General features: G+C 67.9%; 105 protein-coding genes and 15 pseudogenes (1 of these 120 only partly in view). 69 read left to right on the top strand and 51 right to left on the bottom strand.

Annotation, left to right across the window (positions count from 1 at the left end; translation table 11 throughout):
* Window positions 1–179: 179 nt before the first annotated feature.
* A pseudogene (locus OG456_RS40195) lies at window positions 180–917 on the top strand (RNA-guided endonuclease InsQ/TnpB family protein); the annotation flags it as partial.
* Between the two features lie 15 nt (window positions 918–932).
* Here the strand turns inward: OG456_RS40195 and OG456_RS40190 are convergent.
* Entirely contained in the window at window positions 933–1,058 is a 126-nt protein-coding gene (locus OG456_RS40190; RefSeq protein ID WP_266570020.1) for a hypothetical protein, read from the bottom strand.
* Between the two features lie 320 nt (window positions 1,059–1,378).
* Here OG456_RS40190 and OG456_RS40185 point away from each other — a divergent pair, with 320 nt between their 5' ends.
* Complete coding sequence (locus OG456_RS40185) at window positions 1,379–2,083, top strand: hypothetical protein (RefSeq protein WP_266570745.1); 705 nt, start codon at window positions 1,379–1,381, stop codon at window positions 2,081–2,083.
* Window positions 2,084–2,169: 86 nt separating this feature from the next.
* Here OG456_RS40185 and tnpA (OG456_RS40180) read toward each other — a convergent pair whose 3' ends face one another.
* Window positions 2,170–2,499, bottom strand: a complete 330-nt coding sequence (gene tnpA / locus OG456_RS40180) for an IS200/IS605 family transposase (RefSeq protein ID WP_266570018.1) — start codon at window positions 2,497–2,499, stop codon at window positions 2,170–2,172.
* 95 nt (window positions 2,500–2,594) lie between these two features.
* Here tnpA (OG456_RS40180) and OG456_RS40175 point away from each other — a divergent pair, with 95 nt between their 5' ends.
* Window positions 2,595–3,914, top strand: a complete 1,320-nt coding sequence (locus OG456_RS40175) for a transposase (protein WP_266570017.1) — start codon at window positions 2,595–2,597, stop codon at window positions 3,912–3,914.
* Between the two features lie 322 nt (window positions 3,915–4,236).
* On the opposite strand, the gene OG456_RS40170 is transcribed toward OG456_RS40175, so the two are convergent.
* Entirely contained in the window at window positions 4,237–4,500 is a 264-nt protein-coding gene (locus tag OG456_RS40170) for a transposase family protein (RefSeq protein WP_323136441.1), read from the bottom strand.
* 417 nt (window positions 4,501–4,917) lie between these two features.
* The gene (locus OG456_RS40165) at window positions 4,918–5,421 is read right to left on the bottom strand and encodes a GNAT family N-acetyltransferase (protein ID WP_266570015.1); all 504 of its coding nucleotides are present in this window, start codon (window positions 5,419–5,421) and stop codon (window positions 4,918–4,920) included.
* 157 nt (window positions 5,422–5,578) lie between these two features.
* On the opposite strand from OG456_RS40165, the gene OG456_RS40160 reads away from it, so the two are divergent.
* Window positions 5,579–6,136 carry an N-acetyltransferase gene (locus OG456_RS40160; RefSeq protein ID WP_266570014.1) on the top strand — a complete coding sequence of 186 codons (558 nt, stop codon included), beginning with the start codon at window positions 5,579–5,581 and terminating at the stop codon, window positions 6,134–6,136.
* A 325-nt stretch (window positions 6,137–6,461) separates the two neighbouring features.
* Here the strand turns inward: OG456_RS40160 and OG456_RS40155 are convergent.
* Window positions 6,462–6,509, bottom strand: a pseudogene (locus OG456_RS40155) (hypothetical protein); the annotation flags it as partial.
* A 301-nt stretch (window positions 6,510–6,810) separates the two neighbouring features.
* Between OG456_RS40155 and OG456_RS40150 the strand changes: the two are divergent.
* The gene (locus OG456_RS40150; RefSeq protein WP_266570013.1) at window positions 6,811–7,587 is read left to right on the top strand and encodes a class I SAM-dependent methyltransferase; all 777 of its coding nucleotides are present in this window, start codon (window positions 6,811–6,813) and stop codon (window positions 7,585–7,587) included.
* A gap of 33 nt (window positions 7,588–7,620) precedes the next feature.
* Here the strand turns inward: OG456_RS40150 and OG456_RS40145 are convergent, their stop codons facing one another.
* On the bottom strand, window positions 7,621–7,767 hold the full coding sequence (locus OG456_RS40145) for a hypothetical protein (protein WP_266570012.1): 147 nt from the start codon (window positions 7,765–7,767) through the stop codon (window positions 7,621–7,623).
* A gap of 173 nt (window positions 7,768–7,940) precedes the next feature.
* Here OG456_RS40145 and OG456_RS40140 point away from each other — a divergent pair, with 173 nt between their 5' ends.
* A complete protein-coding gene (locus OG456_RS40140; protein ID WP_266570011.1) occupies window positions 7,941–8,642 on the top strand; it encodes a 2-phosphosulfolactate phosphatase in 702 nt (233 codons plus the stop codon).
* 640 nt (window positions 8,643–9,282) lie between these two features.
* A complete protein-coding gene (locus OG456_RS40135; protein ID WP_266570010.1) occupies window positions 9,283–11,517 on the top strand; it encodes a penicillin acylase family protein in 2,235 nt (744 codons plus the stop codon).
* A gap of 503 nt (window positions 11,518–12,020) precedes the next feature.
* On the opposite strand, the pseudogene OG456_RS50925 reads toward OG456_RS40135, so the two are convergent.
* Window positions 12,021–12,146 (bottom strand): annotated as a pseudogene (locus OG456_RS50925) (XRE family transcriptional regulator); the annotation flags it as partial.
* A 478-nt stretch (window positions 12,147–12,624) separates the two neighbouring features.
* Here OG456_RS50925 and OG456_RS40130 point away from each other — a divergent pair.
* Together OG456_RS40130 and OG456_RS40125 are read left to right on the top strand one after the other, a co-directional pair.
* Complete coding sequence (locus OG456_RS40130; RefSeq protein WP_266570744.1) at window positions 12,625–13,830, top strand: cytochrome P450; 1,206 nt, start codon at window positions 12,625–12,627, stop codon at window positions 13,828–13,830.
* Window positions 13,831–14,265: 435 nt separating this feature from the next.
* Window positions 14,266–15,333, top strand: a complete 1,068-nt coding sequence (locus tag OG456_RS40125) for a type III polyketide synthase (protein WP_266570009.1) — start codon at window positions 14,266–14,268, stop codon at window positions 15,331–15,333.
* Window positions 15,334–15,572: 239 nt separating this feature from the next.
* Here OG456_RS40125 and OG456_RS40120 read toward each other — a convergent pair.
* A pseudogene (locus tag OG456_RS40120) lies at window positions 15,573–15,692 on the bottom strand (IS5/IS1182 family transposase); the annotation flags it as partial.
* Window positions 15,693–16,345: 653 nt separating this feature from the next.
* On the opposite strand from OG456_RS40120, the gene OG456_RS40115 reads away from it, so the two are divergent.
* From OG456_RS40115 to OG456_RS40105, 3 genes are read left to right on the top strand one after another with little or no spacing between them, the layout of a single operon-like run.
* Complete coding sequence (locus tag OG456_RS40115; protein ID WP_266570008.1) at window positions 16,346–17,674, top strand: uracil-xanthine permease family protein; 1,329 nt, start codon at window positions 16,346–16,348, stop codon at window positions 17,672–17,674.
* Window positions 17,671–19,089: an amidohydrolase family protein gene (locus tag OG456_RS40110; protein ID WP_266570007.1), complete on the top strand. Its 1,419-nt coding sequence runs from the start codon at window positions 17,671–17,673 to the stop codon at window positions 19,087–19,089. The genes OG456_RS40115 and OG456_RS40110 overlap by 4 nt, the downstream gene beginning before the upstream one ends.
* On the top strand, window positions 19,086–19,796 hold the full coding sequence (locus tag OG456_RS40105; RefSeq protein ID WP_266570006.1) for a sulfite exporter TauE/SafE family protein: 711 nt from the start codon (window positions 19,086–19,088) through the stop codon (window positions 19,794–19,796). Before OG456_RS40110 ends, OG456_RS40105 begins: the two co-directional genes overlap by 4 nt.
* A 30-nt stretch (window positions 19,797–19,826) precedes the next feature.
* Here the strand turns inward: OG456_RS40105 and OG456_RS40100 are convergent, their stop codons facing one another.
* Window positions 19,827–20,867, bottom strand: a complete 1,041-nt coding sequence (locus OG456_RS40100) for a substrate-binding domain-containing protein (RefSeq protein WP_266570005.1) — start codon at window positions 20,865–20,867, stop codon at window positions 19,827–19,829.
* Between the two features lie 492 nt (window positions 20,868–21,359).
* On the opposite strand from OG456_RS40100, the gene OG456_RS40095 reads away from it, so the two are divergent.
* A complete protein-coding gene (locus tag OG456_RS40095) occupies window positions 21,360–21,644 on the top strand; it encodes a hypothetical protein (RefSeq protein WP_266570004.1) in 285 nt (94 codons plus the stop codon).
* A gap of 290 nt (window positions 21,645–21,934) precedes the next feature.
* On the opposite strand, the gene OG456_RS40090 is transcribed toward OG456_RS40095, so the two are convergent.
* Window positions 21,935–22,408, bottom strand: a complete 474-nt coding sequence (locus OG456_RS40090; protein ID WP_266570003.1) for an ArsI/CadI family heavy metal resistance metalloenzyme — start codon at window positions 22,406–22,408, stop codon at window positions 21,935–21,937.
* A gap of 79 nt (window positions 22,409–22,487) precedes the next feature.
* On the opposite strand from OG456_RS40090, the gene OG456_RS40085 reads away from it, so the two are divergent.
* From OG456_RS40085 to OG456_RS40060, 6 genes and pseudogenes are all read left to right on the top strand, one after another.
* A complete protein-coding gene (locus OG456_RS40085) occupies window positions 22,488–22,895 on the top strand; it encodes a helix-turn-helix transcriptional regulator (protein WP_266570002.1) in 408 nt (135 codons plus the stop codon).
* A complete protein-coding gene (gene arsB, locus OG456_RS40080; protein ID WP_266570001.1) occupies window positions 22,892–23,989 on the top strand; it encodes an ACR3 family arsenite efflux transporter in 1,098 nt (365 codons plus the stop codon). Before OG456_RS40085 ends, arsB begins: the two co-directional genes overlap by 4 nt.
* A complete protein-coding gene (locus OG456_RS40075; protein WP_266570000.1) occupies window positions 23,982–24,401 on the top strand; it encodes an arsenate reductase ArsC in 420 nt (139 codons plus the stop codon). The genes arsB and OG456_RS40075 overlap by 8 nt, the downstream gene beginning before the upstream one ends.
* A 197-nt stretch (window positions 24,402–24,598) precedes the next feature.
* Window positions 24,599–25,826, top strand: a pseudogene (locus tag OG456_RS40070) (RNA-guided endonuclease InsQ/TnpB family protein).
* Window positions 25,827–25,846: 20 nt separating this feature from the next.
* The gene (locus OG456_RS40065; protein ID WP_266569999.1) at window positions 25,847–26,323 is read left to right on the top strand and encodes a GNAT family N-acetyltransferase; all 477 of its coding nucleotides are present in this window, start codon (window positions 25,847–25,849) and stop codon (window positions 26,321–26,323) included.
* A gap of 241 nt (window positions 26,324–26,564) precedes the next feature.
* Window positions 26,565–28,226: an alpha/beta hydrolase gene (locus OG456_RS40060; RefSeq protein WP_266569998.1), complete on the top strand. Its 1,662-nt coding sequence runs from the start codon at window positions 26,565–26,567 to the stop codon at window positions 28,224–28,226.
* Between the two features lie 62 nt (window positions 28,227–28,288).
* Here the strand turns inward: OG456_RS40060 and OG456_RS40055 are convergent, their stop codons facing one another.
* Window positions 28,289–28,438 (bottom strand): hypothetical protein, encoded by a 150-nt coding sequence (locus OG456_RS40055; protein ID WP_266569997.1) that lies wholly within the window; start codon window positions 28,436–28,438, stop codon window positions 28,289–28,291.
* A gap of 113 nt (window positions 28,439–28,551) precedes the next feature.
* Between OG456_RS40055 and OG456_RS40050 the strand changes: the two genes are divergently transcribed.
* The 3 genes and pseudogenes from OG456_RS40050 to OG456_RS40040 all read left to right on the top strand — a co-directional run.
* The gene (locus tag OG456_RS40050) at window positions 28,552–30,126 is read left to right on the top strand and encodes an SDR family oxidoreductase (protein WP_266569996.1); all 1,575 of its coding nucleotides are present in this window, start codon (window positions 28,552–28,554) and stop codon (window positions 30,124–30,126) included.
* A 49-nt stretch (window positions 30,127–30,175) separates the two neighbouring features.
* Entirely contained in the window at window positions 30,176–31,549 is a 1,374-nt protein-coding gene (locus OG456_RS40045; RefSeq protein ID WP_266569995.1) for a deoxyribodipyrimidine photo-lyase, read from the top strand.
* 9 nt (window positions 31,550–31,558) lie between these two features.
* Window positions 31,559–31,732: pseudogene (locus OG456_RS40040) on the top strand (cryptochrome/photolyase family protein); the annotation flags it as partial.
* 140 nt (window positions 31,733–31,872) lie between these two features.
* Here the strand turns inward: OG456_RS40040 and OG456_RS40035 are convergent.
* A pseudogene (locus OG456_RS40035) lies at window positions 31,873–32,078 on the bottom strand (cryptochrome/photolyase family protein); the annotation flags it as partial.
* Here OG456_RS40035 and OG456_RS40030 point away from each other — a divergent pair.
* The 3 genes and pseudogenes from OG456_RS40030 to OG456_RS40020 all read left to right on the top strand — a co-directional run.
* Window positions 32,078–32,830, top strand: a pseudogene (locus OG456_RS40030) (MMPL family transporter); the annotation flags it as partial. The pseudogenes OG456_RS40035 and OG456_RS40030 sit on opposite strands and share 1 nt — an antisense overlap.
* Before the next feature lie 309 nt (window positions 32,831–33,139).
* Window positions 33,140–33,703 (top strand): DUF4383 domain-containing protein, encoded by a 564-nt coding sequence (locus tag OG456_RS40025; RefSeq protein WP_266569994.1) that lies wholly within the window; start codon window positions 33,140–33,142, stop codon window positions 33,701–33,703.
* Window positions 33,704–33,900: 197 nt separating this feature from the next.
* Window positions 33,901–35,139, top strand: coding sequence for an NAD(P)/FAD-dependent oxidoreductase (locus OG456_RS40020; protein ID WP_266569993.1), 1,239 nt, complete (start codon window positions 33,901–33,903; stop codon window positions 35,137–35,139).
* A gap of 629 nt (window positions 35,140–35,768) precedes the next feature.
* Here OG456_RS40020 and OG456_RS40015 read toward each other — a convergent pair.
* Window positions 35,769–36,398: a sigma-70 family RNA polymerase sigma factor gene (locus OG456_RS40015; RefSeq protein ID WP_266569992.1), complete on the bottom strand. Its 630-nt coding sequence runs from the start codon at window positions 36,396–36,398 to the stop codon at window positions 35,769–35,771.
* A 507-nt stretch (window positions 36,399–36,905) separates the two neighbouring features.
* Here OG456_RS40015 and OG456_RS40010 point away from each other — a divergent pair.
* Window positions 36,906–37,946: a MerR family transcriptional regulator gene (locus OG456_RS40010; protein ID WP_266569991.1), complete on the top strand. Its 1,041-nt coding sequence runs from the start codon at window positions 36,906–36,908 to the stop codon at window positions 37,944–37,946.
* Between the two features lie 199 nt (window positions 37,947–38,145).
* Here the strand turns inward: OG456_RS40010 and OG456_RS40005 are convergent, their stop codons facing one another.
* The 3 genes from OG456_RS40005 to OG456_RS39995 all read right to left on the bottom strand — a co-directional run bounded on the left by OG456_RS40005 (window position 38,146) and on the right by OG456_RS39995 (window position 39,980).
* Window positions 38,146–38,325, bottom strand: coding sequence for a DUF6480 family protein (locus OG456_RS40005; protein ID WP_266569990.1), 180 nt, complete (start codon window positions 38,323–38,325; stop codon window positions 38,146–38,148).
* Between the two features lie 610 nt (window positions 38,326–38,935).
* Window positions 38,936–39,340 (bottom strand): DUF6303 family protein, encoded by a 405-nt coding sequence (locus OG456_RS40000; protein WP_266569989.1) that lies wholly within the window; start codon window positions 39,338–39,340, stop codon window positions 38,936–38,938.
* 229 nt (window positions 39,341–39,569) lie between these two features.
* Window positions 39,570–39,980, bottom strand: a complete 411-nt coding sequence (locus OG456_RS39995) for an ATP-binding protein (protein WP_266569988.1) — start codon at window positions 39,978–39,980, stop codon at window positions 39,570–39,572.
* 358 nt (window positions 39,981–40,338) lie between these two features.
* Here OG456_RS39995 and OG456_RS39990 point away from each other — a divergent pair, with 358 nt between their 5' ends.
* From OG456_RS39990 to OG456_RS39975, 4 genes are all read left to right on the top strand, one after another.
* Window positions 40,339–40,704 (top strand): PRC-barrel domain containing protein, encoded by a 366-nt coding sequence (locus OG456_RS39990; RefSeq protein WP_266569987.1) that lies wholly within the window; start codon window positions 40,339–40,341, stop codon window positions 40,702–40,704.
* A 273-nt stretch (window positions 40,705–40,977) separates the two neighbouring features.
* Window positions 40,978–41,394, top strand: coding sequence for an ATP-binding protein (locus OG456_RS39985; protein WP_266569986.1), 417 nt, complete (start codon window positions 40,978–40,980; stop codon window positions 41,392–41,394).
* A 115-nt stretch (window positions 41,395–41,509) separates the two neighbouring features.
* Window positions 41,510–41,887: a DUF3662 domain-containing protein gene (locus OG456_RS39980; protein ID WP_266569985.1), complete on the top strand. Its 378-nt coding sequence runs from the start codon at window positions 41,510–41,512 to the stop codon at window positions 41,885–41,887.
* A 113-nt stretch (window positions 41,888–42,000) separates the two neighbouring features.
* On the top strand, window positions 42,001–42,906 hold the full coding sequence (locus OG456_RS39975) for an RNA polymerase sigma factor SigF (RefSeq protein ID WP_266569984.1): 906 nt from the start codon (window positions 42,001–42,003) through the stop codon (window positions 42,904–42,906).
* Between the two features lie 101 nt (window positions 42,907–43,007).
* Here the strand turns inward: OG456_RS39975 and OG456_RS39970 are convergent, their stop codons facing one another.
* Both OG456_RS39970 and OG456_RS39965 read right to left on the bottom strand, forming a co-directional pair.
* On the bottom strand, window positions 43,008–43,214 hold the full coding sequence (locus OG456_RS39970) for a hypothetical protein (RefSeq protein ID WP_266569983.1): 207 nt from the start codon (window positions 43,212–43,214) through the stop codon (window positions 43,008–43,010).
* 171 nt (window positions 43,215–43,385) lie between these two features.
* The gene (locus OG456_RS39965) at window positions 43,386–45,479 is read right to left on the bottom strand and encodes a SpoIIE family protein phosphatase (RefSeq protein WP_266569982.1); all 2,094 of its coding nucleotides are present in this window, start codon (window positions 45,477–45,479) and stop codon (window positions 43,386–43,388) included.
* A 915-nt stretch (window positions 45,480–46,394) separates the two neighbouring features.
* Here OG456_RS39965 and OG456_RS39960 point away from each other — a divergent pair.
* Window positions 46,395–46,688 (top strand): hypothetical protein, encoded by a 294-nt coding sequence (locus OG456_RS39960; protein WP_266569981.1) that lies wholly within the window; start codon window positions 46,395–46,397, stop codon window positions 46,686–46,688.
* Between the two features lie 720 nt (window positions 46,689–47,408).
* On the top strand, window positions 47,409–50,189 hold the full coding sequence (locus tag OG456_RS39955) for a SpoIIE family protein phosphatase (protein WP_266569980.1): 2,781 nt from the start codon (window positions 47,409–47,411) through the stop codon (window positions 50,187–50,189).
* Between the two features lie 121 nt (window positions 50,190–50,310).
* Here OG456_RS39955 and OG456_RS39950 read toward each other — a convergent pair.
* A pseudogene (locus tag OG456_RS39950) lies at window positions 50,311–50,598 on the bottom strand (helix-turn-helix domain-containing protein); the annotation flags it as partial.
* 98 nt (window positions 50,599–50,696) lie between these two features.
* Here OG456_RS39950 and OG456_RS39945 point away from each other — a divergent pair.
* From OG456_RS39945 to OG456_RS39935, 3 genes are all read left to right on the top strand, one after another.
* Complete coding sequence (locus tag OG456_RS39945) at window positions 50,697–51,332, top strand: MFS transporter (protein WP_323136440.1); 636 nt, start codon at window positions 50,697–50,699, stop codon at window positions 51,330–51,332.
* Entirely contained in the window at window positions 51,329–52,012 is a 684-nt protein-coding gene (locus OG456_RS39940) for an MFS transporter (RefSeq protein WP_266569977.1), read from the top strand. Before OG456_RS39945 ends, OG456_RS39940 begins: the two co-directional genes overlap by 4 nt.
* Before the next feature lie 190 nt (window positions 52,013–52,202).
* Window positions 52,203–52,865: a response regulator transcription factor gene (locus tag OG456_RS39935; RefSeq protein WP_266569976.1), complete on the top strand. Its 663-nt coding sequence runs from the start codon at window positions 52,203–52,205 to the stop codon at window positions 52,863–52,865.
* 84 nt (window positions 52,866–52,949) lie between these two features.
* Here the strand turns inward: OG456_RS39935 and OG456_RS39930 are convergent, their stop codons facing one another.
* Entirely contained in the window at window positions 52,950–54,131 is a 1,182-nt protein-coding gene (locus tag OG456_RS39930; protein WP_266569975.1) for a transposase, read from the bottom strand.
* Window positions 54,132–54,311: 180 nt separating this feature from the next.
* On the opposite strand from OG456_RS39930, the gene OG456_RS39925 reads away from it, so the two are divergent.
* Window positions 54,312–55,685 carry a sensor histidine kinase KdpD gene (locus OG456_RS39925; protein ID WP_266569974.1) on the top strand — a complete coding sequence of 458 codons (1,374 nt, stop codon included), beginning with the start codon at window positions 54,312–54,314 and terminating at the stop codon, window positions 55,683–55,685.
* Window positions 55,686–55,721: 36 nt separating this feature from the next.
* On the opposite strand, the gene OG456_RS39920 is transcribed toward OG456_RS39925, so the two are convergent.
* Window positions 55,722–56,567: a hypothetical protein gene (locus OG456_RS39920; protein WP_266569973.1), complete on the bottom strand. Its 846-nt coding sequence runs from the start codon at window positions 56,565–56,567 to the stop codon at window positions 55,722–55,724.
* A gap of 179 nt (window positions 56,568–56,746) precedes the next feature.
* A complete protein-coding gene (locus OG456_RS39915; RefSeq protein ID WP_266569972.1) occupies window positions 56,747–57,586 on the bottom strand; it encodes a hypothetical protein in 840 nt (279 codons plus the stop codon).
* A gap of 153 nt (window positions 57,587–57,739) precedes the next feature.
* Here OG456_RS39915 and OG456_RS39910 point away from each other — a divergent pair, with 153 nt between their 5' ends.
* Window positions 57,740–58,531: a hypothetical protein gene (locus tag OG456_RS39910; RefSeq protein WP_266569971.1), complete on the top strand. Its 792-nt coding sequence runs from the start codon at window positions 57,740–57,742 to the stop codon at window positions 58,529–58,531.
* A gap of 657 nt (window positions 58,532–59,188) precedes the next feature.
* Window positions 59,189–59,827 carry a hypothetical protein gene (locus OG456_RS39905; RefSeq protein WP_266569970.1) on the top strand — a complete coding sequence of 213 codons (639 nt, stop codon included), beginning with the start codon at window positions 59,189–59,191 and terminating at the stop codon, window positions 59,825–59,827.
* A gap of 199 nt (window positions 59,828–60,026) precedes the next feature.
* On the opposite strand, the gene OG456_RS39900 is transcribed toward OG456_RS39905, so the two are convergent.
* Window positions 60,027–61,346, bottom strand: a complete 1,320-nt coding sequence (locus tag OG456_RS39900; RefSeq protein ID WP_266569969.1) for a transposase — start codon at window positions 61,344–61,346, stop codon at window positions 60,027–60,029.
* Window positions 61,347–61,402: 56 nt separating this feature from the next.
* Between OG456_RS39900 and tnpA (OG456_RS39895) the strand changes: the two genes are divergently transcribed.
* Window positions 61,403–61,795 (top strand): IS200/IS605 family transposase, encoded by a 393-nt coding sequence (tnpA, locus tag OG456_RS39895; protein WP_266570743.1) that lies wholly within the window; start codon window positions 61,403–61,405, stop codon window positions 61,793–61,795.
* 211 nt (window positions 61,796–62,006) lie between these two features.
* Here the strand turns inward: tnpA (OG456_RS39895) and OG456_RS39890 are convergent, their stop codons facing one another.
* Together OG456_RS39890 and OG456_RS39885 are read right to left on the bottom strand one after the other, a co-directional pair.
* Window positions 62,007–62,258 (bottom strand): hypothetical protein, encoded by a 252-nt coding sequence (locus OG456_RS39890; RefSeq protein ID WP_266569968.1) that lies wholly within the window; start codon window positions 62,256–62,258, stop codon window positions 62,007–62,009.
* A 142-nt stretch (window positions 62,259–62,400) separates the two neighbouring features.
* Window positions 62,401–63,588, bottom strand: coding sequence for a PP2C family protein-serine/threonine phosphatase (locus tag OG456_RS39885; RefSeq protein ID WP_266569967.1), 1,188 nt, complete (start codon window positions 63,586–63,588; stop codon window positions 62,401–62,403).
* A 536-nt stretch (window positions 63,589–64,124) separates the two neighbouring features.
* Between OG456_RS39885 and OG456_RS39880 the strand changes: the two genes are divergently transcribed.
* From OG456_RS39880 to OG456_RS39855, 6 genes and pseudogenes are all read left to right on the top strand, one after another.
* Window positions 64,125–64,298 carry a CsbD family protein gene (locus tag OG456_RS39880; RefSeq protein WP_266569966.1) on the top strand — a complete coding sequence of 58 codons (174 nt, stop codon included), beginning with the start codon at window positions 64,125–64,127 and terminating at the stop codon, window positions 64,296–64,298.
* Between the two features lie 324 nt (window positions 64,299–64,622).
* Window positions 64,623–64,826 (top strand): annotated as a pseudogene (locus OG456_RS39875) (hypothetical protein); the annotation flags it as partial.
* A gap of 430 nt (window positions 64,827–65,256) precedes the next feature.
* Complete coding sequence (locus OG456_RS39870) at window positions 65,257–65,655, top strand: YidB family protein (RefSeq protein WP_266569965.1); 399 nt, start codon at window positions 65,257–65,259, stop codon at window positions 65,653–65,655.
* Between the two features lie 400 nt (window positions 65,656–66,055).
* Window positions 66,056–66,211 carry a DUF6131 family protein gene (locus tag OG456_RS39865; protein ID WP_266569964.1) on the top strand — a complete coding sequence of 52 codons (156 nt, stop codon included), beginning with the start codon at window positions 66,056–66,058 and terminating at the stop codon, window positions 66,209–66,211.
* A 964-nt stretch (window positions 66,212–67,175) separates the two neighbouring features.
* Complete coding sequence (locus OG456_RS39860) at window positions 67,176–67,502, top strand: plasmid stabilization protein (protein ID WP_266569963.1); 327 nt, start codon at window positions 67,176–67,178, stop codon at window positions 67,500–67,502.
* A gap of 274 nt (window positions 67,503–67,776) precedes the next feature.
* Window positions 67,777–68,448, top strand: a complete 672-nt coding sequence (locus tag OG456_RS39855; RefSeq protein ID WP_266569962.1) for an HAD family hydrolase — start codon at window positions 67,777–67,779, stop codon at window positions 68,446–68,448.
* A gap of 104 nt (window positions 68,449–68,552) precedes the next feature.
* Here the strand turns inward: OG456_RS39855 and OG456_RS39850 are convergent, their stop codons facing one another.
* The 3 genes from OG456_RS39850 to OG456_RS39840 are packed head-to-tail and all read right to left on the bottom strand — an operon-like array spanning window position 68,553 to window position 70,579.
* Window positions 68,553–69,605, bottom strand: a complete 1,053-nt coding sequence (locus OG456_RS39850; RefSeq protein ID WP_266569961.1) for an iron-containing redox enzyme family protein — start codon at window positions 69,603–69,605, stop codon at window positions 68,553–68,555.
* A complete protein-coding gene (locus OG456_RS39845) occupies window positions 69,595–69,903 on the bottom strand; it encodes a CDGSH iron-sulfur domain-containing protein (protein ID WP_266569960.1) in 309 nt (102 codons plus the stop codon). Before OG456_RS39845 ends, OG456_RS39850 begins: the two co-directional genes overlap by 11 nt.
* On the bottom strand, window positions 69,887–70,579 hold the full coding sequence (locus OG456_RS39840) for a HemK2/MTQ2 family protein methyltransferase (protein WP_266569959.1): 693 nt from the start codon (window positions 70,577–70,579) through the stop codon (window positions 69,887–69,889). Before OG456_RS39840 ends, OG456_RS39845 begins: the two co-directional genes overlap by 17 nt.
* Window positions 70,580–71,537: 958 nt before the next feature.
* Here OG456_RS39840 and OG456_RS39835 point away from each other — a divergent pair.
* Both OG456_RS39835 and OG456_RS39830 read left to right on the top strand, forming a co-directional pair.
* Window positions 71,538–71,843, top strand: coding sequence for a 4a-hydroxytetrahydrobiopterin dehydratase (locus tag OG456_RS39835; RefSeq protein ID WP_266569958.1), 306 nt, complete (start codon window positions 71,538–71,540; stop codon window positions 71,841–71,843).
* Between the two features lie 202 nt (window positions 71,844–72,045).
* Window positions 72,046–72,585, top strand: coding sequence for a hypothetical protein (locus OG456_RS39830; protein ID WP_266569957.1), 540 nt, complete (start codon window positions 72,046–72,048; stop codon window positions 72,583–72,585).
* A 535-nt stretch (window positions 72,586–73,120) separates the two neighbouring features.
* Here OG456_RS39830 and OG456_RS39825 read toward each other — a convergent pair.
* The 9 genes from OG456_RS39825 to OG456_RS39785 form a co-directional block, all read right to left on the bottom strand.
* On the bottom strand, window positions 73,121–73,678 hold the full coding sequence (locus OG456_RS39825) for a hemerythrin domain-containing protein (RefSeq protein ID WP_266569956.1): 558 nt from the start codon (window positions 73,676–73,678) through the stop codon (window positions 73,121–73,123).
* A gap of 420 nt (window positions 73,679–74,098) precedes the next feature.
* On the bottom strand, window positions 74,099–74,530 hold the full coding sequence (locus OG456_RS39820; protein WP_266569955.1) for a gas vesicle protein K: 432 nt from the start codon (window positions 74,528–74,530) through the stop codon (window positions 74,099–74,101).
* A complete protein-coding gene (locus OG456_RS39815; protein ID WP_266569954.1) occupies window positions 74,520–74,762 on the bottom strand; it encodes a gas vesicle protein in 243 nt (80 codons plus the stop codon). Before OG456_RS39815 ends, OG456_RS39820 begins: the two co-directional genes overlap by 11 nt.
* A complete protein-coding gene (locus OG456_RS39810; protein ID WP_266569953.1) occupies window positions 74,759–75,574 on the bottom strand; it encodes a GvpL/GvpF family gas vesicle protein in 816 nt (271 codons plus the stop codon). The genes OG456_RS39815 and OG456_RS39810 overlap by 4 nt, the downstream gene beginning before the upstream one ends.
* The gene (locus OG456_RS39805) at window positions 75,567–76,034 is read right to left on the bottom strand and encodes a gas vesicle protein (RefSeq protein WP_266569952.1); all 468 of its coding nucleotides are present in this window, start codon (window positions 76,032–76,034) and stop codon (window positions 75,567–75,569) included. The genes OG456_RS39810 and OG456_RS39805 overlap by 8 nt, the downstream gene beginning before the upstream one ends.
* 33 nt (window positions 76,035–76,067) lie before the next feature.
* Window positions 76,068–76,319, bottom strand: coding sequence for a gas vesicle protein GvpG (locus OG456_RS39800; protein ID WP_266569951.1), 252 nt, complete (start codon window positions 76,317–76,319; stop codon window positions 76,068–76,070).
* 9 nt (window positions 76,320–76,328) lie between these two features.
* Window positions 76,329–77,042: a GvpL/GvpF family gas vesicle protein gene (locus OG456_RS39795; RefSeq protein ID WP_266569950.1), complete on the bottom strand. Its 714-nt coding sequence runs from the start codon at window positions 77,040–77,042 to the stop codon at window positions 76,329–76,331.
* A 27-nt stretch (window positions 77,043–77,069) separates the two neighbouring features.
* Window positions 77,070–77,552, bottom strand: coding sequence for a gas vesicle structural protein GvpA (locus OG456_RS39790; RefSeq protein ID WP_266569949.1), 483 nt, complete (start codon window positions 77,550–77,552; stop codon window positions 77,070–77,072).
* 33 nt (window positions 77,553–77,585) lie between these two features.
* Complete coding sequence (locus OG456_RS39785) at window positions 77,586–77,936, bottom strand: gas vesicle protein (RefSeq protein WP_266569948.1); 351 nt, start codon at window positions 77,934–77,936, stop codon at window positions 77,586–77,588.
* Window positions 77,937–78,188: 252 nt separating this feature from the next.
* Between OG456_RS39785 and OG456_RS39780 the strand changes: the two genes are divergently transcribed.
* The 3 genes and pseudogenes from OG456_RS39780 to OG456_RS39770 all read left to right on the top strand — a co-directional run.
* Window positions 78,189–78,944: a histone protein gene (locus OG456_RS39780; protein WP_266569947.1), complete on the top strand. Its 756-nt coding sequence runs from the start codon at window positions 78,189–78,191 to the stop codon at window positions 78,942–78,944.
* 3 nt (window positions 78,945–78,947) lie between these two features.
* Window positions 78,948–79,952 carry an SRPBCC family protein gene (locus OG456_RS39775; protein WP_266569946.1) on the top strand — a complete coding sequence of 335 codons (1,005 nt, stop codon included), beginning with the start codon at window positions 78,948–78,950 and terminating at the stop codon, window positions 79,950–79,952.
* A gap of 112 nt (window positions 79,953–80,064) precedes the next feature.
* Window positions 80,065–80,157, top strand: a pseudogene (locus OG456_RS39770) (IS5/IS1182 family transposase); the annotation flags it as partial.
* Window positions 80,158–80,172: 15 nt separating this feature from the next.
* Here the strand turns inward: OG456_RS39770 and OG456_RS39765 are convergent.
* Window positions 80,173–80,262: pseudogene (locus OG456_RS39765) on the bottom strand (IS5/IS1182 family transposase); the annotation flags it as partial.
* A gap of 22 nt (window positions 80,263–80,284) precedes the next feature.
* Between OG456_RS39765 and OG456_RS39760 the strand changes: the two are divergent.
* Window positions 80,285–80,402 (top strand): annotated as a pseudogene (locus tag OG456_RS39760) (IS5/IS1182 family transposase); the annotation flags it as partial.
* Window positions 80,403–80,593: 191 nt separating this feature from the next.
* Here the strand turns inward: OG456_RS39760 and OG456_RS39755 are convergent.
* Window positions 80,594–81,073, bottom strand: a complete 480-nt coding sequence (locus OG456_RS39755; RefSeq protein ID WP_266569945.1) for an Asp23/Gls24 family envelope stress response protein — start codon at window positions 81,071–81,073, stop codon at window positions 80,594–80,596.
* A gap of 609 nt (window positions 81,074–81,682) precedes the next feature.
* Between OG456_RS39755 and OG456_RS39750 the strand changes: the two genes are divergently transcribed.
* From OG456_RS39750 to OG456_RS39735, 4 genes are all read left to right on the top strand, one after another.
* Window positions 81,683–81,937: a hypothetical protein gene (locus tag OG456_RS39750; protein WP_266569944.1), complete on the top strand. Its 255-nt coding sequence runs from the start codon at window positions 81,683–81,685 to the stop codon at window positions 81,935–81,937.
* Complete coding sequence (locus OG456_RS39745; RefSeq protein WP_266569943.1) at window positions 81,934–82,308, top strand: fic family toxin-antitoxin system, toxin component; 375 nt, start codon at window positions 81,934–81,936, stop codon at window positions 82,306–82,308. The genes OG456_RS39750 and OG456_RS39745 overlap by 4 nt, the downstream gene beginning before the upstream one ends.
* A 419-nt stretch (window positions 82,309–82,727) precedes the next feature.
* Window positions 82,728–83,219, top strand: coding sequence for a DUF2975 domain-containing protein (locus OG456_RS39740; protein WP_266569942.1), 492 nt, complete (start codon window positions 82,728–82,730; stop codon window positions 83,217–83,219).
* Window positions 83,219–83,440 carry a helix-turn-helix transcriptional regulator gene (locus OG456_RS39735; RefSeq protein ID WP_266569941.1) on the top strand — a complete coding sequence of 74 codons (222 nt, stop codon included), beginning with the start codon at window positions 83,219–83,221 and terminating at the stop codon, window positions 83,438–83,440. The genes OG456_RS39740 and OG456_RS39735 overlap by 1 nt, the downstream gene beginning before the upstream one ends.
* A gap of 206 nt (window positions 83,441–83,646) precedes the next feature.
* On the opposite strand, the gene OG456_RS39730 is transcribed toward OG456_RS39735, so the two are convergent.
* Window positions 83,647–84,348 (bottom strand): hypothetical protein, encoded by a 702-nt coding sequence (locus OG456_RS39730; RefSeq protein WP_266569940.1) that lies wholly within the window; start codon window positions 84,346–84,348, stop codon window positions 83,647–83,649.
* Between the two features lie 345 nt (window positions 84,349–84,693).
* The gene (locus tag OG456_RS39725) at window positions 84,694–86,082 is read right to left on the bottom strand and encodes an amidase (protein WP_266569939.1); all 1,389 of its coding nucleotides are present in this window, start codon (window positions 86,080–86,082) and stop codon (window positions 84,694–84,696) included.
* Window positions 86,083–86,321: 239 nt separating this feature from the next.
* Here OG456_RS39725 and OG456_RS39720 point away from each other — a divergent pair, with 239 nt between their 5' ends.
* The 3 genes and pseudogenes from OG456_RS39720 to OG456_RS39710 all read left to right on the top strand — a co-directional run.
* Window positions 86,322–87,542, top strand: a complete 1,221-nt coding sequence (locus OG456_RS39720) for a transposase (protein WP_266569938.1) — start codon at window positions 86,322–86,324, stop codon at window positions 87,540–87,542.
* 153 nt (window positions 87,543–87,695) lie between these two features.
* Window positions 87,696–87,971 (top strand): annotated as a pseudogene (locus tag OG456_RS39715) (FMN-binding glutamate synthase family protein); the annotation flags it as partial.
* Between the two features lie 13 nt (window positions 87,972–87,984).
* Window positions 87,985–88,185, top strand: a pseudogene (locus tag OG456_RS39710) (thiamine pyrophosphate-binding protein); the annotation flags it as partial.
* 70 nt (window positions 88,186–88,255) lie between these two features.
* Here OG456_RS39710 and grpE read toward each other — a convergent pair.
* The 4 genes from grpE to OG456_RS39690 all read right to left on the bottom strand — a co-directional run bounded on the left by grpE (window position 88,256) and on the right by OG456_RS39690 (window position 93,329).
* Window positions 88,256–88,750 (bottom strand): nucleotide exchange factor GrpE, encoded by a 495-nt coding sequence (gene grpE, locus OG456_RS39705; protein ID WP_266569937.1) that lies wholly within the window; start codon window positions 88,748–88,750, stop codon window positions 88,256–88,258.
* 2 nt (window positions 88,751–88,752) lie between these two features.
* Window positions 88,753–90,618, bottom strand: coding sequence for a molecular chaperone DnaK (gene dnaK, locus OG456_RS39700; protein WP_266569936.1), 1,866 nt, complete (start codon window positions 90,616–90,618; stop codon window positions 88,753–88,755).
* A gap of 804 nt (window positions 90,619–91,422) precedes the next feature.
* A complete protein-coding gene (locus OG456_RS39695; protein ID WP_266569935.1) occupies window positions 91,423–91,842 on the bottom strand; it encodes an SseB family protein in 420 nt (139 codons plus the stop codon).
* A gap of 809 nt (window positions 91,843–92,651) precedes the next feature.
* Window positions 92,652–93,329, bottom strand: coding sequence for a DNA polymerase ligase N-terminal domain-containing protein (locus OG456_RS39690; RefSeq protein WP_266569934.1), 678 nt, complete (start codon window positions 93,327–93,329; stop codon window positions 92,652–92,654).
* Window positions 93,330–93,604: 275 nt separating this feature from the next.
* Here OG456_RS39690 and OG456_RS39685 point away from each other — a divergent pair, with 275 nt between their 5' ends.
* The 5 genes from OG456_RS39685 to OG456_RS39665 all read left to right on the top strand — a co-directional run bounded on the left by OG456_RS39685 (window position 93,605) and on the right by OG456_RS39665 (window position 97,159).
* Entirely contained in the window at window positions 93,605–94,162 is a 558-nt protein-coding gene (locus tag OG456_RS39685; protein WP_266569933.1) for a hemerythrin domain-containing protein, read from the top strand.
* 19 nt (window positions 94,163–94,181) lie between these two features.
* Window positions 94,182–94,397 (top strand): hypothetical protein, encoded by a 216-nt coding sequence (locus OG456_RS39680; protein ID WP_266569932.1) that lies wholly within the window; start codon window positions 94,182–94,184, stop codon window positions 94,395–94,397.
* 127 nt (window positions 94,398–94,524) lie between these two features.
* Complete coding sequence (locus OG456_RS39675; protein WP_266569931.1) at window positions 94,525–94,710, top strand: CsbD family protein; 186 nt, start codon at window positions 94,525–94,527, stop codon at window positions 94,708–94,710.
* Window positions 94,711–95,130: 420 nt separating this feature from the next.
* Entirely contained in the window at window positions 95,131–95,313 is a 183-nt protein-coding gene (locus OG456_RS39670; RefSeq protein ID WP_323136439.1) for a hypothetical protein, read from the top strand.
* 16 nt (window positions 95,314–95,329) lie between these two features.
* Entirely contained in the window at window positions 95,330–97,159 is a 1,830-nt protein-coding gene (locus OG456_RS39665) for a thiamine pyrophosphate-requiring protein (RefSeq protein WP_266569930.1), read from the top strand.
* Window positions 97,160–97,439: 280 nt separating this feature from the next.
* On the opposite strand, the gene OG456_RS39660 is transcribed toward OG456_RS39665, so the two are convergent.
* The 3 genes from OG456_RS39660 to OG456_RS39650 form a co-directional block, all read right to left on the bottom strand.
* Window positions 97,440–97,976: an isochorismatase family cysteine hydrolase gene (locus OG456_RS39660; RefSeq protein ID WP_266569929.1), complete on the bottom strand. Its 537-nt coding sequence runs from the start codon at window positions 97,974–97,976 to the stop codon at window positions 97,440–97,442.
* 68 nt (window positions 97,977–98,044) lie between these two features.
* Complete coding sequence (locus tag OG456_RS39655; RefSeq protein ID WP_266569928.1) at window positions 98,045–99,001, bottom strand: LLM class F420-dependent oxidoreductase; 957 nt, start codon at window positions 98,999–99,001, stop codon at window positions 98,045–98,047.
* A 172-nt stretch (window positions 99,002–99,173) separates the two neighbouring features.
* Window positions 99,174–100,184 (bottom strand): Ppx/GppA family phosphatase, encoded by a 1,011-nt coding sequence (locus tag OG456_RS39650; protein ID WP_266569927.1) that lies wholly within the window; start codon window positions 100,182–100,184, stop codon window positions 99,174–99,176.
* Between the two features lie 593 nt (window positions 100,185–100,777).
* On the opposite strand from OG456_RS39650, the gene OG456_RS39645 reads away from it, so the two are divergent.
* Entirely contained in the window at window positions 100,778–101,038 is a 261-nt protein-coding gene (locus OG456_RS39645) for an ANTAR domain-containing protein (RefSeq protein WP_266569926.1), read from the top strand.
* 385 nt (window positions 101,039–101,423) lie between these two features.
* Window positions 101,424–101,717 carry a hypothetical protein gene (locus tag OG456_RS39640; RefSeq protein WP_266569925.1) on the top strand — a complete coding sequence of 98 codons (294 nt, stop codon included), beginning with the start codon at window positions 101,424–101,426 and terminating at the stop codon, window positions 101,715–101,717.
* Window positions 101,718–101,729: 12 nt separating this feature from the next.
* On the opposite strand, the gene OG456_RS39635 is transcribed toward OG456_RS39640, so the two are convergent.
* Both OG456_RS39635 and OG456_RS39630 read right to left on the bottom strand, forming a co-directional pair.
* A complete protein-coding gene (locus OG456_RS39635; protein WP_266569924.1) occupies window positions 101,730–102,122 on the bottom strand; it encodes a cation transporter in 393 nt (130 codons plus the stop codon).
* Window positions 102,123–102,375: 253 nt separating this feature from the next.
* Window positions 102,376–102,597, bottom strand: a complete 222-nt coding sequence (locus OG456_RS39630; RefSeq protein WP_266570742.1) for a hypothetical protein — start codon at window positions 102,595–102,597, stop codon at window positions 102,376–102,378.
* 162 nt (window positions 102,598–102,759) lie between these two features.
* On the opposite strand from OG456_RS39630, the gene OG456_RS39625 reads away from it, so the two are divergent.
* A complete protein-coding gene (locus tag OG456_RS39625) occupies window positions 102,760–102,975 on the top strand; it encodes a hypothetical protein (RefSeq protein ID WP_266569923.1) in 216 nt (71 codons plus the stop codon).
* 4 nt (window positions 102,976–102,979) lie between these two features.
* Here the strand turns inward: OG456_RS39625 and OG456_RS39620 are convergent, their stop codons facing one another.
* Entirely contained in the window at window positions 102,980–104,218 is a 1,239-nt protein-coding gene (locus tag OG456_RS39620; RefSeq protein WP_266569922.1) for an IS110 family transposase, read from the bottom strand.
* Window positions 104,219–104,791: 573 nt separating this feature from the next.
* Here OG456_RS39620 and OG456_RS39615 point away from each other — a divergent pair.
* The 3 genes from OG456_RS39615 to OG456_RS39605 form a co-directional block, all read left to right on the top strand.
* Window positions 104,792–107,647: a family 20 glycosylhydrolase gene (locus OG456_RS39615; protein WP_266569921.1), complete on the top strand. Its 2,856-nt coding sequence runs from the start codon at window positions 104,792–104,794 to the stop codon at window positions 107,645–107,647.
* Between the two features lie 14 nt (window positions 107,648–107,661).
* Window positions 107,662–109,926 carry a right-handed parallel beta-helix repeat-containing protein gene (locus tag OG456_RS39610; protein WP_266569920.1) on the top strand — a complete coding sequence of 755 codons (2,265 nt, stop codon included), beginning with the start codon at window positions 107,662–107,664 and terminating at the stop codon, window positions 109,924–109,926.
* A gap of 80 nt (window positions 109,927–110,006) precedes the next feature.
* Window positions 110,007–110,716, top strand: the 5' portion of a protein-coding gene (locus tag OG456_RS39605) for a glycoside hydrolase family 16 protein (protein ID WP_266569919.1). It continues 163 nt past the right edge of the window; only the first 710 of its 873 coding nucleotides appear in the window; it begins with the start codon at window positions 110,007–110,009; the stop codon falls past the right edge of the window.

Raw genomic sequence — 110,716 nt, 5'->3', positions numbered from 1 at the left:
AACACCCAACTAGCCCCTGAAGAAACCCCGGACGCGAACTCGACGCCTCGTGCATGGGGACCTCGTTCGCGTCGGTGGACTTCGGGCACGGTGGGAGAGTGCTGAGCGAAGGATGGGGGCTGCACGATCCGGGCGGTTGAGCAGCAGCCCGCAGTGCGCACACTGTCCGTCTTTCCTTCCTCGTGGACGACCAGGCCGTCACTCCGGAGCGGCACGCCATGCCGGACACGTCGGTCGGGATCGACCGGGGGGTGAAGAGTGCTGCTGTCACCTCGGACGGCGACTTCCACAACCGGGTGTTCATCACGTCTGGCGAGAGCACCCGGTATCGCAGGCTGCAACAGCGCCTGGCCCGGTCCAAGCGCGGCAGTACCAACCGGGCCAAGGTGATCGCCGCTATGAACACGGTCATGGGCCGCGTGTCGGATCGGCGCGGAGACTTCTGCGCGCAGATGGCATCCCGGATCGTTGCGAAGAACGCTCTGGTCGTCCTCGAAGACCTCAGGATCCGGAACATGGCCGCCTCCGCCTCCGGCACCCTCGCGGAACCGGGCCGCCAGGTCGCGCAGAAGCGGGGTCTGAACCGGGCGATCCTCGACAAGGGGTGGCACCGTCTCGAACTCTCCCTGACCAGCGCGGCCCGGTACACGGGCACGGTCGTGGTGAAGGTGAATCCCGCCTACACGTCGCAGCGGTGTTCCGCCTGCGGCTTCGTCGCCGGACACAACCGTGAGAGCCAAGCGGTGTTTCGGTGCAAAGCCCCAGGCTGCGGACACGCGGAGCATGCCGACGTCAACGCGGCGAAGAACATCCGACACGCGGGCGGACAGCCCGTGTCAGCCTGTGGAGACCTCGGCACCAGCCGGTCCGTGAAACAGGAACCCGTAAGCCGGGCGACCGGCCGAACCCCCTCATAGGGCAATCCCCGTCCCTCAGGGCGGGGAGGACGTCACCCAGTTGAACCAGTCGGCACCGGACGTCGTGTGCAGCGCAACCAGTCCGAGTACGGCCGTGGCGACGAAGACGCCGCCCCAGACCAGGGTGAGCACCCGGTTCACGTGCCGGAAGACGGGAGAGCCCCAGACCTGCGGGGGCGTGGACTCCCGCGTGTCTTCTTTGCTGGCGCCGGCCAGTTCCCGGGAGTGGTGGGCGTGGGCGTCCTGATCGCGAAACCATCTGATCCTGCGATGGCGCGATTCTAACGCTTGGTTCCGGACATGCCCCTTGAGCTGGGGTTGGTGCAATCCAACGCCACTTCCCGGAACCGAAGTTGCTGAGACAGAACCCGGACATTCACAGGATCATTTGAGGATCGACTCGACCCTAGTGTCATCGGTGTCAGCAGAAACACCGCAACCGACAGCCGCTGGAGATCATGATGCGTTCGCGTCTCGCCACCCGTTCCGCCCGTCTCGTCCTGGCCGCCGCGGCCGTGACGGCCCTCGCCGCCACCACCACCGCCTGCGACAACGACGACACCGCGGACGCCGGCAGCTCCGCGACCCCATCTGCCGTCGCCTCCGCCGGCAGCGGCGGGAGCGACAGCTCCTCCAGCGAAAGCCCCTCCACCAGCGGCTCCTCCACCGGCGGCTCCAACTCCAATGGCTCCGCCGACAAGTCCGACTCCGGCGACGACAGCAAGAGCGGCTCCGGCGACGGCGGGAAGAGCGGCTACGGACAGTCCTGCGGCACCAACGACCTGGACTTCACGGTCACCGCGGAGTCCCAGGCCGGCGGCTACTACCTCGTAACCGCCAAGGCCAAGTCCGGCATCACCTGCTACCTGGACGTCAACACGCCCAGTGTGTCCTTCGGCTCCGGCGCCGACGGCGTCGCCTCCCCCGTCGGACAGGGTGGCGAAGACCCCATCAAGCTCACTGGCTCCGCCGTCGCATACACCGGTATCAGCCCCAAGACCACCAAGAGCAATGCCGGTAAGCAGTTCGAGAACGTCATCATCGCCATCAGCGACAACGACCCCAACCCCGCCGAACTCAAGCTCCCCGACACCGCCAACGTCGACAAGCCGATCGTCACCAACTGGTCCACCAACCGCGCCGAGACGGTCCCCGTCATCGTCTGACGAACAAGACCGGGACCGTCGACCTCGCGCTCTACCTTTTGATCTTGGCCAGTGCTCCGGCGTTTACGCCGGGGGTGAAGGCCATCTCAGGACTGCTCTGACTCGCGGGTGAGCACGGGTCGGCACTGTTCACCTCGGCCTACGGGGTGCTTCTGGTTGTCGATGTATTGGCGTGCGACGGTCAGGGGCGCACCGTGGCAGCTTCCTGCGAAGTGGGAGCCGGACCAGAAGTGGCCGCCCCACAGGTGGCGGCGGATGTGCGTGTCGTACTCCTGGCGCAGACGCCTGGAGGAGATGTCTTTGGGGGAGTTGACCAGCTTGGAGAGCTGGACCGTGGGCGGGTAGTGCAGGTGCAGGTGGTTGTCCTCGTTGAACTGCTTCAGCTCGGCCTCGAAGTCCGTGCACGCCTCCCGCATGACGTGCGGGTTGGGGACGATGTGCCGGCCGGTTCTGATATCGGGGTTCGGCTTCCATCACGGCGGCATGGACCACCGGTAGTATGGTGATCACTGTGGGTGAACTTGGTTGGGAGAAGCGGCAGTTCGGGCACCGTGCCCGACTGGCATTGTCTCCTGCCGAGACTCTCCTCATCGATGAGCAGGCGCATGCCGCCCGCGCGATGTGGAACTGCCTGCACGCGTGGTGGCAGATGATGCCGAAGGAGAAGCGGACTCTGGCGAACGCGGACGCCGCGATACGCCAGGCCCGCAAGGAGATCGATTTCCTCGCCGTCCTTCCTGCGCAGGCCGCGCAAGCGGTCCTCAAGACGTACTTCCAGGCCTGGAAGAACTTCTGGGACGGCCGCGCCGATGCTCCGAACTTCAAGGGCCGGTTCCGGTCCGTGATGAGCGTGGACATCCCGCAGGGCCGTGACCTCCAGATCAAGCGGGTGCACCGCCGCTGGGGCATGGCCAACATTCCCAAGGCCGGCCGTGTCCGCTTCCGTTGGACCAAAGACCTCCCCGTGGGCAACAAGGCGAACGCCGACAACCGGATCACCGGGGCACGGCTGGTCAAGGACCACCTGGGATGGCACATCGCCTTCCGTGTGCAGAGCCTCGAAGCCAGGCCCGCATCCCACCCGGGGGCACAGGTCGGAATCGACGCCGGGGTGAACCTGCCCCTCGCCCTCTCGGACGGCAACCACCAGGACCACGGGCGTGCGCCTCGCCTCCCGGATGGCAGCGCCGACCGTGACAAGTGGCTGAACACCATGGAAAAGAGCAAGCTCTGGCGCCTGGAGCGCCGGGCCGCCCAGCGCAAGACACACCGCAAGCCCGGCGAGCGCACCAGCCGCCGCCTGAACCACACCTATGACCAGATCCGAGGGCTGCGCGCAAAAGCCACGCGACGACACCAGGACTGGCAGCACAAGACGACCACCCGCCTCGCCCAGACGTACGGCGTCATAGTGGTCGAAGCACTCACCATCACGAACATGGTCAAGTCCGCTCGGGGCACCATCGCCGAGCCGGGGACAGGCGTCGCCCAAAAGGCCGGACTCAACCGCTCCATCAGCCAGGAGGCATGGGGCAGGACGGTCACGATGCTGACGTACAAGGCCGGCCGGTACGGCGGCACCCTGCACAAGGTGCCCGCCCCGCACACCTCCCGACGCTGCTCTGCCTGCGGCTTCATCACGCCCGGCAGCCGACAGGACCAGGCCACGTTCGTATGCAAGAACCCGGACTGCGGATGGTCGGGCAACGCCGATTTCAACGCGGCCCGCAACATCTTGCACCTGTACCGGACGGGCCACGCGCTCATCCCGGCTGCCGGGAGGGCAGTCGTCAGGCGTGTAAAGCGCGTCAAGCCCGCCACCGCAAGGTAGACGGGAATCTCCTTCCTCAGCTTGCGAAGGGAGGAGAACACTTCAAATCGCAACGTCCGTCGACGCGGTCATCCTCGCGCACGGAAGGCAGTGGCCGGGGCCACATCGCCGTATCGTTCGGGCAGGCGGAGGGCCAGCGTTCCTGGGGCTTCGAGAAGCCGCGCTCGTGACGTATGACGGCGGAGTGGACATGCTGAGCTGTAATGCAGGTGAGCAGCTGGATCGTCGCGACGAGAAGATCACTCCCGAGGAGTGTGAGGGCCGTCGCGAACCTGCGGGTGCTGGTCACCGCCTGCTCTCGGTTGTCAGGGCACAGGTACGGCTATGCCCGAGCAAGAGGTGAGAAGCGACTGACGCCGCGCAGCAGCGGGGTATAGCGGGCGTGCGGGCTGGTCAGGGAAGGGATCTGCTTGGCGAACGTCACTGCAGGGCGAGCCGAGTTGAGGCGCTTGAACCGGTACACGGTCAACTCGATCACGACGGCCGCACCACCGAGCGGTGCGTCGGACAGCCTGCGGATGTAGCGGCCGTGCACCGTCCATGACGGCAGTCGGCACCGCGTACATCTCGCCGAAAAGGCGGACACGACGCACGTAACGTGACCGTCTCAGCCGTACGTCTGGCCGACTCCATCACCACATCAGCTAAATGCAGTAGCAGCCGCCCCAAAAGCCCCTGAACCGCGTTCTCGATATATGCCAGTTCAGCCGCGCGGCGTCACGAGCTCTCCGACAGAGCCGAATTGCGTGACCGCCGACAGAGCACACCCGCCGCCCGGCCCGGACTAGTTGATCCCGCTCACCTGCGAAAAGATCGTCCGCCTGTTCATCGCCCTCGTTGTCCAGCGCATCCACGACACGGCCCACCGGCTCGAATTGTCCCACTGGCGTCGCCGTTTCCAAGCCCGATCCCGAGCCGGCCCGCCACTGCCGTCAAGCCGCCTACTCCGCCTGAGCGCACTCGATCACGTGAGCATGCAGTCCCGGGGCGCGACGACCCCGCGTCAGGGCAACGAGCGTGTGAGCCATACCACTTCACCGCTGTCGTCCGTGGACACGTGATCCCGCTCGAACCCGAGCTTCTCAAGGACACGCAACGACGGTGTGTTCCATGTGCCGACGGTCGACCAGAGCCGTTTCCGCCCGGTCGCAATGGCGGCATCGAGCACTGCACCGGCCGCCTCGGTGGCATAGCCACGTCCATGCGCGCGCTGGAACAACTCATACGCGATTTCAGGTTCCTCTACGGTGGCGCGGCCGATGATCAACCCGCAATAGCCGATGAAGTCGCCCTCTTCACGGCGCTGGATGGGCAGCAGGGCAATCCCTGTTGTCGCTGCTGCGGTGAGCTGTTTCGCGATGAGCGTCCGGGTGTACTCCACCGTGGGCGTCCCGTTGCCGCGTTCGGAGTGGAGGGCGCGGAGTTCAGCGGCGTCCGACTCAACCCACGGCCGCAGTATCAGCCGCTCGGTCTCAAGGCGGAACGACATCGTCTCGTACGTAGACATGCCCCTACTCTGCCTTCTACCGGGACACCGGCGCGGAATGCCTCTTGTTCTTTCCCTGGTCGACTGTGGCCTGAGTAGGGTCGAGGTCGGGACTGGGGCGTGGGTGCCACTGTCGGGGAGTGTGAGCGTAATTGGGCGACCGTCCGAGGGGGACCACATGGCGCAGCAGGGGGTCATCGCGTTGGAGCGTATGGGCGGCTCGGCCGCAGTACAGGCTGTGGACGCGTTGAGGCTGATCTACGCCGAAGCGTTCGCCGGGCCTCCTTATAACGAGACCGAGGATGACGTCGCTGCCGCCTTCCGCCGCTTTCCTGTCCAGGCTCGCAACCCCACGTTCCGCGCCACCTTGGCCCGTTGTGAGGCCGGCGAGCCGGTCGGCATGGCGTACGGTTTCCCGCTTGGTCCCGACACGGGCTGGTGGGACGAACTGACCGAGCCGGTACCCGAGGACATGCGGCGCGAGGACGGGCACCGCACTTTCGGGCTCATGGAACTCGCCGTGCGCGGACCGTGGCGTGGACAGGGCATCGCGCGTCGTCTGCACGAGATGCTGCTCGACGGCATCGGCGCCGAGCGGGTGCTGCTGAACGTCCACCCGGGCAGCAAGGCGGCGTCGGCCGCTTACCGGGCGTGGGGATACCGCAAGATCGGCGAGGCGCGGCTGTGGGGGGAGAGCGCGGACCTGCATGACGTGATGTTGCTCGATCTGCGCTGAGAGCGGTCGGTGAATGGATGAGTGTATTCCGGGTCGAGTTGAATGCAGTGGACGGCGGCGACGGCAGTACCTCGGGTTTTCTCACCGTGGGAGTTGTCCGGCTCGGACCTCCCCGGTTCGGGAGCGGCGACCGAGGCCGACTGTCGTTCGCCGAGGCCAGCGTGGACAACACGGGCTGCGTGATGTGGGACGTGGCAGGCTGTGACCGCGAGGGCGACAGAGATATGCGTCTGGCTGACCGCTGGCGGTCCCAGGAGGGCGGCGTTCGCCTTGCCTCGACAAACGTGAGAGTGGCGAGGTTCTTCGACCTTGCGGGGTCGAGGTCGGGCTGGAGGGAAAAGTCGTACTCGTCGAGCGTCTTGTGGTGCGGCAACAGAGACAGCCGCAGGCCCTGTCAGAAGCGGCGGTCGTCGCGGACGACGAACACTTCGGAGAGGACCAGCTCGATGAAGCCGAGGTAGTCCACTCTCGCCTGGTCCTCCGGCGGGCGAACTCGTCGATCGTCTCCGCTGGTTCACGTTCGGCAACAGCTTTGCCGATGTGTTTCAACGCCGACTGGTGATTAGCGCGCTCGTAGACGTTCACGGGGGAAGGACTGCGCTGCGGTCAGCGGGTTTGCGTCGGTCATTGGGCGGTCAGGTCCCTCGTGAGGGAGGGCGCGTTAATCTCGGGCCATGTCCGAGGCATCGGTGGGGCACTTCTATGACGAGCTGGCTGACGACTACCACCTGATCTACCCGGACTGGGACGCGAGCATCCGCCGGCAGGGAGATGCTCTGGATGCCCAGATCGGCCAGGATCGTGTGGCGGTGCTCGACTGTTCCTGCGGGATCGGAACGCAGGCCATCGGCCTGGCGCTGCGCGGGCACTGCGTCACCGGGACCGATCTCAGCCCCCGGGCCGCCGTTCGCGCTGCCCGTGAGGCCGCTCGCCGGGGCCTGAGCCTTTGCACGGCCGCCGCTGATATGCGAAGCCTTCCGTTTATCGATGGTCGCTTCGACGCCGTCGTGTGCGCTGACAATTCTCTGCCTCACCTGCTGACAGAACAGGATGCGCTCGCCGCCCTGGCCGAGATGCGCCGTGTGCTGCGCCCCCGCGGCCTACTGCTGGTCAGCACACGCCCCTATGACGACCTGCTGCGTGACCGCCCGGCTTCGACGCCTCCACAAGTTCAGGGGATCGGCGACGGTGCTGACGATGGAGAACGTACCGTCACCTTCCAGCTCTGGCACTGGCATGACGACGGCGAGCACTACGACCTGGAGCACTTCCAACTCTTTGAGGCAGCTGGGGACTGGCGCGTCAAGGTCCGCCGGACCACTTACTGGGCGCTGGGCCGGGACCGGCTGGCCGGTCTCGCAGCTGAGGCCGGGTTCGTCGACGTCGGGTGGCGGATGCCGGAGGAGACGGGGTTCTTCCAGCCGCTGCTTGTGGCCCGCGCCGCCGAGTAGGTGATGCCACTGTCCGGCCTGGGACGGCAGATGTCACCAGGCCGCGGCGGAATCCCCGGCCCGAGCCCGGCTGTTGGCGAGGCGACAGGAGTCGGCGGCGGTTTCGAGAGTCGTGTCGCTGTAGGCCGGGTGACCGGCGATGGCCGCGCAGAGACGGGGACCGGTGAACGGCGTCGACATGCCGACACGGTGGCCGCACCGAATCGCCGCATCCCACTCGGCGATTGAGCAGGCGTGTCGTTGCGCACTGCTTTCGCGACGCAGTCGGCCGGAGGTGCCGCATTCCGAGACCGGTGACGTGATGCGTATCACTGCCCGGGTGCTTCGGGTCGGGCATACGCGATCATGACCGGATGAACGCTCGTTTCCTTGGCATCACTGAGCTGGTCGAAGCCCCGTCCGTGGCGGTCGTTGTCGACGTCATGCGTGCTTTCACAGTGGCTGCCTGGGCCTTCGCCCAGGGGGCGGAAAAGATCGTTCTTGCTGCGTCGCTGGACGAAGCCCTCGCGCTCAAAGCTCGCCACCCGGATTGGGTGGCGCTCAAGGACGGTCCGCCCGCGCCCGGGTTCGACACCGTCAACTCGCCGGGCCTGATGCGGTCTATTGACCTTGGCGGACGGACCGTTGTGCAGAAGACCACGGCAGGGACGGTCGGCGCCCTCGCGGTCAAGGAGGCGTCGCTGGTGCTGTGCGCCAGCTTCGTGGTGGCGGAGGCAACTGCTCGGCTCTTGCGGACGAACAAGAGTGACAGTGTCACGTTCGTCGTCACCGGCGAGGACGGGCAGGCCGATGAAGATCTGGCGTGTGCTCAATACATCGCTCGGAGAGCCACCGAGGCTGCGACGGACGCAACTGGGTTCCTGCGCCGTGCCGGTGAGTCGCGCGCCGCCGCCGAGCTGGCGGAGGGTGTGCGTCAAGGAGTCCATTCTGATGACGTCGAACTCTGTCTGGAGCTCGACCGGTTCCCCTTTGCCATGGTGGCGACCTTGGACGAATCGCTCATGGTCCTCCGTGCGGCAGCCGGGTCTTCGCTGACCGACGAGGCTTCGAGCTGATCGCTCGTGAGGTCGGACTCTCGCCGTGCGAGAGCCGGCCTCCGGTGGAGGATCGGCATCAGCTGCATGTCCCGATGACGGTGACTGACGGCGTTCGCCGAGTGGCTGTGGTGGTGACACGGCTGACGGACGGGCACGTACACCGCGTCCACCGCCGCTGCCGGTGCAAGGACACCATGCGGTTCTCTTTGGAACTGCCTGAGGAAGTGGCCGACGAACGTCCCGAGCAGGGATGTTGATCCCCTCCTGGTGACAGCCCGTCACATTGGGCATCAGCCGGCAGCCGCGCAGGTGGGACAGCCGCTCGTCACCGGACGAAGTACTTCCGATTGCAGTGGGGTGAGGGCTTGTCAGGGCGCTGCTTCCTGGATAGGACTGTCCGCGTAGGTGATCACCGGAACGTGCGTGTGCCGTCCGGATGGTCACCTCGGTCGTGGTTGCCGGCTGCGCGGTGGGGGTGACGATCAGGGTGATGACCGAGGGCGTCATCGCGTTGGGGTCCCACGGGCGAAGGGCCAAGGGCGACGGGAGCGCCGAATCGGGCGGGCAGAGCGCCAAGGGGCCGGCACGCGGACCACCGCTCACCACACCGGGCGAAGCCGAACGATCCCCTGATCCTCGAAGGAGAGTGGAGCAACTCATGAGCCATGCGCAGAACCCCGGGGTGAGCCGGCGTCGCGTTCTGGGTGGAGCGGCCGGGCTGGCCGTTGCCGCGGCGGGGCTGCAGACCGGTGCCGCGTTCGCGCTGCCGGCGCAGGCACTGCCCGACGAGGCCCGCAGGGGCCGACACGCCGAACGGGTCACGATCACGCGGGACGACTGGGGTGTTCCCCACATCGTGGGCGAGACCGATGCCGACGCGGTGTTCGGGATGATGTACGCCCAGGCAGAGGACGACTTCAACCGGATCGAGCAGAACTACCTCGTCGCCATGGGCCGTCTCGCCGAGGCCGAGGGCGAGAGCGCGATATGGCAGGACCTGCGCCAGCGGCTGTTCCTCGACCCGGAGGAGCTGAAGAAGAACTACGCGAAGTGTCCGGCGTGGCTGCGCGCGTTGATGCGGGCCTGGGCGGACGGACTCAACCACTACCTCGCGACACACCCCGAGGTGCGCCCGCGGGTGCTCGACCGGTTCGAGCCGTGGATGCCGCTCAGCTTCTCCGAAGGCAGCATCGGCGGCGACATCGAATCGGTGCTGCTCACCCAGCTCGAAGCGTTCTACGACAAGAGCGACGTACCGATGACCGACGAGGAGCGCGGCCTCGTGCAGCGCGAACCCACGGGGTCCAACGGCTTCGCGATCGCACCCAGCCACACGCGGGACGGCCACGCACTGCTGCTGATCAACCCGCACACCAGCTTCTTCTTCCGCGCGGAACAGCATGTGACGAGCCGCGAGGGACTCAACGCCTACGGTGCCGCCACCTGGGGGCAGTTCTTCATCTACCAGGGCTTCAACGCGGACACGGGCTGGATGCACACGACGAGCGGTGTCGACAACATCGACGAGTTCGCCGAGACGATCGTGACAGGGGCCGACGGTGCCCGCTCCTACCGTTACGGCGACGAACTGCGCCCCGTCACGACGAAGAAGGTCACGCTCTCCTTCCGTACCGATGACGGCGGGCAGAAGGAGCGCACCTTCACGACGTACGCGACGCACCACGGCCCGATCGTGCGCGAGACGGACGGCAAGTGGATCGCGTGTGCGCTGATGAACAAGCCCGTCGAGGCCCTCCAGCAGAGCTACCTGCGCACCACGACGCGGGACTATGCCGGCTATCTCAAGGTCGCGGGCCTGAAGGCGAACAGCTCGAACAACACGCTCTTCGCGGACTCGAAGGGCGAGATCGCCTTCCTGATGCCGCAGTTCATGCCGGTGAGGGACAACCGTTTCGACTATCTCCAGGCCGTCGACGGCAGTGACCCGGCGACCGACTGGCATGGCCTGCACACCTTGGACAGCATGCCGCAGGCCGTGAACCCGAAGAACGGCTGGGCGTTCAACACCAACAACTGGCCCTGGACCGCCGCCGGCGCGGACAGCCCCCACAAGGCCGACTATCCGCGCTACTTCGACCGGTTCGGCGAGAACCCGCGCGGGCCGCATGCCATCCGGGTACTGACCGCGCGCAACGACTTCACCCCGCAGACGCTGATCGAGGCCGCGTTCGACCCGTATCTCACCGCCTTCGCGCGGCTGCTGCCGGGGCTCGTGGCGGCATGGGACCAACTGTCCGAGGGGAACGGGCAGAAGAAGAAGCTGGCCGGCCCGATCGGCCTGCTGCGCGACTGGGACCTCCGGTGGTCCGCGGACTCGACCGCGACCTCAGTAGCCGTGTTCTGGGGCGAGGACATGTGGGCACTCACGACCCAGGCGGCCGCAGACGCCGGAATGTCGGTATGGGACTACATCGCCGACCGCGCCACGGACGCGCAGAAGCTCGGCGCGCTCGAGACGGCGGTACAGCGGCTGCAGCGGGACTTCGGCGGCTGGCAGGTGCCGTGGGGTGACATCAATCGCTACCAGCGCAACGACGGTGCGATCGTTCAGGAGTTCAGCGACGACAAGCCCAGCATCCCGGTGCCCTTCACCTCCTCGCGCTGGGGCTCGCTCGCCTCGTTCGGCGCGATGGCCTACCCGGGAACCAAGCGTTACTACGGCACCAGTGGCAACAGTTTCGTGGCGGTCGTGGAGTTCGGGCCACGACTGCGCGCCTGGGCGGTGACGGCGGGCGGAGTGAGCGGACACCCGGACTCGCCCCACTTCGGCGACCAGGCCGAACGCTATGCGCGGGGCGCCCTGCGGCCCGTCTACTTCTATCCAGAGGACCTCAAAGGCCACGTCGAGCGGAGGTACCGCCCCGGCACGTGACAGGCCGCCCGGTGGCGATGAGCACGGCAGGAGGACCCGGGCAGGCAAGCCGTACGGGTCACGAACTGACTTGTGCGGGGCGCCGGGCCGCGGGTCCGGCGCCCTCCTCCCGCGGTCATCCGGCGAAGGTGAGACCGATGCGGTGAGTGCGGGCTGTCGTAAAGTCCTGGGCCGGCCGGGCACTGCCCGAAATCCAGAGCACCTGGCCGGTCGGGCCGGGCTCGACCTGTGCGGTCACCTCTTTCGAGCGGTGCCTGCGGGAGTGGTGTGCTTTGGCCAGGGGCTGTCTGGCCAACCCAACGGTGTAAGTCGTGGGGTTGGCGTTACGGCGGCCGACCCGCGGCGGTCAACCGGCAGCCGTGCCACGCTTCTTCCGCGCCGGAAACAGTTCCTGACGCGGCAGCGGGGGAGTGATCACCCAGACGACCTCGGCGTCGACCGGGGCCGGGGTCGGACCACTCATGAGCGGACCGGGCCGAGAAGGTGAGGGAGTCGCCGGACTGCAGGTGCCGAGGTGTTCCGTCGACGACCAGTTCGAGACTGCCCCGTATCGCCAGCGCGAAGATGGAATCCACCTGGAGGCTGTAGGCGGCGTCGGATCCCCCGCCCGGTTCCAGGCTGGTGCGCATCGCCTGCAGACGGGTCTCGTGCTAGGGGGTGAGGAGGAACTCCCGCAGTCCCTCACCGGTGTACTCCAGCCGGATACCGGATGGAGTACCCACTGCTCGTGCGTCTGCGTTGCCCGTGCAAAACCGGTGCGGAGCGAGTCCGCGACCCTCTGCCGTGACTGCTCGCGCAAGGCTGAGGGCGAAGCGGCCCAGCAGCCGTCCCCGACTCGCCACTGACACTCCCTGATGCGCAAGGAATGTTGCGGCAGGGGTGACACGCCGAGGGGCGAGACCGGGCCACTTCTCGTGGGGATGCCGACACCCTGGCCGGAGCACCTGCACTTCGCCGAATTGCAGGTTGCCGTGACCTGCCCTGAGCCCTGAGCGGCACGGATGAACTGCTTGGTGCATGCGGGCGAATCGGGTATGGCCAGGTGGCGAGCCGGGTACGGCTGTCGGGTCCAGAGCAGCAGTAGGTGCCACTCACTTGGAGATCCGCATGACCCCCGGCTCCGACGCGCGTCAATGTCCATTCGACTTTGCAGAGGCCCTCGAGTTCGATCCGATGCTCAGACAGCTCATGAACGAGGGACCTGTCTCCCGGATCCGGCTGCCCTTCGGCGAGGGCACGGCGTGGCTCGTCACCGGCTACGACGACGTGCGGACGGTGACTACGGACCGGCGTTTCAGCCGCCATGCTGTCGCCGGCCGTGACTTCCCGCGCATGACACCCGAGCCGATCGTCCAGTCCGAGGCGATCAATCTGATGGACCCCCCGGCCGGCAGTCGCCTGCGCAGCCTTGTGTCGAAGGGCTTCGCCCCGGCTCACATCGAGCGCATGAGGCTGCGCACCCAGAATGTCGTCGACGAGCTGCTCGAACAGATGGCGGGACACGGTACCCCCGCCGACATCATGGAGCATCTTGCCGGACCACTGCCTCTGATCACGATCTGTGAGGTTCTGGAGATCCCCGAGGCGGACCATGCACAACTGCGCGCCCACGCGCGGACGATGATGGATGTCGGGGCCGGGAACCGGGATGCCGCGGTACGGGCGAAGGCCGAGTTGCGCGCCTACTTTGCGACACTGACCGCGCAGCGACGCAAGAATCCCGGTGACGACCTCATCAGCGTGCTGGCGACGGCCCGCGACGGCGACGAGATCCTCAATGACGAGGAGTTGGCCGTCATGGCCATGGTCCTGCTGATCACAGGGCAGGATACGACGACGTACGAGATCGGCAACCTGACCTACCTGTTGCTCACCCGGCCCGATCTGCTCGCGACCGTGCGCGAGCGCCCCGAGTTGCTGCCCGGGGCGATCAACGAACTGCTGCGCTTCATCCCCTTCCGCAAGGGGGTCGGTATCCCCCGGGTGGCCATGGAAGACGTGTCCCTGAGCGGGGTGAGCATTCAGGCGGGCGACATCGTGCATGTCTCCTACCTGACCGCAAACCGGGACGCGCGCAAGTTCGACCGCCCCGACGAGGTAGACCTGGAACGTTCCGGCCCGCCTCACATGACCTTCGGCTGGGGCGCCCATCACTGCCTGGGCGCACCGCTGGCCGCCGCGGAAATCGAAATCGCCCTCGGAACGCTCCTTGAGCGTTTTCCTCGCCTCGCGCTGGCCAAGCCCGCCGAAGAACTGCAATGGAACGCGACATCGATCTGGCGCTATCCCCTCGCGTTGCCCGTCACCTGGTGACAGGCCGGCACATGACCGCAGCGCCGGGCGGGGCCACCTCGCGCGCGTAACACTGCGCGCCCCGCTCGGCGCGATGGCGAGCTTGAGCGGCATCAGCCGGCTGCTCACGGCCCCGCGCGGCCGTGAGCAGCCGAGGAGGACGGCGCCTTGACCCTGGTCACGCCGACTGCGGGGAGTGGCGGTCCGACGTGCGGCGGTGATCCACCTGGCGTACGTTGAATTGCGCTGGCCAATCCCAGCGGCGGCGTCTCTGGCAGGCCGTGCCGCCCGGCCGGGACGCATTGTGCGACGGTCGCATCGACCGTGTTCCCCTCAGGTATTCCAGTGCGCGCCGTCTTAGTGCGCCCAGGGCAGCAGGGGCTCTCTGCCAAGCGCTGAACCCTCAGGACCGGTCCCGGTCGCGCCCGGGCCCACCAACTGCAAGGAGTCACTCCCATGGCAGTGCTGTGCAAGCCGGCAATCGCGATACCCGAGCACGTCATCACCAATGAGGAAACCCTCGAACTCGCGCGGAGGCTGCACCACGACCATCCACAACTCGACCTGGCACTGAGCCTGATCGAGAACACCGGGGTACAGAAGCGGCATCTGATCCAGCCCATTGATGAGGTCCTCAAGCATCCGGGACTGGATGCGCGCAGCGCCGTCTACGAGACGGAGTCCAAGGCCCGCGTCCCGAAGGTGGTTCAGCGGGCACTGGACCAGGCCCAACTCGAGCCCCCGGACATCGACTTGATCATCTACGTGTCCTGCACGGGCTTCATGATGCCCTCGCTGACCGCGTGGCTCATCAACACCATGGGCTTCAAATCGCAGACACGGCAGCTGCCCATTGCCCAACTCGGTTGCGCTGCAGGCGGAGCCGCCGTGAACCGGGCGCACGACTTCTGCAGGGCGTACCCCGACGCCAATGTCCTGATCGTGGCCTGTGAGTTCTGCTCGCTGTGCTACCAGCCAGATGACATCGGTGTGGGATCGCTGCTCTCCAACGGTTTGTTCGGTGACGGCATCGCCGCCGCTGTCGTCCGGGGGAACGGCGGCACCGGAATGCGCCTGGAGCGCAACGGCTCTTACCTCATACCCCACACCGAGGACTGGATCTCTTACGCGGTCCGCTCCACCGGTTTCCACTTCCAGCTCGACAAGCGGGTACCGAAAACGATGGAGCCCCTCAGCCCCGCGCTGCGGGCCCTGGCGGAAGAGCACCAATGGAACGTCGGCAAACTGGACTTCTACATCGTCCACGCCGGCGGGCCGCGCATCCTGGACGACCTGAGCCGCTGCCTCGACATACCGCCCGAGGCGTTCCGCTTCAGTCGGGCCACACTCACCGAGTACGGAAACATCGCCAGCGCAGTCGTCCTCGACGCCCTCGGCCGCATGTTTGACGAGCAGTCGGCACTCGAGGGTCATAAGGGCCTGATAGCCGGTTTCGGTCCCGGCATCACCGCCGAGATCGCGCTGGGTACCTGGGCGACGGACAGGGAGGGCCTTGCTGCCTGACCCCCAGCCGAGGGGAACTGCCGAGGGGAACAGGTAGCCGGCCCCGCAGGGCACCCGGCCGGCCGCATGCCGGCGGGGTGCCCCGCGGCCGTACCCGGACACCGAGGTTCTGTGTGCTCTGGTCGGCACGGCCGGAGCTGGGAGGCCAGCCCGCACCAAGTGGAGCCGCCCGCCACGAACTGCCGCCCGGCCGACGCGAGGTGACGGCGCTCGACATCAACGGCGCTGCCGTAGCAGACCGCCACCAGCAGCACCCGGCCCTCCAGTGGCAGACACCACGGACTGCCTGTGCAGACCATGCCTGCCCTTTCACGCCGCAGTCGTGTCACCAGCTTGCTGAAGCGGCGTATACGGGACAATTCTCAAGTCGGCTCTGGTCGCGGGGTGTTGGCGCGCAGGGCGTTTTGCTTCTGCGGATCCAAGACGATGTGCATGGGTTCTTGTCGGGCGCGGCGGCGGGCCTCGGTGTCAGGGGGCTGGCGGGGGCAGGGCCCGGCAGGCGGCATTCGTGGAGTTGCGTGCCGCACCGGCGACTGCCGTCATGTCGCCGGCGTCGCTCCTGCGCAACACGAAGAGTTTGGGATCCATGGCCGGTCTGCTCGGTGGGCAGGTTGTGGCCTCTCTTGACGGTGGATCCGGGGGCTCCCATACTGGCGGCCAAATCGATTTGGCCAAATCGATTTGGCTCTCCGTCCAGGGCCGGATCGCGGCTGATATCCGAGCGTGCCGTACGCCCGAACGGAGCCCGAACATGTCCAGTCCCCACCCGAGCCGGCCGCCGGCCGGCCAACCGCCGGCCTCCGGTCCTGCGGCCAAGCACCCCGCAGACGAGCCCACCGCCCTTCCGTCCCAGAGCGCCGACACCTTCGAGACCGCCAATTCCCGGCTCACGCAGGCAGTCGACCCGGATGAACGTCCCCATCCCGAGGGTCATCGTCCCGACGGTGCGCGCCCTGAAAGTGCTCGTCCCGACACCACCGGGTCCTCGCCAGGCGAAGGTGCCCCACCCGGCGTGCACCCCGTGGACGAGTCGCGCCCGCTGGGGCGGATCCTGCTCTTCGGGATTCAGCACGTCCTCGTGATGGCCGCCACCCCCATCTCGGCAATCTTCCTGATGAGCGCCACCCTCGGCCTCCGCGCCGGTCTCACCGTCGATCTGCTCTCGGCGGCCTTCGTGCTCTCCGGGGTGGGATCGCTGATCCAGTCGCTCGGGCCCTGGAAGTTCGGTCCGCGGCTGCCCTTCGTGATGCTGCCGGGCGGGGCTCCGCTCATTCTGTTCCTCGCGATCGCCGAGCAGCACGGCGTGCGCGTCGCCACAGGCGCGGTGGTCCTGACAGCGGTGTTCACCTTCGTCGTGCTGCCTGTCTTCTCCCGGCTGCTCGCGTACTTTCCCGCCCTGGTCATCGGCACCATGATCGTCATCGTCGGCGTCAACCTGGTGAAGGTCGGCGCGGTCCTCGTCACGGGACAGCCCGGCTCGCCCGGCTTCGCCGATCCCACCAACCTCGGTCTCGGCATGGCGACGATCGGGTTCACCATCGTCTTCTACCTGTTCTTCAGCGGCATCCTGCGCCAACTCGCCGTCATGTTGGGCCTGTTCGCCGGCACCGCGCTCGCCGCCGCGGTCGGCGCCATCAGCGGCACAGGTGCTACAGGCGGCGGACTGGTGAACCTGCCGCACCTGATGCCCTTCGGCTCACCCGAGTTCAACCTCGTAGCCGCCCTGCCTCTGATGCTCTACAGCCTGGCCTCCATGGCCGAGGCCACCGGCCAGACCGTCATCAACGCCGAGGCCGTCGGCAAGAAGATCGACAAGCGGACCGACGTGCCGAAGACCGTCCGCGCTGACGCACTCACCTCGCTCTTCGGCGGATTCTTCGGCCTGCCACTCATGGTCACCAGCGGGGAGAACATCGGCATCGTCCGTGTCACCGGCGTCCGTAGCCGGTTCGTCACCGCCGCTGCCGGAGTCGTGCTCATCGTCATCGGATTCCTCGCACCCGTCACCCGTGCAATCAGCGTCATCCCGACCGCTGTCGTCGGCGGCACCGCCATGGTCGTCTTCGCCGTCATCACCGTGCTCGGCATCCAGATGCTCGGCCGCTCCGACCTCGACAAGCACACCAGCACCTTCATATGCGCCGTCGCACTCGCACTGGGGCTCCTGCCCATCCTCGTCCCCGGCGTGTATCGGGCGTTCCCGCCCAACGTCCGCATCCTCCTCGAAAGCGGCGTCGCCGTAGGCACGTTCACCGCCGCCGTACTCAACATCCTCTTCCACCATGTCAGGCCAGGCGTCGCCGCCCGTCTGACCACCGCACGCACAGAAAGCGACCGATGAACCAATCCGACCGCGATTTCCTCGCCGGCCCCGGCCCGCGCCTTCTCGTACCGGGCGCGGTCCTGCTGCCCGAAGGCCCCGCCGACGGCTGGGCCGTCACGATCGACGACGGTCGCTTCGAAGCCGTCGGACCGGCGGACGAACTGGAGCGCGCGCACCCGCAATTGCCGGCCGTACGACTGCCCGGCCATCTGCTGATGCCCGGATTCGTCGACGCCCACCACCACCTCACCCAGAGCTTCGGCTCCGCACTCGCCTTCGGGGAGCCCTCCGAGATCTTCCGCCGGGTCTGGGTACCGCTGGAAGGCGCGCTGGACGAGGAATCGGCCTACACCGCGGCCAAGCTGGCCGCCCTCGAAGCGCTGCGCGGCGGATTCACCACCGTCACTGACGCCGGCACGCGCGCCGGTGTCGACGTCGACGTGGTCGCGTCCGCCGCGCGTGACGCCGGCATCCGCTGCGTCCTGGGCCTCGTCTGCAACGACGCGGACCAAGAGGACGCGACGGACCACCCGGCCGTTCTCGAGCAGGCCGAAAAGCACCTCGCCCGCTACGACGGCGATCCGCTCGTCCATCCGTCCCTGGCCGTCTCCATCCCCGAGGCGGCAACCGAACGCACCCTGCACGCCACCGCCCGCCTCGCCGCCGAGGCCGGGGCCGTCGTCCAGATTCATGTCAACGAGCACCTCGCCGGCGTGGAACGTTCCCTCGTACGACACGGGCTGCGGCCCCTCGAACACCTGCACAGCGTCGGCGCGCTCGGCCCCCAACTGCTCGCCGCGCACGCCACGATGCTCACGCCCCGCGAGCTGACCCTGCTCGCCGACACAGGAACCGCCGTCAGCTACAACCCCGTCGCCAGCGCGTGGAAGGGCAACGCGGTCGCGCCCGCGACCTCCATGGCCGAGCGTGGCATCCGCTTCGGGCTCGGTACCGACGGCACCCGCGGCGACGGCTTCCGGCTCGCGGAGGCCGCCGAGTTCGCGCAGCGCCTCGCGTACGGTCTGGCGACCGGTGACGCGTCGTGCGGTGCGGGCTGGACGTGGCTGGAGCGCGCCAACCGGGGCGGCGCGGATGCCGTTGGGCTCGGCGCCCGCACCGGCACCGTCGCGCAGGGCATGGCGGCCGACTTCCTTCTCGTCGACGTCGACACCCCGGAGCTGGCGCTCTCCTGGGACCTGCCGTGGGAACTCGTCCGACGCGGCAACCGGGACCAGATCACCGCCGTCTTCGTCGCCGGGCGACTGCGTATGTGGCACGGCCGGCCGACCGACTGGGACGGGTCCGAACTGGTGAGACGGGCGGCGGAACTGGCCCGCGCCGCCGTCGCCAGGGCGAACGTCACGCGGGTGCACCCCACCTCCACGGCATCACGGGCACTGACCCGGCCACAGGGTCGGAGCACGGCGCAGTGAGTACACAGATACTGGCGGTTCTCGCCGTGACGGTGGCCATCGCCGCCTTCGTCCAGGGCAGCAGTGGACTGGGCTTCGCGCTGATTGTCGCGCCCGTGGCCGGAATCCTCGATCCCGCCCTGGTCCCGGTCTTCGTCCTCGCTTCGATGATCCCGCTCAACCTGTACGTCGCCTGGCGCGAACGATCCTCGCTCGACCTGCGCGGCGCGGGCTGGATCACCGGGGCGCGGCTCGCCGCCACCCCGGCCGGTCTCGCGGTGCTCTGGCTGATCCCGGAACGCAGCCTCGGCCTGTTCGTGGGCGGCGCCACTGTGCTCGCGGCCGTCGCGAGCCTGACCGTGCCCGCGTTCACGCCCGGGCGGGCCGCATACGTCGGCGCGGGCGCGGTGACCGGGCTGACCGAGACCGCTACCGGTGTCGGCGGGCCTCCGCTCGCGCTGGTCTACCAGCACCGGCCGCCCGCCGAACTGCGCTCCACGGTCGCCGCGTGCTTCCTCATCGGGGAAGTCGCCTCCCTGGCGCTGCTGTTCGCGACAGGGAAAGCGGAGGTCGCTGAGCTCGGCGAGGCAGTCGCGCTCCTGCCCGCGATCGCGGCCGGTGCGTGGCTCAGCCGCCTGGTGCATCACCGTCTGGACGCGCGCAGGATGCGTCTGTTCGTGCTGGTCTTCGCCCTGGTCTCCGGGCTCGTCCTGATGCTCCGGGCCTGAACGGGGCCGGGCCCGAACGAGTCCCGGGACTCAGTTCCGGCCGGCTCGTATCGACGAAGCCCGGACGATCACCTGTGGGTTCGGGGACACCGCCACCGACGGCGTGGCGGTGTCCCCGCGAAGCCGCCCCAGCAATAGCTCCACCGCGTCCGACGCCGCCTTGTCCAGGTGCAGATCGACCGCCGTCAGAGGCGGTTCACAGGTACGGGCACGCAGGCCGTCGTAGCGGGTGACGACCATGACGTCGTCCGGTACGGTCCGCCCGCTGTCCCGGATCGCCCGGAGCGCCCCCACCGCGAAGGCATCGACCAGCGCGCAGACCGCGTCGACGTCCGGGTGTTCGGCGAGCAGTTCGGCGCACCGCTCGTAACCCGCTTGCTCACCGCCCGACTCCGGGACCCTCGCCACGATCGGCGTCCAGCCGTGCCGCTCGGCGACGCGCTCGTACGCGGTGAGCGCATCGACGGATGAATGCCGCGAACCGGAGCCCACGATCAGCGCGGGCCTCACCGCACCCTGCTCGTGCAGGTGCGCCAGCAGCAGCTCCACCACCAGATCACCGCGCAGGTCGACGTACGGCGCGGCCTCCTCGGCGGACACCGGCCTGCCGAGCGTCACGTACGGCAGGCCGCGTTCGCGCAGCTGGGCGACCGCGGCATCATCCACTTCCGGTTCGACCACGATGGCTCCGTCGATGTCGACGGAGTACAGCGCGGAATCCGACTGCACGGGCGGTACGAGCACGAGTGCGTAGTCGTGAAGGAGCGCGCTCTCCGCGGCCGCCGCCGCGACCTCCATGTAGAAGCCGAGCCGTGACGGCCCGCCCGCCACCGCGAACGGCATCGAGGAGGCCAGCGCAATGGCCTTCGCCTGTCCACGCCGCAGCCGCTGCGCCCGAAGGTTGGGGCGGTAGCCCAGCTCCGCCGCGACCTGCCTGACGCGCTCCCGCGTCCGGGGATCGACCTTGCCGAGCCCGTTCAGGGCGTGCGACACGGTCGTGCGCGAAACGCCGGCGACGCGTGCGACATCGGCGATCGTCGGCGGCCTCGAGCCGGGGGCGGAAGTAGCCATCTGCGCGAAGACTCCTCGCTGGCGGGGACGGTGGACAGGTCCATCTTCGCCGACACATCCCTGGCCTGGGATCGAGTCACGACAGACACCTCCTGCGACCCACTGAGTGACCGGCATCGGAGCGTGGGCAGCCCGGTGCTTGACGCGGGTTGATCCAGGGCCCCAGCCCCCGCCCAAGCCACCGACGATGCCGAGGTCGCCGAGTCTGGTTCGAGGCCCTGTGGGAGAGGGACATGGAAGGCGTCGCCGCAGAACGCGCATCGAGCCGATCCGCAACGCTGTGATGACGATCTTTGAATTTCGGCTCTGACCGGACTTCCGTGAACTCCGGTTCGCCCAGCCCAGCCCAGCCCTGGCCGAAGCAGACGCCCGCGCTGGATCAACCAGTGCGCCTATCCGGGTCATGTCCGGGCGTCCCCCGAGCCGGAGACGCCCGGTGGGGGTAGGTCGTTTGCGCGCAAGGTGCCCTTGGGATCCATGAGGAGATCAGCTATGTACGCAGTGATTCGGCGTTACGAAGGTGTGACTGACTCCGCCGAGGCAGGACGCCGGGTGGACGAGGGATTCGTGGCTCTGCTCCGCCAAGTCCCCGGTTTCGTGGCCTACTACTGGGTGGACGCCGGGGACGGGGTGATGGTCTCCACCAGTGTCTTTGAAGACCAATCCGGGGCCGAGGAGTCGGTCAACCGTGCGGCGGACTTCGTACGGGACAGCCTCTCGTCGCTCCTCCCCAACCCTCCTCAGGTCACGGCAGGCCCGGTTGTGGCTGCTGGGTAGTGACCTTCGAGTGGGCCGCTGGTTCCTCGCTCCCTCCACTCCGACGTCCTGGCCCTTCACGGCTCTCCGACGAGCGCCTTGGTTTCGGCCAGTGGCGCTCTTCCCTTCATTTCGTTGGCTTTTGAAGCGTGTTGCGGTGGGCGAAGAGCGAATGTGAGGACGACCCGGCGACCGAAGGTCGCCGGGATCAGTGACGGTCAGACGGACTCGTTCAGGGGGCCCGTAGCAGGACGACGGCGGGCCGGGCGGCTTCGGGTGGCGGCCGCCGCGATCCAGTGGGCATCGCTGGGTCACTGTCCGCAGGCGCATGCCGCTGCGGTCGCTTCTTCGGCCGCGGGCTGGCTGGTGCAGCATCCGTCGCCGTTCACGTCGGGCTGGGCGCTCTTGCCGAGGGTGTCGGCGTCTGCCTTGACGACGTAGACCTCCCAGGGCTCCTGGCCCGGTCCGTGGACCCACACCTTGTCCTGGAGCGCGTAGCAGCAGGAGGTGTCGCTCTCCTCGAACGTTGCCAGGCCCGCCTCCTTCAGCCGCCCAGTTGTGGCGGTGACCTGGTCGGTGGTCTCGACCTCGACGCCGAGGTGGTCGAGGCGGGTTTCCTGGTCGGGCTCGCCCTCGATGAGGACGAGCTTCAACGGGGGCTCGGTGATGGCGAAGTTGGCGTAGCCCTCGCGCCGCTTGGCCGGTTCGGTGCCGAACAGCTTCGAGTAGAAGCTGATCGACGCTTCCAGATCGCTTACACGCAGGGCGAGCTGAGCGCGAGACATGGCGGTGCTCCTATCGAGTTGCATTGATGTTCTTCGATGCAACATTGCGCCCTGCATCGAAGCCTGTCAACATAGACGTATGTCGAAGCAAGAACTTGTGGTGTTGGGCCAGAGCAGCGGGACCGACGTCTGCTGCCCCGGGCTCCTGACCGCCCCGATGGACGAGACCCAGGCCGTTGAGCTGGCGAAAGTATTCAAGGCGCTGGGCGATCCTGTCCGCCTGCGTCTGCTGTCGATGATCGCCTCACAGGCAGGCGGGGAAGTCTGCGTCTGCGACCTGACGCCGGCCTTCGACCTGTCGCAGCCGACGATCTCTCATCACCTCAAGCTGCTGCGACAGGCCGGTCTCATCGACTGCGAGAGGCGCGGGACGTGGGTCTACTACTGGCTGCTGCCTGAGATGACCGACCGACTCGCGGGGATCCTGACCCGCCCGGCCGGCGAGCCGCTGCCCGCCCGCACGGAGACCGCCGGGGCTGCTTCGTGAGCACGAGCGCACCTGATCACGGCGTGGCGGGGCGCCTGTCATTCCTGGATCGCTACCTGGCCGTGTGGATCCTCGCCGCGATGGCGTTCGGTCTCGGTATGGGCCGCCTCATACCGGGGCTCGGGGACACATTGGCCACGGTGACCGTGAGCGGGGTGTCCCTGCCGATCGCGCTCGGTCTGCTCGTGATGATGTACCCGGTGTTGGCCAAGGTCCGCTATGACCGTCTCGACACCGTCACCCGAGACAAACGCCTGCTGCTGCCCTCACTGCTGCTGAACTGGATCGTCGGCCCGGCGCTCATGTTCGCCCTGGCCTGGCTGCTCCTGCCGGACCTGCCCGAATTTCGCACCGGCCTGATCATCGTCGGCCTTGCCCGCTGCATCGCCATGGTCATCATCTGGAACGACCTGGCCTGCGGGCACCGGGAGGCCGCCGCGGTCCTGGTCGCGCTGAACTCCGTGTTCCAGGTGATCGCGTTCTCGGCGCTCGGCTGGTTCTACCTGACGGTTCTGCCCGGCTGGCTGGGCTTGGAACAAACCGGCCTCGACGTGTCGGTGTGGGAGATCGCCCGCAGCGTGCTCATCTTCCTGGGCATCCCACTCGCCGCCGGATACCTCACTCGCCGCATCGGAGAGAAGGTGAAAGGCCGCACCTGGTACGAGGCGAAGCTGATCCCGCGCATCAGCCCCTTCGCCCTGTACGGGCTGCTGTTCACCATCGTCATCCTCTTCGCCCTCCAGGGCGACGCCATCACCTCCAAGCCGTTCGACGTGGTCCGCATCGCCCTGCCACTGCTGGTCTACTTCGCGCTGATGTGGGCCGGATCGATGCTGCTGGGCAAGGCCGTTGGCCTGGACTACCCGCGCGCCACCACGCTGGCTTTCACCGCAGCGGGCAACAACTTCGAGTTGGCCATCGCCGTGGCCATCGCGACGTTCGGCGCCTCCTCCGGGCAGGCCCTGGCCGGTGTCGTCGGCCCGCTCATCGAGGTACCGGTACTGATCGGGCTCGTGTACGTGGCGCTGTACGCCCGGCGCTGCTTCACTGCCCCCAATGCGCCCGCACTCCAGGAAGATCCCGCCCATGTCTGACGCCGTCCTGCCCTCGGTCCTGTTCGTCTGCGTCCACAACGCCGGACGCTCCCAGATGGCCGCGGCCTTCCTCACCCACCTCGCCGGAGATCGCGTACAGGTGCGCTCGGCGGGCTCCGCGCCGGCCGACTCCGTCAACTCGGCCGTGGTCCAAGCGCTGACCGAGGTCGGCATCGACATCTCCGCCGAAGTCCCCAAGGTGCTCACCGCGGAAGCCGTCCAGGCATCCGACGTCGTCATCACCATGGGCTGCGGCGACACCTGCCCCGTCTTCCCGGGCAAGCGCTACCTCGACTGGCAACTCCCCGATCCCGCCGGCCAAGGAGTGGAGGCGGTCCGCCCGATCCGCGACGAGATCGCGCACCGTGTCCAAGGCCTGATCGACGAGATCGCACCCGAGCCCCGCGCATGACCGCACGTCCGCATCACCGGATTCCTCCGGGGATGCCCCGGCCTTGAGGCCGGGGAGGGATCGGACTCCTGCGGAGCAGGAGCAGGGGAAGCCGATTCGCCGGCAGGGTGGATCGGCGTCCGCCTGCCGTGGTGGTGAGGCAGCCCATTTTGGGTCAGAGCTCTCGACTGTCAGTCCTCCCGGATAGGTTGCTGTTTATGACGAGTGCGGCGCAGGAGAGGGCAGGTGTCGGGCATGCCCGTTACACCTTCCGCCTTCGTGTGTCGTCCACTGCGACTGGCGCCCTCGAAGCGGAATGGGCGCGGTGCCGGTGGCTGTGGAATGAGTGCTGCGCCCGCTCGAAGAAGGCGCACGCCGAGAACGAGGAGTGCGGTCCGGCCCGGCTGGACAAGATGCTGACCGAGGCGCGTGCCTGTATGGGCTGGCTGCGTGAAGGCTCCAGTGTTCCTCAGCAGCAGGTGATACGCGATTTCGCGAAGTCGCGGGCGAAGGCGCTGAAGGACATCAAGGCCGCTGTGCCGATGCGGCAGCGGGCCGGGATGCCCCAGTACAAGAAGAAGCACCAGGACGACCCGTCGCTGAACTACACCCGGCGGGGTTTTCGGCTCAAGGACGGCCGCCTGCACCTGGCGGGCGGCATCGCTGTGACGGTCGTGTGGTCGCGTGCCCTTCCCGAGCCGCCCTCCAGCGTCCGCGTCTACCGCGACAGCACCGGAGCTTGGTACGCGTCGTTCGTCGCCCGGGGCATGACCGAGACGCTGCCGGGAACCGGCCGGGTGATCGGGATCGACTGGGGTGTGAAGGAGATTGCGACCACTACCAGCGATGACCACGACCTTCCTCACCCGCAGCACGGGAAGAGTGCTGCCCAGCGCTTGGTGCACTATCAGCGGATGATGTCCCGGCGTAAGCCGAAGCGTGGATGCGCCGGGTCGAAGGGCTACCGCGAGGCGAAGCGGCAGGCGGCGAAGCTGCACAAGAAGGTGGCCCGGCAGCGTCAGGACACCGCCCGCAAGTGGGCCAAGAAGGTCGTCCGTGACCATGACGCCCTGGCCGTGGAGGACTTCCGGCCGAAGTTCCTTGCGAAGTCCACCATGGCCAGGAAGGCCGCTGACGCGGCGATCGGCGCGACCAAGACTGCCCTGGTCGAGATGGGCCGTAAGCACGGCCGGTGGGTGCATCTGGTGCACCCGGCGCACACCACGATGGACTGCGCAGACTGCGGAGCGAGAACCAAGCACGCGCTGCCTCTCTCAGAACGAACGTATACGTGCACCACGTGCGGGATGTCCCGGCCTCGGGACAAAAACTCGGCCCGTGTGATGCTCGTCCGGGCTGGTCTCTGTCCCGGCTAGTGCTGATCGTGTAAGACCTGCATCCCCGCCGGGGACCAGGCGACGTGAGCTAGGAATCCCCCTGCCTTAGCTGGGGGAGGTTTCAAATCGATGCGCCCCGAGCACGCCGCCGATGCCGTCCTGAAGATCTACCAACTCGGCATCGACGACGGAAACGCCACCTTCGAAACCACCGCACCCACCTGGCAGCACTTCCACGCCACCAGACTTCCCGAGCACTGCTACGTTGCCCTCGGCCCTGTCGGCTCCGTCCTCGGCTGGATCGCCGCCTCCGCAGTCTCAGACCGCTGCGTCTACGCCGGCGTGGTCGAGCACTCCGTGTACGTCCACCCCGACGTCCGTGGCCGAGGCATCGCCGGTGCTCTGCTCGACGCCCTGATCACCTCGACCGAGGCTGCGGGGATCTGGACCATCCAGTCCGGCGTCTTCCCCGAGAACGCAGCCAGTCTCGCCGTCCATCGCAGACGCGGCTTCCGCGAGATCGGCACCCGCGAGCGCATCGGCCGGCACCACGGTGTGTGGCGTGACGTCGTCATGATCGAGCGACGCAGCCGAGCCATCGCGTAGGTCGCGGCCACGACGTCGGCATCCTCGCCTCGACGAAGCCGACGATCGAGCCCTCACGCGGCGGAAGGCCAGGAGCCGGCCGGGTGCCACGGGCCTGTCGTCGGGGGCACTGTGAGGGGGGTTCGCCCGATTGGCCGCGATCGGCTCGCGCGCGTTGTCGGGCCGCGGTGCCGTTGGCACAGATGCGTGACGACGTCCAGCACGGAAGGGCGTCCGGCCCTCGGGGTTGGAAGGACAAGGCATGCACATATCGGGACCGACAGTGGGTCGTCGGGTTTGTGCCGCGGTCGTCGCCGCGTTGGTGACCTACTCGACCGTTCTGACCGGGGAGAACCTCGCCGCGGCCGGAGGTATATCCACAGCTTCGGTGCCGGCCCCCAAGCTGGACTGGAGAGCCTGCGTTCAAGGCAGCCCGTTCGACTGCGCGACCGCGAAGGTGCCACTGGACTACGCCAATCCAGGCCGTCGCACCATCGAACTGGCAGTCATCAAACGCAAGGCGACCGACCCCGGTCGCCGCATCGGCACCCTGCTCTTCAACCCCGGCGGACCCGGCGGGCCGGGAACGGTCCAGATGCCACAGGACTACAAGTTCTTCCCGCGCGAGGTGCGGGAGCGGTTCGACATCGTCAGCTGGGACCCCCGCGGGATCGGCAGCAGCACCGCGGTGAACTGCTTCGCGACTCCCGGGGAAGCCGCCGCGTGGAACGCGGGCAAACCGGCCGGCGTCCCGGTGGGCGCACAGCAGCGAGCGGCCGTGTTCGCCGCGTACCAGGACCTGGCCCGGCGCTGTGAACGGCGTGACCCCGAGCTGCTGCGTCATGTGTCGACCGCCGACACCGCTCGCGACCTCGACGGGCTGCGCCAGGCGGTGGGCGACGCTCAACTCACCTACCTCGGAATCTCCTACGGCACGATCCTGGGCGCCACCTACGCCAACTTGTTCCCCGGCAGGGTCCGCGCCATGGTCCTAGACAGCGACATCGATCCGCAGGCCTGGACGAACCACGCCTCCGACGCGGAACCCCGGCTGACCACGTTCCTGCGTATGGGCGTGGACCGCTCCGCGGCAGTGGTCCTGGACCGGTTCCTCACCCTGTGCGGATCCACGGACACCGCGGGCTGCGCCTTCTCCGCCGGCGGCCCGAAAGCGACCCGGGACAGGTTCGAACAGCTGATGCTGCGGCTGCGGGCGCATCCCGTGGGTGAGTGGACCTACGGCCGCACGATCGCCGACGTGGTGCCCCGCCTCTACGTCGTCCACCCGGGCTGGACGGACCTCGCCGGAAGGCTGCGGGACCTCTGGCAGGGCCGCGTCCCTAAGGAGCCCCCGCTCCCACCCCCGCCGCCGGTGCCGCATCCGAATCCGTACCTCGGCGAGGAACAGGCGGGTGCGGTGGTCTGTGGCGACAGCCCCAATCCTCGTGACCCCGCCGTCTACCCCGCCATGGAAGAGGCCGCCGCCGCACGCGCGGGCGACGCCGGACGCTTCTGGACGTGGGCCACCGCGGGGTGTGTCTCCTGGCCGGCCGTCGCGGCCGACCGCTACTGGGGTCCGTGGAACAGGCCGACGGCACACCCGGTCTTGCTGGTCGGCACCAAATACGACCCCGCCACTCCCTATGCGGACGCGCAGGCGCTGGCCGGGGAATTGGCCGACGCCCGTCTGCTCACCCATGAGGGATACGGTCACACCGCGCTGATCAACCCCAGCAGCTGCGTGAAGACGTACGAGAGCCGGTACCTCGTCGACGGCACGCTCCCGCCGGCCGGAACGACCTGCCGGCAGGACAAGCCCCCGTTCCCCGCGCCCAAGCCGGTCGGCGGCGTCGCCACCGACGCGCCCAAGCCGGTCGGCGGCGTCGCCACCGGCGGCGGTGGGATGGCCGGCACCGTCCACTGAGTCGGCCACAGCCACCCGGCCTGGGCATGGGCCGACTCGATCGAGCTCCTTACCTGTGTCCCTCAGGCGAGCCGTTCATCGCGGATGCCGACGACGACTATGAAGGCGAGTACGAGGCCCGCCGGGACGGCATCGGAGACAAACCAGGAGTGAGTGCCGTCGCCTGCCCTGCCAAGCCTTGTTCCGGCCGATTCCCCGAGCACCGCATCCATGACAGCGCTCCGCTGCGAAACATCTATGTCGGTGGGCGTCCATCGTGGCGTGCCACTCGGAGCAGGCGCGAAGCGCCGGAAGGGAACTTGGCCGAGCGTTGGGAGGACGAGCCATGGTGGACAACCGACAACGCTCCGAGGAGCCGCTGCACTGCCTCGTGACCGGGGCCTCCGGGTACATCGGAGGCAGGCTGGTGCCGGAACTGCTGGCGGCCGGTCACCGGGTCCGCTGCATGGCTCGCTCGCCCGCCAAGCTGCGTGATCATCCCTGGGCCGGTGACGTCGACACGGTGCGCGGTGACGTTCAGGACGCCGAGTCGGTCGCTGAGGCTCTGCGCGGTATCGATGTCGCCTACTACCTGGTGCACTCGCTCGGCTCCGGTCCCGACTTCGAGGCAGCCGACCGCCGTGCCGCCGCGATCTTCGCCGCGCAGGCGCACGCCTGCGGGATCCGGCGGATCGTCTACCTCGGCGGACTCACCCCCCGGGGCATCCCCGAAAGTTCTCTCTCCCCACACCTGCGTTCCAGGGCCGAAGTGGGGCACATCTTTCTCGACGGACCGGTCCCCGCGACCGTTCTGCGGGCCGCCGTCGTGATCGGCTCCGGCTCCGCGTCCTTCGAGATGCTGCGCTATCTGACCGAACGTCTGCCGGTCATGGTCACACCCAGTTGGGTACAGACCCGTACCCAGCCCATCGGGGTGCGCGACGTACTGCGCTACCTCGTCGGCTCGGCCACCATGACCGCCGAGGTCGACCGGGCGTTCGACATCGGCGGGCCCGAAGTGCTGACCTACCGCGAGATGATGCGCCGCTACGCCACCGTGGCTGGACTGCCGCGGCGGCTCATCGTGCCGGTTCCGGTGCTCACCCCGAGGCTGTCGAGTCACTGGGTGGGTCTGGTCACCCCGGTGCCGGCCGCGCTGGCCCGGCCGCTCACCGAGTCGTTGCGGTACGAGGTCGTCTGCGGCGAACACGACATCGCGACCTGTGTGCCGGACCCTCCGGGTCGGCCACTGCCGTTCGATGAGGCGCTCGCGCTGGCACTGCGCCGGGTCCGGGAGGCCCAGGTCGTCACCCGCTGGTCCTCCGCGTCCGCTCCGGGTGCCCCCAGCGATCCGCTTCCCACTGACCCGGACTGGGCGGGCGGCAGCCTTTACCAGGACGAACGCCTGAGCCCGGTGGATGCCTCAGGCGAAGCCCTGTGGAGGGTGGTCGAGGGGATCGGCGGGGAAAACGGGTGGTACTCCTTCCCGCCGGCTTGGGCCGTGCGGGGCTGGCTGGACCGGTTCGTCGGCGGCGTCGGTCTGCGGCGCGGACGCCGCGACACCCAGCGTCTGCGGGTCGGCGACTCACTGGACTTCTGGCGGGTCGAGGAGATCGAACCTGGGCGGCTGCTGCGTTTGCGGGCGGAGATGCGTCTGCCAGGTCTTGCCTGGCTGGAGATGCGGGTCGAGACGGAGCCACAGGGCGGCACCCGCTATCGGCAGCACGTCCTGTTTCACCCGCGAGGTCTGCTGGGACACGTCTACTGGTGGCTCGCCTTCCCGTTCCACGCCGTTGTGTTCCGCGGTATGACACGCAACATCACCCGGGCCGCGGCCAAGGGTGCGCAGGCGCGCGTGAACGGGGTACGCCCAGTCCGCATCCGAAGCGACCGCCGAACGGGAAGAACCTCGCAGCGATAGCCGCAGCTTTTCCCCACCGCACCAGCAGCACTGCACCAGGAGTGATCCCATGACCGTCGCGGTCGTCCTGTTCACCTCGGACCTGCGGACGCACGACCACCCACCCCTGCGTGCCGCGGTCGCGGCGGCGGACGAGGTGGTGCCGCTGTTCGTGCACGACCCTGGTATCCGCGAGGCTGGATTCGCCGTGCCCAACAGGGAAGCGTTCCTGGCCGACTGCCTCGCCGACCTCGACGCCTCGCTGCGCGGCCTGGGCGGTCGGCTCGTCCTTCGGTCGGGACCCGTCGCACCGGAAGTGTGCGCCGTCGCGGGGGAGTCCGGGGCCACACAGGTCTACATGGCGGCCGGTGTCACCGGATACGCCCACCGCCGCGAACAACGGCTGCGCGACGCACTCCGCCGCCAGGGCGTGACCCTGCGCGTCTACGAAGGAGTGGTCACCGCGGTCGCTCCCGGTGCGGTGACTCCGGCCGGCTCCGATCACTACGCGGTCTTCACGCCCTACTTCCGTCAGTGGTCGAAGGAACCCCTGCGCGCGCCCCTCCCCGCGCCGCGCGTCGTGCGCGTACCCGACCGGGTGCAGGGCGAGGCACTGCCGTCCCGCTCGCGCATGTCCGGCGTCTCGCCGGGGCTGTTGACCGGAGGCGAGACGGCGGGACGCGAACGGCTCGCGCGCTGGTGCAGTGCCGACCTGGCAGGCTACGAGGAACGACACGACGACCTGGCCGGTGACGCGACCTCCCGGCTCTCGCCCCACCTCCACTTCGGGAGCCTCTCACCGGTCGAACTGATCCACCGGGCCCGGGGCCGCGGCGGGCCCGGCGCCGAGGCGTTCGTGCGTCAGGTGTGCTGGCGCGACTTTCACCACCAGGTGCTGGCCGCCCGCCCGGACACGGCGCGGCGCGACTACCGCACGCGGCACGACTCCTGGCGGACCGAGAAGGACGCGGCGCAGGACATTGCCGCCTGGCGCGACGGCCGCACCGGCTACCCGGTGGTCGACGCGGCGATGCGCCAACTGCGCCACGAGGGATGGATGCACAATCGGGCCCGTCTGCTGGCCGCGAGCTTTTTGACCAAGTCGCTGTACGTGGACTGGCGCATCGGAGCGCGGCACTTCCTCGATCTCCTCGTGGACGGCGACGTCGTCAACAACCAGCTCAACTGGCAGTGGGTCGCCGGGACCGGCACCGACACTCGTCCCCACCGCGTGCTCAACCCCGTACGTCAGGGCAAGCGCTACGACCCGGACGGCGGTTACGTACACCGGTGGGTTCCGGAGCTGGAAGGGGTCGAGGCCGACACCGTGCACGAGCCCTGGCGGTTGCTGCCGGACCAACGCGCCGCCCTTGACTACCCGGCGCCGCTGGTCGACCTGGCGGACGCGCTGGCGCGCTTCAAGCACGCCCGCGGCCGGGACTGAGGACCGCTCGTGCACTGGCTGTTCGGAGACCAGCTCGGGCCCCACTTCCTCACTCCTGGGCAGGACGGTCCCGGCCGGAACGACCCTCTGCTCATGATCGAGGCGCGTTCCGTGTTCCGGCGGCGTCGGTTCCACCGGGCCAAGGCACACCTCGTGCTGTCCGCAAGGCGTCACCGGGCTGCCGCCGGGGAAGTGCTCGGCAAGGGTGGCCTGGGCCTGCACCGACGGCGCGTCGTTGACGTAGATCTCGTCGAGCGGGACGCGCTTGGAACTCAGAGTGGGAGCGAAGACAGCGCACACCAGGAGGCCGCCCAGCGCCATGGACCGCCCCGGCCGTCCGCCCAGGCGGCGAAGTCCGCCATCGGCACCAGAAAGCCCCGCGCCGGTCCCTCGCGGACCTGCGGCATCGCCCGCACCAGTCGCAGCGCGCCGTACGAAGTGGGGTGATGCACGGTCACCGAGCGGCCTCGCGCCGCGCGCTCCACTCGGTCCCGGTAGGTGGCGGCCCGACCCAGGTCACGCGGTCGCCCAGGCTCCGGAAATCCGGCTGTGGTGATCGCCGACGCCCGGCACGAGAAGCAGATCATCGAGCGGGCCAAGGCGACCGACGGTGTTGCCGGAAAGATCCGCGTCGACGTCACCTTGAAGGACGCCGCTGACAGCGACGCCGCCAAGGCCACGGTTTCCCGGATGCGCTCCGCGCTGCACCAGGTCGACGGCGCCGACGCTCTGGTCGACGGCTACACCGCCCAGCAGTACGACACCCGGACGACCGCGGAACGCGATCGCATGCTGATCGTTCCCGTTGTCCTGGCCATCATCCTGATCATTCTCGTCGCACTGCTGCGCTCCGTCCTGCTGCCGCTGATCCTGGTCGCCACAGTGGCCCTCAACTTCGCGGCCACGCTGGGGATTTCCTTGCTCGTGTTCCGGCACGTCTTCGGGTTCTCGGGCACCGATGCCTCCGTGCCGTTGTACGGGTTCGTGTTCCTGGTGGCGCTGGGCGTGGACTCCAACATCTTCCTGATGTCCCGAGCCCGGGAAGAGTCACTGGAACACGGCGTTCGTGTGGGCATCCTCAGGGCACTCGTCACCACCGGCGGAGTGATCACCTCGGCTGGTGTCGTGCTGGCCGCGACGTTTGCCGCTCTCGGCGTCATCCCCCTGGCCTTCCTCGTGCAGATCGCCTTCATCGTCGCCTTCGGCGTGCTTCTCGACCCGCTGGTGGTGAGGTCGCTGCTGGTTCCCGCGCTGGTCCGGGACATCGGACCGAGAGCGTGATGGCCCGGGCGCCTGAGCCGCCGGACGGATGACCCGATCGTGCCTGCCGACGACCACCTCCGTCGACAGGCACGCATGCCCGCTTCGGGCGTGGCGGCGCCCAACGAGGTGGCCGGCACCCAGCTGTGCTGAGGAGCTCGCCCTTCACTCATTGGCTCAGGGTCGGCCGGTTCCGCATGAACGCTCTCTTTTTACGGAGCCGGACCGCGGAGGGTGATTTTCGCGCTGCATGCAACCGTGGGCTGCATTCGCACAGAAGCGATGTCGGGGGCACAAGGCGGAGCAAGCGAGCAGAGAGGTGCCCGCGTCATGGAGCTCAAGGATGAACTTCCCCTCGACCACAAGCTGGCGCAGGTATACCGCTGGGGTGCCGCTTTCTGCGGCGTGGTGCTGCTGGTCTTCGGCTGTTTCGGCCTGGCCGACCAGCTGAGCCCCTTCAACACGGACGGCGGCCAGATCGCGGGCATGAGCACGAACGGCGTCCTCAGCCTCATTTCGGTGGTCGTCGGACTCGCCCTCGTTGTGGGGGGCGTCATCGGCGGCAACTTCGCCTCGACGCTCAATATGGCCGTCGGCACCCTGTTCCTGATCAGTGGGTTCGTTCACCTATTCATCCTGGACAAGGGCGCGAATGTGCTCGATTTCGGCATGACCAACGTCATCTTCAGTTTCGTGATGGGGCTGGTCATCCTGACGTTCGGCATGTACGGGCGTGTGTCCAGCCGGCTGCCGCACGACAACCCCTATTGGCGCAGGCGCCATCCGCGGGAAGCGGAGGCAGAGGCTGCCGCGCATCGGGCCCTGCAAGCGGGCCGCCCCGCTGCCATCGCTCAGTGCGAGGCTTCCAAGGCCCTGAGCGCCGGATCCCAGTAGAGCCTTGCGCGCGGGCCGTCCTCAGCGGCCCGCGCCCAGGGGTGACCCCTGTCGGCTCATGTCATTGCATGGCACGGCCCAGGCTCCGGAGCGCATTCCGCATCCGCGATGAGCACACGCCAGGAACGAGCCGACAGTGACAGCAGGGCGGCCTGAGAGGGCGCCGTTGGGTGGAGCTTCAGCCGTGGAGGTGTCTTATGGTCCGCACAGACGGACAGACCGACGTCGTGGTCGTCGGAGCAGGGGTTGCGGGGCTCGCATGCGCGGCTGATCTCCAGGCAGCCGGTCTCCGCGTCCAAGTGCTTGAGGCCTCGGACGGAGTGGGCGGCCGGATGCGGTCCGATCGCGTCGACGGATTCGTGATCGACCGCGGCTTTCAGGTCTTCAACACCGCCTATCCGCAGGTTCAGCGCCGACTGCGGCTGCGCGACCTGCGGTTGCGGCCTTTCACCCCCGGCGTGCAGGTCCACACCGACACCGGGAAGATCGCGCTCTACGATCCGATGCGCCGTCCCGATGCGCTGGGTGGACTGCGCCGCCAGTCGGTGATGTCTGCCCGCGACGCCGTCGCGCTCGGGGCGATGTCGGTCCGCGACATGCTGCTTCCCGCGTCAGTGCTCAAGCGCGGCGGAGAGCGAACGACGCTTTCCGCTCTGCGCCGGGCCGGTATGTCCGAGGCATTCACCGAGGACGTGCTCAGGCCGTTCGTGTCCGGCATCTTCCTCGAGGACGAGCTGGAGACGTCCAGCCGCGTCTTCCACCTGGTGTGGCGCAGCATGCTGCGCGGAACATTGTGTCTGCCGACCGACGGCATCGAAGCGGTGCCGCGCACCCTCGCAGACGGTCTGAGTGATGCAACAGTGCGCCTAGAGACGCCCGTCGCGCAGCTGACGGACTGCGGTGTGATGACGGGGGCGGGGGCCTCCATCTCCGCCAGGGCGGTGGTGGTTGCGGCGGGGCCGCAAACGGCGGCCGCACTGCTTCCGCACATGGACGTGCCCGAATACCGAAGCGTGACGACGTACTACCACGCCATGGCGCCGTCACCGCTGAACGAGCCCGTCTTGATGGTGGACGCGCAGCGACGATTCCTGAACACCTGCGTGATCAGCGAAGTCGTGCCTTCCTACGCGCCGGCGCATCGCGCCCTGGTGGCCACTTCGGTGCTCGGCGCTGAAGGCCCCGGACGCGAAACGTCAACGCGCCAGGCACTGTCCGACGTGTACGGCACTGACACAAGTGCCTGGGACCTGGTGGCCGTGCGCAGCATCACGCACGCTCTGCCGGTGATGGCGCCACCGCACTCCTTGAGCCGTTCCTCGCGCGCGGGTAGCGGCCGCTATGTGTGCGGCGATCACCGCACCACTGGGTCGGTCCAAGGAGCGATGGCCTCAGGAGCGCGGGCCGCCCGTGAAGTCCTGCGGGACCTGGCCTAGGCCTCTCGTTTGGATCAAAACAGGGGGACGAGTGCGGCGGGCATGTTCAAGATGGCAATCCGGGGCGATACAGCCCTGGAGCCCATCCATTGAGAATGACCTGCGGCATCTGCTCAGTGAGTGGGACCCGATCGGCGTCGCCGACGACGTGCAGGACGAGTACGACTGCATGCTCGCCCCCGTGCTCCAGCGGCTCCGTGGCGGTGCCAACGAGACGGAGATCGGCGAGTTCCTGCGGCACGAGGTGGAGGAGCACTTCGGTCTCGGTTCTCTTGGCCTGCGACCGGAAGCGATGGCCATCGGCAACTGGCGGGGCGTCTACAACCGGCTGCGGGTGTGGTCTGCTGATGGGACCTGGGAGTGGGTCTTCACTGCGCTGGTGGCCGAGGCCGACGCCGATGGAGACCTGGACCGGGTCGTCTCGGTGGACTCCACGATCGTGCGGGCACAGAGCACGCGGCCGGGGTCCGTAGAAGGGGGCCCGGTCGGCGAACCGGCCGACCACGCCATCGGCCGGTCCCGAGTTGGGCTGACCACCGAGGTTCCCCTTGAGGCCGACTCCCGTTGTCGGCCTCTCGTGTTCGTTCTCACCAGAATTGGCTCACTCGTGGTGATCCAAACGAGACCGCCTAGCCGGCCTCCGGTGTCAGTGAGAACGCGTCAGTGGCGACAAGCCGCTGACGCAACCGGTTCAGACCGCGCCTGGAGTGGCTTTTGACGGTACCCAGGGGCCATCCCGTGACCTCGGCGATCTGGGTGTGCGTGAGGTCGTTGTAGAAGGCCAGTTGCAGGACGCGCCGCTGCGGTGCCGGCAGTAGCGTCAGTTCGTGTCTGACTACGACCTGGTCAAGGACCTGTCGTGTCATGTTGTCGGAAGGCAGGGCCGCCAGGCTCAGCGATGTCTTCGCCGCCGAGGCCAGGGTGGCCAGGCGCGTCCGCGCGGTGAGGGCATCTGCAATCTTGCGCCGCGTGATGCCCACGACCCATCCGGCGAAGGCGCCGCGCTGCGGGTTGTATCCCGCACGCCCGCGCCACACCGCCAGGAAGACCTGCTGCGTGACGTCCTCGGCCTCACGAGAGTCGCCCAGAGACCGGTAGGCCAGGGTGTGGACAAGGGTGCTCCAGCGGCGGTAAGCAGCCTCGAGGAACGCTTCCTCCCCACGCTGCAGCCCTGCCGCGACTTCCTCGTCGGCCAGCGATTCTTCGATGGGTGCCCACAGATCGTGCTCGTGCGTCTGCGGGGTGCTTTGAGCGCGCATGGGGCCGGGCCCTTCCGTCGCCGATCAAGTGGTCTTCACTCTGGCGAGTTCGGGGACGTCAAATCGAGTCGCATCGAAAGTGCATCGATTAAGGTCACTCCGGCATGCGTCTACAGGTGCCTGCGGATCTTCTCCCAGACGCGGGCGGGTGGCTGCACCGACTCCGTTGCCGCTGCACGGCCTGCCTCCAAGACGCGCAAGAACGAGTCCAGGGCTGAGCGGCACGCCCGGCAGTCCCGCAGATGGAGTTCTGTCGGCGTGGGCGTCTCATCGCCCAGGGCGATGAGCGCGAGGTCCCTGGGGGAAGGGTGACGGATCTGAGACGTGGCTGACATCGGTCACCTCTGGCGGCAAGGTTTTGCGGAGCGCACCGGATCTGCGGGACGGGAAGGCTGTGTCACCGAGCGTTCAGGCTGCCGGGGCTTCTCAGATGCAGCCGCTGTCATCCGTCACGTCAGACCGCCCTTCTGCCGAGACGCATTGATTACGCGTCGATATGCTGGAGTCATGGCTTCCGACGGCAGTCTCACACCGCCCCTCCGCGGCTCAGAGCCTCCTGACGCCTCCATCACGTCAGGAGCGCTGGCCCGTCGGCTGGGTATTTCGCCCACGACCTTGCGGTCGTGGGACCAGCGCTACAGTCTCGGACCCGCCCAGCGCCGGCGCGGCCACCACCGCCGCTGGTCTCCGCAGGACGTCGCCATGGTCGAGGAGATGTGCAGCCTGACGGCCTCCGGGATCTCCCCGGCCGAAGCAGCACGCAGCGCAAAAAAGCGCGCTCATGCTGCCGCGCCACAAGGACAGGGAGAGCGGCCCGTTCTCCCCAGGTCTGCTACCGCAACACGTACTTCCGGCAAGGCCGGTAGCCGCGGCTCACCCGGCCTGCCGCTCGGCGCGGTGCGCGCCGAATGCCGTGGCCTCGCCCGGGCCGCCCTCCGCCTCGAATCCGTCGGGATCCAGGAGCAGTTGAACACTTTCGTCCAGGAACACGGAGTGGTCGCGGCATGGGAAGAACTCATGATGCCGACACTGCATGCCGTCGGCCGTAAATGGGAGACTTCCGGCGACCGCTACGTCGAGGTCGAACACCTCTTGTCCTGGCACGTGTCGACCGCCCTGCGCAACGCACAGCTGCTCCTGGGGCTTGGCGAGACGCGCAAGGGCAGCCCTCCAGTGCTGTTGGCCTGCGTCCCCGGCGAACAGCACACCTTGCCGCTCGAAGCCGTCCACGCCGCCCTGCTGCAGCGCAGTCGTCCCGTGCGCATGCTCGGTGCCGCCGTCCCCGCCGAGGCACTGATCGCGGCGGTCCTGCGTACGGGGCCGGCGGCTGTGGTGCTCTGGTCGCAGACCCGTTCTCTGGCCAGCACCCCGCTTGCTCTCCATCTCCTGGGAATGGGGTGGGGAGTCAGCGGTGCACGGCAACAGGCTGCTCTCGTGCTGGCGGGACCGGGCTGGAGAGGGGCCAGGATCGAGGGAGCGGTTCAGCCCCAGGGCCTGCGCGAGGCCATGGCCCTTCTGGCGCCGGAGTCCTCGGACTTGTCCGAGTAGCAGCCTGCGCCCCCAGACGCCTTCTGTCCCTCATCCGCAGGCCAGCGGCCCGTCCTGCCCCGCCGTCGTTGCCGTCATCACCGCAGAGAACCAGAACTACTGCGCCCGTCCGGCTCGGCGCACAGACCTGCGCCTTGAGCCGGCGGTCGTAAGCGAGCAGGCTCGACCGCTGACTGCCGGAGCGGCCCGACGAGCGTGGTCACATACCCCAGATACGTGCCAGGAAGTAGCCGGCCACCAGCACTGATCCGAGCGCGATGAGGGATACCCAGAAATAGGGGTGCTCCCAGATGCCACCATCGGCCCGTTCTTGATGTGCTTCAGCGATCGACCCCTCCGCCGGCGGCGTTTCTGTCGGCGGGACGAGTGGGTGAGTCATGCTTTAACGGTCCCTCGTACGCCGCCGGTTCGCACGTCGAACGGACTCGGGCACGGAGTGGAGCTGATCGAAGTCCCAGGGGAAGGCCCGCCATACGTGGTTCATGGCTCTCAGCAGTCGAGCGGCTGCCGAGAGTCGTGCCGACAGCCGTGGCAGATAGGGAGAGGAGTAGGCCACCGCGTGGCGGCGTCAGACCCGGCACATGGCCAGGCGCCGACTACCCATCGATGCGAGCGACGCAACAATCCGTAACGCAGAAAAGCTTCTAATGTCGCAGAACACCTCATGACCGTGAACGCACACGTCCTCAAGAACGCGTCGCTGCTTGCCGCCGTCGGTGCGGCCGTGCGCCTCGTAGCCGGCCGAGCCGCGCAGCCGCATCATGCGACAGCGACGACTAGCGTGCGCCCGTCACCTGCCCGTTGCGGATGGTGCCGGTGCGCTCTTCTTCTCCCACGGCCGACGGAGGCCGACCTCTGGCGGCGGGCGAGCTGCAGCTGGATGTGAGCCCGGTGATCGGCGGCCGTAGGCCATCTGCGGCACGGGTGCGCGGCGTGCTGTGCACCGCTGCCCGGTCACAGGCGAGTGCATGGCGCGAACGCCACGGTGCTCATTTGATCTCCGGCATGCTGATGGGCTGAACTTCGGTGTGTGCCATCAGTTGTACGGCTGTGTGGTCTCCGTCCTGGCACTCGGCCCACTCCCAATAGTGGCAATCGGGTCCGGGGCCCGTCTGGACGTAGCCCAGGTCTGCGAGCGCCCGTCCGCGTGCGCGCAGGGTGGGGGCTTCGGTGCCGGGCAGGTTCATCGAGGGCCACTCATCGGCCGGGACCCCGTACAGGACTACCGCGATCTCCCAGTTCGCGTCGCCTGGTGAGTGGGTCAGTTGGGCGCGGGTGAAGTGGCCCTGGGTGGTCGGGTCCGTCTGGGGCCCTGGCAGTTCGGGCCGCGGGTCAAGAGCGTCTGCCGTGGCGTCGTGGGGATCGGTGAACGGAGTAGGGGATTCGGAAGTCACGAGTTCTCCTCACTGCAGGTTCATGGTCGTGTGCCAGGAGCCCTCACCGAGGGGGCACGGTGGCGCGACTTCGGGGATCGCCGACCAATGGCGGCGGGCCCGCTCCCGGCGATGTCTTGAACACGCGTGCCGGGCCGGCTCTCACGTGAACAGTCTGCCTGGCTGTGCCTCCCGGCCAAGTGCCGGACGGGGGCTCGGCAGGCAGGATCTGAGGTCGTGGGATCGCCGCTCAGCGGGGGACTGTGGCATGGATCGATTTGCCGCCGCCGGGCTGGGTGTGGACGGTGAGCGTTCGGGCCAGGCGGCGGATCATGGGCCAGCCGATGCCCCCGGCGCCACCGGACAGGTCAGGACTACGGTCCTGGGGATGCGCGGGGCTGGGATCGTCGACGGTGACGTGGATGTCCCGCCGGTCGGCGCTCAGGTGAAGTGCCGTCACGGTGCCTGCGTGGCGCCGGGCGTTGGTGACGAGTTCTGAGACGAGCAGGAGCAGGTCCTGGGCAGTCGGCGTCGGGGGAGCGGGGTGGAGGCAGGCCAGGAAGCCGCTCGCCTCGTCACGGGCGTCGGCCGCCTTCTGCGGGCGGCTGAGGGCCTCGGCCGGGTAGGCCTGGTGGTCTTCGACCGTTGGTGGGTGCTGCATGGGCTTCACCCCTAGGGAGGACTTCGCTTCGGCTGCTGTTACACAGCGCATCTACCCCGCGGGAGCGCGATGAAAATGATGCGTATTCCGTGGGTGGTTAGGAGCCATCGCCGGCGGTCGTACGTGTTGGTGAATTCGCAGGTAGGCGGCCTTTAAGGCTTCTAGCGGTGCGCTCACCCCAGGCCGAGGCAGAACTCGTCTGGCCTACCGGAGAGTGCTCTGCTGTATGACGGTCTGTGACCTGGGTACCGGGAGTGGTGCGCGGGGACGTTCCGCGACCGGCGGTCGACTTCACTGTCGCAGTCGGCCCCCACGGCCCCGCCAAGGGCGAGAACAGCTCAGAGAAAGGAAGCGCCTCATGCAGAGCGTCTGGGCCTACCCGGCAGGCATCGGCTATCAGGGACAGGAGCAGGCGGCGTTGACGGGATTCACCCTCACGGCGCCCGACGGGATCGTCGGCCAGGTGGAACGTCAGGTGGATGAGTCCGGCATGCAACACCTGGTCGTCGATACAGGTGTGTGGGTGTTCGGCAAAAGCGTCCTGATTCCGGCCGGCATCGTTGTCGCCATCGATACGGGGGCCCAGACCGTGGCGGTCATTCACACCAGGGACGAGATCAAGGCCGCGCCCCGTTTCACCCTCGACAGCCAGACCACCGAGCCGGCCTACCTCACCGAAGTGGGCAACTACTACGCCACGTTGGAGCGGTCAGCCCCTCTGTGAACGCACGCGGCGGCGCGAGCATGTGTCGGCGCTGCAACACATGCGGCCCCCTCCGGGCGCGCCAGGGTCCACGACTTCTTCAGGATCGAGACTGATCGCCTCAGCAGGACGCCGCCCTCCTACGAGGCTTGCCCTGCCGACAGTTGGTGGCTCAGCGGCACGACTTCGTGGTCCTGAGTCTGCGTGCCCGGAGTGCTGACGTTAGCGATCGCCAAGTGGGGGCAGAAGGTCCGTTGCTGCCAGATCAGCCTATTCTCGACGGGGGGTTCGGACATGAGTCAGGAGCCATGGGAGGTGGGTGAGTGTCGGTCCGACGAAGGCCAGCGGCCGGTGCCACCACAGATCACAGCGACTCAAGCGCGTCACGCAACGCGCGAATTCTTCTGCGGCCTTGTTCCCGCTCCCTCTCAAGAGCGGGTCGAGAGCGCCATTCTCGTGGTCTCTGAACTCGTTGCGAATGCGTTCCGGCATGCAGGAGGCGTTACCGGACTTCATCTGGCTGCGGACCGTGACGTCGTGGAGATCGCCGTGCGCGACCCCAGCCCCGCGTTCCCGCGCGAACGTCCCCCTGACCTCGACGGCTACGAGGGCGGGTTCGGCTGGCCCCTCGTTCGCACGCTTGCGCGCACCGTCACCGTCCGTCCCTCCCACAAGGGTGGCAAGGTCATCAGCGCTGTCCTCGATCGCTGACAGCCGCCCCGGACTGCGTTGAGGCCCACTCCTCAGCGCAACCCTTTTGGCCGCACATGATCCGAGTGAGGTCGGGCAGCCGTCGGCGATGGGAAAGATGGGCAACGTCGAAAGAATGATGGAGAAGTGGGCCGCAGAGCTGGTGGACCGAGTCTTCCGGCCGAAGCGGGAGAGCGTGGAGGTCGTGTCGACTCTCCGGCGTGAATGCGACGACAACATCATGATTCTGGGACGGGGACGCACTCTCGTTCCCAATGCCTTCACCGTCGCGCTCCCTCAGGCCAGTCATCGTGAACTCGGCTCGCATGCGTACCAGTTGGGGCCGGTGCTGGCCGCGAAGGTGCGAGATCACGCCGCCTCGCACAGCTACGTCTTCGCCGGACCGGTGACAGTCACGCTGGAGCCCGACCCGACGGTGGACACGGGGGGATACCGCATCCAGAGCTCGATCGTTCCGGCAGGCCGGGACCGGCCCCCGTTGACTACTGGTTGATGACACTCAGGTACCTGCCGACTTGTGCATGAGTCAAAACTTCCGCTCTAGGAATGCATGGTGACGTCATGTCTGGGCAGGTGGTGGGCTCGAACCGATCCGGGAGTGTGATCATGGCAGTCCAGTCGCAGGCGAGGAACGCGGAGGGCACGGAGCACGTCCAGGCACCGGCACGGCTGGAGGCGCAGGCCGATGCGGGCGAGCTGCCCTGGATCGAGGACGCGGGGAAGGTCGCTCCGAAGGACGCGCGGAAACTGTCGAAGCTGTTCTTCGACCAGCTTCAACTCCTGGAAGAGGGCACCCGCGAGCATCAGTACGCCCGGAACACACTCATCGAGATGAACCTGTCGCTCGTACGGTTCGCCGGGCGCCGGTTCATGAACCGTGGCGACAGTGACATGGAGGACATCGTCCAGGTCGGAACCATCGGTCTGATCAAGGCGATCGACCGGTTCGACCTGTCCCGCGAGGTCGAGTTCTCCACCTTCGCCATTCCGTACGTCGTCGGCGAGATCAAGCGGTACTTCCGCGACACGACCTGGGCGGTCCACGTGCCCCGGCGGCTCCAGGAGCTGCGGGTCGACATCGCCAAGGCCAAAGAGGAACTCGCAGTCGTCCTGGACCGTGACCCTACGGTCAAGGAACTCGCCGAGCACATGGAACTGAGCGAGGACGAGGTCATCGAGGGCATCGTCGCCGCGAACGGCTATACCGCCGGCTCCCTGGACATGCCCGCCGACGGCGGCGAGGCGGGACAGGCCCAGGTTCAGGGCCGTACGCTGGCCGACTGCATCGGTGAGCCCGACGTCGGCATGGAGACCGTCGAGGACTTGCACTGCCTGAACCCTCTTCTGGACCGTCTTACGGACCGGGAGCGCCACATCATCGAGATGCGGTTCGGGCAGGAGATGACTCAGAGCCAGATCGGCGAGATGCTCGGCGTCTCCCAGATGCAGGTATCCCGCCTCCTGAGCCGCACACTCGCCAAACTGCGGACCGGCATGCTCGCGGACGGCTGATCCTCGCACCCCAGGGTGGACCGCAGGCGTGCATCGCGCACTTCCTTTGCCGCGTTCGCCCCCACAAGGGTTCGCGGCCTCAGCTGGAGACTCCGTGGCGGTCATGGACGCGGCAGGGAAGAGGGGATGGCCAGGCGCGCACGAGAGGTGATGGAGAGGTCTTTTCGGCTGTCGCGGTCGCCGGCCCGGATCGGGGTCGGCATCGCCGCGGAGAAGATGCCGTTGCCCAGGCCGAGCAGGCCCATGATGCCGAACATCAGCCACAGCTGACTGCGGACCACCGCGAAGACCGCCAGTGCCGCCAGCACGGCCGTGCCACCTGTGGCCAGGATCGTCGCCGAGGAAAGTCGCTTGCGCGGCGCCGGCACCAACGCCGACGAAACCCAGCAGGGAGGACGGCACCGGAACCAAAACTGCGATGAACACGGCCGGCGGGCGGAAGGGCGCGGGCTTTGTTCAGTCGGCCCGGGGGCGTTGGGTCACGTGGGGCGTGGGTGTCGTTGGGGGACATCGGGTGTGGCTTGTGCGATGAGGAGGGCAACGTCGTCGTGGTCGTCCCTGTCCCGCAGGACGTCAACGAGCCATCGGCAGGTTTCGTCGAGCGGTCTGCGGGGTTCTTCGAGGGTGCGCAGCAGGGTGTTGAGGCGCTCGTCGATGGGTTGGTGGCGGGTTTCGACGAGGCCGTCGGTGTAGAGGACGATGCGGTCGCCGGGATTCAGGTCGAACGTGGTGGTGTGGAAGGGGACGCCGCCGACGCCGAGGGGTGCGCCCGGGGCCAGCTCGAGGAGCTGCGGGAGCCGTCCGGATGATGCGAGGACGGGCGGGAGGTGCCCGGCGTTCGCGATGTGACACCTGTGGGTGTGAGGGTCGTAGGTGGCGTAGATGCAGGTGGCGATGTAGTGCTCGAGCTCGCACGTGATCTTGTCGAGGTGGCGAAGAACCTCGGCGGGAGCAAGGTCGAGGTCGGCGAAGGCAGACGTGGCGGTGCGTAGACGGCCCATGGTGGCGGCGGCGTCAATGCCGTTGCCCATGACGTCACCGATCACCAGCGCGGTCTTGTCGTGGGCAAGGGGGATGACGTCGTACCAGTCGCCTCCGACCTCGCTGGATGCTTGGGCGGGCTGGTAGAAGGAGGCGAGGTTCAGGCCGGTGGGCTGTGGAAGCTCGCCGGGCAGGAGGCTTCGCTGGAGGGTTTCGGCGGTGCTGCGGACGCTCTGGTACAAGCGGGCGTTGTCGATGGCGACCCCCGCGCGGGCAGCCAGGTCAACTGCGAGCAGCACATCGTCCTCATCGAACGGGAGCTGGTTGCGCGCCCGCAGCAGACCAAAAGCGCCGAGGACCTCATTGCGGGCGATCAGCGGGACCACGAGGTAGGAGTGCACGTCTGCCTGGGCGAAGACTGCCGCGCTGTCGGCGCTGAGGGCGATGCGTTCCAGATCCTCCTGTCCGGAATGGGCGACGACGGGCCGACCGGTGTGAACGCATTGGGTGATCAGTCGGTCCGCACCGTACGGGGTGCGGTCGACGGCCTGCAGCGCAGCTGCGGCTGGAGTGGGATAGGCGGCGGCCACGGCGAGCGGGCGAAACAGCTCCGGTCCCTCGGAGCGGGAGGTGCGGCGCGGGGCCGGCGCGGTGTCAAGGACATCGACCGACGCGATGTCGGCCAGGTCTGGCACCGCCACCTTCACCAGTTCCTGGGCGGTGTGCTCAACCTCCAGGGTCGTGCCGACGCGGGCGGACGCTTCGGCGATCATGGTCAGGCGGTGGCGGGCCTGGTCCGCCTCGGCAGCGGCCCGATGGCGTTCGCTGACGTCGATGACCGAGTGCGCCACACCGATCACCCGCCCGCCGGAGTCTTCGAGCCGGTAGTGCGACACCGACCAAGCGTGATCGTGGTCCGGATCGGCGAGGGTGCGGCCGACGGTGTACTGGTCGATCAGGGGGGTGCCGGCAAGCAGCACCCGGCGCATCGCGGACTCGATAGAGTCGACGTCGAGGGACGTGAGGATGTCGTGCGGGTACCGGCCGAGGTGATCGGCCGCCGGGATACCGTTGATGCGCTCCAGCTCCGGGTTGACCATCACATAGCGCAGTTTCGTGTCCAGCAGGGCGATGCCGATGGGGGCCTGCGAGACCAGGCGCTGTGACAGGGCCAGGTCGGTCTCCACCCGCTGCAGTGTGCTCTGGTCGGCGGCGATGCCCAGGGCGTAGATGTCGCCGAGGTCATCCACCAGGCGCATGTTGCGGAACTCGACCAGGCGCGTGCTGCCGTCCTTGTGCCGGATCGGGAAGGCGCCCGCCCAGCTCTCACCGGTCCCCATCACCTCGGCGAACAGCCTGATCACCAGGTCCCGCTGCTCCTCGTGGACCAGCAGACGTGCCGCGTACCGGCCCAGAGCCTCTTCGGCCGCGTAGCCGAACACCTCATCGGCCTGTGGGCTCCAGAACACGATCCGTCCAGAGTCGTCCAGCACGACCGCAGCCACGTTGAGCAGATCGAGCAACCCTCCCGGCGGCGCCGCGCCCGCCCCGCCGTCCCCCTCCCGGTCCGGGCGTGGCTCGTGTACATCCATCCTGGAGAGCTCCCTCCTCAGCGCAAGCCCGCTCAGGACGCGTGCCGGTTGAGGCCTTCTCTTCCATGCTGCTCCCGGAACCCTGTGTGCACGATCCGGCAGCACGCCGACGCCCGTGTGCGCCGCACCGCCTGTGCCAGCCGGGTCGCCTCGACCACGAAGGCAGGTCGAGCAGCTCGTCCTGGTGGACATCGACACGGACCCCGGGCCCCCCGTGCTCGATCCTCCTCGCCGCAGCCAGCGACGGCGCTTCGCTGCGTCTCCACCGTGATGTCTCACACCGCCTCAGTCGGCCCCTGCTCTGCGGAGACCTGAAGATCATCGATCGGCTCGCCGCCGAACGGACGCAACTCCACCGCCGGTGGTTAACTGGACCTACGGTCCGCTGGCGCCGCGCCTGTGGGCCTACGGTCTGCTGGCGCCGCGCCGGTGGGCCGCTGCCCACGAGCCCGAGCGCGGCGAGTTTGTCGGCGGCGGTTTTGGCGCCGGGTCTCGATGTTCGACAGCCGGACCCCGAGTTTGACGTCGGTCGTTTCCTTCAGCATCCCTGCGGTCGCGGGATGAACGGGCGTGTGGCGACTGCAGCGCTCCGAGCGCACGCATCCGTGAGGCATCCTTTGCGCAGCCGCCCGGACTTCCACATTGCCGCACGGCATGGGAAGGCGGATTCCTGATCCCGTCGCGGGCTGCTCACGAGGGCGGACCCGCAATTAGGACAAATGTCCCTACCCATGCGCAACAGGGGCGGAACACAATGGACGACGAGCACGCCAGGAGGTGGGCCGGACAGCGAGTCCCGTACTCGCGATGGTCTCGTGGCCCACTCCGAGGGCGCGTACTCCAGGAGTACGCGGCACAGCGGAGTGCGGCCGAGTTGTGAGCCGCGCACGGCACCGAGGCGAGGAGGCTGACGTTATGGCCTGGGCATCATGGACCACCCCCGGGATCTTCACCGGCCGGGGTGGCGTCTGTACCGACGAGGCGGGGGTCGTCACGGGCGACGTGACCGTCCACACCACCTGGGACGGCCAGGAGGCCGATGTGTCGGTCCAGTACACCGGAACCTTGGAATGGTTCACCGTCACTGGCAGTCCGGTGCCCTGCCGGACGGAGCGGCACAGCCGGGATCTGCACCAAGCGGTGATCGAAGGAATCAAGGCAGGCAACGGCGCCACGATTCCCCGGCTCCACGTCGCCGCCGTGCCGTAGTCGTCCGATCTGGAGTTGTTCGACCAGGGTCCGCCCGCTGCGTGCCGTGGTCGATGTGGGTGCACGCTCCCAGCCGCCGCAATTGCTCCCATGAGGCTCTGGCGGACTCGGAGCGCTGTGCGCGCTGGCCGCCCCTGTGCGAGCCGCGCGACGTTCGTGGGCGCTTTCCCGCGATCGGCGAGGACCGGACGTTCCGGCTGGACCGCATCACCGACGCGCGGACCCTGCCCGGCTCCTTCGAACCGCTCGCCGACCTCGACCCGGCGCGCCCCGTCGAGGATCGCGACGGCTCCGCATCGCCACGAGGCGGCCGTGTGCGTCCAGGGGACGGCCGAGCACATCCGTTCGTGATTCCCTGCCGGCGTCGCGACCGTGGAGGAGCTGCTCTCCTCGCACAGCGTGGAGGGGGACCCCGAGCCCTGGTTCCGCGTTTCGCTGCGGGTGGAGCCGCTCGACGGGCTGCCCCGTAGTGCTCGTGTCCCTCGACCGGCCGTTCGTCATCGAGCGGCCCGAATAAGTGAGGGAACCGGTCGAGGCGCTCGCCGCCCGGCTGGACGATCAGGCCCCTCGGAGACCGCCTCAGGTGCGAGGTATCGGGCCCCCGCGCCCCTGGCAGGCTGTCAGAGGCCGGGTCCGTCCCCGTCGCACGCGTCCCGCGATGCGGTGCCCTGGGCGGTGCGGCCTGTGGCCGGTCAGGATCGCCAGTGCTAGAAAGGTCACATGGCGAATCGTTTCGCCGACTGGAGAAGCCTTTCGTTCAGGTCCCTGGTCAGCAGAAGCCCGCGGAGCGTAGCCGGGCAGGTGTTCGTCCTCCAGGTGGCGCTGGTTGTGCTGCTCGTGGCCGGCGGCGTCCTCGCCCTGGTGCTCCAGTCGGACCGGGACACCTACGCCGAGGCCAAGCGCCGCTCCGTCGCCGTGGCGCAGACGTTCGCGCACTCTCCCGGCGTCGTGGCCGCACTGGAGAGCCCCGACCCGAGCAAGATCCTCCAGCCGCTGACGGAGGCGGCGCGCAAGGCCGCGGGCGTCGACTTCATCGTGGTCCTGGACACCAAGGGCATCCGCTACACCCACCCCCTGCCGAACCTCATCGGAAAACAGTTCGTGGGCACCATCGCGCCGTCGCTCGCGGGGAAGGTGTACACGGAGAGTGTGAATGGCCCACTCGGCCGGGAGGTCCAGTCCACCGTCCCCATCGACAACGCCGACGGCAAGGTCGTGGGACTTGTCTCCGCGGGGCTGAAGGTCAAGCACGTGGCCAGTCAGGTGACCCGGCAACTGCCGATCATCCTGGGCGCCGGTGCGGGGGCACTCGTGCTGGCCACGGCGGGCACGGCACTGGTGGGCCGGCGACTGCGCCGGCAGACCCACAGCCTGGCCCCGGACGAGATGACCCGCATGTACGACCACCACGACACGGTGCTGCACTCCGTGCGCGAAGGGGTGCTGATAGTCGGGGGCGACGGGCGGCTGGTATTGGCGAACGACGAGGCCAGACGCCTGCTGGAGCTGCCCCCTGATGTCGAGGGGCAACTCGTGTCGGAGCTGTCGAGTCTCGACCCCGAGACGGCGGCGCTGCTCGTCTCCGGGCGCGAGGTCACCGACGAGGTGCTCTTCGCCGGAGACCGGCTGCTGGCGGTCAACCAGCGGCACACGGACAGCGGCGGCGGCCCCATGGGGACGGTGGTGACGCTGCGCGACTCCACCGAACTGCGGGCGGTGACCGGCAGGGCGGAGATCGCGCGGGAGCGGCTCAAGCTGCTGTACGACGCCGGACTGGCCATCGGCACCACCCTGGACGTCCTGCGCACCGCCGACGAGCTGGCGCAGGTCGCCGTCCCGCGTTTCGCCGACTTCGTCACCGTGGACCTGGCCGACGCCGTACTGCACGGTCAGGAGCCGGCCCCCACGGCGACGGACATGCGGCGGACGGCCGTGTACGGCATCCGGGACGACCACCCGCTCTACGAGGCGGGCAGGCTGATCGACTTCCTGCCGTCCACCCCCCAGGCCCGCGGCTACGGGAGCGGCCACGCCGAGCTGGTGGCCGAGTTGTCGACCGCCACGGGCTGGCACGCGCAGGACCCGGAGCGCACCAAGAGGATCATCGACTACGGCATTCACACCCTCATCGCCGCCCCGATCAAGTCCCGCGGCGTCGTGCTGGGCATGGCCAACTTCTGGCGCTCCCAGCAGCACGGGCCCTTCGACGAGGAGGATCTGTCGCTCGCCGAGGAACTGGTGGCCCGAGCAGCGGTCAGCATCGACAACGCCCGCCGCTACACCCGCGAGCACGCCCTCGCGGTGACACTCCAGCGCAGCCTGCTGCCGCGAGCGCTGCCCGAACAGAGTGCCCTCGACGTCGGCTTCCGCTACCTCCCCGCCCAGTCGGGGGTGAGCGGCGACTGGTTCGACGTGATTCCGCTGTCGGGCAGCCGGGTCGCGCTGACCGTCGGCGACGTGGTCGGCCACGGCCTGCACGCCGCCGCCACCATGGGCCGGCTGCGGACCGCGGTGCACAACTTCTCCTCGCTCGATCTGCCGCCCGACGAGTTGCTGAGCCACGTGGACGACCTCGTCGGCCGTATCGACCAGGACGAGTCGGATACGCAGAGCGCCACGGGCATCGTGGGTGCCACCTGCCTGTACGCGATCTATGATCCGGTGACGCGCCGCTGTGTCGTGGCGCGTGCCGGGCACCTGGCGCCGGCGCTGGTTCTCCCCGACGGCACCGTCACCTTCCTGGATCTGCCGACCGGGCCGCCCCTGGGTCTGGGCGGGCTGCCGTTCCAGACCGCCGAGCTGGACCTTCCGGAGGGCGCCCAGCTCGTCCTGTACACCGATGGCCTCATCGAGGACCGCAGGCGCGATCTGGACGTGGGCATGGAACTGCTGCGCCAAGCGTTGTCGGGCCACCCCGACAGGTCGCCGGAGGAGAGCTGCCAAGCAGTGCTCGACGAGCTGCTGCCCGAGCGTCCCAAGGACGACGTGGCCCTGCTGATCGCCCGTACGCGGGGACTGCCGCGTGACCGGATCGCCGACTGGGACGTGCCGCTCGACCCGGCCGCCGTCGCGGGGATGCGCGACGAGGTGGCCCGCAAGCTCGACGAGTGGAATCTGTCCGAGCTGGCCTTCAGTGTGGAGCTGGTCCTGAGCGAGCTGATCACCAACGCCATCCGTTACGGCTCCGAGCCGATCCACGTACGGCTGATCCGCGACCGTACGCTGATCGTCGAGGTCGCCGACGGCAGCAACACCTCTCCGCATTTGCGGTATGCCGCGACGATGGACGAGGGCGGCCGCGGCCTGTTCCTGGTGTCGCAGATCGCCGAGCGCTGGGGCACCCGGTACACGCCCGAGGGCAAGGTGATCTGGGCCGAACAGGCTATTCCCGAGGCCTCCGAGGTCTTGGAGGAGTCCGGCCCGGCGGCGGCTCCCATGGCGGAAGAGGCACCCGACCGGGACGGGGGGCAGGGTGAGGGGTCCCAGGGCGGCGGGGCATAGAAGACTGATGAAGAGCTTGCAGTGGGCCCCGCCTTGGCGCCGGGCGGCCCCACTGCCTGGAGCCGAACCCTTGCCAGGGGCGATCAGCTTCCTCAGGGTCCGGGGCGCGGTGAAGGGCGTTGGCGGCGCGGACGAGGTCGGCCAGGTGGGCGCGTTCGACGTCGTCGAGCTGAAGGGCTACGGCGAGGCTGCCGAGGATCTCCTCGGAGACGCTGCCGACAGTTCCGCGTTCGAGGCGGGTGTAGTAGTCGACGCTGATCGCGGCGAGCTGGGCAACCTCTGAGCGCCGCAGTCCGCTGACTTGGCGCCGCCCGCCGAAGTCGGGCAGGCCGGCCTCCTGCGGGGTGAGGCGGGCGCGGCGGCTGGTGAGGAAGTTGCGGATGTCCTCGCGGACGGTGTCGGCTGGCACGTCTTCGGCGTAGGACAAGGCTTGGGGTGGAGGTCCCTGCGAGTACCTTTCCTAGCAAGGAATCCCAGGTCAGATGAGGTGCGTGGTTCTGTGGACAGGTGACCGGTCAGCCGCCGGTACTTATCGCAGCCTGCGTCGTGCAAGGCGTCGGCGCGGCGGTGACCATGCCGACCTCGATGGCGCTGGTGCGTCAGGCGTTCCCCGACCCTGCCCGCCGGGCGCGCGCGGTGGGTGTGTGGGCCATGGGCGGCGCCGTTGCTGCCGCCGCGGGCCCGGTGCTCGGCGGTGTGCTGAGCCTGGCCTCGTGGCGGATGATCTTCTGGATCAACCTGCCGGTCGGCATCCTCACCCTGCTCCTGCTGTCCCGGACCCAGCACTCGCCGACCCGCCAGGCCCCGTTCGACTGGATCGGACAGATCACCGCGATCCTCGCCATGGGCGGCCTCACCTTCGGGGCGATCGAGGCCGGGGATGCCGGGTTCACCGCGCCCCAGGTACTGGCCTCACTCGGCGTCGCCGTCGCCGCGCTGGCCGCGTTCGTGACGGCGCAGGCCAAGGTGGTCCACCCGATGGTGCCCCTCACGCTGTTCCGCTCGCCGATCGTGGTCGTCGCCACCGGCATCGGGTTCGCCTTCATGGTCGGCTTCTACGGGCTGCCATACCTGTTCTCCCTGTACTTCCAGCAGCAGCACGGCCTGTCCGCGCTGGGCGCCGGATCGCGTTCCTGCCGATGATGCTGCTCAGCGCGCTGCTGACGCCGTTCTCCGCGCGGATCGCCGAGCGCACCGGCCCCCGCGTGCCGGTCATCGCCGGGCTGGTCCTGATCGCGGCCGGCTCGATCGCCCTCGCGCTGGTACCCGCCTCGATGCCGGTATGGGCGAGCGCGCTGCTGCTGATCCCGGTCGGCATGGCGGGCCCGCTGGTGATGCCCCCGACCACCGCCCTGCTGCTGGAACACGTGCCTGCCGAGCAGACCGGCACTGCCAGTGGCGTGTTCAACACCAGCCGCCAGATCGGCGGCGCCCTGGCTGTGGCCGTCTTCGGCGCACTGATCTGCGCCCCGGCCGGCTTCCAGCACGGACTGCGCGTCAGCCTCGCCATGGCCGCCGCCATCGCCCTCCTGGCGGCCCTGACCACCCCGCGCATGGGCGCTGCCCGACGCCGGGACGCGTGGCGCCCGGCTGTTAGGTGCCTTCGCTCCTCAGCTCGTGCACCTCACCGACGACGTCCTGATCGGCGAGGTGTGGAAGCGGCCCGACCTCGCCGCCCACGACCGCGGCACCTGAACACACGCCGATGCGGATGGGGCAATGTCGCTGTACGGCGCGAGCCCGGCGATCAGGCGATCTCGATTGCGGCGTTGGTGCCCTACGTGCCCTACGTGCCCTACGGGTCCATGCGGCCATGGAAGTAGCTTCGAGCGCACCAGCCGGCGGCGTTGGGGCTTCGGTCCGTCATCGGAATGGACCCCACCCTCATCGGATCGGACCTCACACCCCCTATCGTCTACAGTTCAGCAGACCGTCTACAGAATTGTAGTCACTGGGCGGGTGCTGCTCCGGCGCGGCAGCACGACCCATCGCCGGAAGATCCGACGGAGGACCATGCACCACAAGATCCTGGTCGTCGAGGACGATCACGCCCTGCGTGATGTGCTGCGCCGCGGCCTGTTGGACGAGGATTTCGCGCCCGTGCTCGCCGCCGACGGTGCCACCGCCCTGAGGCTGGCCACTGACAACATCGCCGCGGTCGTGCTGGACGTGGGGCTGCCCGACGCGGACGGGCGGGACGTGTGCCAGGCGCTGCGCGCCAACGGTTTCGCCGCCCCGGTCATCTTCCTGACAGCCCGCCACCACCTCACCGACCGGCTGTCCGGGTTCTCCGCCGGGGCCGACGACTATCTGCCCAAGCCGTTCCATTTCGCCGAACTCGTCGCCCGGCTGCGAGCCGCGCTCAAACGCGCCGGGCCACCGGCCGTGGCCGCGGCCGGAGATGTGGTCCTGGACGCGACCCGACACAGTGCGAGGGTCGGAGATGTCCACGTCGACCTCTCACCGACGGAGTTCCGGCTGCTGGCCACGCTCGTGGCCGCGTACGGCAGCATCGTGAGCCGACGCGACCTGGTGAGGGCCGCCTGGCCGGACGGCGCACAGGTCAGCGACAACACCCTCGATCAGTACCTGAGCCGGCTGCGTCGCAAGCTGCGCGAAGTGGGCAGCGACCTGAGCCTTACGACGGCGCGCGGGATCGGACACCGGCTGTCTTGACTGCTCCCCCTCGTGAAGTGAAGGAGGGGGATTCCTAGCTCACGTTGCCTGCGGCCCGGCGGGCGCGCAGGTCTTACACGATCGTCACCAGCCGGGTACGAGACCAGCCCGGACCAGCATCACGCGCGCAGAGTTCTTATCCCTGGGGGATACGGCTCTGCACGCGGTGCAGGCATACGTCCTTTCGGAGAGGGGGAGTGCGTGCTTGGTTCTCGCTCCGCACTGCGCGCAGTCCATAGTGGTGTGCGCGGGGTGTACCAGGTGCACGGCCCGGCCGTGCTTGCGGCCCATCTCGACCAGGGCCCGCTTCGTCGCCGAGATGGCGGCATCGGCCGCTTTACGCGCCATCGTCGACTTCGCCAGGAACTTCGGCCGGAAGTCCTCAACCGCCAAAGCGTCGTGGTCACGGACAACGCGTTTGGCCCACTTGCGGCCGGTGTCCTGCCGCTGACGTGTAACCTTCTTGTGCAGCTTCGCTGCCTTCCGCTTCGCTTCGCGGTAGCCCTTCGAGGCGGACTGCCCGTTGGCGGGGCGGCGCCGCGCCATCATCCGCTGATACCGGGTGAGCTGCTGCGCGGCGTTTTTCCCATGCTGCGCGTGGGGGAGGTCATGGGTGTCGGATGTGGTGGTGGCCCTCTCGCGTACGCCCCAGTCGATACCGATCACCGCGCCGGTCTGCGGCAGGTGCTGTGTGGTCACGGTGGTCACGAACGACGCGTACCAATGCCCGATGCTGTCGCGGTACACGCGAACGCTGGACGGCGGTTTGGGCAACTCCCGAGACCACACCACCCGCAGCACGATCCCGCCGGCAAGGTGCAGCTGGCCATCCTTCAGCCGGAAACCGCGCCGGGTGTACTCCAGTGTCGGCAGCGCCTCGCGCTTCTTCTTGCACTTCGGCATCCCTGCTCGCAGCCTCATCGGCAACCGAGCCCTGATGTCCTTCAAAGCCTTCGCACGGGCCTTCCCGAAATCCCGGATGATCTGCTGCTGAGGGACACAAGCGCCCTCCCGCAGCCATGGCGTCACGGCGCGGGCCTCGGTCAGCATCCTCGCGAGCTGAACCGGGCCGCATGTCTGTTTGTCCTCAGGATGTACCTGGTTGTACGTGTGTGTGGCCTTGGACTTGGCAACGCACTCATTCCAGATCCACCGGCACCGGTCCCACTCCGCCTCAAGCACCGAGCGGGCGGTCGACGACAAGCGCACACGGTACGTGTACCGGGCATGTCCGCAATCCTCCGCCGCCTGCGCTGCTGTCGTCATGCACCCGAACCTACCCGGGAGGACTGACAGTTGAGAGTTCTTGACCATTGTGGGCAGCCCCATCCCGTCGCGAGGTGTACACCGGATGGCCTGGCGGCGATCCGGCATTCCCTGCCCTGCTCCGCAGGAGCTTCGTTTCCTCCCCCACCTAAAGGTGAGGGCTCCACCAAGGAAAAGCCGATGAACCGTCTCCTGCGCCGCCTGGCTCCCCGCACCCTGCGCGGCCGGCTCTCCCTCGTGGCGCTGACCACCGCCGCGCTCCTGATGGCCGTGCTGACCGTTGCGTTCAACACCGTGATGGACCGACACCTGCAGCACCAGGCGGACGACGAACTGCGCAACCGTGCGGCTGCCGTCGCCACGACCATCGACACCAGCGGTCCCCGGGTGCGGGTCCTGGAGACCGTCAACGACCACCTCCTCGACGCCAACGCGTGGATCTACGCCGGGACACGGGTGCTGGAGCAGCCGCCTGCCACCACGGCGGACAGCACGCTGGCCCGGGCCGCCGGACAGCTCGCCGCACAACGGAAGCGAACCTGCTCGACCGTCAACCCCGAAAGCCCACACGCCGTGCGCCTGTGCTCGGATCTCGTGGGCAACCGTCACGGCGCCACTGTGGTCACGGCGCTGGACCTGGGGCCGTACCGGAGTTCGGCCGACACGCTGCTGCTGGGTTCCCTGATCCTGGACGCAGTCATGCTCGCGTGCACCTACGCGCTGACGCGCCTGGCCGTCGGGCGAGCGCTGCGCCCCGTACGGACCATGACCGACCAGGCCACCCAGTGGAGCGCCGTCGCCTCCGACGAACGCTTCGGCGTCGAGGGCCATCCGGTCGAACTCGCCCGCCTGGGTACCTCGTTGGACACTCTGCTGGACCGCATACGCACCGTGCTGCGGCACGAGCAGCAGCTGACCGGCGAGCTGTCCCACGAACTGCGCACCCCGCTCACCCGGATCGTCATCGAGCTCGACTGGTGGAAGGCGCGCCCACGCACCGCCGCCGAAACCCGCGCCACCCACGGGGTGATCGTCGAGGCAGCCCAGTCCATGCGCACCATCTGCGACACGCTTCTCAGCGACGCCCGAGACAGAGCTCAGAACTCCTCGGCGGCCCCCGGCACCACGACCGTCGTCCCCGTCCTGCACCGGCTGGTCGAGAGCTTCGACGCACGGGAGCATGTGCAGACATCCGTCGACGTGGCGGATCCAGGGCTGCAGGCGGGAGTCGCGCCCGCTCTCCTCGAACGCATCGTCAGCCCGTTGCTGACCAACGCGGTCCGGTTCGCCGTCTCCGCGGTGACCGTTTCCGCGCGGCAACTGCCCGGGAGGGTGCGTATCGACGTCACCGACGACGGTCCCGGCGTGCCGGCGAAGTTCGTCGGCGACCTCTTCCAGCCCGGCCGCCGCGCCGACTTGGACGACGGGCACGACGGCGCGGGCCTCGGACTGCCGCTCGCGCGGCGCCTGGCCCGCGCCGTCGGCGGCGAGGTGTCCCACGATCCTGGTTACACCTCCGGAGCGCGCTTCCGGGTCGACCTGCCTGTCGGGTGACTGGACTCAGTCGGCCTGCAGAGTGACCGGCTCCCGTTACGTCGGCCGAGGTGCGGTGGTCCGGCGTTCCTGGATCTGCGCGTAGGCCATCAGACCGAGCAGAACGGCCAGGAGTACGGCCGAGGAACCCGCCGTGCCGAGGTCCAGGCCACCCTTGGCGACCGGCTTGGTCAGGAAGTCACCCGCGGTGGCGCCCAACGGGCGGGTGAGGACGAAGGCGATCCAGAAAAGCAGCACGTTCGGCACCACCGGCACCTTCATCAGGGCGACGAGAACGGCGAGCGCCCCGCTCACGAGCAGCGCGCCTCCGGCGTAACCAAGCCCGGAGCTGTCGGACAGGAAGTCACCCATGGACGTGCCGAGGGTGTTGGAGACGAGGATCGCCGACCAGAACAGCGCCTCGCCGCGGAAGGTGACGATGTCACGGATCTGGAAGGTCATCCCGGTGGCCTTCCAGACCGCGAAGATGACCAGCAGGATCGAGATGAGGATCGCCGCCCCGGTGGGGTAGCCGAGGCCCAGGCCCTGCGGGCCCCAGCCGAGTGAGGTGGCGTCCCCGGACAGGTACTTGGCTCCCGCGTCACGGTTCATGAAGTCGGACATCGTGGTGCCGGCCATGCTGGTCGACAGGATCACGGTCCAGTAGAAGAACGGGTTGTAGCGGCTGGACCTCAGCTGCAGGACCAAGGTCACCACGAAGATCAGGAACAGCCCGATCGTGGTGAGGAAGTAGCCGAGCTGGAGGGTCTGTGCGAAGAGGTCGCCGGCCGTCTCGCCGAGCGTGGTCGCGGCGATCTTCATGATCCAGAACGCCAGAGTGACCTCGGGAAGCTTCTTCATCACCGATCTGGTCGTGCTCGTGACGTCCAGATCGGTGAACATCTCGGATGGCTGCAAGGTGGGGGGCTCCGATTCGGTCGTACGGCAGAACGCCCGCCCCGCGATGGGGGCGAGCGCTCGGTGTCACGAGGCGACTCCGAAGAGTGATCGCCCGAGCCGACGTTGCCAGTATCAGCCTGAACGCCTCCTGAACGCCTCCTGAACGCCTCCTGTACGTCTGCTCAGGCCGCGTGCCGGGCGGCGCGCTGCGTCTGCGTCACGTCCTTCCGGGTCACCGACAGATACACGACCAGGCCGAGGATGACCGCGAGGAACAGCACACTGGTGACAACCGTGCCCATGCCCAGGCCGCCGTCACCGGTGGGCTGGGAGAGGTAGTCACCGATGGACGCGCCGAGCGGACGGGTGAGGATGTAGGCGATCCAGAAGCTCCAGACCGCGTCCAGGCCGAGCTTGAAGTGCGCAAGGGCGACCGCCGCGATGGCCAGGCCGAACAGAACGGCGGCGAGCCAGTAGCCGAGGTCCATGCGCTCGGAGACCAGGTCGCCGGCCGCGGTGCCGAGAGCGAAGGTGAACAGGACGGCGAGCCAGTAGAAGGACTCCCGGCCGGTGCTGTCGATGCTGTGGATCGACAGCGTCCGCTCACGCCGGTACCAGACCACGAAGACGATCGCGAGGATGACCGCGAAGACGGTGGTACTGGTCTCCAGTGGCACGCCCATGTTGTCGGTGAGGTTGTCGCTGATCAGCGTGCCGACGACACTGATCAGGGCGACCGCGAGCCAGTACACGCCCGCGCGGTATGCGCTGGTGCGGAACTGTACGACCAGGACGACGGCCAGCAGAGCACTCATCAGCACCGACACACCGGTCAGGCCGAGGCCGGCCTTCTCGTTGAGCAGGTCGGCAGCTGTCTCACCCACGGTGGTGCACAGCACCTTGATGATCCAGAAGTAGGCGGTGACTTCGGGCACCTTGTTCCAGCGCGGCCGGAGGCCGGGGGACACCGCCTGGGTGCCGGCCGCCGACGATGCGGAGGTATTCGACGTCTCGTATGTCATGACGCCCGACCGTGCCACGGGATCCCTGAACGCATCCTGACTGCGGTGCGGCAGCGCCTGCCCGGTCAGGTCGTACCGCGGTGCTACGTCACATCGATGCCGCACGCACGCCGTTCAGGATGCGTTCAGGATCAAAGTGCCATCGTGCGGATCATGACCGCAGAGCACGTCCTCGACGACCGGCCCCTCGACCCCGTACGCCACTTGGCGAACAAGGTGCCGGAGGTGACCGTCTACTTCTGGATCATCAAGGTGCTGACCACGGGCATGGGCGAGACAGCGTCGGACCTCCTGGCCCGTACGCTCGGCCCGATACCGGCGGTCGCGCTCGGCGGCCTCGCCCTGGCGGCCTCCCTGGCCATTCAGTTCACCCGCCGCCGGTACGTCGCCTGGGCCTACTGGACCGCCGTCGTCATGGTCAGTGTGTTCGGCACCATGGCCGCCGACGTCCTGCACGTCGGCCTGGGTGTGCCGTACGTGGTGTCGGCCCCGGCCTTCCTCGCCGTACTGGCCGCGGTCTTCGTCCTCTGGTACGTGAGCGAGCGGACCCTGTCGATCCACACCATCCAAACGCGCCGCCGCGAAGCGTTCTACTGGGCGGCCGTACTCGCCACCTTCGCACTCGGCACCGCCGCTGGTGACCTCACCGCGACTGTCGGCTTCGGCTACCTGGGCTCGGTCGTCCTCTTCGCGGTAGGCATCTGCATGCCCGCCCTGGCACACCGTTTCGGCGCCATGGGCGCGGTGACCGCGTTCTGGACCGCGTACGTCATCACCCGCCCCCTCGGCGCCTCCCTCGCCGACTGGATGGCGCTCGGCCACAGCCGCGGCGCCCTGGGCCTCGGACTGGCGCCGGTCACGCTGGCGTGGACGGCCGCGATCATCGGATTCGTCGGCTATCTAGCCGTGTCGCAGCGCGACCGGCGCACCCCCACCGCAGCCTGAAAGTTCAGGACGCGCCAGCGAGGTGGGGGAAGCCGAGCAATGCGCAAAACCTGTGGATCAGCTCGGGCGGGACGTACCTTCCTGTGAGATTGAGCGGTAGGAAACCGAGCAAGACCGGGGTCAACAGCACTGCCAGGAAAGCTCGTTCGTGCTCCACGCAGTGAAAGCACGCCGGCACCACCGCCAACGGCTCCTCCCTGATCGACGCGATCGTCCGGAAGGACGCAAACGGCAGATGCTGGAACGACGTGTCAGCAACAAGCCTAGCGAGCCTTTGAGTTGACGCGTATACGTGGCGGCTGCCGCTGGGCCTGTCCGCCCCCGGTGCCCGCCGCCGAGCCCGGCAGTGCGACTCACCGCCTCGCCGAGCAACAGCCACACAGAACGAAGCCCGACCCGGCCCGGAGAACCGGACCGGGCTCCGGAATGCACGACCCTGCACAACACTGCGCCCCACTCCTGCCACGAGGGATTGGGGCGCAGTCGTGTTCGCCCAGGCCTTCGCCCTCCACGGCCAACTGGTGTCACGCCCGAGAGTTTCCGCACCGCCCACAAGTCGAGCCTTCACGTATTCATCACAATCTCATCACCAGGCCGACATGTTCGCTACATCCACCCTTACCGTCATGAGTCATCGCACATCTCATGGGGGGTCTCATGTCGTACACCCAACCGCCGTCCCATCAGCCGCCGTTCCAGGGCCCGACGCCTCCTGGACCGGCCATACCGGGGCCCGGGTTCCGGCCTCCGTCGGGCGGGCCGAAGTGGGCGAAGAAGAGGTTCGTCATCCCGGCCGCGTTCGTGATCCTGTTCCTCGGCGTCGGCATCGGAACGTCCGGGGGCGGCACGGAGAAGACCGCGGATGCGAAGCCCGCGCCGACGGTTACCGTGACGCAGCGCGCCGCCGCGAAGGGCGGCAAGGCGAAGCCGGCGCCGACCGTGACGGTCACCAAGACGCCGAAGCCGAAGGCTGCGGCCCCCGCAGAGAAGCCGGCCGCCGACAAGGCACCGTCGGGGAAGGTCGTGTTCAAGGTGTGGGGGTCAGCGCCGTCCGGCGTCGACACGATGTACGGCAGTGACAGCGACAGTCGTGACGGCTCCGGATTGCCGATGACGAAGACGCTGCCGTTGAACGATGACGCCCTGTATTTCCACGTCTCGGCACAGCTGCAGGGCGGCGGCGACATCAACTGCTCTGTGACCGTCGGCGACGAGACGAAGAAGGGGCACGCGTCCGGCAGTTACAACATTTGCACGGCACAGCTGAACAGCGGCCTCCTCGGCGGCTGGGACTAGGGCCGGCATGCGCCGGGGCGGTCGGGCTCCCGCCGGGCGGACGTACGGCATCTTCGCCGGCTACACCCGAGCGCCGTGCACTTGCCGCGGCTCGGCCAGCAGGCCGTAGATGACGAGCAGGGACACGAGCATCGTGAACAGCGACCAGAACGGTTGAAGTGTTCTCCTCCCTTCGCAAGCTGAGGAAGGAGATTCCCGTCTACCTTGCGGTGGCGGGTTTGACGCGCTTGGCACGCCTGATGGCTGCCCTCCCGGCAGCCGGGATGAGCGCGTGGCCCGTCCGGTACAGGTGCAAGATGTTGCGGGCCGCGTTGTGGTCGGCGTTGCCCGACCATCCGCAGTCCGGGTTCTTGCATACGAACGTGGCCTGGTCCTGTCGGCTGCCGGGCGTGATGAAGCCGCAGGCAGAGCAGCGTCGGGAGGTGTGCGGGGCGGGCACCTTGTGCAGGGTGCCGCCGTACCGGCCGGCCTTGTACGTCAGCATCGTGACCGTCCTGCCCCATGCCTCCTGGCTGATGGAGCGGTTGAGTCCGGCCTTTTGGGCGACGCCTGTCCCCGGCTCGGCGGTGGTGCCCCGAGCGGACTTGACCATGTTCGTGATGGTGAGTGCTTCGACCACTATGACGCCGTACGTCTGGGCGAGGGTGGTGGTCGTCTTGTGCTGCCAGTCCTGGTGTCGTCGCGTGGCTTTTGCGCGCAGCCCTCGGATCTGGTCATAGGTGTGGTTCAGGCGGCGGCTGGTGCGCTCGCCGGGCTTGCGGTGTGTCGTGCGCTGGGCGGCCCGGCGCTCAAGGCGCCAGAGCTTGCCCTTTTCCTCAGCGGTCAGCCACTTGTCACGGTCGGCGCTGCCGTCCGGGAGGCGAGGCGCACGCCCGTGGTCCTGGTGGTTGCCGTCCGAGAGGGCGAGGGGCAGGTTCACTCCGGCGTCGATTCCGACCTGTGCCCCCTGGTGGGATGCGGGCCTGGCTTCGAGGCTCTGCACGCGGAAGGCGAGGTGCCATCCCAGGTGGTCCTTGACCAGCCGTGCCCCGGTGATCCGGTTGTCGGCGTTCGCCTTGTTGCCCACGGGGAGGTCTTTGGTCCAACGGAAGCGGACACGGCCGGCCTTGGGAATGTTGGCCATGCCCCAGCGGCGGTGTACCCGCTTGATGTGGAGGTCACGGCCCTGCGGGATGTCCACGCTCATCACGGACCGCAACCGGCCCTTGAAGTTCGGAGCCTGGGCGCGGCCGTCCCAGAAGTTCTTCCAGGCTTGGAAGTACGTCTTGAGCACCGCTTGCGCGGCCTGCGCAGGAAGGACGGCGAGGAAATCGATCTCCTTGCGGGCCTGGCGTATCGCGGCGTCCGCGTTCGACAGAGTCCGCTTGTCCTTCGGCATCATCTGCCACCACGCGTGCAGGCAGTTCCACATCGCGCGGGCGGCATGCGCCTGCTCGTCGATGAGGAGAGTCTCGGCAGGAGACAATGCCAGTCGGGCACGGTGCCCGAACTGCCGCTTCTCCCAACCAAGTTCACCCACAGTGATCACCATACTACCGGTGGTCCATGCCGCCGTGATGGAAGCCGAACCCCGATATCAGAACCGGCCGGCACATCGTCCCCAACCCGCACGTCCACTTGGTGTTCGTCACCAAATACCGGCCCAAAGCGTTCAGCGACAAGATGCTGAAGCGCTGCGAAGAGATCATGCGGGAGGCGTGCACGGACTTCGAGGCCGAGCTGAAGCAGTTCAACGAGGACAACCACCTGCACCTGCACTACCCGCCCACGGTCCAGCTCTCCAAGCTGGTCAACTCCCCCAAAGACATCTCCTCCAGGCGTCTGCGCCAGGAGCACGACACGCACATCCGCCGCCACCTGCGGGGCGGCCACTTCTGGTCCGGCTCCCACTTCGCCGGAAGCTGCCACGGTGCGCCCCTGACCGTCGAACGCCAATACATCGACAACCAGAAGCACCCCGTAGGCTGAGGTGAACAGTGCCGACCCGTGCTCACCCGCGAGTCAGAGCAGTCCCGAGATGGCCTTCACCCCCGGCGTAAACGCCGGAGCACTGGCCAAGATCAAAAGGTAGATCCCACTGGCGCACACTCATGTGTGTCCTTTCGGCCGCCGGGCTCCGGGTGTCATGGCGGGCGTCCTGTCCAGGCTGCCCTGCCGGCGCTGCCACGTCGCGCGGAGCTCAGCCGGACGGTTCGTCAGGAACGGGATGCTCGGGTCGCGCGCTTCCGGAGTGCGGGGCGCCCCGCCGTCCCGTACCCGCTTCGTCTGTGTCGGGGATCTCCGGGTCGGGCTCGGACTCTTCCTTGTCGTCCGGCCGCGCCGCGTCGTCGGCGGACTCCCAGGGATCATCCGCGCCGCTGCCCGCCTGCTGGTCGGGCATGTCCCTCGGCGTGGGCTCCGGTCCCGGTGCTTCGGGTCGGGGGTCACTCACAGCGCTCTCACTTCCTCGGTGGGCTGGTACGGCACGCGGGTACCCCTGCGGATGGGAACGATGCCTGGTATTTGTGGCCGTGTTCTCCGTACTGCACGCTCCGTGCAGTACGGGCGTGCAGCCCAATGGCCGTGTGGCGGGCCTAGGCGGGCCGGGGTGTGTGCCGCCATTCGAACATGAGGATCGTCGCGTCGTCGCGGAGACGGTTTTCCTGGGCGTCCAGGATCGCCTGGATGAGGCGCCGCAGTGTCTCGGGCGCCAGCTCGCCTGCCGCGGCGGCCCGGACGACGTAGTCGGCGAATCGTTCGAGGCCGATCTCGCCGCCGTCCATCGTCCGGGCTTCTGTGACGCCATCGGTGAACATCAGCACTCGATCACCTGGTTCCAGGGCTATCTCGTGCACGCGTCGAGGCGTCGAGGCGAAGGCGGCCGGCATCCCCATGGGCGGATCGGCGTCGCGGTCCATGGCTCCGGCGACCAGGCGATGGTCACGGATGAGGAGCGGCGCGGGGTGTCCGCAGTTGATCCAGCGCAGCTTGCCGGTGTTCAGGTTCAGTTGGGAGACGACGGCGGTGCAGAACTGGTCCGGCAGCCACTTGGACAGGGCTGCGTCGACGCACTCCACGAGTTCGGGGAGGTCCGCTCCGGTGCGACGCGCGTTGCGGCAGGCGGCCAGCGACACGACCGATGTCAGCCCCGAGGCCAGATCGTGTCCCATGGCGTCCAGGATCGCCGTGTGGAGGATCGAGTCGGTCAGGGCGTGGTCGAAAGCGTCCCCGCCGATCTCGTAGGCCGGTTCCAGGACGGCGGTCGACACGGCGCGCGTGGCGCCGATCGTGCGGGGCGGGAGGAAGGCGCGCAGCATCTCGGCCGCCAGTCGCATAGGTTCCGTACGGGTCTGGCGCACGTAGGAGTCCTTGTACGCCCGCTTGGACGTGATCATCATGGCAAAGAGGGAAGCGAGCGTCCTGCCACGCCGCAGCGACAGCGCGTCGAGGGCCGGGGCCTGTACAGCGAGGACGCCGAGGCGTTCCGCCCCGTCCACAAGTGGCAACCAGGCCGTCGTCCCCCCGAAGTCGGATTTCTCGACGCGCAAGGATTGGGTGCGGTACGTCCAGCCGGCGAGCGAATCGTCGATGGGGAGCGTCCGCACCAGATCGTTGAGCGGGGTCAGCTGCCGTTGCTGCAGGTCGGCCAGGTAGGCGACGGAGTGCTGAAGGCCCATGGCCTTGGTGCAACGCGCCATTGCGGTGGTGAGGTCGAGCGTCGAGTTGCCGAGATCCGCGAGGAACTCGGCAAGGGCAACCTCAGGGATCTCGGGAACGGTCACCTCAGCACCCCTCGTCCGGATCCTCGTCCAGGGCCGATACGTACCTGTGCAGTCTCACACCGCGACGTATGGCTCGCCCGTGGGGGAGACGGACCGGATCGTGGAGGTTGCGTCGTCCAGAGAAGCCTTCAGGCGACGCGGGACAGTCCGCCGCGACTTTCCTGGCCAGGGCCGCGCTCCTCAGCGCCGAGGCCGTCTGCGTGTTCGCGCGTAACCGGCGCGGACAACTTTCCTGAGTCCGGCGACGCAGCACATTGGGCGTAGTGGTAGCCCTCAGTGCGCTTCGGTGGCGCGCGGTGTCCGACCGTGCTGGGCAGGCACCAACCCTCGCCCGTGATCCCGGGCAATCGGCATGAGGCGACGCGACGGCCGGTCTGCGTCTCACGGTCGTTCGCCCAGCGTAGTGGTACGAGCCCCTTTATTGAATTTCTGTGTAAAAGCCGTCACGGTGGGCTTGACAATGGCTATGAGGGGTACTTTGCGGTTAGGTCCATAGAAGGACAACTGCCTTGACGGGGTTGAGACGGGAGCGCGCTGTGGCTGGTAGCGAGAAGGCCAAAGCCAAGAAGGAGCAAGTGAAGGGAAAGACGAAGGAAACGGCCGGGCGCACGATAGGCAATGAAGAGATGGCCGCTAAGGGTCGCGCGGAGAAGGCCAAGGGGGACGCGCGCCAGGCGAAGGAGAAGGGGAAGGACGTCTTCCGCGGTTAATGGAAGCTACCTGTGAGCCTGCCGCACGATATAGCGCGGCAGGCACGGGACGGTGCGGACGTGCGGCACGATCGACAGATCGATGAGTTACTTGCGGGGGCCTCTGGCCAGCATCGACCGACATTGGCGTTGCATGCAGTGTCGGGTACCCCACCGCGGCTCTTCCCCCTGAGTCGATCCAGCCCACCCCCTCAGGCAGCAATGGACACCGACCTTACGGTCCATAGCTTGCCGGGGTGATCCATAAGAGAAGACCCAGGTCTCTTGGCTGACCGTTGGTGCCCACCTTTGTTTCTGCAGAGCTCACCCACCTGGCGGGTAGGACGGATCGGCGAGCAACTCGGCATCTCCCAGATGCATGTCTCCAGGCTGATCAGCCAATTCTGTCACCGGGTCCGCGACCAAGTTCTCAAGGACGCTGCCCGATCCGGCGCAAGGCATCGGTGGATGCGAGGTCCTCCGATGGACTGCTCTCGTCCAGGCTGTCGATCAGCGCCACGCAGGCCTCCTACGCGATGCCTCCGCTAGCCAGCGGCTCGCAGGTGTCCCTCGTACTGAGGGTGAGGGCCCCCTGAGTCGGGCGGGGCAGGGCGGCCCTCGGGCCTGCTCGCCGTTCGAGTCCAGCCTCAGCATGTGCAGCCGCGTCGGATCGCCGAGTGCGCGTAACTCCTTGACCAACTGGAAGTCCCCGACGGTCGGTTGCGGGAGCCACACGCCTTCGCCGTCGGCCGCAGGAGGAGCCGATCCCGTTTACCGTCGGCGTTTGGGTCCGCTCTTCTCGCCCCTCACTGGCGAGGCACCGGCTCCAGCGCCTTGACGTCTATTGCCCATACGGCCTGCGTCCGCTGAATGAGTGTGTGTCTGCCTGTCCCAGTTCCTGGCAGTGGCTCGGTCGTTGGACGGGGCACGGCGGCCGACCGTTCCGGGCGGTGGCGTACCGCGAGGAAGGGAACGCGTCATGGCGGACCATGATCTGGGGAGTCTGCTGGGGAACCTGCTGGGCAGGGGTAGTTCCTCCGGGTCGGGGAAGATGCTCGGCGCGCTTTTCAACGGCGCTGGTCGCGGGGCTGGCAGCTCGCTGGAAGGGCTGCTCGGCCAGCTCAGGGATGGCGGGTTGGGGGCAAAAGTCGCCTCCTGGACCGGCACGGGGGACAACGAAGACATCAGCGGTGCGGAGATTGCCCAGGCACTTCCCGCCGGTCTGCTGGCCTCGGCTGCGCGCTCCTGTGGGCTCCGTGAGGTGGACGCCGCAGACCAGATCGCTGAAACGTTGCCCGTGGCTGTCGACGAGCTCACCCCCGAGGGGAAGATCCCTAAAGAAGCACTTGAGGAACTGATCGCCCAACAGCTGCAGTGACAGCAAAGCAGCGGACAGGTGATGCGACGAGGCTCGCCAACCGCCAACCGCCAACCGCCAACCGCCAACCGCCAACCGCCAACCGCCAACCGGTTCGCAGGGATCGCGGACCAACTTGCCCATGTGGGAGTGCCGTCACGCGCCACGTAGGCCCTAGCCGGACAGGCGTCGGCGACGGCTGCGTTGCGCTGGGGCGAGCATCTGGCGGCCGAGTGCTATGTCGCCTGATGTCGATTGCTCCGCTCACGCTGCATGCCCCGCGTCTCCAGTCGCGGTTCGACAACTCCGAGCAAGGGCGGAAGGCGTTCGGTCGTGGAACGCTCCGTTGCCCGGCTGCCACAGGGCGAATCGTAGGGAGAGGCGCATAATTGAAAGTATCCGGCTGGGATTGGAGAGCGTCATGGTCATCCTCGGTGTCATTCTGCTTGTCATCGGTCTTGTGGCTGGAATTTCCATACTGTGGACCATCGGGGTTGTCCTGTTGGTGATAGGCGCCATCCTCTGGGTGCTCGGAGCTGTTGGTCACTCTGTGGGTGGCAGGCGGCACTACTGGTGATGGCCGCCCGAGCGGCTCAAAGTGGGTGAACGACAGCGACTGTGCGGATGAGACACCGCAGAGCTGAAATTGCGAAGCGTGCGCTCTCTTTGAGGCAAGGCAAGGAATCACCCAGAGCAGTTTCGCGGTGCTGTGGGGGAAGAAGTTCGAACGGGGATGCAAAGCGCACGTCACCGTGGTGTTGGGCCTTCTCGGCACGCGGCACCTCAGTGCTGGATTTTCGGCCTCCTGAGCGCCGACGAGAGTAACTCTCGTCGGCGCTCAGGAGGCTTTGCCACCGAACTCAAGATCTCCGCTGGTCGATGCCCCGGCCTGGCGGTGTCCCTCGTCCGGTAGGAGTCGGACTTCCACTGATGCGAACGGCCCTCGCCTGTAGGAACTGATCAGCACCCGCGTGCAGCCGGCTCAGATACCCCGGAGCTGCGGTAGCACGAGTTCTGATGCCTGCTCGAAGTGTCGGGGGTATGAAGGATCTGGCCGTAGCTCGTCGGGTAGTTGAGCGTTGGCCCACATGCGGCGAGTGGTGCGGACAGCGTTCCCCACCCGTGTGGCCCAGGGGCGCGTGACGAAATGTGACAGTGCGCGTAGTGCCCGCTCATACCGTCCACGGACGCTGATCCGGCGCTCGATCGTCACCTTAGGTGCGACCGCGATCAGACGCATGCCCGGCGCCCTGGGTGCGGCTGTGCCGGCAGTCGCGCCTTTCGTCCACGGAGGACGGTCAGCGGGCGGGCCGTTGTTGGCATGCACGCGACGCCGGTGTCCATGGGCCATTCCCTCGAGACGAGCAGGTGCCTTGGCGAGGCCGGTGTTTCTGTGCGAGAGCTGCGGCTGGAGGGCCTCCAGGACATGAGTTGGTGTGCAGTTGCGGCGCAAGCTCAGTTGGCGTGTTCTTGATGCCGACAACCCCGATGATTCGGGTACTCGACGCTTTGACGTCACCTGAGCGACAAGGAGACAGATGATGCCCCGAGGTTCAAGTCCCAAGCGGGAACGGCAGTATGAGCACATCAAGGAGAGCGCCGAAGAGCGTGGTGCCTCGACGAGTCGGGCGAAGGAGATCGCTGCGCGTACCGTCAACAAGGAACGCGCGCGGTCGGGCGAATCGAAGTCGGCGAGCAAGACCTCCACACAGGACAAGAAGTCGGCCTACCAGCGTGGCGGGGAACGCTCGCACAGTGGCGCACAGGGCCCGACGAAGGATCAGCTGTACGAGGAGGCGAAGAAGCGCAAGATCGACGGGCGTTCGTCGATGAACAAGCAGGAGCTGCGCGAGGCTCTCGGCCGCTGACGTCTCGGCGGTATGGAGTCCGCAGCATCGGCTCTCGACGGTCTCGTCGCCGTGCCTCGCAGCGAAACACCGCGACGGTTTCACGCCGCGACAGACCCGAGGCACAGCACTGACTGCGGAACGCGGAGTGATCCAGGCTCAGGAAGCCTCGCCACCTTTACGTGCCCGGCCGGCGGCGCCGGGCCGGAATTGCGAGATGTCACGGGCCTCGGCCGGGGCATGCTCGGATGGTGAGGACGAACCCGGACCGGACGCATTGAAGGACGTGGAACGCATGGCACGCGCGGCTCTGTTCGATGTCGACGGCACGCTCGTCGACACCAATCACCTGCATGTGGTGACGTGGTGGGAGGCGCTGCGACAGGCCGGACACGACGTCACGATGCATGACATCCACCGGGCGATCGGCCTCGGCTCCGATGACCTGCTCGCGCACCTCCTCGGCGAGGACCGTGATCAGGACCAGGACGCGCGGCTCAGCGCCGCGCACACCACGTTGTACGGAACCTACTTCGACCGACTGCCGCCGCTGGAAGGCGCCCAGGATCTGCTGAGGGAGCTGGCCGGCCGGGGCTGGCGCATCGTTCTGGCGACCTCGGCCGGGGGACCGGAACTGAAGGCGCTGCGCCGTGCCATCGACGCGGACGACGTGATCACGGGGGTGGCGAGCGCCGACGACGTGGCTGAGGGTAAGCCGGCCCCCGATCCGGTGCACCGGGCGCTGGAGCTGGCGGAGACGGACGCTTCCGACGCGGTGTTCGTGGGGGACACGGTCTGGGACATGAAGGCGGCCGCCAGGGCAGGTGTGCGCGCTGTCGGTGTAGCGTGCGGCGGCATCCCGCGTTCGGACCTTGAAGAGGCGGGAGCGGAGGCCGTGTACGACGGTCCTGCAGACCTGCTCGGCCTACTCGACACGAGCGTCCTGGCCCAGATGACACGCGGATAGTTCTGACGCACGCTCTGACCTGCTGGAAACAATTGCCACCGAGCCCGCGACCGTACGAGCCATGAGCTCATGTCCCGCGGTCCGGGTGCCAGGCCGTCAGGCTCTCATGCCGTTGTGTGGCGTGGCGTCAACCTCGACGGTGTCGGATCCAACGGTGTGCGCAGTGCGCTGCGGTCGTTCCGCCAGGCTTCCAGGAGGTGGCTGCCGAGGCGTTCTTCGAGGAAGACGGTGGCCTCGACACCGTGGGCGACATCGGGGGCGAGGTCCGGTTCGTCGGACAGCAGCCCGCCGACGACCTCGCGGCGCACGACCTGTTCGTGGACGGCGTCGGCCTCCACGTGCTCGTCGTAGAAGTGTGTCGCGGCCGCTCCGGCGCCGGTGCGCCGCAGGGCCGCGGCCAGTCGTCGTGAGCCGGGTGAGGAGGTCACCTCGACGGCGGCGAAGTGACCCACGAGGGCTCCGCGCAGTGCGCGGTGCAGACCGAACAGGGACATGACGTTGACGGTGGCCAGCGCTTGCGGGGGAGCGGCGTCGGCGTAGTGGCCGTAGCCGGTGTCCAGGTCGAGATCGGTCATCAGGTCGGCGAAGAGCTGGGCGTGGATGTTCTCGGGCCGCCCGGCGCCGAACTCGTCGAACTCGATGGCCACCATGCCGGCCTTGGCGCGTCCGCGCAGGCGGGGGATGACCCACACGTGCGGATCGGCTTCTTTGAGGTGGTAGAGGGACCGCAGCGCGGCGTACTCCCGGAGCTGTTCTGCTGTGCCGTCCCTCTGCAGGAAGTGGGTCACGCTCGATTCGTCGTGGCCGGCAGGCTCCAGGAGGAGAGGTGCGAGTGCGGCGTCCGCATCGGCCTGCGACGGTACGTCCGCCCGAAGTGCACTGTGAAAGCGCTCTTCGAGGAGCCCGCGCAGAGCCAGGAGATCGGCGTCCCATTCGAGTTCGTCCCGGACACCGGCGAACCCCTGGTAGTGCATTTCGTAGAGCACATACAGGGCGAGCTGGAGGTCGTCCCCGTACGGGTCGGTGGTCGGCGGCAGTGACCCGATGCGTGGTGTGGTGGTCGCACCGCGAAGTGCGTCGACGACGTGGCGCGAGATGTCGCCACGCGGCAGGGGGAGCGTCGGTCGGCGGCGGGGCTCCCGGCTGTCAGGATTCATGATCGGATCGCTCTCGGCGACGTGAATCGGCTGGCGGCTCCGTGGCGGCAGAAGCTCCTCCGGGGAGCGGTCCCTCGGCTCCCGCGTCCGCCGTCGTCTGTGACTTGGTGCGACCGCGATGGCTGGTGTCACACCACGGGTAGGTGCGGCTGCGCCGACAGGTGCAGATCGCGACGGTGAAGCGGTGCGAGACGGACACCGTTCCGTCGTCGGCTACGACCTCGACCGGGCCCTCCACGAGCAGTGGCCCGTGCGGGTCGACGGTGACACGGCGCGGTCGCTCAGATGCGTGCGGCACGGATGACCACCAGCTCTTCCCTGTTCTCCTCGCCCACCAGTCCACGCCCGCGCAGCCAGGGCGTACGCGAACGGAGCACCGGTCCGAAAGGGATGCGCGCCCGGTCGACGACCTCGGCGTACAGCCCCGCTCCGGTGAGTCGATCCAGGGTGACCTCGGTTCCGGACAGAGCCGACTGCACGAGCAGCAGAACACCGTCGGGCCTCAAGGAGCCGGGGGCGGTGTCGCAGATGAGGTCCAGCAAGGCCCGCCCGTCGGCCCCCGCGTCCCAGGCACGGGCCCTGCCACGACGTGGCGGACCGTCCGACGGAGACGGGACGTAGGGCGGATTACTGATGACGAGGTCGTAGGTGTGCCCGCGCACCGCGGTGGTGAGGTCCCCGTGCCGTACGGTGACGCGCTGCCGGGACAGCAGCGCGTTGAGACGGGTGGTCCACACGGCGGCCCAGGAGATGTCGACGGCGGTCACCCGGGCGCCCCGCCGCGCGGCGTGCAGGGCCAGCGCCCCACTCCCGCTCCCCATGTCCAGCACGTCAGTGCCCGGACCGATGGGCTCCCGGTACAGCGCGCTGGTGAGTATCCGGGTGTCGCACTGCGGTGCGTACACACCGGGCGGGCGGACCAGGCGGGGCGAGGTCGTGAACGCCCGGGCACGTGCTGGTGCCTGTGGAGCCATCGGCTGTCTCCGATCCGTGGGACGCGCGACCGCGGCGGTCGGGTGTGCGTCGTTCACATTCGGTGGATGCACTGCCTGTGTCTGGTGTGACACCGAGTGCCCTACGAGATGGGATCCACACGTGAGAGGGACTTGGCAGGAAGGCTTGGAGGCGTTCGGGCGTCGCGCCCCCGAGCGCGGCCTCGTCCTCTTCAGCGCCCTGGCAGTGGCTGCGTCATGTCGCCCAAAGTCACGATGGCCCTGCGTGATGTACCCGGGTGGATGACAGACGCTGCGGGCTGGCCTTCGGCATCAGCCCTTATTCGACTTGTTCGGATAGCAGCACTCGGGCCGGATCCGACCTGGCGTCGACAGCCTCCAAGCATGTGGCAAAGGTGCAACCGGTACGGAAGTCGGGCACGCACCGTTGCCGAGAGTTACGCAGCGCAGCAGCACGGCATCCCCAGGCCACTGCGCATCGTACGAACCGCCGAGACCCGGGTATCCGCTGGGCGCGTAAGAAGACCTGCCCAGGTGAAGGCGTTCGCCCGCGGCTGGATCCTGCCAGGGAAGTCTGTGACGTGGGGACTGAACGGGGGAGGGGCAGGTGTTGAAGGCTCATCGGGGAACTCGCAGGTGCACGCCGACTGAACAGCAGAGCATTATGGAAGAAGCGGCCCGTTGCATCCATATACACCCGGGCTGCGGCGCAGTGGAAAGGGCGCCGTCACTCCGCAGAAGAATGAAGCTGTCAAGGAATCGCAGCCCCGACATAGCAGGGCATGGGCAGTTAGGCGCACGGAACTGAGCGCGAGGAAGTGGGCTGATGGGAGCCGCCGACCACGCGCGAAGTCCTCATCTCCCGGGGCACCTCGGAGATCGGAGGCGGGTCGGTCCCGGTTTTCGGCCGTGTCGTGGCGGCTCGGCACACATGGGAGAGGGCACCGTATGCGGTGACCGCACCTTTAGGAGAGACATCGTGGCAAACCGACTCGACGACGCCGAAATTGACAAGAGAATGTCCGGCGCCCACATGGTGTACTGGCTCCGCGAAGGCAACACACTGCGCCGCACCGTCGAGGTGTACGACTTCTCGACAGCTGTCAACGTCGTCGGAGATATCGTCTACGACGTCAACACTCTTGGCTGCTGCCCCGACGTCGACATCCGCGGCAAGCAAGTAACTTTCGTGATTCGCGGCGAAGACGGCCTCAGTGACGTGGACGTCGAACTGGCTCACCGCATCGAGACAGCAGCAGGCTCGCACGTCCGGGGGAACGCGTAAGCCCGGCGTCCGGGGGCCGGCTCTCGCCGGGGAAGGCTTGACTGTTTCGCCGGTCCCGCGTGCCGCGTGATGCCCACCGCGCGGCGCGCGGGCGGGTCGTGTGGCGGAGTCCACTTCCCTGTCGTGTTCTGGGTCACTTCCTCTCCGGATACCGAGGTCTAGCGTGTTGGTTCACGTTCCCCTCAGTATTTCGGACGGCCCTGTGTTCGCAGATCTCTCCCCGCTCATAGCGGCGACCGCTCAATGGCTGACGCGTTCCTACCCGTCAGGTGGCAGCGCGCTGGACTCTGCCTTGTGTGAGGTGCAGGCCAGGCAGGCCGTGACGGTCGCGGCCTGGCTGCGCTACCCGACGCCCATGGACGCCGCGCTGGTGGGAGTGGCCGGAACTGGAGGTTCCGCCCGGCTCGACCAGGTCGTGGGCGTGGACGGAGGCGCATACGGCATGGAGGCCGGCTGTCCGGACGCCGACGCATGGCGTACTTGGGTGGACGAAGTCGTCGTCAGCTGGGCCGCATGTCTGCTGGCCGATCCGGAACTGGCCGACAGGGCGGTCGCCGCACTCGCCGACAGCAGCCATGCCGCCGGGGCACCCGCTGATTTCCGGCGTCTGACGGCCCCGGATGACCGCGGCCGTCGGGCAGCGGCTCTGCTGCGGCACCCGGATCTGGTGGCGCCGATAGCCGAGATGCACCGCGCCGGGCTCGTCCAGCGCCTCACCACAGGGCAGCCTCTGACCGCCTGAGGTACCCCACGGCCTCGTCCGTGTCGTCTATATGTCGTCGCATGAACCCCACCCTGGCCCAGACCCGCAGAGGGCGGGCTCACTGCCGAACCCTCCCGGTAAGAGCTCGGCCTCCCGTTTCTGGCGGGTAGCCCATAAGGGCAGGCGTAATCACATCTGATCCTTGTGCCGCCGGGGTGGCACCCGACGGACAGAAGCGGAGCCAGCGGGGCTGCCCTTCCTGCAGCCGAACGGCCATGGGGCATCCGCACGGGGGAGTGGCGAGTAGACCTTGGCGGCCTCAAGCCGTTCGCTGCCGAACCTTCCCAGGAAGACTGCGGGCCGTCGCCGTCGCATGTGCCGGGTGAACCGGGGGAGACGGAAGAGGGCCAGGCGCTTCACGGATTGCGGTCGGCCCGATCCGCCTCCACCAGAGCGAACCCCGCCGGACGGGCTCCCAGGCCATGGTGTGTGGGATGTGACCACCCGAGCGGTTCGCCCGCTCGAAAACGCGGTGCGTGGCTGTCCGCCGAGCGGGCCGCTCCCAGCAAGGAGGTCAGTGGTTGCGGCCGGTGAGGAGGTCGCGTGCGCGGTCGACGAGTCCGGTGCCGGTGGCGACGATCTTGTTCGCGGGCGGGGTGGTCGGCGCGGATGGGTGGGGCCGGGTGGGGGCAGTCTTCTTCGCCTTGCGGATCTTGTCTCCGAGATCATCGAGCGTTTCGGGAGTGCAGGCGGCTTCGAGGAGGGGGAAGAGCCGGTTCTCCTCGTCGCGCACGTGGGCGCTGACCTCGAGCTTCAGCTTCGCGATGAGGTGGTTGAACTGGTCGTCGTCGGCTTCGCGGCCCTCGAGGTCTTTGAGGAGGCGTTCGACGCCGGCGTGGTCCTCGAGTTCCTTGTCCGCCAGGTCATCCCCGCCGTCCACGTACCTGCGGACGGCCGGGTAGAGGTACTCCTCCTCGGCGACGGAGTGACGGACCAGTTCAACGGTCAGATCGTCCGCCAGCTCCCGGCGCTGCTTCGCGCCCACGGGCTGGGCCTCGATCTGGGCGAACAGCGAGTCGACCTCTCGGTGGTCCGTCGTCAGCTCGACGATCACGTTTCCGCCGTGTCCCATGGCCGGTTCCTCCTCGGTGGATTGTGCTGCGAAGCAGCTGGGCCTTCGAACGTTCGCAGGCCGGTTACTCCGAAGGGCGACCGACACGCAGTCGATCCCCCCGCTGCGCCAAGCGGCGCACCCTCATGGCCCTGCGGGGTTTCACGGGGCTGAGAGAGACGATTCGCGTGCCGCTTTCGCGCCAGGTTCGCAGAGCTGGTCGGCCGGCCGGCGGACTTTGGGGCCCCGGCGCGAAACGTACGTGCCGCTTGGTGACAGCAGGTTCCAGGACTGTCGATGTTGACGGGGGAGGAGCTTTGCCGTCCGGCGTCGGAGCGATGCCCGACGGCATCTGGCCGAGCAGCGCCGCCTTCGTGAATGGGCTGATGTAGGCGGTGGACCACGTTGTGCGAGACAGGGGGCGCGAACGAACCTGCGTACTCAGTCGGAAGGCGGCAGCAATGTGCCCAGCGGACCGAGGTCGAGGTTGAGGTCCTCCATGGTCAGCCCGTACTGGGCGCACAATTCATTCATTCGCTCATGTAGGACCATGAGCGTCGCCCCCAGGCGCTCCTCCTGCTCGTCGGTGAGATCTCCCTGATCGACCCGGTGCAACGCCTGCCGTTCCATGAGCTGGCGCAGTAGCTCTACCAAGGTGAGGACCAGCCTGATGAGGTCCCGCTCCACGGTGTCGGGGTCGGAGGAGATGCGATGCGCGGATGAGTGTGAACGCCTGTCAGACGGGGACAGATCGCGAGGCGCTGCGGGCAGAAGCCGGAAGGCTCGCTCAGCGGCCTCCGCGACCTCTTCGCGGCGGCTGGCCGGCCCCCTCTTGTGCTCAGCGTGGGGCCCGCGCCCGTCCTCAGCCGTCATGGTCGCCTCCAGACGGCATCGTCTCAGCCCAGGGTGAGGGGTTCTGGGCGCTGATGGACACGATCAACGCCCTGAGCGAGACCCGCACCAGATCGATGTCGGCGATAGACAGTACGACGTCACCGGTGAGGACGACGCCACCGCTGAGCAGGCGGTCCAGCAGATCGATGAGCGCGACTTGCCGCTGCGCCAGTGGCTCGCCGGTAGAAGACGGTTCGTGGGGAGTAGTCATGGTCGCGGACCTGGCGAGGCGTCATCGGTCTCGGCTGGTGGCATGGCGAAGGAGTAGGGGGCCCAGGGGCCGGTGACCTCGATACGAACGCCCTGCAGTCCGTCAGCGGCTTGCTCGACTCCGGCTCGGAACTCCTCACACTGAGCCAGAGGCACAAGGTATGCGTCATTCACTACGTTCTCGCCCGCTGTGTCGGCGAGAACGCCCTGCTGCACCCGGTGGCGCGCCCTGTCGACGGCGTGCCTGTGCCCTACTCCCTCGACCACATCAGCGGCCTGCTGGGCAGCCTGGTAGACGCTGTCCCGGACGCTCTGCTGTTGCCTGCGGTTGCGCAGGTACGCGCGTCCCGGGGACAGATCTGCCCCTCGCCGGGGCTCAGCGGCGGCTGGAGCAGCGGACGGCTCGACATAGATCTTGACCCCCCATTCGACGTGCTCGGCCAGGCGCGCCAGGCGATCGGCGAATACGGCCTGCCCACCATCCAGGACGTCCCGCGCCCTGGTGTCATCGAGATACACCGTTGCCAGACGCAGCGGAAGCACCGTCGTATGGGTGGCCACGGCCTCGATGACGGCGTGGTGCGCGCGGGCGACCGCCTCGAGCCAGTCCAGGTCTTCCAGGCGTTGCTTGAGGGCGTCCTCCTGGAAGTCCGGCGCGGGCACGTGACTTGCCACGAGTACCAGGGTGTCGTCGTGACTGCCGGGCAGGAGGCGGACCGGGGCGTCGGCGACACCGTTGAGCGCGGTGATGAGCTCCTCGAGCTGGTCGGTGCTGCGTGCCACGGCATACACGTAGGTGACGACGTCATTCATCGCGGGCACGTCCTCGTCGACGGCTGCCGCGCGGTTCGTCTGCCTCTGTCTCTGCTTCCGCTTCCGCCTCCGCTTCCGCCTCTTCGTCTTCGTCCGAGCGTTCGTGCTCGTGATCGGGGAGCGCCTCGCGCTCCCGGAGCGCATCGATCTCGGCACGGAGGTGCCGGTTCTCCTCGGTGAGTGACCGATCGTCTCTGGCCCGTGACGACAGTGAGGGGTCGTGCTCCCACCAGTCGATGCCCATTTCCTTTGCCTTGTCGACCGACGCGACGATGAGCCGGAGCTTGATGGTCAGCAGCTCGATGTCGAGGAGATTTATCTGAATGTCGCCCGCGATGACGATGCCCTTGTCCAGCACGCGCTCAAGGATGTCGGCGAGATTGGCGGAAGAGCCCTGCCCGTATGGCGGAGCCGCTCTGGCAGGATAGGAGCCAGGCCTGCTGGCCAGAGGTTCATTCACGATGGTGGCCTCGTGTTCCCTCGTCGTGCGGGGTCAGGGCTGCCCGCCCCGCCAATGCGCCCGGATCTCTTCCAGGCGGTCCAGCAGTTCGTCCTCGCGTCGGTCGAACGTCTCCTCGTCGATCTGCCCCGCAAGCAACTGCCGCTCGAGTTCTGCGAGATCGGCTTGCACGGGGGCTGGGTCGTAGTACTCCTTCTCCGCTGCTTCCAGGACGCGGTCGACCGTCCATACGACGCCGCGCACCGGTGCGAGGGGGAGGGTGACGAGCTGCGTGAAGAGACCCATGAGTACTCCTCAGACGAAACTGTAGGGAGGGAGAGGGTCGCTCAGCCGGAGCTCGAAGTCGTCGCCCAACTGATTCGCCACGCTCAACTCCGTGGTCAGGAAGCCCTCTTCTTGGTCATCGGTCACAAGAAACGAGACGCTGAGGAAGTCCGATCCGGTCGGGGTTGAGGAGTCAAATTCTCGGGCGAAGGGGCGCAGGGCCTCGATCACACCGGCGGCCAGGGCCTCCTGACGTGTCTGCACCTCGTGGGCCACCAGCTCGCCGAGTTGGACGGGCGTATCCGGACCTGCCGTACCCGCGCGAATCTCCTCGTTGAGCTGCCGCGCCGTAGTCGATTCCTGAAGGATCTCACGCAGCAGGGCGTCCTCGTTCTGCGACGCCTTGAGGTGGTACTCGGTGCAACCCTCGAGTACGCGGAGTCTGTCCGCATACTCCTCAGCACGTTCCTCCAGGGCCGCCTGTACGGCTTCGTCGTCCGTAGCCATGAGCCCGAATCTCAGAGGAAGCACCGTGCCGTCCGCCATGAGCCGCTCCTGCACCGCTTGGTGCGCGTTGATGTCGCGACGTTTGGGGCGAAGGTCCTCCGGGGCGTCGCTGACGACAGCACACAGCGATCCGGCCTTCACTACGCGCAGGTCGGCCGGAGTCTCACCGACCCCGTGGAGATCGCCGAGGCGCAGAGGGTGCTGCTTGCCGGTGATGGAGTAGATGTAAACGGCCATGCCTTACTCCTTCTCGCGGGGCGAGCCCTAGCCCTTCTCCCGTCGGGAGGCACGCCGGGCAGGCCGCCGTCGCCTCTCCACAGGCTCCCTTTCCTTCTCCTCCTCTTCAGCCTCGCCCTCGTCCTCCTCTTCCTCGTCGGAGTGACCTTCGGTGACACCCTTGACGGAATCAGTGATGGCTTCCACAGCCCCCGAGAGGGCGCCCTTGGACTTGCCTTTGGCTCCGCTCTCCATCGAATCGCCGACGATGTCGGTGAGCTGGCTCGGTGCTTTTCGTCCGGACTCGAGATCGAGACGGTTACATGCTTCTGCGAATCGCAAGTACGTGTCTACGCTGGCCACGACGATGCGAGCGTCGATCTTCAGTATCTCGATGCCAACCAGTGACACGCGGACGAAGACGTCGATCACAAGCCCGCGATCGAGAATAAGTTCCAGGACGTCGTAGAGGCTGCCGCCGCTGCCGCCGCCCTGCGCGACGGCGCCTCCACCTTGCGGCACCACAGTCATGGTGCCTCCCTTCACCGGCAATTCGGCTGTATCTCAGCCTCGCCGATCGATTTGTCCTCGGGTGTAGCGGCGCGTCCTTTCGTAGGCCATGAGATCGCCCTCTTTGCTGAGAGTCACTCGGTAGCTGGCCATCACGCTTGTGGTTTCGGGGACGCGTTCCAATTCGAGTACCTCGACATCAGCTTCCCACCCGTCATCGGTGGGTTTTAGGGCAGAAACCGACTCTGGGGGACGCCCGAGCAGCTCCTGCAACTGCTCCGCTGCGGCACGCATAGCCCATGCGGCACCGCCCTGGCCTGAACGGTGTCGTGTTTCACCGCTGGCACTCCGGGGGGTACTGCGGCCACCGGTGGAGCGCCGCTTGGCGGGTTCTGCCGGGGCCATGGTCACTCCTGTCGTCGTCGGTGCGGGCGCCAGATCCCCCGCGCGAACGTACAATTTCATCATATACGGCCACATCTCGCAGTGGTGGTGGGCGGCTTCGAGGAAGCCTGCCGGACGAGGGTGTGAGGCTTTACGGGGGCAGGGTGCCGTGCGAGACGGCGCATGCGATCTCTCTCCTCGATCCGGGCTGGGCCGGGGGTGTTGGCCCTGAACCGGCTCCTTGCCCCTGCCCTTTCCGAAGGGATCCGCTTCATGAACGACACGACCAAGATCGCTCTTGCCACCGCGGTAGCGGGCGGCTACGTGCTAGGGCGTACCAAGAAAGCGCGTCTCGCGTTCGGGGTGGCGACGTATCTCGCCGGACGCCGCTTCGGGCTCAATCCTCAGCAGCTCCTGACCCAAGGCCTGCAAAAACTCGGAGATGTTCCAGGGGTCGGCGAGCTGAACGAGCAGGTGCGTGGCCAACTGCTGGACGCGGGACGAGGAGCACTGGTTGCTGCGGCCGATCGCAGCCTCGTCGGCCTCGCTGACTCTCTCCATGAACGCACGCTGCGCATCGGCGAGAAGGACGAGGACGAAGCGGAAGAAGGGGAGCCGGAGGAGGAAGAGGAGGAGGAAGAAGAGGAAGAGCCGGAGGAGGAGGAAGAAGAGGGGGAGCCGGAGGACGAGGAAGAAGAGGAGCCCGAGGAAGAAGAAGAGGAGCCCGAGGAAGAGGAAGAAGAGACCGAGGAGGAACCACCGCGGCGCCGCCGTTCAGCGGGGGCAAAGAAGACTGCTCCCGCCAAGAAGCGAGCACCGGCGAAGAAGACGGCAGCGAAGAAGGCACCGGCGAAGAAGACGGCAGCGAAGAAGACGCCGGCCAAGAAGACGGCAGCGAAGAAGGCGCCGGCCAAGAAGACGACTGCGAAGAGGGCTTCGGCCAAGAAGGCGCCGGCCAAGAAGGCGCCGGCGAAGAAGTCGACTGCCAAGAAGTCGACTGCCAAGAAGACTGCTGCGCGGCGGAGGTAGGTCATGGCCACCACAGATCGCGGCGTCGACCGCGAAGAAGGAACGGGCCTGGAAATCCTGCGCGACGAGCTTGCCGCTTACCTTGGCGCACAGGCGGAGCACCTAGTCGAGCGTGCCGGGGACAAGCTGGAGGATGTGACCGACCAACTCCTCGACGTAGCCGAGAACGGTGGGTCCCTCGGTGGCATCGGTGGGACGCTCACCGGCATCGGTGGACGCATTCTCCAGGGTGATTCCCCGCTGAAGGCGATCGTCGGCGAGAAGGCCAAGGACATGAAGGACAGCGTGGTGGGCAAGGTTCAGCAGGTCTTCGGAGGCGGAGGCAAAAAGAAGTCCGGCAACACCAAGTCCATGAACATGGTCGAAGTCCTGGACGTGGGCGTTCCAATTCGCACCGCATACAACCAATGGACCCAGTACGAGGAGTTCAGCAGCTTCACCAAAGGTGTACGCAGCGTCTCCAAGAGCGACGAGACGACCAGCGACTGGAAGCTGAAGGTCGGCCCGTCGAGCCGCAGTTGGAAGGCAACCGTCCAGGAACAGGTACCGGACGAGCGGATCGTCTGGACCTCGGAAGGCGCGAAGGGCAGCACCCGCGGCTGCGTGAGTTTCCATGAACTGACGCCCACATTGACGCGCCTCGTGCTCGTCGTCGAGTACTACCCCTCGGGGCTCTTCGAGAAGACCGGCAACCTCTGGCGCGCCCAAGGACGCCGTCTGCGCCTGGACTTCAAGCACTTCCAGCGCTACGTCACGTTCGGAGACGAGGACGTCGAGGGCTGGCGCGGAGAAATTCGCGACGGCGAGGTGGTCCGGTCCCATGAGGAAGTTCTGGAAGAGGAGGAAGCGGCAGGCGAGGACGAAGCGGACGAGGACACGGGAGAGAACGGGGAAGAGGAGTACGAAGACGAAGAGGTGCCCGAGGGAGAGGAAGAGGAAGAGGAAGAGTACGAAGAGGGGCCCGATGAGGAGGATGACGAAGAGGAGTACGAAGACGACCAAGAGTGAGCCCTTTCCAACCTGCGGGGTCTGTAGGTGAGTTGGGCCGCTGTGCAGCGCGAAGAAGCTCCAGGCAGACGGGTTCACGACCAAGATCGCCCGTACTGCCAGGAGCTTCGCGATGCTTTTCTATCCTTCGTCGATCGATCTGCCCAGCCGCACCTTGCGGTATCCGGCGGAGCAACTCCGCGCCCGGCAGCAGGAGATCGGGACGCACGGGGTGTCGGCGGAATCCGGCGACAAGCCGGGCGTAGGTGTCGCCGCATCCGAGGTGGGCCAGGGCGAGCAGGGCCTGGCGGCCGGCCGGAAGGCGCCGCCATCACCCGCCCTTGGCGCCGCCATCACCCGCCCTGCCGGGATCCACCCATGACCGGACCGCCGCATGGCAGCACGGGATCAACGACGCGCTCGCCGGCGCCGACGAAGTGCTGGACGAACAAGGCCTACCAGGGCGCAGGCCGCGGTGTACCGTTCCGCGTCGCCCGGCCCGGCTGCCTCTCAGCGACATGGACTCCGCGCGCCAGGCAGTGAGCGAGTTCCGGGATGTGGCGCGGGGCCGGATCGACACCGCGGGATCGGCGGAGACCCCAAGGATCCGCTGTCGGTGCCGGTGTCCAACTTCCGGCTGAAGTACGCGGGTCGCCGTGGATTTACCGCGTGCGGGACCCGCTGTCGGCGCTCTCATCATCGCTGTCGTCGCCTGGAATGTGTACAGCGAAGACGTTGATGTTGATCTCGACCACGTCCAGACCGGTCATCGTCTCCACTGCGTCGGACACATGGGTCCGCAGCTGACTGGCGAGTTCACGGATCGGTATCCCGTACTCGACTTCGATGTCCACGTCGATCGCGGTCTGCTTCTCACCCACCTCCACCTTGACCGCCCGGCTGAGGCTCGACGACGCGGACATCCGGCCCGTTACCGCGCCCAGAGCCTTGGAAGCACCCTTGCCGACAGAGTGGACGCCGTCCGTCTCACGGATGGCGATCCCGGCGATCACGGCCACCACACTGTCAGCGATGGTCGTCGTGCCGCCCGCTTCTCCTGGTTGCGTGCTCCTTCTTGATGGGGTGCTCGCGATGGTGGGGCCGGGGGCTGTTCTCTCGCTTGCGTGCTCGATATCGGCCATGTCTGCCTCACAGAGAGTTGCGGGCACAAGCGGCTCACGCGCTCGCTCGCGCCCCTGTTTTCACTCTGCGCTCGGCAACCGCCCTCCGCCATTCGAGTGATCAATTCCGGATGTGTCGATGAAAGGCACCGACTTTTTGGGGCCGCCGTGCCGAGGTGGCGCTTGGCATCTCCCGTCCCGCCGCCACGGGTTCGGCGCTGGCGAGCGGAGGGCCAGGTGCCACTGGCAGGCCCAGTCGGGCAATATCAAGCCCACCGGCGACGATGACGACACGGCAGGGCTGATCGAGCACGGCCTGGTCGACGTACCGTTCGAGGACGGGCCGGCCGGAAGTTCAGTGGTGGTGGCCGTGGCAGGCAGTCGGTCACGCGTGGGGTCCTGGCGATCATGCCGATGCGTGTGGCGACCTTTCCGCGACGGGCGCGAACTCTCGCTGAGGATCGCCGCCCTGCCGTCAGGGGGATGGCCGTGGGTGTGATCGGGGGCAGGAGGGAAGACCGCGGAGATCTTGGGCATGAGCCGGGTCGGCGCCGAGACGGATCGATCTGGAAGCCAGAGACCTTCCACGGATCACCGGTAGCGTCCCGTACGGGGCGCTACAGTGGCGTCATGGCGAAGAAACAGATCAACGTGCGGGTCGACGAAGCGGTGTACGTGGGCATTGAGGAACGCGCGGCCGCCGCGGGCATGGAAGTCAACGAGTACGCCCGCCAGCTCCTCGCCGACGAGGCCAACGACCTGCGCCACCGTTTCCTCGTCGCCGGTGACCATTTCGTGGGCGAGTGGGCCGACCACTTCGACGACCGCTTCGGCACCGATGGTGATGGTGCTGCCCCCGCCCGCAAAGACGGTCGCGCCGCGTGATCGTCCACATCGACCGGGCCTGGCTCCTCGACCTGGCCCACCGCGTCCTGCCCGACGACCCGGAAGTCACCGACTTCGGCAGCCTGCAGGCCGCCGTCGCCCGGCACGTCGACAAGGTGATGGATGTCTACGTCTACACCGAACCGCACCACCGAGCGGCAGCTCTCATGCATCAGCTGGTGCGCGTGCCCGCCCTGGAGGCGCGTAACAAGCTGTTCGCCGCCGTCGTCGCCGCCGCCTACCTCAGCGCGTCAGGCCTGTTCGTCACTGTGAGCGCCAAGACAGCCGCCGACCTCGCCGTGCGCATCGACCGCGACGCCCTCGACGTGCGCAGCGCCGCCGCGGAGATCCGCACCTGGACGCGGAACTGAGAGCCAAGACCATGGCGATGGGGGAAGGGGGCAGCGAGTTGATCTCAAGGCGCCCGCTGGAGGGGGCAAAGTAACGCCAGTTCGGACGCTGCGAGGTCTCTCGGCACATCGGTGCCGATCCCCCAATCCGTGCTGAGCTGCGGAGCGAGCTGGCCGCTCGCCTGCACGAGGCAAGGCGGCGACGCAAGGCGACGTAAGGGGACGAGGGGCAGCGTGGCCTCGTCGTAGTCGGGTGGCGTCCGATTTGGGCTCGAGGTAGGTCGACTTCGACAAGATCAGGACGGTTCGCGTGAAGGCCATGCAATAGCAGGGGTGGGGGGTCTGGCCATGGTGCGAACCGCCGCCCATCCTCTGTTCCAGCTTGCTTCATCTATCGATATTCGATAGATTCCCATCGTGGGTCGATGGAGGGATGGGTCATGGGGAAGCTGACAGTGCGTGCGTTGCGCGCGGTGCTCGCGGTGGTGCTGGCCGGCACCGTGTTCGTACAGGCGGGGATGGTGTGGGTGTTGGTCACCGGGAGCGACCCGGAGGACGGGGCGATGCCGCTGACCGCGCTGCGGGTGATCACGATCCTGGGCATGGGGTCGGTCCAGGTGGCCCTGGTCTGTGTGTGGCGGCTGGTGGCGATGGTGCGACGCGGGACCGTGTTCTCCCACGCCGCCTTCCGGTACGTGAACGGTGTGATCGGCGCGATCGTGGCGGTTGCCCTCATGTGGTTCGCGGTCACGGCCGTCAACGCGCCGGGCCAGCGGGACGACCCGGGCGTCACCGTCATCATGGGCGGGATCGGCCTGGCCATCCTGGGAGTCGCGCTCATCGTGCTCGTGCTGCGGGTGCTCCTCGCCCAGGCCGTCGCGCGCGATGTCGAAGCCACGCAGATGCAGGCCGAGCTGGACGAGGTCATCTGATGCCGATCGCCGTCGACATCGACGTGATGCTGGCCAGGCGGAAGATGTCCGTGGGCGAGCTCGCGGACCGCGTAGGGATCACGCCCGCCAACCTGGCGGTACTCAAGAACGGCCGCGCCAAGGCGGTGCGCTTCGCGACACTCGCGGCACTGTGCGAGGTACTCAAGTGCCAGCCGGGCGACCTGCTGCGCTGGGAGACCGACGACGCCGCGGGCGGATGACGCGATCCGGGGCAGGCGCGCAAACGCCTGGCGCCACCGGCCCGTGACACGGCACGCGGACCACATGGCGCGTGGACCGCGCGGATGCGGATCGCCGATCACTCACAGCACCCCCCACCTCTTTTGGTGGACGTCTCCCTGAGGCAGCCACCGATTGTCCGCCCGGAAGGCGGCCGGTTCGCGCAGTTCCGGTGCCTCTCGGGGGACTATGACGGGATGAGGACGGTAAGCCATTCCGCTTCGCGTGGGCGGTACCCGTATCGATTCCACAGCCCCGATACGATCGCCGGTACGTGGCCGGCCCCGTAGACGATGGCGACCCGGAGCGGCTCATCGCCGCGCTCCGTGTGGATTTCGCCGAGCGCGTCGAGCAACCGCTGGTCGCGCCGCCCCATCATCGCGTGCTCCACTTCATTGTCTGCCATCATCTCCGCCCGCAGCGTCGACGGCAGGTCCTCGACCTCCAGGTCCTCGTCGAGGAAGGCGCGCGGGCCACGCAGCGCGAACACCAGGCCCATCACGGGCGCCGCGACCATGAGCAGAAGGTACGTCGAACGCGGCAGCGTCTTCAGTTCCGCGAGGGCCTCCGCCGCGGTCACATCCGGGTTGATTACCGGCACGTCCTTGGGAAGCAGCAGCCCGTCGCTCTGCTCCTGCAGGCCGTTGCGCCGCCGACGTGGTGCGAACCGGTAAGCGAGGGTCAGGGCGCTCACTCCGGCCGACCTTCCTCGGATTCCCTCGACGACTATGAGGTCGCATTCTCTGAGCCGGAGGCGGACTTGAGAGTAGAACGTCGGCGAAGCCACGTGCAGCATCGGGAAGATCACAAACTCGAATGGTTTCCCCGTCCGCCTCATGGTGATGACAGCAGATCGGACGGCATAGCCGGTCACCTCGATAATCTGCATGATTTCTCCCCCGCGAACCTCGCCCGGTCTTCGTTCACTGCTCGTCTGTCCGTACCAGGACACGAACTTGCTGAGGCCCCGGTTCCCTCCCCGGCGTCGGCCGTACCATCGGGTATTGGGGTATCGAGCAGTAACGTGCGGCCCTGCTTCGAGACGCCGACGACAAGCCTCGCTCGGCCGGCTGCCCTCAGATTCGAAACCGTCACGACCACACCGGCCCTCCAGGCCGCGTGACCGAACCGGTCACCCAAACCTGCATCAGACCCGTCCCGATGCTGAAGGCATGACGCCACACCACTGTGACGAGGGGCCGTTCGCTCGCGATCGGCCCCTCGTGCACCGTCCTTACCGTCCGCCCCCGAGCGGCGGCCGGATGTGTGACCAGGGGGCGGCCTCCTCGTAGGCTGCGCAGGTGTCGAGGAGCTGGGCGTCGGCGAGATGTCGGCCGATGAGGTGGAGGCCGACCCGGCGGCCGTCTGCGGTCAGGCCGGCGGGGACGCTCGCCGCGGGGAGGCCTGCGAGGTTGGCGAGGGGCGTGAAAGACGTCCAGTGGTCGGCGTCGACCATGCGGCCGTCGATGACCTCGGGCCCGTGGAATCCCACCGGGAATGCCGCGCTGGACACGGTCGGGGTGACGATCACGTCGTAGTCGGCCATCAGCTGGGCGAGCCGGTTGACGACCCGCTTGCGCATGATGTTCGCGTCGGTCAGCTGCTCGGCCGTCCACGGGGTGCGGAGGAATGCGAGCAGGCGCGGCGACATCGTGTCGCCATACTGTTCGGCGAGGCCGCGCAGGCCGGTCAGGTCGGTGTCGGCGGCGATGATGGCGCCGAAGGTCTCTTCATAGTGGGGGAGTCGGAAGTCCGGCTGTTCGATCTTGGCGCCGAGGTCGCGCTCCAGTACCGACACGGCGGCGTCCGTGATGTGGCGCACCTCGGGATCGACCGCGATCCGGCCGAGGTCGGGGCTGTAGGCGACGCGCAGTACGGGAACCGGCTGGCGGGCAGTCCAGTTGACATCGCCGCAGGGGATGGAGTGCCGGTCGCGGGGGTCGGGCCCGGCCAGTACGGACAGGACCAGTGCCGCGTCCGCGACGGTGCGGGACAGCGGGCCGATGTGTTCGATCGACTCCCAGCCGGAGACGCCCGGGTGGCGGTCGTCCCGGCAGCCGGGGTAGACGGGCACGCGTCCCATGGAGGCCTTGAAGCCGAACAGGCCGCACAGTGCGGCGGGGATACGGATGGATCCGCCTCCGTCGCTGCCGAGGGCGACCGGGCCGAGCCCCGCGGCGACGGCCGCTGCGGAGCCGGCACTTGAACCGCCGGGCGTGAGGTCGGTGTTCCAGGGGTTGCGGGTGGTGGGGAACAGAGGGTTCTGGCCCACGGGTCCGAAGCCGAACTCGGAGGCATTGGTCTTGCCGAGCACGACCGCGCCCGCGGCGACGGCGCGCTCGACGACGATGTCGTCCTCGTCGGGTACGAAGTCGCGGTACGCGGGGGAGCCGGAGGTGGTGCGAATGCCCTTGGTGGAGATCAGAACCTTGACTCCGAGCGGGACGCCGGCGAGGGGGCCGGGATCTCTTCCGGCAGCCAAGTCGTCGGCCACGCACCGGGCTTGGGCCCGCGCGCGGTCAGGGACGAGCGTGCAGAACGCGTGCAACTGCGGGTCGACCGCCTCGATGCGGTCCAGGACCGCGTCGGTGACCTCAATGGGGGACAGGTCACCGGAGCGCACTCCGGCGGCCGTCTCTGTGGCGGTCAGGTGCAGATTTCGTCGCGTTCCGCGGCGTTCACCGGGTTCCTCCGAGGATGCCCCGGCCTTCAGGTCGGGGAGGAATCGGACTCCTGCGGGGCAGGACGGGAAGTAGGGGTTTCGCCCCCAGGGCGAAAGACTGTCCACCGCGTGTCGGGGTGAGCGAGCCGACAGCGGTCAAGAACTCTCGACTGTCAGTCCTCCCGGGTAGGTTCGGGTGTATGGCGACGGGAGCGATCACGGAGGGGGCCGGGCATGCCCGGTACACCTTCCGTGTGCGCCTGTCGGCCACGGCCCGGCGCGCGCTCGACGCCGAGTGGGATCGCTGCCGGTGGCTGTGGAACGAGTGCGTGGCCAAGTCCAGGCAGGTCCACGCGCAGAGCAGAGCGGGCGGCGAGAAGCTGACGTGCGGTCCGGCCCAGCTTGACAAGCTGCTGACCGAGGCCCGCAAAGTGACGCCGTGGCTGGCTCAGGGCGCGTGCGTGCCACAGCAGCAGGTGATCCGCGACTTCACCAAGTCGAGGGCGAAGGCGCTGAAGGACATCAAGGACCGGCTTGCGCAGCACCGCCGGGCGGGGATGCCCCACTTCAAGCGCAAGCGGGACGCCAAGCCGAGCATGAACTACACGAAGCGCGGTTTCCGCCTCAAGGACGGTCGCCTGCACCTCGCGGGCGGGATCGTGCTGAGCGTGGTGTGGTCGCGGGACCTTCCGGCCGGCCCGTCGAGCGTGCGCGTGTACCAGGACACGCTTGGGCATTGGTACGTGTCCTTCGTCGCTCCCGCGCAGAGCGAACCGCTGCCCGCCACCGGGCGGGTTCTCGGGGTGGACTGGGGTGTGAAGGAGACGGCCACCACCACGGATGACGCCTACGACCTCCCGCATGCCGGGCACGGCAGGCGGGCCGCGCAGCGGCTCGCGAAGTACCAGCGGATGATGGCCCGGCGCCGGCGCCCGAAAGGGCAGCCCCCGTCCAAGGGTTATCGGAAGGCGCAGGCACAGGCGGCGAAGCTGCACAAGAAGATCGCGAGGCAGCGTGAGGACACCGGCCGCAAGTGGGCCACGTCCGTGATGCGTGGCCATGACGGGGTTGCGGTGGAGGACTTCCGGCCGAAGTTCCTCGCGAAGACCACGATGGCCCGCACAGCGGCCGACGCCGCCATCGCCGCGACGAAGCGCGCCCTGGTCGAGATGGGCCGCAAACACGCACGGGACGTCCGTCTCGTGCACCCGGCGCACACAACGATGCAATGTGCGCAGTGCGCAGCGAGAACCAAGCACGCACTCCCTCTCTCGATGAGAACGTACGCCTGCACCGTGTGCGGAGCCGTGTCCCCCCGGGACAAGAACTCCGCCCGCGTGATGCTGGTCCGGGCAGGTTGGAACCCGGACGGTGCCGAGGGCGCAAGACCACCTGAGCCGCCGGCTCGGGTGGCGGCCTGAGCCGTAAATCCCCGCACAGCCCTGGAGGGTGGAGAATCCCCTCCCTCCAGGGAGGGGAGCCTTCAAGACTCAGGATCCACGGCGTTCTCGTCGGCGTTCTCGTCGGCGTCGGCGTCGGCGTCGGCGTCGTCGCGTCGCGTCGTCGGCGTATGGCGTATCCGCGCACTCGACGTCGGCGACAAGACGGCGCGCGTGAAGCGCCTCCAGGAGGCGACGGTGGCCAGCGCGCTGCAGATCATGGCCTCCATGGGCGTGAGCGCTGCCTCGCAGTTCCGTCCACACATGCTCCACCGCCGCATCGACCCCTACACCGAGCACTCGTACGCCGAGTTCTACGAGTGGCTCGAGCCCGGCCAGTTGCTCGCCGAGCCTCCCGACACCTGGGCGGCCGACTGGCACGCGACCGACCCTGACCGCTTCACCGTCTGATCGACGGATCCCCCTGGCACGAACCGTGGCCCGCGTCATCGCGGACGCGCTGAGCGAACTGGGCGTGCGCCAGGTCCTCGGCGTCATCGGCGACGCGCTCAGTCCGCTGACTGACGCCATCCGCACCACCCAGGACGTTGAATGGGTGGGCTGCCGACACGCGGAAGCGGCCTCGCTTGCCGCGAGCGCTCAGTGGCGTGCCGCAGCGACGGTCCCTGGGAGGTGGCTCTCAACTCCGCGGCCAGTAGCGTGATCCGCTGTCGTCCCGTCGGGTTCGTATCGGCTCAGTTCCCTGTGTCATGCCCAAGGCGGGGATCCCATGCGGATCGTGGAGGTCCGGCGACCTCCACGTGGGCCGGACGCAGCAAGTGGTCACCAACTCGGTACCCGGGACAGAGTACGTGCGTGCAGGTCAGCCGGTCGGCGTCCGAGGAGACATGGTGGGCCACGGCGTCGTGGAGGGTGGGGTCGAACGCGTCGCCCTTGTCGCCGAACGACTGAAGGCCCAGCGAGCCGAGCTGGGTTCGCAGGGAGTCGGCGATCTCCTTCAAGCCCGGCGTGATCGGCTCGTGTTCGCACGTGCGGTCTACGGCATCCAGCACGGGAAGCAGCGCGCGAAGAACGTTGGTGACGGCGATCTCCCGCACAGCCATGCGATCGCGCTGTACTTGCTTGCGGTAGTTGTCGTACTCCGCCTTCACCCGCTGCAGGTCGGCCGTGCGCTCATCGAGCAGGCGCCGCAGCGAGAGGTCTGTGACGGGCAGTCGTTCCTTCTCCATGGTCAACCCGCCTCGGGCTTGTCGTCGTCGACGATCTCGGCGTCGACGACGTCGTCGTCAGCGGCCTTCTGCCCGTCACCCGGGGCACCGGCCTCAGGACCGCCCGCGGCCTGCGCGCCCTGGGCAGCGGCGTACATGGCCTGGCCCAGCTTCTGCGAGACGGCAGCGGCCTTCTCGGTGGCGGTGCGGATCTCGGCCGTGTCCTCGCCCTTGAGCTTCTCCTTCAGCTCGGTGAGCGACTCCTCGACCTCGGTCCTGACCTCGCCCGGGACCTTGTCCTCGTTGTCCTTGAGGAACTTCTCCGTCTGGTAGACGAGCTGCTCGCCCTGGTTGCGCGTCTCGGCGGCCTCGCGGCGTCGGCGGTCTTCCTCAGCGTGCTGTTCGGCTTCGTGCACCATGCGGTTGATGTCTCCCTTGGGCAGGGCGGAGCCGCCGGTGACGGTCATCTTCTGCTCCTTGCCCGTGCCCAGGTCCTTCGCGGTCACGTGCATGATGCCGTTGGCGTCGATGTCGAAGGCGACCTCGATCTGCGGAAGACCACGCGGGGCCGGCGGCAGACCGGTGAGCTCGAACATCCCGAGCTTCTTGTTGTACGCCGCGATCTCGCGCTCGCCCTGGAAGACCTGGATCTGCACCGACGGCTGGTTGTCCTCGGCCGTCGTGAAGATCTCGGAACGCTTGGTCGGGATCGTGGTGTTGCGCTCGATGAGCTTCGTCATGATCCCTCCCTTGGTCTCGATGCCGAGGGACAGCGGGGTCACGTCGAGGAGCAGGACGTCCTTGACCTCACCCTTGAGGACACCGGCCTGCAGAGCGGCGCCGATGGCGACGACCTCGTCCGGGTTCACCCCCTTGTTCGGATCCTTGCCAGTGAGTTCGCGGACCAGCTCGGTCACGGCCGGCATACGCGTCGAGCCGCCCACAAGGATCACGTGGTTGATGTCCGACAGCTTGACGCCGGCGTCCTTGATCGCGTTGTGGAACGGTGTCTTGCAGCGCTCCAGGAGGTCGGACGTGAGCTGCTGGAACTGGGCGCGCGTGAGCTTCTCGTCCAGGTGCAGCGGGCCCTCGGCGGAGGCTGTGATGTAGGGCAGGTTGATCGTGGTCTCGGAGGACGAGGACAACTCGATCTTCGCCCTCTCGGCGGTCTCCCGCAGGCGTTGCACAGCCATCTTGTCCTTGGACAGATCGACGCCGTGACCGTTCTTGAACTGCTGGACCAGGTGGTCCACGATGCGCTGGTCCCAGTCGTCACCGCCGAGGCTGGTGTCGCCGTTGGTGGCCTTCACCTCGATGACACCCTCGCCCATCTCGAGGAGCGAGACGTCGAAGGTGCCGCCACCCAGGTCGAAGACCAGCACGGTCTGGTCGTTCTCCTTGTCCAATCCGTACGCCAGTGCCGCGGCCGTGGGCTCGTTGACGATGCGCAGGACGTTCAGACCGGCGATCTCGCCGGCCTCCTTCGTCGCCTGCCTCTGGGTGTCATCGAAGTACGCAGGGACGGTGACCACCGCGTCGGTGACGTCCTCGCCCAGGTAGGACTCGGCGTCCCGCTTCAGCTTCTGCAGCACGCGCGCGGAGATCTCCTGCGCGTTGTACCGCTTGCCGTCGATGTCTGCGTCGTCCGGAAACCGCCAGCCGTGGTCTCCCATGTGCCGTTTCACGGAGCGCGCGGTGCGCTCCACGTTCGTCACGGCCTGTCGTTTGGCCACCTCGCCGACGAGCACTTCGCCGCTCTTGGTGAAGGCCACGACCGACGGGGTGGTCCTGGCCCCTTCCGTATTGGTGATCACGGTGGGCTCACCGCCCTCGAGGACCGAGACCACCGAGTTCGTCGTGCCGAGATCGATACCGACCGAGCGCGCCATCTGCCTCTCCCTCCTCTGTCGTGGTTGACAGCGTCCCGTCGCACCCTCCGCTCGCGCCGGGGTCGGCCCGTTTGCCGCAGGAGCTCGAGGGGGGAGCTTGGAGAGTGTTTCGAGTACCCATGCTTCGGCGGGCCACACGGCCCGCCCCGGATGTGAGGGTCAGGCTTCCGTGAGTGCCCATGCCGCGGCGCTCGCCCGGTGGACTCGTGGGCTGCCACAGACAGGCGGTGGCCTTGGTGGTCAGGATGGTGGCCACGGTGGAACGGCCGACGTGGCACTGCCTGCGCCGCGGGTGGTCAGCCCAGAAATGCGGGAGGCCGGGCCCCGATCTTGGCTGCAAAGCGGGCGGTACCGGGGCGCCGGGGGCCCTAGGCCGTCCACGTGCCCTCGGATGCCTGGAGTCCGTTCCCTGCTCCCGGGCCGGTCGCCTCGCCCTGGCAGGCTGGAGACAACGATGCGTCGGCCGCGTGGAAAGCCATGGTCTCTATGCGTGTGGGGCTCATGACGCCGGGCTTCGAGTCCGTGCGTGGGGTACTCGCTGACGTGAGCGGTCGGCCGGCTTGGGATTTCGGCGGGTCGGAGCCGGTCCCCAGTCTTCGCTCCTCGCCAAGTTGCAGGGGGCGGAGAGTCATGTCTTCGTCGTTGGTCATGCGGCGGGCACATACTTACGTGCCGGTGCTCTGCTGGGAGCGGGCGGTCTCCTTCCCCGGGCATGGGGATTGGTGTGGGTGCTGCGTTCGGATGCGCTGAGTGAGAGGCAACGCCGTCATGAGGCCCGGATATCCGTGTTTGGTGAGGTGGCGATCATGGCCGGGGCGGGGCGAGCAGGGCTCGGACGCCTTTACTTGTGAGGATCACGCCGTCGTGGTGGCCAGGGTCGATGAGCAGGGCCAGGTCTTCGTCGCTGGGCCAGTTGGCTGCCAGCAGTCCAAGTTGTATCTGGTGACTCTCGAGAATGTCGGGGAGTGCCTGGCCCATTCGCTCTGCTGATGTGAAGACGGGAACGGCACGAAGGCGTGGTGGGTCGTCGATCACTGGAAGCGTCAGTCCGCCGTCTTCCGAGTGGTCGTGACTGTCCAGTTCGGTAGGTTCAGGAACGAGAATGTCGCACGCGGCCAGTGTGTCCAGCGCAGCCAGGTCGTCAGGTGCGCGGTGGAGGTCGCGTAGGGCGTCCTGGGCGGCGGCCGCGAACAGTTCCTCGGGGATGCTGTTGTCACACATCATTTGTCCCCTCGTGGCTCCGAGTGGGCCGCCCGACGTGGGTTCGCCGGGTGGGGGTCTGCCGTCTCCGCTCTCCGGTACCCAGGAGTGATCTAACTATGCGGCACCATCGTGTCGGCGGCGAGGACGGGCCGTCACGCGGGCGATGGGGGAGGGGCTCCGAGCCACGGGGTGCCAGTGACTGCGGAGGCCGACTGCCGGCATCGGCCTCCGCAGGGGCGGGTGCAGGACCCGCCCCTGCGCCATCCCAGGCAACATCGGGCTGAGGCGCCCGGCCCGCTGGACTGCAATGGGCGTGACTTCCAGCGGGCGATCTGAGGCCCCGGCCTCTTCGCTCCTCGACCGGAGTCCCCGGTCAGGAGGCTGCGACGAGCGCTTCCGCAGCGATGACATGAACGTGCCGCTGCACTTCGACGGACGCATGGAGCATCTGAGTCAAGATCGAGTCAGCCTGGGCCGACAACATGCTCACCGACGGCGAGTTCGAGGACATGTTCATCACCGGCGTCAACGTCGAAGACGTCGGAGAGAGGAGCGAAGCGTGTTTCGCGAGCAGCAGCTACATCTCCCCGTGTCGCGCTCTCTCGCCGCTCAGGGATCACCGCGCTCCCTGACGACGTCGGTCGGATTCTTGTCGTCTCGTAGCCCCAGGTATCGAGGGTGGCGCATTTCTTCGCGCTGTGACAGAACAACGGGTTCTGGTCTTACCGGCGCTCCGCAGGCCGCATCCGAGAGGTCGGCAGTTCGGCTCCCGGAGCAGCCATGCGGGTGCGGCTGTCCAGTTCGGGCGGCAATGCGTCCAGCAGGCTGTCTCATTCCCGTGCACCGGCGTTCGCCTCCCATGTGGGCGCGTCCGGGGCCTCGGCGACCTGGCGCAGTGTTCGGCCGCTGCGGGCCGAGCGGGCCCGCCGTGGATCGGGGGTGCCGGCACCGCTCCCGTGTCCGTGACCGGTCCGAACGAGAAGCCATGTCGGCTTCTTGGCGACCCCGTCGCTCGCTTCCTCACGGCCGTGGAACCGGGTGAGTGCGTACCGGCCGTGCAGCTTCTTGCCGTGCAGCTCGAACGTGGCGTGGCCGTCCTCCAGAGCCTGTCCGAAAGGCACCGGCCGGTTCCGTTTGTCATGGCTGGTCGGCCGGTACGTACCGCAGTCCCAGACAATGACGGTTCCGCCGCCGTACTCGCCCTTTGGGATCACCCCCTCGAAATCCACGTAGTTCAAGGGGTGATCCTCGGTGGGAATGGCGAGTCGCTTGTCCTGCGGGTCGGGGGAGGGCCCCTTCGGGACCGACCAGGACTTCAGTACTCCCTCGACCTCGAGGCGGAAGTCGAAGTGCATCGTGCTCGCGTCGTGGATCTGCACCACGAACGTGGGCTCCTCGCTCATGGCCGGTGGCGCCTCGTTCTTCATCGCGCGCTCGTCGCTCGGCTCAGCCGTCCGGTCGAAGTGCCGCTTCCCGCGATAGGCCCGCAGTTTGTCCTTCTCGCTCACGGCAGTTCCCTCCTTCGGGGCCGGGCGGGTCCGCTGCGGTCGAGTACCCGTGATCGTCACGGACACACGACGTTCGGGCCAGTGTGTGACGCCGTGGAATCCATGAGTTCTTGGTGGTTCCGGGCCGGCGGCGGTCTGTCGGCGGAAGGAGCAGATGCGCGAGGCGGGCGAGGCAAGGGACGTGTGTGCCGGCGTGGCCCTCGGGTACCCGTGCGCTCCAGAGGCGGGCGCGCCTGCTCGTTCTCGGTGACCAGATCGAAAAGGAGGGCCCTGCCATGGGGCACGGTGGAAACGTCATCGCGGAGCTGACAGTCGACCATCGCGAGGTGGACGAGCTGTTCATCCGCATCGAGGCGCAGCCGGCCCGGGACACCCGGCGCCGCGAGCTGGTGGATGAACTGACGGTCGAGTTGGTACGGCACTCGGTCGCCGAGGAGCAGTACCTCTACCCGGCGGTGCGTGAACACGTCGACGGCGGCGACGCTTTGGCGGACAAGGAGCTCGAGGACCATGCTGAGGCGGAGCGGCTGCTCAAGGATCTAGAGGGCCGCGACGCCGACGACGATCAGTTCGACACGCTTGTGGCGAAGCTGAAGTCCGAGGTGACCGAGCATATCCGGGACGAGGAGGCACGACTCTTCCCGCTGCTGGCAGCCGTCTGCACACCGCAGGAGCTGGAGGAGCTGGGAGACAAGGTTCGCAAGGCCAAGAAGGCGGCCCCGACCCGCCCTCACCCTTCCGTGCCCACCACACCTCCCGGCAACAAGATCCTCGGTCCTGGCGTCGGTCTCGTCGACCGCGCCCGTGACCTGCTGACCGGCCGCAAGCACTGAACGACCAGCATCCGAAGGCGTGCTGGACGCGGCGGGCAAGATAACTGGACTCGGCGTCGGAGCGCTGCCCATCTGTGGCAGTGACGAGAGGTTCAAGGGCGTTCCGACCGACCACAAGGTACGCAGGCTGCCCGTCATCGCCGGGCACATCCTGATCGGCATGGTTGCGCGAGTGCCAGCGGCACGCGAGGGGCTCAGAAGTCCGCTCAGCCCTCACCGTGGCGAGCCTCATTAGGGGCGCGCAACCCCGGCCGTGAGGCCCGGTGACACGGTGTGACTGTCCGGCGGGCGATCTTCCTTCGTCTCTCCTACGTTGGAGGAGCAGGCGTCACACAAGACGCCACAGAGAACGAGGAGTTGTCATGGCCGGTAAGGGTGGCACGGACAAGGTCAAGGGTAAGGCCAAGGAGATGACCGGCAAGGTCACTGGCAATCGCGGCAAGGAGGCCGAGGGCAGGGCCGACCAGGCGAAGGGCGAGGAGTCCCTGCGTGGGGTCCACGACCGTGCCCGAGGCGCTGCTGAGCCCCTGAAGCGCCGCCACAACTGACCGCTTCGTGAATGGGCCCCCACCATGCGGGTGGGGGCCATCCACGTGTGCAGACTCGGCTGACTCCGTGCGTTACCGTCCGCGTCCGTTAGTCGGAGCGTGTGCTGGCAACTCGTGCCTGGATCTTGGCATTCCGTACGGAGACGACGCGAGGACGACGAGGATGAAGTGTTGAAGAAGAGACCTCCCGCGCGTCACATGTTCACGGTCGGCGTCGAACTGTGTGACCGCGTATCGGTGGCAGTGGGGCGTCAAGGATCGCCTCGAACTCCGCATTCGAAGTGGTTGTCGACGGTCTTGCCGTACGCCTGGGCGGAGCCTCCGTAGGAGTTGTCGCCCGCGCCGGCGGACGGATTCAGTTGCCGCACCAAGATCGAGCAGGACGCGTCCGGCCGGTGCGCGATCCACGTTGCCTAGGTCTTGGCACTCGGCCTCGACGGACACCTGCCCGTCGAGCACCCGGAGAAGGCCGCGGACCGGCCCGCCCTTTCCGTCCGTGACGGACGCCTCGTCTCGGAGGCGCTGCTCGGCGAGGCGGGTACGGAGGCTGCCGGGGGCGCGTACGCCGTGAAGCACCGGTTGAGGACCACGCCCCACGATTGACGAAGGGGAGTCATCCATGTCGACCAAAGTCTCTGACTACGTCCTGCAGCGCCTGCGCGAGTGGGGAGTCGAGCATGTCTTCGCCTACGCGGGCGACGGAATCAACGGTCTCCTCGCGGCGTGGGGGCGGGCGGACAACAAGCCGCAGTTCATCCAGTCGCGGCACGAAGAGATGTCCGCGTTCGAGGCGGTCGGCTACGCGAAGTTCTCCGGCAAGGTCGGCGTGTGCGCCGCGACCTCGGGACCCGGTGCGATCCACCTGCTCAACGGCCTGTACGACGCCAAGCTCGACCACGTTCCCGTCGTCGCGATCGTCGGCCAGACGAACCGCAGCGCGATGGGAGGTTCCTATCAGCAGGAGGTCGACCTGCTGAGTCTGTACAAGGACGTGGCCTCCGACTTCTGCGAGATGGTGACCGTCCCCGAACAGCTGCCCAACGTGATCGACCGGGCGATGAGGACGGCGTACGCCAACCGGACGGTCACCGCGGTGATCATCCCCGCGGACGTCCAGGAGCTCGACTACTCGCCTCCGACGCACGCGTTCAAGATGGTGCCCTCCAGCCTCGGATTGGGGTCCTACGCCCCCGTCCCCGACCCGGCTGAGATCGAGCGCGCGGCGGAGGTGCTGAACGCGGGGGAGAAGGTCGCGATCCTCATCGGGCAGGGCGCACGGGGCGCGCGGGCGGAGGTCGAAGAGCTCGCGGAGGTTCTGGGGGCCGGGGTGGCAAAGGCGCTGCTCGGCAAGGACGCGCTTGCCGACGACTTGCCGTATGTCACCGGGTCGATCGGTCTGCTCGGCACGCGGCCTTCGTACGAACTCATGCAGGACTGCGACACCCTGCTGGTGGTGGGATCCAGCTTTCCCTACACCCAGTTCATGCCCGGCCTCGACCAGGCGCGCGCGGTGCAGATCGACATCGATCCCTACATGGTCGGGCTGCGCTATCCGTTCGAGGTCAACCTTGTCGGCGACGCGGCCGCGACGCTCAAGGCGTTGCTCCCGCATCTGAATCGGAAGAAGCACGGTTCCTGGCGCGAGAAGATCGAGAAGGACACCGTGCGCTGGTGGGAAGTCATGGAGCGGCGGGCCGCGGTGGAGGCCGACCCGATCAACCCCGAATACGTCGTACATGCCCTCGACGCGCTGCTGCCGTCGAACGTGATGCTGGCCGCGGACTCCGGCTCCGCCGCGAACTGGTACGCCCGGCACCTGCGGATGCGCGGGAACATGCGCGGCTCGCTGTCCGGCACGCTCGCCACCATGGGTCCCGGAGTGCCGTACGTCATCGGTGCCAAGTTCGCCCACCCGGACCGGCCCGCCATCGCCATCGTCGGGGACGGGGCGATGCAGATGAACGGTCTGGCCGAACTCATCACCGCGGCGAAGTACTGGCCCGAGTGGCAGGACCCCCGCCTGATCGTCGCCGTACTCAACAACCAGGACCTCAACCAGGTGACCTGGGAGATGCGCGCCATGTCGGGTGCCCCCCAGTTCCTCCCCTCACAGGCACTTCCCGATGTGCCCTACGCCGACTTCGCCCGCTCGATCGGGCTGGAGGGCGTGCGGGTGGAGAAGCCCGGCGACGTCGAGTCTGCCTGGCATCGCGCCTTGGGCGCGGAACGTCCCTTCGTCATCGACTTCCGCACCGACCCGGCCGTGCCGCCGATCCCCCCGCACGCCAGTCTCGACCAGATCGAGGCCGCCGCTCTGTCCGTCATCAAGGGCGACAGCGACCGAGGAGCGATGATCAAGCAGGGCCTCAAGGCCAAGATGCAGGAGATGCTCTCCAGCCGGCACCGCCATGACGCGGCGGACACCGAGGACGGACAAGGAGGGCGATGACCGGGGACAACAGGTCCGGTCCCGCCCCGCGCGGTCGACTCCGTCGAGGCCGCTGTCCACACCGTGCCCACCGACGCGCCGGAGGCGCAAGCTGTACGTGGACGCCAATGGTGCCTGCGCCTGACTGCGCACCGCCGCGGTGGCCGAGGCGGCCGGACTCCGGGCGCATTCGTGGACGCGCTGATACAGGAGGCCGCCTCATGCCTTGCGACGGTGCCTCTTTGAGTGAGCCGTAAGCCTGGTCGACTCAGTCAGCAGTCAGCAGTCAGCGACACCGGGGTCAGAACTGGATCTGATCGGTGACCACGATGTCGGCGCCCATGTTCCGCTCCATCATCCGCAGAGCGGCATCCGCCAGATCCTCGTGGATGTGCGCGACGGCGTCGCGGGGGACCGTCACCTCGAGGTGACGGATGTGGGCGTCGAGCGCCGAGTACAGGACGCACTGCTCGGTGACCTGGCCGCACAGCACGACACGATCGATTCCTTGCTGTCTCAGGAGATAGCTGAGAGGCGTCTCGAAGAAGATGGAATGCCGTGCCTTGACGACGAAGAGGGAATCCTCGTCCGGGCAGAGGGGGCGGACCAGATCCGCGTGCGGCCCCGAGAGGGCAGTCTCCAGGAGCTCCCCGTGATGGGATCTCCACTGTCCGAAGTTGTCGTTCGCGTAGATGACCGGAACGCCGCTCTCGCGGGCGCGTTGGAGCAGTCGCACGATGGCCGGGAGCGCGGCCTCCGCGGTGGGCAGCAACAGGTGGGCGTCATCGTGTTCGTATGTGTTGATCATGTCGATGACGACGACCGCGGTCCTTCCCATGCCTTTCCCCTTGCATGTCGTGCTTCGGCTGCACCTCTCCCAGCCCTCTGCGACCCGAGTGGGGTGGCTCAGGTCCCGAGCTGTGACAGCACCTTGGTGCGGTAGAAGTCGAAGAACCCTTGCTGATCCTTGCCGATCTGGTTGATGTAGACGGTGTCGAAGCCGGCGTCGACGTACTCCTTGACCGCCGCCACGTGGGCATCGACGTCGTCCCCGCAGGTCAGGTTCGCCTCGACGCGGTCGGGTGTGACGAGTTCTGAGGCCTGCTCGAAGTGGCGCGGAGTGGGCAGGACCTGGGCGAGTTCGCCGGGCAGGTGCGCGTTCGGCCAGAGGCGGTGAGCGGTGCGGACGGCTTCCGCCGCGTCCGTGTCCCAGCAGACCTTGAGACCGGCGGCCACCGGTTTGGTTCCGCCACCGCTGCGGCGGAACCGTTCGATGGCGGCGGTGTCGGGGGCCATCGTGATGAGGCCGTCCCCGATCCGACCGGCCAGCTCGGCGGCCTGCGGGCCGAAGGCGGAGACGTCGATGGGCACGGGCCCGTCGGGGACGGTGAAGAGCCGGGCGTTCTCCACGGTGTAGTACTTGCCGCGATGGCTGATCTGGTCTCCGGTGAACAGGCGCCGCATCACCTGGACCGCCTCTTCCAGCATCTCCAGCCGGACAGGTGCTTCGGGCCAGGCGTCGCCCAAAATGTGCTCGTTGAGGGCTTCCCCGGTGCCGATGCCCAGCCGGAACCGGCCGCCGAGCTGGACGGCACTCGTAGCGGCTGCCTGAGCGACCACGGCCGGGTGCATCCGCATGATGGGGCAGGTCACAGCGGTTTCCACGGGAAGTGACACGGCTTGGGAGAGCGCGCCGATCACTGACCAGACGAACGGGCTCTGCCCCTGGTTGCTGTTCCACGGATGGTAGTGGTCAGAGATCCACAGCGAGGTGAAACCGGCTTGTTCCGCCATCCTGGCCTGTTCCACCAGCTCGCTCGGTGTGTGCTCTTCGCACGACAGGAAATAGCCGAATTCCGTCATGAAGACTCCTCAGGGAGTGAAGGGACTCGTCACCCGAGTGGCCCGACGGCGCACGAGGAAACTTCCCTGCGCCCACTGCGTCCGTAGATACCTCTGCACGGCTCTGTTCCGGCGCTCGATCGTCACCCTAGGGGCGGGCGGCACCGGGCGCATGTGGGCGGCAGGGGTGGCGTCAGCGCGAGGGGTCCGCGACCCGCGAGGGCGTGCGGCTGGCGGGGGCGGCACCCGTGTCGCAGGTCTGGGCCAGATCGGACCACCACGCGCTGCCCTCCTCTATGAGGCGCAGCAGGATTCCCTCACGAATGGCCCAGGGGCAGATGGTGACCTCGGTGATACCCATGAGCTTCATGGCCGTGTGACCCACGAGGGCTCCGGCCAGGCTCTGCTCCGCACGCGGTGCGGAGATCCCGGCCAGCTGTGCACGCTCGGGTGACGGCAGGGCGGCGAGGCGATCGACTGCGCGGCGCAGGTCCCTTCGTGTCAAGGGGCGTGGGACGAAGGGGCCCTGTCGGCCAGGGGGCGCACCGCACAAGCGGCCCAGCTGCTCGAACGTCCTTGACGTGGCCACGGTGGTGCGGGGCCCCTCCCAGCGGATCCGCGAGGCCACGTCCCTGAGCTGATGGCGAATCCTGCGGCGCAGCGCCTTGACGCTCTCCGCACAGGGCGGCTCCTCTTCGCTGAGGAACTCCCGCGTGAGCCGGTTGGCGCCGAGAGGCAACGAAGCCGCGAAATCGGGCAGCCTGCCACGCCCGAACGCCACTTCCAGTGAGCCGCCGCCGATGTCCAGCATGGCCAGTGGACCGGCTCGCCACCCCATCCACCGTCGCGCTCCCAGGAAGGTCAACTCGGCTTCCATCTCGCCGGGCAACGTGCGGATCCGGACGCCCGTGCGGGCGTACAGGGCCTGGACGACATCAAGACAGTTCGGCGCGTTGCGTACCACGGTGGTAGCGAAGGTCAACGGCGCTGCAGCGCCCCAGTGTCGGGCTGTCCGCGTAGCGGCAGAGACGGCCGTGACGAGTTGCTGGACCGCGGGCTCAGGAACCATCCCGTCGGGGTCCACCTGCTCCGACAGCCGCAGCTTCCACTTGGCTGTGTGCACGGGCAGCGGCACCCCGCCCTGCGCGTCGGCCACAACGAGCCGGACGGTCTTGGATCCCACGTCGATCACACTCATTCGCATGGCGGGTGAGTACCCGTCGCGGGCACCGCAGACACGGGAGCCTCGGCGCGCGTTACGGCGCCGGCCCCGACGAACCCCTGCCCGAGAGTCACTACCCGATGCGTCCGCAAGCCTCGAATCTGTTGGCGGTCAGGAGCCGCCCCTTTGGGCACGGATGACGACCAGTTCTTCCGAGCCTTCCGCGCCCACGATCCCTCGTCAGCGCGGCCTTGGCTTGCGCGAACGCAGAACAGGGTCGAAGGGGATGCGGGCTCGATCGATGGCCTTGGGACGGAGCCCTGCGTCGGTGAGTCGCTTCAGTGTCGCTGCCGTTCCGGACAGTAGTGCGGCGCCGTTGTGACACGGGTGGGCTGCTGAGGTGGCTGTGGTTGTGCCACGCCCAAGGGCAAGACGTACGCCTCTCGGCGGCTTGTCGCTTCACTCGGGGACAGTGAAAGTAGTGGTTACATTTGTCGCCGATTGTCCTGGAGGCACCGTTGAGGCCCCACCCCGATGAGCAGCGAAGCGATGAGCTTGTGGCCGAAGGCCTAGAGGTACCCGTCTTGGACCGGGACGCCGGAGCCGGTCGGCCGCAACCGGGGGCTTTCGACGCGGTGGTCGACCGAGCGGCCGGCGTGCTCATCGCCGTGGGGCGGATGACGTCGGCGGAAGCCTGGGACGTCCTGCGGGAGACGTCCATGCGCACAGACATCAAGCTCCGCCACGTCGCCGAGCTGCTGGTCGAGTGGGGTCGCACGGGCGCGTTGTGCGCGGACATCCGCACCGAACTGGATCGCCAGCTCGCCCAGCGCCGGCCGGCGCCGATGCCGGGCCCGGAAGCCGACGGCCCTCTTGCAGGACCGTGGACAACATAACGGGGGCAAGGAGGGCCGGGCCACGGTCACCCAGCGCTCTGGTGACCGCATGCGGCACCGAAACCCCGCCCCAGGACCTGCGCGCCGAAGCCGTGCCGGTTGTGTTTCGTCTCAGGCTGCCTGGTGGTCCGTGTCCTGCTCTCCGTCGCGGGCGGCTTCCTCGGGTGATCAGCCGTGGCGGTCGTGCGTTGAAGCCGTCGATGGCTTTGAAGCCGTCGCGGACTTCGCACTGAGCCGGATTTGCCTCTCGGCGACAGGAGCCACCCCTGCGGCCGTCCACGCTGTAACGCATACGGAGGCAAGCCCCGTCACCGTTCCGTGTCCCGTGTGCTTCCGTGCTGTCGAGGAACACCTCGTCGGCCGTCGGCCAGGTTCGTGTCACGGAGTGTTTGATGCGCTCGGAGACCTGCTCGCCCTCCCCGTTGTCCAGGCCAAGCCGCAGATCTGTGCCAGCCGCGAGCAGCGTCTGTTCGATGCCAAGCTGCGTGGTCGGCGGGGCGACCGCACAGGCGACCCCGGGCTGGGCGTCGAGCAGCGCGTGGATTTCGCCCCGCAGTTCCGGGCCGACGGCCTCACCGATGAGCTGGTTCCGGGCGTCCCTGCCGAGGTGGTAGGCCACGTAGACCAGGAGCAGCCCGATTGCAGAGAGACCGACGCCTCCCAGACCACCTGTCCGTGACCAGGTGCAGGATCATGCAAGCGGCGGCGAGTGGAACGCCGACGACAGCTGTGCCGTTTCTTCGGCGACAACGGGGCTCGCAGCACCGGATTGCTGCGGGCCCCGCCACGCCCATGACGTACCTGATGAAGTGCCCGCAGGAGCGAGCCGCCCCCGGCCAGGACCGCTGCGCCAAGTACCGAGAGTCCCGCCGCGTAGGCACTGGTGGACTCCTGCTGGTGCGAACGCAATGCCTTGGGCGAACGAGAAGCAGCCGCCCACGATGAAGATACCGACTGCGGCCAACAGCGACCACAAATAGCTAGCGTTCCTTACCCCCAAGCCGAAAGGGTGCTGTGGGTCGGCCGGGCGTCTACTGCGGCGCAAGGCGGCGAGCGGGAAGGCCTCGTTCAAGCTGTCGGCCACGGAATGACCCCGCCTCCGACAGCAGCGGGGACGCGCCGGAGAGGAGGTCGGCGACCGCCTTGACGACGGCTATGGGGAGTTGGCGCCAAGCGGCGCCAGGACGGTCAGCCTGGTTTTGCGGTCCGCGGTTTTTTGTAGCACTTATCGGTGCCTCAACTATCCTTATGTGCACGCTCATTGGGACCAGAAGCGCCGGAGGCGCGGACAGTCGACAGTGGCCTGCCGGTGTCCTCCGGTCACCTGTCGCCTTGCATCAGAGACGGCGATCTCGCTCTTCGTCGATGAGCGGAGTGGACGATGGCACGACGACCCGCCTGCGTTTGGCGATGCTGAGGAAGGCCAGCACGCCGATGACGCCGACGACCATCATGATCGCGCCGACCACATCGAGGTTGACGCTCCGCATCTGCCAGTCGGTGCCGAACGTGAGAATGGCACCTGCGCCGATGAGCAGAATACATCCGCCTAGGCCCATGGGATTTCGCCTCCAGTGTCGAATGGTGGTGGTGCACGTTGCCTTCGGGTACCCGCGGCGTTCGCCGTCATACACGATCGGGGCTCTCTTGATAACGAATGCCGGCGGCCATGTGGCAGCCTTGGACGACTACGTGTCGTGCGTCGAACTCCTGCTCGCGCCGTGGGACTTGCCGGCGCGAGCATGTTCCTTGTTGAAGGTGCGCGCGGCGAACTTCTTGGCCCGCTTCTTGCTCTCGCCCTGCTCGCAGACGCTCTCCTTGTTGTGCTCGAACTGGCGTTCCAGATGGGTATTCGTTCACCGGGGGATGTGTTGGTGATGGCCCAACTGTTCTGCGGGCCGGCCGGGTTCTTGATGAAAGACATCTCACGTGCTTAAGAAGTCAAGCCGCGACGGCCAGATCCGTTGAGAAGGAGGTGAACGCGCGATGCTCATCGAAGAGCTGCCGACTCTGCAAGCAGTGGTAGAGCTGGCCGAGCAGCCGGTTGAACAGATGTCGCTGAGCCTGGGCATGCCAGTCTCCGGCCTCGCGTCGGCGGCGGTAGTGCGCGTCGGCTCCGGGCGAGGAGGTCAGTGCGGCGAAGGCCCACAGGAAGCCAGCCGTGATCAGCCGGTCGTTCTTGATGAAGCGCCGCCCGACGAACTTCTTCTTGCCGGAGGCGCGGGTGATAGGCGCCGAGCCTGCATATGCCTTCAGAGCGCGGGCGTCGGTGAAGCGGTCGCGGTCGTCGCCGATTTCTGCGAGCACCCGGGCGCCGAGCTGGACGCCAAGGCCGGGAAAGCTGAGCAGGATGTCAGCGTCCGGGTGCTCGCGAAAAGACTCTTCGACCGCCTCGGCCAGGTCATCAGCCGCCCGGCAGGCGGCGTCCAACTGCACGATGAGTGCCATGAGTTGGCGTCCCATGGCGTCCTCGACGGCCTGCGGCTGACGGACGTGGTCGCCGCGGAATGCCTCGCGCAGGCGCTGTGCTTCGGCTTCGATCCCGCGGACCCGGCCGGCCCGCCGCAGCGCGGCCTGGAACTGCGTGACGGAGAGCTTCGCCGCACGGGCCGGGGTCGGGGCCGTGGCCAGGACTGCGCGGGCTTCCGGACGGGCGAGGCCGTGCTGCTTGCCGAGGAAGGCATCCAGGGCGGCCGGGTAGAACGTCTTCAGCAACGAGCGGACCTGGTTGACCAACTGCTGGCGATGCCAGACGGCGTCCTGCTGGGCGCGGGCGAGCACGGTGATGGCACGGGCCAGGTCGCTGTCGGCGGGCAGCGAGCGGTGGACGTCCATGTCGGTCCGCAGGATGTTTGCCAGGACCAGGGCGTCGCCGGGGTCGGACTTCTTGCGGCTGACGCTGTGCCGGTCGCGATAGCGAGCGGCGGACAGTGGGTTGACCGCGAAAATCTGGCGCTTTCCGGTGCGCAGAGTGGCGACCAGCAGGCCGTGGCTGGTCTCGATCGCGACCGGTATCGGGTCATCCGGGGCGTCGCCGTGTTCGGCGAGCAGCTCCAGCAGCATCCGGTAGCCGGCTGCGTCGTCGGTGATCCGCCGCTTGGCCAGCAGCGTGCCGCTGTCGTCGACCAGGGCGACATCGTGATGGCGCTCGGCCCAGTCGATCCCGCAGTACACGTTCAAAACCGTGCTCCTTGCTTTGTCCGTTTATGCAGGTGACAAGCCTGTGTGGGCCACGCGGCGACCTAATTCCAGGACTCTCGGGTCCGCCATCTCACCAGCCGTTCGTGACGCCAGCGCACCGCAGGGGCCTCTGTCTCGTGCAGAGCTCGAAGGCTCGGGAGGAAACGGGAGGTCACCCTGCGGCGGGCTCGCACCACAACGATCAACGTTCAAACAGCCGGGATGGGTTTCACGGCGCCCCGAAGACGCCGGAGGCAACCGCTCTTTCATAAGGCCTCTGCGGGCCCGGAGACACCAGGAGTTCTCCGGCGCCCACGCGGTCGCCGCGAAACCCATCCACCAAAGTCAGTCCAGCAGCCCTTCACAGGGCTGCCCTGGAACCGCCTACTCACGAATTAGGAGACCCGTTCAAGCCCTTCGCTGCCTGATCTGTCCGATTGATCGGAGGTCTTGAGGAGGTTTCTCTGCCGTCGCTCTGGCGCTGCCCGGCCTGACTCAGTAACCTCCCCTCCAGTTCACGTGGTCTACACCACGAGCCTCGGAGGTGGCCAAGTGCCGCGCAGCGCAAGTCGGTTGATAAACGCGGCTGCGGCCGCACTCGCGGTCATCGGCGCGCTGTCGGCCCCCGACGGTGCCTCCGCGACAGCTCCTGCGGCAGTCGCCGCCGCCCCCGCTGTGGTACCGCCTCTGCAGAACTGGCGGGGCGGAAGCGGCCAGTTCACGCTCACGGGGCAGTCCCGGATCGTCGTTGATGGCGCACCCGGCTCCCGGCTGGTCACCGACGCGCGTGCGTTCGCCGACGACCTGGCCGCGCTGGGCATCCGGCGACTGCCGGTCGTCGCCGGTGGCGCGGTGCGCAAGGGCGACGTCGAGGTCACCGCGCGGGGCAACGCCGGCGAGGGGTTCGGAATCGACGTGACCCGGGGCTCGGTCCGCCTCTCCGGTGACGGCCCGGCCGGTGCCTTCTATGCGGAGCAGTCGGTCGAGCAGATGCTGAAGACCTCCGATGACCACGCCTCGCTCCCGGTCGGCTCCACCCGGGACACCCCCGTGCAGCGGACCCGAGGCCTCATGATCGACACCGCTCGCACGTACTGGTCGGTGGAGTCCATCAAGCAGACGATCCGTCAGCTGGCGTGGACGAAGTTCAACACCCTGCACTGGCACCTGACCGACTCGGAGTTCTTCCGGCTCGACCTGCCCGGCTACGAGGGGCTCGCGGCTGCGCAGTCGTACACCCCCGCCGACCTCCGAGCCGTGCAGGACTACGCGGCCCGCTATCACGTCACCGTGCTCCCGGAGCTCGACATCCCCGGGCATGCCACCGCGATGTCGAAGTACCGGCCGAGCCTGCGCTGGGACTGCGCGTCCATGAACGCGATCATCGACACCGCCCGGGTCGACCCCGGGTTCACCGTCGACATCACCAAGCCTCAGAACGTGGCCTGGCTCGACGGGCTCGCCGAGAAGATCGTGGACCTCTTCGACTCACCGGTCATCCACCTCGGCGGCGACGAGACACCACGTGCCGCCACGCAGGACAAGTGTCCCGAACTCGCCGCGTACGCAAAGGCGCAGGGCTATTCCAAGACCCAGGACGTCTTCCTCGCGTACGAGAACCACCTGAACGCGCTGCTCGCCCGGCACGGCAAGAAGATGCAGATCTGGGGCTGGTGGCCGCAGGCCGGGGGAGCGGGCTCTGTCACCGTCGACAAGGACATCCGCATCCAGGCGTGGCTCGGCGATGAGCAGACCTTCATCGACCAGGGATACGACGTCGTGGTGAGCAACGAGTTCTCGCGGCTGTACGTCGTCCCCAAGGCGATGCCGGGCACGGCCAACGGCCAGTACATCCCGGACGACGACGCGCTCTACCGCACGTACGCCGTGAGCGACTCGGACCGGGTGCAGGGCCTTGAGATGGCGCAGTGGGGCGATCGGCAGTACACGGCGCCGGAGGCGTACTCGCTGTCGTATCTGCGGCGTCCGCCGCAGATCCTCGCCTCCACCGCGTGGGGCAGTCCGCGCAGGGAGAGCTATCTTGACTACGAGGCGATGGCGGACACCGTCGGGACTGCGCCCGGCGTCGCCGAGCACGCGGACCCCGACGCGCGGCCGGTGAGCGCCACCGCGTACGGGCCCGAAGGTGTGGCGAATGCCGCCGACGGCGACCCGGCGACCGCGTTCGCCGCGGAGACCGCGGGGGCGGCCGTCGGCCTCGATCTCGGGGAACAGGGCGCGGTGCGCCCGGCCGCGGTGCGGCTGCTGCCCCGCAGCACATCGACAGCCGACCTTTCCTCGCTGGCCGGAGCCAGGATCGAGGGCTGCTCCGCCGGACCGGACAGCGGCTGCACGACGCTGACGCGTGTGGAGTGGACGCCGACGCGCGACTGGCAGACGCTGCCCCTGGACACCGCGCACGCCTACCGGTGGGTGCGTCTCGTCGGAGCCGCCAAGGCCAAGCCGGTTCTGGCCGAACTGGAGGTGCTCGCCGCCCCGCAGGACGTACACGTCACGGTGAGAGCTCCGCACGACCTGTCGCAGGGCAACCGCACGGTCGTCGAGGGCGAGGTGACGAACACGACAGGCCGGACCCTGCCCCGCGCCGAGGTCCGCCTGACCGCGCAGAACACCCGCGACAACACCGCCCTGGCGCACGCGATTCCGGCGCGGCACGTCACCGTACCGCCGCATCAGAGCCGCACCGTGCGGTTCACCGTCACGCCCGACGAGGCCGCGCACGCGGGCCCCTACCGGCTCACGGCCACAGCCGACTTCACCGCCGGCGAGGGCGGCCGAAGAGTGCGGGGCTCGGCGCTGTCAACGGTGCCGCTGCGGGATCTGACCGAGGCCTACGACAACATCGGCATCACGCAGGACGGCAACCCGCAGCCCGGCGACATCGACGGTGCGCAGTCGAGTCTGTCCGCCGAGGGCCTCGCGGCGGCGGGCGTCGAGCGGGGCCGCACGGTGTCGGCGGACGGATTCACCTTCGCTCTGCCGTCGTCGGCCGCCACCGACCGGGACAACGCCGTGGCCGACGGCCAGCGCATCCCGCTATCCGGCCACGCGGCCCGTGTCGGACTCCTGGTCACCGGAACGTACGGGCCGTCCGCGGGAATCACCGGCACGGTCACGCTCACCTACTCCGACGGCACCAGCGCCGCCAGCGAGGTAACTGTGCCCGACTGGGCCGCCCCGACGATTGCGTCCACCACCGTGATCGCCGCCGACGCAGGAAAGGTCAACGGCAGCGGCCGCGCCCAGACCACCCGCAGCGCGCGGCTTTACGCCGTCCACGTCGACGCCGACCCGGCCAAGCGCCTTGTCTCCGTCACACTGCCCACCGCGTCGGGAGCTCTCGGCGTCAAGGCCCCGCTGATCCACGTGTTCGCCCTCGCCACCGACGACCGACAGGGGACCTCCTGATGCGTCACCGCGCCATGCCAAGTCTGAGACGAGCAAGGGCCGTTGTACCCCTGGCCGTCGCCACGGTCCTCGCGGGCGTCCTGCTTCCCGCGGGCGCCGCGACAGCCGGTGAACCGCCCGCCGTCGTACTGCACGCGGCACCCGACGGCGGGGGCAGCGCATGCTCCACCGGGCGCCCCTGTTCGGTGGAAGGCGCGAAGGACCGGGTGCGGCATCTGCTCCCGTCGGGTGGGGCACGCGACATCGTGGTGGAACTCGCCGACGGGACATACCGCCTCGACAAACCCCTGGAATTCGGGCCCGAGGACTCCGGCCGAGGCGCCCACCGGGTCACATGGACGGCGGCCCACGGTGCTCACCCGGTACTCAGCGGCGCGCTCAAGGTCACGGACTGGACGCTGCGCGACAAGGACAAGAACATCTGGGAGGCACCGCTGCCCAAGGGACTCGACACCCGCCAGGTGTACGTCGACGGCAAGCGCGCGCCCATCTCCCAGACGACGCCGGCCGAACTGAACCTGTCGTTCGCGGCGGCGACCGGTGGCTACACCACCACACCCGCCAACTGGGGACAGGACCTTCTCGCCACCGTCGGCGCGGACGCACTGCGCAGGGTCGAGTTCGTCTACACCGGCGGCAACGGCCCCTGGACCCAGTCGCGCTGCCGCGTCGAGTCGGCGCAGATCCCAACTTTGCTGATGCAGCAGCCCTGTTGGGGCAACGTCACGAAACGGCCGACGTTCACCCAGGCATCGGGCTCTCTGCCGTCCATGAAGGCGGGCACGGCGCCGACCCGCATCGAGAACGCCTACCCCTTCCTGCATTCCGGGCAATGGTACGTGGACCAGGAGCGCGGCGTCCTCGACTACATCCCCGCCGCCGGTGCCGACATCCACTCCCTCGACGTGGAAGTGCCCGGCCTCAGCACCCTGGTGAAGGGGGCCGGCACGATCGACGCACCGGTGCGCAACCTCACCTTCTCCGGCCTCGACTTCGCGTACGCCACCTGGCTGGAGCCGAGCAGCCCCGCCGGATTCGCCGACGTACAGGACAACTTGCGACTGACCGGGGACAACCCCGACCGGCCGCAGGGCACCTGCACCTTCGGCACGCCACCCGGCACCTGCCCGTTCGGCGCGCTCACCCGGCAACCCGGCAACGTAGAGTTCACCGCCGCGCACGACATCGTCCTGCGCGGCAACACCTTCACCCACCTCGGCGCGGCCGGACTCGTCATCGAACACGGCAGCCGCGACAACACCGTCGAAGGCAACACCTTCGCCGACATCTCCGGGAACGGCATCATCCTCGGCAGCACCACCGACCCGAACCCCTCCGACGTCGGCGCCGACGACCGTGAGATCAACTCGGGCAACACCCTGGCGAACAACCTCATCCACCACGCCGGCGCCGACTACCCGAGTGCGGCCGGCATCACGCTCTTCTTCACCCAGCACACCCTGGTCACCCACAACGAACTGCGCGACCTGCCGTACACCGGCATCTCCGCAGGAGTCGTCCAGGGCCACGTCGACAACGCCGCACACCCCGAGAACACCACCAACATCAACAGCGACAACACCATCAGCCACAATCTGGTCCACCGTTACATGCAGGTCCTCAAGGACGGCGGCGCGGTGTATGTCGAGGGGCATCAGGGCCAGACCATCAAGGCCGCCGACGGTTCGGTGGACCGGGCAGCGAGCGTCGCGCACGGCCTGACCGTGGCGGGCAACGTCGCCTACGACCAGGGCAACGTCAACTTCACCTGGTACGACGACGCCGGGGCGCAGTGGCTGAACTGGACCGGAAACCTGGAGTGGGGCGCCAAGCAGGCACAGGGCGGCTGCCAGACCACCGGCCATCTCGACTACGTCGGCAACGTCCAGTCCGGCCTGACCGGCGAGTTCCACTGCTCACCGCCCGTGCCCGTGGACACCCGCATCGAAGGCAACCGGGCCATCCCCAGCACACCGGACGCCGCCGATCTGCCCGCCGACACCGTCGCACGGGCCGGGCTGACCGGCCGGTGGCAGCAACTGACGACCTCGTCGGCGCCCGGCATCGGCTACGCCCACAAGACGACGGACGGCGGCGATGTCCTGGCGGCAGGCCACGGCTACGGCCCCGGCATCCAGGTCGACTTCGACGGCGTACCCGCCGCCAGGATCACCGTCCTTTCCAACGGCGTGCTCAACGCGGAACCGCCCTCAGGCACCGACCCGGTGCGCGTGACGGTGACCACGCACGCCGGCAGCGCCACGGCCGTGCTGTCGTGACCGCCTCATCGGCGTCGACTAATCACAGAGATCGCACACCGTGTGTGCGCAGGGTCCAGAGCCGAAACCAGGAGGACAGCATGCACGACAACGGGATGTCACGCCGCAGCCTCTTCCGTACCGTGGGCGCGGCCGGGGCCGTCGCCGCACTGCCGGGGCCCCTTGCCTACGCGGGCCCTGCCGTCGCAAGCGCCCGTCCAGCACTCGTCGACCCGGCGACCCCGCACGACGCGCAACCACATGTCGGGCCCTTGGCAACACGCGCCGCGTCCACACTCGTCTTCAGCGACGAGTTCACCGGCACCAGCGTGGACACCAACAAGTGGAACATCCTCGACGTCGACCGCGGTGACTACTGGTACAAGGCGTCCAACGTCCGGGTGACGAACAGTGCGCTCGCCATCGACATCAGCAACGTCGGCGACGGTACCTACGGCGGCGGCCGCATCGACAGCCAGGGCCAGTTCGACTTCACGTTCGGCACCATCGAGTACAGCATCCATATCCCCCCGACTCAGGGGCACTTGGCCGCCGCGTGGCTGCAGGCCAGCAACGGGGTGACCCCCGGCGGCGCGGTGGACGGCACAGCGCGGGATGGCGCCGAGATCGACATCATGGAGACCTTCAGCACCGCCAACCAGTACGGCGTCACCGTCCACTGGGACGGATACGGCGCCGACCACCACCAATCCAGCACCAACGTCAGCGCCCCCGGCCTGCACGACACCACCTGGTACCACACCGTCACCCTGGACTGGACATCCACTCGGATGACGTTCAGTTACGACGG

The organism is Streptomyces sp. NBC_01446 (assembly GCF_026340095.1).
Lineage (GTDB): Bacteria > Actinomycetota > Actinomycetes > Streptomycetales > Streptomycetaceae > Streptomyces > Streptomyces aureus.
This window is presented reverse-complemented; position numbering and strand designations above follow the sequence as displayed.

Excerpts from the sequence above, each read along its gene's own strand:
- OG456_RS39825 (WP_266569956.1), bottom strand. The coding sequence starts at position 73,678 with ATGGGACACGGCGGAAACGTGATCGTCGAGCTGACGACGGACCACCGA.
- OG456_RS39940 (WP_266569977.1), top strand. The coding sequence starts at position 51,329 with ATGATGCTGCTCAGCGCGCTGCTGACGCCGTTCTCCGCGCGGATCGCC.
- OG456_RS39935 (WP_266569976.1), top strand. The coding sequence starts at position 52,203 with ATGCACCACAAGATCCTGGTCGTCGAGGACGATCACGCCCTGCGTGAT.
- OG456_RS39815 (WP_266569954.1), bottom strand. The coding sequence starts at position 74,762 with ATGACTACTCCCCACGAACCGTCTTCTACCGGCGAGCCACTGGCGCAG.
- OG456_RS39735 (WP_266569941.1), top strand. The coding sequence starts at position 83,219 with ATGCCGATCGCCGTCGACATCGACGTGATGCTGGCCAGGCGGAAGATG.
- OG456_RS39810 (WP_266569953.1), bottom strand. The coding sequence starts at position 75,574 with ATGAATGACGTCGTCACCTACGTGTATGCCGTGGCACGCAGCACCGAC.
- OG456_RS39920 (WP_266569973.1), bottom strand. The coding sequence starts at position 56,567 with ATGTTCACCGATCTGGACGTCACGAGCACGACCAGATCGGTGATGAAG.
- OG456_RS39985 (WP_266569986.1), top strand. The coding sequence starts at position 40,978 with ATGAGTCAGGAGCCATGGGAGGTGGGTGAGTGTCGGTCCGACGAAGGC.
- OG456_RS40130 (WP_266570744.1), top strand. The coding sequence starts at position 12,625 with ATGACCCCCGGCTCCGACGCGCGTCAATGTCCATTCGACTTTGCAGAG.
- OG456_RS39915 (WP_266569972.1), bottom strand. The coding sequence starts at position 57,586 with ATGACATACGAGACGTCGAATACCTCCGCATCGTCGGCGGCCGGCACC.
- OG456_RS39965 (WP_266569982.1), bottom strand. The coding sequence starts at position 45,479 with ATGGATGTACACGAGCCACGCCCGGACCGGGAGGGGGACGGCGGGGCG.
- OG456_RS40165 (WP_266570015.1), bottom strand. The coding sequence starts at position 5,421 with ATGTCTACGTACGAGACGATGTCGTTCCGCCTTGAGACCGAGCGGCTG.
- OG456_RS39610 (WP_266569920.1), top strand. The coding sequence starts at position 107,662 with ATGCCAAGTCTGAGACGAGCAAGGGCCGTTGTACCCCTGGCCGTCGCC.
- OG456_RS39850 (WP_266569961.1), bottom strand. The coding sequence starts at position 69,605 with ATGAATCCTGACAGCCGGGAGCCCCGCCGCCGACCGACGCTCCCCCTG.
- OG456_RS40125 (WP_266570009.1), top strand. The coding sequence starts at position 14,266 with ATGGCAGTGCTGTGCAAGCCGGCAATCGCGATACCCGAGCACGTCATC.
- OG456_RS39650 (WP_266569927.1), bottom strand. The coding sequence starts at position 100,184 with ATGCGAATGAGTGTGATCGACGTGGGATCCAAGACCGTCCGGCTCGTT.
- OG456_RS39855 (WP_266569962.1), top strand. The coding sequence starts at position 67,777 with ATGGCACGCGCGGCTCTGTTCGATGTCGACGGCACGCTCGTCGACACC.
- OG456_RS39790 (WP_266569949.1), bottom strand. The coding sequence starts at position 77,552 with ATGACTGTGGTGCCGCAAGGTGGAGGCGCCGTCGCGCAGGGCGGCGGC.
- OG456_RS40185 (WP_266570745.1), top strand. The coding sequence starts at position 1,379 with ATGCGTTCGCGTCTCGCCACCCGTTCCGCCCGTCTCGTCCTGGCCGCC.
- tnpA (WP_266570018.1), bottom strand. The coding sequence starts at position 2,499 with ATGCGGGAGGCGTGCACGGACTTCGAGGCCGAGCTGAAGCAGTTCAAC.
- OG456_RS39780 (WP_266569947.1), top strand. The coding sequence starts at position 78,189 with ATGAACGACACGACCAAGATCGCTCTTGCCACCGCGGTAGCGGGCGGC.
- OG456_RS39860 (WP_266569963.1), top strand. The coding sequence starts at position 67,176 with ATGCCCCGAGGTTCAAGTCCCAAGCGGGAACGGCAGTATGAGCACATC.
- OG456_RS39660 (WP_266569929.1), bottom strand. The coding sequence starts at position 97,976 with ATGGGAAGGACCGCGGTCGTCGTCATCGACATGATCAACACATACGAA.
- OG456_RS40090 (WP_266570003.1), bottom strand. The coding sequence starts at position 22,408 with ATGTCTCGCGCTCAGCTCGCCCTGCGTGTAAGCGATCTGGAAGCGTCG.
- OG456_RS39960 (WP_266569981.1), top strand. The coding sequence starts at position 46,395 with ATGGCCTGGGCATCATGGACCACCCCCGGGATCTTCACCGGCCGGGGT.
- OG456_RS40055 (WP_266569997.1), bottom strand. The coding sequence starts at position 28,438 with ATGGATGCGGTGCTCGGGGAATCGGCCGGAACAAGGCTTGGCAGGGCA.
- OG456_RS40160 (WP_266570014.1), top strand. The coding sequence starts at position 5,579 with ATGGCGCAGCAGGGGGTCATCGCGTTGGAGCGTATGGGCGGCTCGGCC.
- OG456_RS39820 (WP_266569955.1), bottom strand. The coding sequence starts at position 74,530 with ATGACGGCTGAGGACGGGCGCGGGCCCCACGCTGAGCACAAGAGGGGG.
- OG456_RS40045 (WP_266569995.1), top strand. The coding sequence starts at position 30,176 with ATGACCGTCGCGGTCGTCCTGTTCACCTCGGACCTGCGGACGCACGAC.
- OG456_RS40010 (WP_266569991.1), top strand. The coding sequence starts at position 36,906 with ATGGCTTCCGACGGCAGTCTCACACCGCCCCTCCGCGGCTCAGAGCCT.
- OG456_RS39720 (WP_266569938.1), top strand. The coding sequence starts at position 86,322 with ATGGCGACGGGAGCGATCACGGAGGGGGCCGGGCATGCCCGGTACACC.
- OG456_RS40020 (WP_266569993.1), top strand. The coding sequence starts at position 33,901 with ATGGTCCGCACAGACGGACAGACCGACGTCGTGGTCGTCGGAGCAGGG.
- OG456_RS40145 (WP_266570012.1), bottom strand. The coding sequence starts at position 7,767 with ATGTCGACGCCGTTCACCGGTCCCCGTCTCTGCGCGGCCATCGCCGGT.
- OG456_RS40025 (WP_266569994.1), top strand. The coding sequence starts at position 33,140 with ATGGAGCTCAAGGATGAACTTCCCCTCGACCACAAGCTGGCGCAGGTA.
- OG456_RS39800 (WP_266569951.1), bottom strand. The coding sequence starts at position 76,319 with ATGGGTCTCTTCACGCAGCTCGTCACCCTCCCCCTCGCACCGGTGCGC.
- OG456_RS40015 (WP_266569992.1), bottom strand. The coding sequence starts at position 36,398 with ATGCGCGCTCAAAGCACCCCGCAGACGCACGAGCACGATCTGTGGGCA.
- OG456_RS39925 (WP_266569974.1), top strand. The coding sequence starts at position 54,312 with ATGAACCGTCTCCTGCGCCGCCTGGCTCCCCGCACCCTGCGCGGCCGG.
- OG456_RS40060 (WP_266569998.1), top strand. The coding sequence starts at position 26,565 with ATGCACATATCGGGACCGACAGTGGGTCGTCGGGTTTGTGCCGCGGTC.
- OG456_RS40110 (WP_266570007.1), top strand. The coding sequence starts at position 17,671 with ATGAACCAATCCGACCGCGATTTCCTCGCCGGCCCCGGCCCGCGCCTT.
- OG456_RS39955 (WP_266569980.1), top strand. The coding sequence starts at position 47,409 with ATGGCGAATCGTTTCGCCGACTGGAGAAGCCTTTCGTTCAGGTCCCTG.
- OG456_RS40095 (WP_266570004.1), top strand. The coding sequence starts at position 21,360 with ATGTACGCAGTGATTCGGCGTTACGAAGGTGTGACTGACTCCGCCGAG.
- OG456_RS39655 (WP_266569928.1), bottom strand. The coding sequence starts at position 99,001 with ATGACGGAATTCGGCTATTTCCTGTCGTGCGAAGAGCACACACCGAGC.
- OG456_RS39730 (WP_266569940.1), bottom strand. The coding sequence starts at position 84,348 with ATGCAGATTATCGAGGTGACCGGCTATGCCGTCCGATCTGCTGTCATC.
- OG456_RS39685 (WP_266569933.1), top strand. The coding sequence starts at position 93,605 with ATGGGGCACGGTGGAAACGTCATCGCGGAGCTGACAGTCGACCATCGC.
- OG456_RS40005 (WP_266569990.1), bottom strand. The coding sequence starts at position 38,325 with ATGACTCACCCACTCGTCCCGCCGACAGAAACGCCGCCGGCGGAGGGG.
- OG456_RS40050 (WP_266569996.1), top strand. The coding sequence starts at position 28,552 with ATGGTGGACAACCGACAACGCTCCGAGGAGCCGCTGCACTGCCTCGTG.
- OG456_RS40085 (WP_266570002.1), top strand. The coding sequence starts at position 22,488 with ATGTCGAAGCAAGAACTTGTGGTGTTGGGCCAGAGCAGCGGGACCGAC.
- OG456_RS39905 (WP_266569970.1), top strand. The coding sequence starts at position 59,189 with ATGTCGTACACCCAACCGCCGTCCCATCAGCCGCCGTTCCAGGGCCCG.
- OG456_RS39990 (WP_266569987.1), top strand. The coding sequence starts at position 40,339 with ATGCAGAGCGTCTGGGCCTACCCGGCAGGCATCGGCTATCAGGGACAG.
- OG456_RS40100 (WP_266570005.1), bottom strand. The coding sequence starts at position 20,867 with ATGGCTACTTCCGCCCCCGGCTCGAGGCCGCCGACGATCGCCGATGTC.
- OG456_RS39630 (WP_266570742.1), bottom strand. The coding sequence starts at position 102,597 with ATGGGCCTAGGCGGATGTATTCTGCTCATCGGCGCAGGTGCCATTCTC.
- OG456_RS39865 (WP_266569964.1), top strand. The coding sequence starts at position 66,056 with ATGGTCATCCTCGGTGTCATTCTGCTTGTCATCGGTCTTGTGGCTGGA.
- OG456_RS39775 (WP_266569946.1), top strand. The coding sequence starts at position 78,948 with ATGGCCACCACAGATCGCGGCGTCGACCGCGAAGAAGGAACGGGCCTG.
- OG456_RS39785 (WP_266569948.1), bottom strand. The coding sequence starts at position 77,936 with ATGGCCCCGGCAGAACCCGCCAAGCGGCGCTCCACCGGTGGCCGCAGT.
- OG456_RS39675 (WP_266569931.1), top strand. The coding sequence starts at position 94,525 with ATGGCCGGTAAGGGTGGCACGGACAAGGTCAAGGGTAAGGCCAAGGAG.
- OG456_RS40065 (WP_266569999.1), top strand. The coding sequence starts at position 25,847 with ATGCGCCCCGAGCACGCCGCCGATGCCGTCCTGAAGATCTACCAACTC.
- OG456_RS39995 (WP_266569988.1), bottom strand. The coding sequence starts at position 39,980 with ATGCAGCACCCACCAACGGTCGAAGACCACCAGGCCTACCCGGCCGAG.
- OG456_RS39695 (WP_266569935.1), bottom strand. The coding sequence starts at position 91,842 with ATGATGTGTGACAACAGCATCCCCGAGGAACTGTTCGCGGCCGCCGCC.
- OG456_RS39740 (WP_266569942.1), top strand. The coding sequence starts at position 82,728 with ATGGGGAAGCTGACAGTGCGTGCGTTGCGCGCGGTGCTCGCGGTGGTG.
- OG456_RS39840 (WP_266569959.1), bottom strand. The coding sequence starts at position 70,579 with ATGGCTCCACAGGCACCAGCACGTGCCCGGGCGTTCACGACCTCGCCC.
- OG456_RS39870 (WP_266569965.1), top strand. The coding sequence starts at position 65,257 with ATGGCGGACCATGATCTGGGGAGTCTGCTGGGGAACCTGCTGGGCAGG.
- OG456_RS40135 (WP_266570010.1), top strand. The coding sequence starts at position 9,283 with ATGAGCCATGCGCAGAACCCCGGGGTGAGCCGGCGTCGCGTTCTGGGT.
- dnaK (WP_266569936.1), bottom strand. The coding sequence starts at position 90,618 with ATGGCGCGCTCGGTCGGTATCGATCTCGGCACGACGAACTCGGTGGTC.
- OG456_RS39665 (WP_266569930.1), top strand. The coding sequence starts at position 95,330 with ATGTCGACCAAAGTCTCTGACTACGTCCTGCAGCGCCTGCGCGAGTGG.
- OG456_RS40150 (WP_266570013.1), top strand. The coding sequence starts at position 6,811 with ATGTCCGAGGCATCGGTGGGGCACTTCTATGACGAGCTGGCTGACGAC.
- OG456_RS39975 (WP_266569984.1), top strand. The coding sequence starts at position 42,001 with ATGGCAGTCCAGTCGCAGGCGAGGAACGCGGAGGGCACGGAGCACGTC.
- OG456_RS39755 (WP_266569945.1), bottom strand. The coding sequence starts at position 81,073 with ATGGCCGATATCGAGCACGCAAGCGAGAGAACAGCCCCCGGCCCCACC.
- OG456_RS40075 (WP_266570000.1), top strand. The coding sequence starts at position 23,982 with ATGTCTGACGCCGTCCTGCCCTCGGTCCTGTTCGTCTGCGTCCACAAC.
- OG456_RS39980 (WP_266569985.1), top strand. The coding sequence starts at position 41,510 with ATGATGGAGAAGTGGGCCGCAGAGCTGGTGGACCGAGTCTTCCGGCCG.
- grpE (WP_266569937.1), bottom strand. The coding sequence starts at position 88,750 with ATGGAGAAGGAACGACTGCCCGTCACAGACCTCTCGCTGCGGCGCCTG.
- OG456_RS39910 (WP_266569971.1), top strand. The coding sequence starts at position 57,740 with ATGACCGCAGAGCACGTCCTCGACGACCGGCCCCTCGACCCCGTACGC.
- OG456_RS39750 (WP_266569944.1), top strand. The coding sequence starts at position 81,683 with ATGGCGAAGAAACAGATCAACGTGCGGGTCGACGAAGCGGTGTACGTG.
- OG456_RS40140 (WP_266570011.1), top strand. The coding sequence starts at position 7,941 with ATGAACGCTCGTTTCCTTGGCATCACTGAGCTGGTCGAAGCCCCGTCC.
- OG456_RS39795 (WP_266569950.1), bottom strand. The coding sequence starts at position 77,042 with ATGGCCGTTTACATCTACTCCATCACCGGCAAGCAGCACCCTCTGCGC.
- OG456_RS39930 (WP_266569975.1), bottom strand. The coding sequence starts at position 54,131 with ATGACGACAGCAGCGCAGGCGGCGGAGGATTGCGGACATGCCCGGTAC.